This is a genomic window from Sulfuritalea sp. (assembly GCF_017302275.1).
Classification (GTDB): Bacteria; Pseudomonadota; Gammaproteobacteria; order Burkholderiales; family Rhodocyclaceae; genus Sulfuritalea.
In genome coordinates, this window is record NZ_JAFLDR010000001.1 from 1 (window position 1) to 115343 (window position 115343).

64 protein-coding genes, 1 tRNA gene and 2 pseudogenes (1 of these 67 running past the window's edge) are annotated in these 115343 nt (G+C 61.4%); 24 read left to right on the top strand and 43 right to left on the bottom strand.

The window, feature by feature from the left end; all coding sequences use genetic code 11:
• Positions 1-92: 92 nt before the first annotated feature.
• The 18 genes from J0M27_RS00005 to J0M27_RS00080 all read right to left on the bottom strand — a co-directional run bounded on the left by J0M27_RS00005 (position 93) and on the right by J0M27_RS00080 (position 74012).
• The gene (locus tag J0M27_RS00005; RefSeq protein ID WP_287653866.1) at positions 93-488 is read right to left on the bottom strand and encodes a hypothetical protein; all 396 of its coding nucleotides are present in this window, start codon (positions 486-488) and stop codon (positions 93-95) included.
• A gap of 98 nt (positions 489-586) precedes the next feature.
• Entirely contained in the window at positions 587-799 is a 213-nt protein-coding gene (locus tag J0M27_RS21300; RefSeq protein ID WP_287653867.1) for an ogr/Delta-like zinc finger family protein, read from the bottom strand.
• Positions 796-1152, bottom strand: a complete 357-nt coding sequence (locus tag J0M27_RS21305; protein ID WP_287653868.1) for an ogr/Delta-like zinc finger family protein — start codon at positions 1150-1152, stop codon at positions 796-798. The genes J0M27_RS21300 and J0M27_RS21305 overlap by 4 nt, the downstream gene beginning before the upstream one ends.
• A 31-nt stretch (positions 1153-1183) precedes the next feature.
• Positions 1184-3451, bottom strand: a complete 2268-nt coding sequence (locus J0M27_RS00010) for a phage tail tape measure protein (RefSeq protein ID WP_294986249.1) — start codon at positions 3449-3451, stop codon at positions 1184-1186.
• A gap of 272 nt (positions 3452-3723) precedes the next feature.
• Positions 3724-3840 carry a GpE family phage tail protein gene (locus tag J0M27_RS00015; RefSeq protein WP_287653872.1) on the bottom strand — a complete coding sequence of 39 codons (117 nt, stop codon included), beginning with the start codon at positions 3838-3840 and terminating at the stop codon, positions 3724-3726.
• An 11-nt stretch (positions 3841-3851) separates the two neighbouring features.
• Positions 3852-4157 (bottom strand): phage tail assembly protein, encoded by a 306-nt coding sequence (locus tag J0M27_RS00020; protein WP_287653874.1) that lies wholly within the window; start codon positions 4155-4157, stop codon positions 3852-3854.
• 44 nt (positions 4158-4201) lie between these two features.
• Positions 4202-4561, bottom strand: coding sequence for a hypothetical protein (locus J0M27_RS00025; RefSeq protein ID WP_287653875.1), 360 nt, complete (start codon positions 4559-4561; stop codon positions 4202-4204).
• Positions 4562-4653: 92 nt separating this feature from the next.
• Positions 4654-5412: a hypothetical protein gene (locus J0M27_RS00030; protein WP_287653876.1), complete on the bottom strand. Its 759-nt coding sequence runs from the start codon at positions 5410-5412 to the stop codon at positions 4654-4656.
• A gap of 433 nt (positions 5413-5845) precedes the next feature.
• Positions 5846-6091: an AlpA family transcriptional regulator gene (locus tag J0M27_RS00035; RefSeq protein WP_287653877.1), complete on the bottom strand. Its 246-nt coding sequence runs from the start codon at positions 6089-6091 to the stop codon at positions 5846-5848.
• A gap of 150 nt (positions 6092-6241) precedes the next feature.
• Positions 6242-7024 (bottom strand): hypothetical protein, encoded by a 783-nt coding sequence (locus tag J0M27_RS00040; RefSeq protein WP_287653879.1) that lies wholly within the window; start codon positions 7022-7024, stop codon positions 6242-6244.
• 78 nt (positions 7025-7102) lie between these two features.
• Complete coding sequence (locus tag J0M27_RS00045; protein ID WP_287653880.1) at positions 7103-8341, bottom strand: integrase arm-type DNA-binding domain-containing protein; 1239 nt, start codon at positions 8339-8341, stop codon at positions 7103-7105.
• A gap of 186 nt (positions 8342-8527) precedes the next feature.
• Positions 8528-8612: transfer RNA gene (locus J0M27_RS00050), tRNA-Leu, on the bottom strand.
• A 92-nt stretch (positions 8613-8704) separates the two neighbouring features.
• Positions 8705-10699 carry a preprotein translocase subunit SecA gene (locus J0M27_RS00055; protein ID WP_294986253.1) on the bottom strand — a complete coding sequence of 665 codons (1995 nt, stop codon included), beginning with the start codon at positions 10697-10699 and terminating at the stop codon, positions 8705-8707.
• Complete coding sequence (locus tag J0M27_RS00060; RefSeq protein WP_287653883.1) at positions 10692-12839, bottom strand: hypothetical protein; 2148 nt, start codon at positions 12837-12839, stop codon at positions 10692-10694. Before J0M27_RS00060 ends, J0M27_RS00055 begins: the two co-directional genes overlap by 8 nt.
• 183 nt (positions 12840-13022) lie before the next feature.
• Positions 13023-14897: an efflux RND transporter periplasmic adaptor subunit gene (locus tag J0M27_RS00065; protein WP_287653885.1), complete on the bottom strand. Its 1875-nt coding sequence runs from the start codon at positions 14895-14897 to the stop codon at positions 13023-13025.
• Between the two features lie 129 nt (positions 14898-15026).
• The gene (locus J0M27_RS00070; RefSeq protein WP_287653886.1) at positions 15027-16388 is read right to left on the bottom strand and encodes a TolC family outer membrane protein; all 1362 of its coding nucleotides are present in this window, start codon (positions 16386-16388) and stop codon (positions 15027-15029) included.
• A gap of 221 nt (positions 16389-16609) precedes the next feature.
• Positions 16610-17416, bottom strand: coding sequence for an efflux RND transporter periplasmic adaptor subunit (locus tag J0M27_RS00075; protein WP_287653887.1), 807 nt, complete (start codon positions 17414-17416; stop codon positions 16610-16612).
• 160 nt (positions 17417-17576) lie between these two features.
• Entirely contained in the window at positions 17577-74012 is a 56436-nt protein-coding gene (locus J0M27_RS00080) for an FG-GAP-like repeat-containing protein (RefSeq protein WP_294986256.1), read from the bottom strand.
• Positions 74013-74186: 174 nt separating this feature from the next.
• On the opposite strand from J0M27_RS00080, the gene J0M27_RS00085 reads away from it, so the two are divergent.
• The gene (locus tag J0M27_RS00085; RefSeq protein ID WP_294986257.1) at positions 74187-74618 is read left to right on the top strand and encodes a hypothetical protein; all 432 of its coding nucleotides are present in this window, start codon (positions 74187-74189) and stop codon (positions 74616-74618) included.
• A 411-nt stretch (positions 74619-75029) separates the two neighbouring features.
• Here J0M27_RS00085 and J0M27_RS21310 read toward each other — a convergent pair.
• From J0M27_RS21310 to J0M27_RS00095, 3 genes and pseudogenes are all read right to left on the bottom strand, one after another.
• Positions 75030-75092 (bottom strand): annotated as a pseudogene (locus J0M27_RS21310) (LEPR-XLL domain-containing protein); the annotation flags it as partial.
• 991 nt (positions 75093-76083) lie between these two features.
• Positions 76084-76413: a helix-turn-helix transcriptional regulator gene (locus J0M27_RS00090; RefSeq protein ID WP_294986259.1), complete on the bottom strand. Its 330-nt coding sequence runs from the start codon at positions 76411-76413 to the stop codon at positions 76084-76086.
• Positions 76413-76802: a type II toxin-antitoxin system RelE/ParE family toxin gene (locus J0M27_RS00095; protein ID WP_294986569.1), complete on the bottom strand. Its 390-nt coding sequence runs from the start codon at positions 76800-76802 to the stop codon at positions 76413-76415. Before J0M27_RS00095 ends, J0M27_RS00090 begins: the two co-directional genes overlap by 1 nt.
• A 228-nt stretch (positions 76803-77030) precedes the next feature.
• Here J0M27_RS00095 and J0M27_RS00100 point away from each other — a divergent pair, with 228 nt between their 5' ends.
• Together J0M27_RS00100 and J0M27_RS00105 are read left to right on the top strand one after the other, a co-directional pair.
• Entirely contained in the window at positions 77031-77621 is a 591-nt protein-coding gene (locus tag J0M27_RS00100; protein WP_294986260.1) for a transcriptional regulator, read from the top strand.
• Positions 77599-78015, top strand: coding sequence for a hypothetical protein (locus tag J0M27_RS00105; RefSeq protein ID WP_294986262.1), 417 nt, complete (start codon positions 77599-77601; stop codon positions 78013-78015). Before J0M27_RS00100 ends, J0M27_RS00105 begins: the two co-directional genes overlap by 23 nt.
• Before the next feature lie 47 nt (positions 78016-78062).
• On the opposite strand, the gene J0M27_RS00110 is transcribed toward J0M27_RS00105, so the two are convergent.
• From J0M27_RS00110 to J0M27_RS00155, 10 genes are all read right to left on the bottom strand, one after another.
• Positions 78063-78440: a hypothetical protein gene (locus J0M27_RS00110; RefSeq protein WP_294986264.1), complete on the bottom strand. Its 378-nt coding sequence runs from the start codon at positions 78438-78440 to the stop codon at positions 78063-78065.
• 29 nt (positions 78441-78469) lie between these two features.
• Positions 78470-80077, bottom strand: a complete 1608-nt coding sequence (locus J0M27_RS00115; protein ID WP_294986266.1) for a conjugal transfer protein TraN — start codon at positions 80075-80077, stop codon at positions 78470-78472.
• Complete coding sequence (locus tag J0M27_RS00120; protein ID WP_294986267.1) at positions 80074-81159, bottom strand: hypothetical protein; 1086 nt, start codon at positions 81157-81159, stop codon at positions 80074-80076. Before J0M27_RS00120 ends, J0M27_RS00115 begins: the two co-directional genes overlap by 4 nt.
• Positions 81160-81179: 20 nt before the next feature.
• Positions 81180-81908 (bottom strand): type-F conjugative transfer system pilin assembly protein TrbC, encoded by a 729-nt coding sequence (trbC, locus tag J0M27_RS00125; RefSeq protein ID WP_294986269.1) that lies wholly within the window; start codon positions 81906-81908, stop codon positions 81180-81182.
• 17 nt (positions 81909-81925) lie between these two features.
• Positions 81926-82936 (bottom strand): conjugal transfer pilus assembly protein TraU, encoded by a 1011-nt coding sequence (gene traU, locus J0M27_RS00130; protein ID WP_294986270.1) that lies wholly within the window; start codon positions 82934-82936, stop codon positions 81926-81928.
• Positions 82920-83543 (bottom strand): type-F conjugative transfer system protein TraW, encoded by a 624-nt coding sequence (traW, locus tag J0M27_RS00135; RefSeq protein WP_294986272.1) that lies wholly within the window; start codon positions 83541-83543, stop codon positions 82920-82922. Before traW ends, traU begins: the two co-directional genes overlap by 17 nt.
• Positions 83544-83611: 68 nt before the next feature.
• Complete coding sequence (gene mobH / locus J0M27_RS00140; RefSeq protein ID WP_294986273.1) at positions 83612-85813, bottom strand: MobH family relaxase; 2202 nt, start codon at positions 85811-85813, stop codon at positions 83612-83614.
• A 72-nt stretch (positions 85814-85885) separates the two neighbouring features.
• Complete coding sequence (locus tag J0M27_RS00145; protein ID WP_294986275.1) at positions 85886-86383, bottom strand: S26 family signal peptidase; 498 nt, start codon at positions 86381-86383, stop codon at positions 85886-85888.
• 108 nt (positions 86384-86491) lie between these two features.
• Positions 86492-87094: a FlhC family transcriptional regulator gene (locus J0M27_RS00150; RefSeq protein WP_294986277.1), complete on the bottom strand. Its 603-nt coding sequence runs from the start codon at positions 87092-87094 to the stop codon at positions 86492-86494.
• Positions 87095-87196: 102 nt separating this feature from the next.
• Complete coding sequence (locus tag J0M27_RS00155; protein WP_294986279.1) at positions 87197-87520, bottom strand: hypothetical protein; 324 nt, start codon at positions 87518-87520, stop codon at positions 87197-87199.
• Positions 87521-87682: 162 nt separating this feature from the next.
• On the opposite strand from J0M27_RS00155, the gene J0M27_RS00160 reads away from it, so the two are divergent.
• From J0M27_RS00160 to J0M27_RS00170, 3 genes are all read left to right on the top strand, one after another.
• Positions 87683-88051 (top strand): helix-turn-helix domain-containing protein, encoded by a 369-nt coding sequence (locus J0M27_RS00160; protein WP_294986281.1) that lies wholly within the window; start codon positions 87683-87685, stop codon positions 88049-88051.
• Between the two features lie 636 nt (positions 88052-88687).
• Positions 88688-89104: a hypothetical protein gene (locus tag J0M27_RS00165; RefSeq protein WP_294986283.1), complete on the top strand. Its 417-nt coding sequence runs from the start codon at positions 88688-88690 to the stop codon at positions 89102-89104.
• A 253-nt stretch (positions 89105-89357) separates the two neighbouring features.
• Complete coding sequence (locus J0M27_RS00170) at positions 89358-89531, top strand: hypothetical protein (RefSeq protein ID WP_294986284.1); 174 nt, start codon at positions 89358-89360, stop codon at positions 89529-89531.
• Positions 89532-89703: 172 nt separating this feature from the next.
• Here J0M27_RS00170 and gdhA read toward each other — a convergent pair whose 3' ends face one another.
• Together gdhA and J0M27_RS00180 are read right to left on the bottom strand one after the other, a co-directional pair.
• Entirely contained in the window at positions 89704-91047 is a 1344-nt protein-coding gene (gdhA, locus tag J0M27_RS00175) for an NADP-specific glutamate dehydrogenase (protein WP_294986286.1), read from the bottom strand.
• Between the two features lie 401 nt (positions 91048-91448).
• A complete protein-coding gene (locus J0M27_RS00180) occupies positions 91449-92369 on the bottom strand; it encodes a LysR substrate-binding domain-containing protein (protein ID WP_294986288.1) in 921 nt (306 codons plus the stop codon).
• A gap of 157 nt (positions 92370-92526) precedes the next feature.
• On the opposite strand from J0M27_RS00180, the gene rnk (J0M27_RS00185) reads away from it, so the two are divergent.
• The 3 genes from rnk (J0M27_RS00185) (at position 92527) to J0M27_RS00195 (ending at position 95140) form a co-directional block, all read left to right on the top strand.
• Positions 92527-92922: a nucleoside diphosphate kinase regulator gene (gene rnk, locus J0M27_RS00185; RefSeq protein ID WP_294986290.1), complete on the top strand. Its 396-nt coding sequence runs from the start codon at positions 92527-92529 to the stop codon at positions 92920-92922.
• A gap of 125 nt (positions 92923-93047) precedes the next feature.
• Positions 93048-93860 carry a sulfite exporter TauE/SafE family protein gene (locus tag J0M27_RS00190; protein WP_294986292.1) on the top strand — a complete coding sequence of 271 codons (813 nt, stop codon included), beginning with the start codon at positions 93048-93050 and terminating at the stop codon, positions 93858-93860.
• 686 nt (positions 93861-94546) lie between these two features.
• Positions 94547-95140, top strand: coding sequence for a hypothetical protein (locus J0M27_RS00195; RefSeq protein ID WP_294986294.1), 594 nt, complete (start codon positions 94547-94549; stop codon positions 95138-95140).
• Positions 95141-95546: 406 nt separating this feature from the next.
• Here J0M27_RS00195 and J0M27_RS00200 read toward each other — a convergent pair whose 3' ends face one another.
• Positions 95547-97100 carry a PLP-dependent aminotransferase family protein gene (locus tag J0M27_RS00200; RefSeq protein WP_294986296.1) on the bottom strand — a complete coding sequence of 518 codons (1554 nt, stop codon included), beginning with the start codon at positions 97098-97100 and terminating at the stop codon, positions 95547-95549.
• 140 nt (positions 97101-97240) lie between these two features.
• Between J0M27_RS00200 and J0M27_RS00205 the strand changes: the two genes are divergently transcribed.
• On the top strand, positions 97241-98467 hold the full coding sequence (locus J0M27_RS00205; protein WP_294986298.1) for a benzoate/H(+) symporter BenE family transporter: 1227 nt from the start codon (positions 97241-97243) through the stop codon (positions 98465-98467).
• Between the two features lie 88 nt (positions 98468-98555).
• A complete protein-coding gene (gene glyA, locus J0M27_RS00210; protein WP_294986571.1) occupies positions 98556-99851 on the top strand; it encodes a serine hydroxymethyltransferase in 1296 nt (431 codons plus the stop codon).
• 165 nt (positions 99852-100016) lie between these two features.
• On the opposite strand, the gene J0M27_RS00215 is transcribed toward glyA, so the two are convergent.
• Positions 100017-100580 (bottom strand): MarR family winged helix-turn-helix transcriptional regulator, encoded by a 564-nt coding sequence (locus J0M27_RS00215; protein ID WP_294986299.1) that lies wholly within the window; start codon positions 100578-100580, stop codon positions 100017-100019.
• A gap of 110 nt (positions 100581-100690) precedes the next feature.
• Between J0M27_RS00215 and J0M27_RS00220 the strand changes: the two genes are divergently transcribed.
• From J0M27_RS00220 to J0M27_RS00235, 4 genes are all read left to right on the top strand, one after another.
• On the top strand, positions 100691-100924 hold the full coding sequence (locus J0M27_RS00220; protein ID WP_294986301.1) for a thioredoxin family protein: 234 nt from the start codon (positions 100691-100693) through the stop codon (positions 100922-100924).
• Between the two features lie 9 nt (positions 100925-100933).
• Positions 100934-101413, top strand: a complete 480-nt coding sequence (locus J0M27_RS00225) for a cytochrome P460 family protein (RefSeq protein ID WP_294986303.1) — start codon at positions 100934-100936, stop codon at positions 101411-101413.
• Positions 101414-101416: 3 nt separating this feature from the next.
• Entirely contained in the window at positions 101417-101890 is a 474-nt protein-coding gene (locus J0M27_RS00230; protein WP_294986305.1) for a redoxin family protein, read from the top strand.
• A gap of 176 nt (positions 101891-102066) precedes the next feature.
• Complete coding sequence (locus J0M27_RS00235; RefSeq protein WP_294986307.1) at positions 102067-102237, top strand: hypothetical protein; 171 nt, start codon at positions 102067-102069, stop codon at positions 102235-102237.
• Here J0M27_RS00235 and J0M27_RS00240 read toward each other — a convergent pair.
• The 7 genes from J0M27_RS00240 to rnk (J0M27_RS00270) form a co-directional block, all read right to left on the bottom strand.
• On the bottom strand, positions 102229-103548 hold the full coding sequence (locus tag J0M27_RS00240) for a hemolysin family protein (protein WP_294986309.1): 1320 nt from the start codon (positions 103546-103548) through the stop codon (positions 102229-102231). The two genes, J0M27_RS00235 and J0M27_RS00240, sit on opposite strands and share 9 nt — an antisense overlap.
• Positions 103549-103658: 110 nt before the next feature.
• On the bottom strand, positions 103659-103901 hold the full coding sequence (locus J0M27_RS00245) for a hypothetical protein (RefSeq protein WP_294986310.1): 243 nt from the start codon (positions 103899-103901) through the stop codon (positions 103659-103661).
• A 68-nt stretch (positions 103902-103969) separates the two neighbouring features.
• Complete coding sequence (locus J0M27_RS00250; RefSeq protein WP_294986312.1) at positions 103970-104197, bottom strand: YdcH family protein; 228 nt, start codon at positions 104195-104197, stop codon at positions 103970-103972.
• Positions 104198-104268: 71 nt separating this feature from the next.
• The gene (locus J0M27_RS00255; RefSeq protein WP_294986314.1) at positions 104269-104478 is read right to left on the bottom strand and encodes a hypothetical protein; all 210 of its coding nucleotides are present in this window, start codon (positions 104476-104478) and stop codon (positions 104269-104271) included.
• A gap of 91 nt (positions 104479-104569) precedes the next feature.
• A complete protein-coding gene (locus J0M27_RS00260) occupies positions 104570-104803 on the bottom strand; it encodes a DUF2934 domain-containing protein (RefSeq protein ID WP_294986315.1) in 234 nt (77 codons plus the stop codon).
• Complete coding sequence (locus tag J0M27_RS21315; protein WP_365961860.1) at positions 104769-105110, bottom strand: helix-turn-helix domain-containing protein; 342 nt, start codon at positions 105108-105110, stop codon at positions 104769-104771. The genes J0M27_RS00260 and J0M27_RS21315 overlap by 35 nt, the downstream gene beginning before the upstream one ends.
• Positions 105111-105118: 8 nt before the next feature.
• Positions 105119-105565: a nucleoside diphosphate kinase regulator gene (gene rnk / locus J0M27_RS00270; protein ID WP_294986317.1), complete on the bottom strand. Its 447-nt coding sequence runs from the start codon at positions 105563-105565 to the stop codon at positions 105119-105121.
• A gap of 113 nt (positions 105566-105678) precedes the next feature.
• Between rnk (J0M27_RS00270) and J0M27_RS00275 the strand changes: the two are divergent.
• Positions 105679-106641, top strand: a pseudogene (locus tag J0M27_RS00275) (LysR family transcriptional regulator).
• 606 nt (positions 106642-107247) lie between these two features.
• On the opposite strand, the gene J0M27_RS00280 reads toward J0M27_RS00275, so the two are convergent.
• A complete protein-coding gene (locus tag J0M27_RS00280; RefSeq protein ID WP_294986318.1) occupies positions 107248-108051 on the bottom strand; it encodes an IclR family transcriptional regulator in 804 nt (267 codons plus the stop codon).
• A 164-nt stretch (positions 108052-108215) separates the two neighbouring features.
• On the opposite strand from J0M27_RS00280, the gene J0M27_RS00285 reads away from it, so the two are divergent.
• The 8 genes from J0M27_RS00285 to J0M27_RS00320 form a co-directional block, all read left to right on the top strand.
• Complete coding sequence (locus tag J0M27_RS00285) at positions 108216-109826, top strand: choline dehydrogenase (protein WP_294986319.1); 1611 nt, start codon at positions 108216-108218, stop codon at positions 109824-109826.
• 17 nt (positions 109827-109843) lie between these two features.
• Entirely contained in the window at positions 109844-110401 is a 558-nt protein-coding gene (locus J0M27_RS00290; RefSeq protein WP_294986321.1) for a thiamine pyrophosphate-binding protein, read from the top strand.
• A gap of 33 nt (positions 110402-110434) precedes the next feature.
• The gene (locus J0M27_RS00295; RefSeq protein WP_294986323.1) at positions 110435-111043 is read left to right on the top strand and encodes a thiamine pyrophosphate-dependent enzyme; all 609 of its coding nucleotides are present in this window, start codon (positions 110435-110437) and stop codon (positions 111041-111043) included.
• Between the two features lie 232 nt (positions 111044-111275).
• Positions 111276-112022, top strand: coding sequence for an ABC transporter permease (locus tag J0M27_RS00300; protein ID WP_294986325.1), 747 nt, complete (start codon positions 111276-111278; stop codon positions 112020-112022).
• Entirely contained in the window at positions 112022-112843 is an 822-nt protein-coding gene (locus J0M27_RS00305; RefSeq protein WP_294986327.1) for an ABC transporter ATP-binding protein, read from the top strand. Before J0M27_RS00300 ends, J0M27_RS00305 begins: the two co-directional genes overlap by 1 nt.
• A gap of 18 nt (positions 112844-112861) precedes the next feature.
• The gene (locus J0M27_RS00310) at positions 112862-113887 is read left to right on the top strand and encodes an ABC transporter substrate-binding protein (RefSeq protein ID WP_294986329.1); all 1026 of its coding nucleotides are present in this window, start codon (positions 112862-112864) and stop codon (positions 113885-113887) included.
• A gap of 107 nt (positions 113888-113994) precedes the next feature.
• On the top strand, positions 113995-115224 hold the full coding sequence (locus tag J0M27_RS00315; RefSeq protein WP_294986331.1) for an aconitase X catalytic domain-containing protein: 1230 nt from the start codon (positions 113995-113997) through the stop codon (positions 115222-115224).
• A protein-coding gene (locus J0M27_RS00320) for a DUF126 domain-containing protein (protein WP_294986333.1) crosses the window boundary here: on the top strand, positions 115221-115343 show its start. Its footprint extends 282 nt past the window's final position; the window shows 123 of its 405 coding nt (coding positions 1-123); its start codon is at positions 115221-115223; its stop codon lies beyond the right edge, outside the window. The genes J0M27_RS00315 and J0M27_RS00320 overlap by 4 nt, the downstream gene beginning before the upstream one ends.

Consider the following 115343-nt stretch of genomic DNA (forward strand, 5'->3'; position numbering starts at 1 on the left):
CTTCAATCGCTTCTTTGTCGCTTCGCTCAACCGCTTTTGTGCCATGACAACATTCTCCAATATCACTCTTGGAGACACAACGTTTCAGATGCTCAAGAGTTGTCATGCTTTACGGAAATATCAATAGACATAGCGGTGAGCTCCTTGACAGCGGTCGATAATTTCCGCAGCCCCGATGCCAATCGAGGGTGGGCGGAACCGTGCAGGTTGGCATACCGGGTCAAGGATCCGGCGCAGCTTGCGCTGCCCCACACGGCCCGCCCATAGGAGGGAGTGCCATGACGACGGACGAAAAAATAGCCGCAATGCTGGCGGCCTATCCGCCTTGACTTCGGGATGCCAATCCCGGTTGCGTTTATCTGCGCAACGGCGCCATTCTTGTTCAATCGCGCGGCGGCGTCAAGTTGTAAGAACGATGAATAGAAGGCGAACGCGGCCCATGCTCCTTGTCGACAGCCGTGACCTTCGATAACGTTGGCATTCTTCATGTATGGCCTTTCGGCTCCTCTGGGAGCCATTTTTTTGTCTAAGGATCCTGCGAACTGCTGTACAAACGATCAGGTGCGCGGCTTTCTGTATTCCCCCGCTAGGTTCTCGGTCGACTGCTATTCTGGATAGAGACATCAGGATCCGGGACCGCACTGGGGGCGATCGTCGCAACCACCTCTGTAACTATGCGGAAGGTGTGCCCACACACAATATTCGTGCACTGGCAATACCCTTCCTGAATCAGAGATGAAACCTGTGTGCTGCTGCGAACTTTCACTGTCGCATTGCAGTGCGGGCATGTAATCCTCATGCGCCATTCCTATGCAGTACCGCCTTGCCGATGCGCACGAAGATCGATGGAATGAATACCGATGGGTCGGGCGTGCCGCTGGGAACGATCGTTTCGACGACTTCGGTAACAGCCCTGAAGACGTGCCCGCAGTCCGGATTCCGGCAATCGCATTGGCTCTCCCGCGTCAGCCTTGACGCGGCCCTTGAGGTGCGAATCACCGTCGCGTGTCTGCAGTGGGGGCAAGTGATTCGAATACCTCGCGTACCCGACTCGATCCTGTCAAGCAGATCCTGGTATGCCGGATTGCCGATCGAGGGGGCCGCGACCTGGTCTATGCCACGCCAGCGCCCGTCTGTCTGGATAGTCTTCATTGTGGTCCCGTTCCGTGGTCGGCGCAGCCCGCTATTCCAAATCAGTCAATCGGCCCCGGCGCTGCGCGCTTCGCTCGTATTCGAGACTGAGGAACTCCCTGCGCACCGCCTGTGCGAGCGCTCGCTCATCCATGCCTGGCGCGGCGTAGATGTTGAAATTGAAGTAAGGGCTTGAGCCGCTTCCGCTTCCCATCTGGCCAGCTACCGCAAGGGGCGGCCTGGTGTCGATAACCGGTAAGGCACCGGCAGCGGATCCGCTGATGACAATCCCGGCGCCGGCGGCGGCGAGCAAACGTGCGGCATCGGCAATGGCCCCGAGCGGTCCCTTGCGCGCGGCTTCGATGCCCTCTTGAAGGCCAGCCATGGTGTATCCGCCGATACGTTCAAAAACGCGAGACGGCGACCGAACATCGAGGGGCTTTTCGACATAGCCGGGCATCAACTTCGCCAGCCCTCCCAGTGATTCCTTTACCCACTTCCAGCCGCTCTTGATGCCGTTTGCCAAGCCCTCCATCATGAAGGCCCCGATCTCCATCAGCTTGGCCGGAAGGCTGGCAAACCAGGTACTTGTCTCTGCCCACCACGTCTTGAATTCGGCGCTCGCAAGATTGAACGCTGCGGCCACCCCGCTCCACAGGCTGTCAAAGAACTTGCGGATCGGCTCCCAATACGTGTAAATCAGCAGCGCGCCGGTAATGAGCAGCCCCAGCGGATTGGCGAGCATGGCGCGGCCAATGATCAGCAGCCCCTTCACCACCAGCGGGAACAGCGAACCGATCTTGCCGAGCATGGCAGCGAGGCCGAAGCCTTGAATGTTGAGGTAGGCCATCGCCAATTTCAGGCTCGCCATCGGAATGATGATGGCCGAAAACGCCACCAGCGCGCCGCCAAGGACGAGGGCCGCCAGACCGGTCCATTTCACCACCTGCATCATGCCGCCCGCGAGCCCGGGGTTTTCCTTGACCCAGGATTGCGTCTTCTCTGCCAGCTCACCGAGCCATTCGGCCGCAGCATGCAACTCTGGCGAGATCGATTCGCCAAACGCAACCAGGGCGTTGGTGAAGGTTCCCGAGGCGGCGTCCCACAGGTTGTTTAATGTCTTGAGCTGCAGGTTGACGCGCTCCTGGATCTCGGCTTGCGCGGCCATCCTGGCCTGCACGTCGCGATAGCCGTCCATTCCCTTTTCGATGATCTTGGATAGAACCTCGTTGGTCTCCTTGTCGTCGCCATAGAGATCCTTCAGGATCGCGATGCGCTGAACCGTGTTGAAATTCTTGAGCTTGGCCAGCTCGCCCATCATCCTTTCAATGCCACCAAACTCCCCCTTGCCATTCGTGAAATCAAGCTTGAGGCGGATCCCTTTTTCCTTCATGAGATCGTCGGTTACCTTCTTGATTTTGTCCACGTCGAGAGACTTGCTGACCACCTTGCGAATGGCGTTTCCAGCCGATTCGCCACGCATGCCTGCCTGATCCATCATGACGACGAAGGGCGCCAGTGCGTTGGTGCCCTCCAGTCCTCTTTGCTTGATCATGTCCATCACCGGCCCCAGCCCCTTGAAGGCCTCCAGCATGTTGTTGCTGTCGACTCCGAGGTAGAAGGTGCGCTGAATGGTATCCATCAGGCCCATCATGTCCTTGTCGGCCGTTCGCGTCGCATCCTGCAGCTTGCTGGCGAACTCGGCTGCCGCCGTTGGCGCCATCTTGAGCTGTACCGCGAGATACGCCGTGGCTTCGCCAAGGCCACCAAGCAATGCCCTCGCCGGCATGCCCTGGCGGATCAGCATGGTCATCATGTCCTGGAAATCGGATGTAGTGCCGGGCAGGCGGTTGCCGAGCTTTCCGGCCAGGGCGTTGATCTTCTCGAAATCGTCGGAAATCTTCCCGCCCTTCAGCAGCATCGCAACCTTGAGCTGGGTGGCAGCATCCTCCGCCTTGGCGTAGGCAATGACCGGAACAGCCGCCGCAGCGTTGAAGGCCGCGCCGACACCCATGGCCTTGGTGCCGGCGCCGGCGAGCTTGTCGCGCATGGCCATCTGTTTGTCGTAGGTCGCCTTCGCCGCGTGCATGGCCTGCTGGCGCTTGCCGAGGGCGTCCATCGCCTTGGACTGATGGTCGACGGCGCCGGTCGCCGCATCGATCCTGGCTTTCAGATCGCGCTGATAGTCAGCTACTTTCTTGGTGTCGATACCCAGCGCCGACATTTCGTGCCGAAGCCCCTGTTTCTTTTCCTGCAGGCGGCTTGCCGTGGCGGCCAGATTCCTCGCGTCCTTGGTGGCTTCATTGAAGGCGCGCTGCATCTTGGCAGTCGGTGCAGCCGTGGCGTCCATTTCCTGTCCGAGCTTCTTTACCAAGGCACGGGCTTTCTCCAGATCCTGTGCGTTGATGCTGATCGATTTGCCGGTACTGCGCCAGGAATCGATCAGCTTCTGCTGATCGTTGAGACCCTTCATTGCGTCCTTCGCCCCCTTCAGCGCCTTTGCCGTGGCGCTGCTTTCCTTCTGCATGGCCTTGAGAGGGGCTGTCACCTTTTCGACTGCCGAGAACAGCACCTTCAGACTGAGTGTTGAGTTCATTCCTCACCTCCTAAACGTACCCGTGCGCGTTCGCGCCAGGCAGACAGTTCCTCGATGCTCATATCATTCATGGCTGACGGCGGCCAATGGAAGGCGATTGCAATATCGGCCATGGCGTCGTCAATCAGGTTGGGAAGGTTCCAGGGTTCTGCACGTCGTCCAGGAGCCGCTGCGGGAGAAAAAAACTTGCGACCACCATCCCCGCCTGCAGCAGGTCGGCCGGATCCATGGCGTCGACGTCGGTCTCGATCAGGGTGGGCTCGGAGATGCGCGGCAGCAGCATGGCGATGGCGCTCACGTCCATATCCATGATCGATCGCAAACTGATTCCGCGAAGCGCCCCGGCATTCGGGCGGCGCAGCGTAAGCGTGCCGATCTTGGTTTCGCCACGGGACAGCGGGTGTTCAAGGGTGATGGCTTGGGTTTTCACGGTGTGCCTTTCGTTGTTTATGCATTGAAGAAAGCGAAGACTGGTCAGCAGTCGGTGTGCGAATTCGAAGAGTGGTTGCCGTTCCGCTTATTGGCGGCAAGGCATTTGCTGCACGGCTCTCCGGTATCGGGCTCGACACGGATTGCCTTGTCGTCCCAGAACTCCATCATCTCGTTGTCCTTGATGTTGGTGACATTCAGCATCGGCATGTCGTTCGATTGGAGCCAGGCTTGTATCTGCCGATGCTGTGTCGATGCGCGCGCCGTGAAGATCACCACTTCGCGCCCTGCATCGGTCCATTGCTTGACACGATTCACCATGGCTTGTATCGGCGCACCGATGTCGCTACCAGTCGTTCGCTTCGCCAACGTTCCATCCAGATCTACTGCAATGACTTTGGGCATGACATTTCCTTCAGAGAAAGTATTGAGGTTGAGTTTCGCCGGGGCGCCATGCTGTACATTTCCGCAGCTACCAAGACGCCCTGGTGGGGTTGCTACTGGGTGGCGCTGGTCTCGGGGTTTGCCGCAGCAATTACGCGAGACTTATGCCAGGAGGCCGGAGTCCCATTACCGAGAGCGCCAACATCGAAGGACTCACTTATCGGGGCGGGGAGCATCTGCACCAGGTAGCCTTCGTCCAAGGACCGGAAGCACCTGGCAATCCGCGTATTGATATCCGAGAGGACCGCGCTCTCTGGGGAATCAAAGCCGCGTTTTTCCCAGGTTCTTTCCATCTGTGGCATTTCCTGGAATGCCTTAATCCTTGCGTACATCGCGATGAAGAGATTCAGGCTGCTGGAGTTGTCGATGGCAGCGTTCAGCATGTTGTCGGTAATGATCTCGATCGCCGCAGTGCGCGCCGCCCGATATTTATTGGCGGCCTTCTCTGCCATCGTCTTGACCTCAGCAGTGGGGGCGCTGATTTCTTCGGCGAGGAAAATGTGGTTCTCCATCATTTCGATGCTCTCGCGCATTTCCGCGCGAAGAGTAATCAGTTCCTTATGGCTTCCCTCGAATGGCTCGCGGAGAAAGTCCCGGATCTTCAGGTTCGCATTCCTTGACTCGGTGGCGTCATTTGCGGCTTCGTCGACAAAATACTGGTGCCTGCGTGCCAGCTCGTCGTATTTGTCCCTGAGCCGCTCGAACTCAGCCTTGGCTGTCGCCATGGCTTCGAGCGCAGCTTTCTCATCGTCCAGAATTCCGGGAACGTAGTCGCCCATCGGTTGAGCGGGTTTGGTGTTGGCTTCTTTCATTTCGTATGGATCTCCAAGGTTAGAAAGGGCGGCCGGTGGTGGCTGCCCCGATTGCGGTTGCTCGATATGCGCGGCCAGTCAGAATCGCCGCTGTTGCCCTCAGGCCGGCGCCCATGTCGGCGCCCGAGCCGTCAAGTGATCGCCCCACAGCAGCCCGCCCTGGGGCTGCAACGCGCATTCCGCCGCCCCTGACGCCGTCGCCGGGCCTCCACCCCAACCCCCGGCGCGCGGTGTGTCCCCCGCCACGCCTGCCGGCTTTACGGCCCGGGACGCGTGCAGGCGCACGAGGGCGGGGAAAGGCCGACAGGCGCGGCAAACCGGGGCATGGGATGACGTCGGAAATGATTGCGATTTGGTGCGCCATGGGAATGCGGATCGGCGCAGCGGCGTTGTTAGGCGCCAACGAGACAGGAGGGGGCAAGGTCCGCATAGCTCAGGAAGCGGCCAGCGGCTGGTGCGACTTACCCGATGCCGTCGCTTGCTCAATCAAGGCACGGATGCTTTCAACCGGCCATGCCGTCGTTCTGGGGGAGAGTTTGACCGGAAGCGGGTAGCGGCCAGATTTGACACCGGCCCACCAAGTCGACTTTGAGACTGGGACGATCGGAGGGATACCGCGTTTGGTATCGCCGATGATCTGCGGTAGGCGAAGAAAGCCTACCTCGGGAAGTTGGTTCATTGCGGATCGCCTCCGTACAAGTGAGTACGGGGCGATCCTAGTTTTTCAGCCTATTGGTGAATAGCCCTAGTGCACTTTGGTAAGTGGTGTACAGCACTGCGCGGCACCGGCAAAAGCTGCGCCACTACAGGCCAACAATGGTGCGCACAACTATTTTTCTTGACGGCGTCCTCGCGGGCCTGGCTTTATTCCCTGAGGACGTAGAAGTTTGTCTACGGACTGAGCTTTACTGAGGGTCGCGCCTAAATCTCTCAATGTTTTGACCACATAGCTACTCTTCGGAGCGGTAGAGGGATCGGCAGGATCGTAAGCCTTCCAGAGGGCCTTCCCTGCCTCAAGAAATTTCATTGTTCTGGGGTCGTGGCCGTCCGACTGTTTGTCGTCTGCGACATCACCACCGTCGTCAACCGCTACGCTGAAAATATCGCGCAGCGACTCGGACACAGTAAGACATCTTTCATTTATCCACTGATGGGCGTCCTCGATCTTGACGACAACGCCACCAAGGCGACCAATTCGATCCATCATCTTGGGAAGGTCAACCTCTAGCGCGTGGGGCTCATCAAGCCAAACAACGATCTCCGGCACGTCGTTTATCTGGATCAACGATGGGAGGTGAAAGATCTTGAGTTTTCCGTCACGGATATCGCGCTTAGCTACCCACAAGAGGTGCCCGATTCCATTTACCCAGTCGTCAAGGATTAGATTTCTTCGCTCTATGTATTTATCATCCACCGGATCCAAGACTGGGCCACCACCTGCTGACACCAATTGGAGTAGGTGAAACAGAGGAATCGTGCCACGTCTCGCCGCCCGTTCGCTTAGATCGACAAGCGCAATAATTCCCTCAGGGAACGCTCGCGGCTTCAGGCCATTGTCGCGAGTCCGTTCCTCAATCAGGCGCTTGCCGCGGAGATCGTTACTATTTTTCATTCGCGCCCCCTATCTGCGCCCCTGATCCAGGAGCCACGCCAGCCACGGCAGGGAAACCATGGTTTTCGCCCCGTCGGGCTAGGCGTGGCGAAAACTCAATGCCGCTCGACTATGCATCGATACCACTTCCGCTCCAGCCTTGAGCTTGTCGAGATAATCCGCCCACTCCTGCATCATCTTCCGTCGCTCTGGCAGATATTCCGCGAAGTTGTATGACGCGGAAACACGATTCCGCTCGCCGTGAGCCAACTGACGCTCTATCGCTGCATGCGGATACCCAAGCTCATGAAGCATCGTCGATGCCATCGACCTGAACCCGTGCCCTGTCATTTCATCCTTGGTGTAGCCAAGACGCCGCAGCGCTCCAGTGATCGTGTTTTCACTCATGGATCGCCCAAGCCCACGCTCGCTTGGAAACACGTACTGGCCGTGCCCCGTCAATTGCTGAATTTCATTCAGTATCGCCATTGATTGCTTTGAGAGAGGGACGATATGCTGTTCTCGCATTTTCATCCTCCCGGCCGGAATGCGCCATTCCGCCTTGTCGAAATCGAACTCGGACCACACGGCGTTGCGAAGCTCGCCAGGACGCACAAACACCAAGGCAGCGAACTTGAGCGCGCAACGGGTAACAAATGCGCCGGTGAAGTCATCGATGGCACGCATGAGGGCGCCGACTTCTTTTGGCGAAGTGACGGATGCATGATGCCGGACATTCCGTTTGGGCAAGATTCGACTGATCTCGATATCGCGCGAAGGATCTCGGTTCGCCTGACCAATGCCGACAGCGTGGCGGAAGATCCGGCCACAAAGATTATGAACCCGCTTGGCAACGTCCAATGCTCCCCTACTCTGTATCCGTCGAATGATATCGAGCAAGTCCGGGGCGGTGATATCTGCAATTGGCCGCGATCCTATCCAAGGGTACACGTCGACTTCGAGCCAGCGTTTCAGTTTGGATTTCGTATTGGCAGCCATGGTTGGCGAGTCATTCTCGTACCAGAGAATGGCAAATGCCTTAAAGCTATTGTCAGCCGCCAATCTCTCCCGCCGCTTGCGTTCCTTTTTTTCAGCGCTCGGGTCCGTCCCCGCATCCAACAACTTCCGAGCCTCAACAACCTTGGTCCGTGCGCCAGCTCCGCGCACATCTGGATAAACCCCTAAAGCAAGGCGCTTTTCCTTACCCTGGAAGCGATATTTCCACCGCCAAAGCTTTCCACCAGACGGGGATATCTCCAAGTAAAGGCCACTCCCATCGGTAAGCCTGTAGGCCTTGTCTTTTGGCTTGGCATTCTTGATTTTCATGTCAGTCAGCATATCGACCTCCACCCGGGGGCATTTCATTCATTGGCATCTGGCCGCCAGCCTGAATGCCCCCGATTATGCCCCACAATTTCCCGGATTTCAGCGGATCAAGATGGATGTAGCTAAACAACATGGCAACGAAAAACCCTTGCCATACCTCTCGATCTGGACGTTACTGGCTCTACCTAAACAATTTCTTGGTGCCCGGAACCGGAATCGAACCGGTATGGCTTGCGCCGAGGGATTTTAAGTCCCTTGTGTCTACCAATTTCACCATCCGGGCAGTGGGTTTCATGGAGTGGTCCGGGTCGGGATTCGAGGCGATTCTACCGTGCCGCCGGCGCCGACTTTTCGCGAACCCGGAAGGAATGATCGCTATTCGCTGCGCCCGGTGAACGCAAGCAGGTCGCTCAACTGGTCGTCGACGCGCAACAGTTCGCGCCGCACGCGGCCGTGGTGGCGCTCGGCAATGCCTTGCGCGAGATCCACCAGCAGCTTGCCGAGCCAACCCGGCAGTGGCTCGCCGACGCGCGGAAACAGCTGGCGCAGCCTTTCGGCATGCGGTTTGAACACGTCGTGGAAGATTTCGTCGTCGAGCGACATGACAACCTGGAAACTTCCGGGATCACCTTGCCGTCCGCAGCGCCCGAACAACTGCCGGTCGATACGCCGCGAGTCGTGGCGTTCCGTCGCCAGCACATGGAGGCCGCCGAGCTCGGCGACGCCCGGCGCCAGCCGGATGTCGGTGCCGCGACCCGCCATGTTGGTGGCGACCGTGATGCGCCCGCGCTCGCCGGCGCGGGCGATCACCTCGGCCTCCTCCTGGTCCTGCCGGGCGTTGAGCACCTGGTGGGCGAGTCCGGCGAGCGACAGCAGCGCGCTCAGATGCTCGGACGCGGCGACCGATCGCGTGCCGACCAGCACGGCGCGACCCTCGTTCTGCAGCCGGCGCAATCGATCGACCACGGTCGCCCACTTTTCCTCGGCGGTGAGGTAGACCTCGTCGGGCATGCCCCGACGCCGTACCGGACGATTGGTCGGTATCGTTACCACCGGCAGTCGGTAGACCGACCAGAGTTCGCCGGCAACCTCCCTGACGGTACCGGTCATCCCGGCCACACGCAGGTAGCGGCGGAAGAACCGCTGGTAACTGATGCGCGCGAGCGTCTCCTGCTGACCGGTAATCGCGCAGCCCTCCTTCGCCTCGATCATCTGGTGCAATCCGCGCTCCCACGAGCGATCGGCCATCACCCGGCCGGTGTATTCGTCCACGATCTGGACCTTGCCGTTGCGCACCAGGTACTGCTTGTCGCGCTGATAAAGGTACAGGGCGGCCAGCGCGCGGCGGATCAGTTCCTCGCGCCTTCGCGGGCCCATCCAGAGCCCCCCGTAAGGCTCCGCCAGTTCGGTGGCGCGACGCCGCCCGCGCTCGGTGAGTTCGACGTCATGCTCGCGCGGCCGGATCGAGAAATCGGAACCGGTGTCCATCTGCCGCGCCATGGTCACCGCTTCGGCGTAAACCTGTTCTTCCTGGCTCGTATCGCCGACGTTGGAAATGATAAGTGGCGTGCGCGCCTCGTCGATCAGCACGCTGTCCGCCTCGTCGACGATGACGAAGCACAGGCCGCGCAGCAGCAGACGGCTGGCGTGCGAGTGTTCGGCGTGCAGGGCTTCGAGCTGGAGCCGCATGTGCCCGGTGTCGCGCCCGAGCATCAGGCGGTCCTTCAGGTAATCGAACACCATCTGCTTGTTGGTGCCATAGGTAATGTCGCAGGCATAGGCGGCGCGGCGGGCCTCGGGCGCCATGCCCTCGGTGATGGTGCCGACGCTGAGGCCGAAGAACTTGTAGATCGGCGCCATCCACGCCGCGTCGCGCATCACCAGGAAATCATTGACCGTAACGATATGCACCGGGATCCCGGCGAGCGCCGCGGTGCAGGCCGGCAGGGTCGCCGTCAGGGTTTTGCCCTCCCCCGTTTCCATTTCGGCGATCTTGCCTTCCAGCATGACGCGGCCACCAAGAAGCTGTACGTCGAAGGGCCGCATGCCGAGACGGCGCCCGGATATCTCGCGGATGATGGCAAAACTGCGCGCCACCAGTGCTTCGTCCAGACCCTCGCTGTATAGGCGCCGCCGCAGGTCGGGAACGCACTCACGGATTTCCTTGTCCGTCAGGGCGACGAGGTGCTGTCCCTCCCCATCGACAAGGGAAATGAATTCGCCGCGCCCCGGACTGCGCCCATACACGCGCTGCCGGATGAATCCCCCCAGGCCGGCGGCGGCGCGATCCAGCCAGCCGTCGCGCAGATCCTCCCGCTGCGGATACGGCCCGAGCGCGATCCCGGGCCGCAACAGCGTGGTACTAGACATTGAACTGCCTCAACAGCAACCGTCGGAAGGCACGATAGAGCTGGAATCCGACGGGCTCAAAGCCATGGTCGAAGCGGACGAAGACCCTGGCGCCGAGATATTCGGTGCGCACTTCACCCGGCAGTGTCAGTTCAAGCTGGAAAATCTGGTTGAGCGCCGTCACGCCCTTGCCGTCGCGCGGGTCGACCGTGATCGGCCCCCCGCCCGCGCTGCCCAGCGCCGCGGTCGGCAACTGTTGCGAGGCGCCCGGAACCTGGCGGCGAATTCGCGCCGGCATCGGGCTGGCTCCCCAGCCTGCAAGCATCACCTCGACGCCCCGGGTCTCCTGCAGCACCACGGCAATGTCATCCTGCAACAACGCCACGCGCGCGGTCTGTTCCCGGGGCTCCACGACGTAACCGATCAACTGCCCCTTGCTGACGAAGCGCCCGGCGAGATCCGCGGCATTCGGCACGATGAAGCGGCCATTGGCCGGGCTGCGGAACACCAGGTCGGCCGCGCGTTCGCGGCTGCGCCGCAGGTTTGCCTCGGCGGCGATGATCTGCTCGCGGAGCATGGCGGCCTGCACCCGGTCCATTGTCAATGAAGCGTCGTACTTGGCGATCAGCTCCTGCATCTGCGCCTCGAGCATCGCGACGCGAGCCGCGAGAAAGGGCTCCTCGGCGCGAACCAGCGGCTGGTCGCGGCTGACTTCGCCGTCGGCCGGCGCCAGCAGGTCGACGATGAAGCCTTCCGTCCCGGCCCGCACCTGTGCCTCCTCGGGCACCCAGAGCACCCCTTCGGTGCGGGTCCAGTGCGGGAACGGCGCGACGAACAGCAGGACCGCCACCAACGCGGCAAGCGCGATGCTGGTCGATACCGCACGCCCGCGCTGGCGCCGCAGGCCGGGATTGGAAACGAGAAACGAGAGGGACTTGCCGATGGGCATCATCACCTGCGTCGCGATGGCCCAGATCGCCAGCAGTACCCCGATGAAAAAAAACTTTCCGGCGATGAAGGTGATGATGATGAAGGAGATGAATATCCGGTACACGAAAGACGCGATGCCATAGACGACCATCCAGAATCGTTCCCCGGTCGAATGCGCCGGCGATTCGGCATCGGCGACGCCGAAAACGTATCGCTGGAACAGGTAGCCGAGATACTGGTTGGAGCGCGATCCCAGGTTGGGCATTTCGATCGCATCGGTGAGCACGTAGTAACCGTCGAAACGAAGCAGCGGATTGCCGTTGAACAGCAAGGTGGACACGCCGCTGATCAGCATCACGTTGTAGGCGATGGCCCGCACCGCGCCCGGCTCCACCACGAGCCAGGTGAACAAGGCGAGGGAACCGAGAAACAGCTCCACGGCGATGCCCGCGGCGCCGACCACCATGCGCTTGCGCTTGTCGTTGAAGCCCCAGGAAGCCGAGGCATCGACGTAGGGCACCGGCGACAACACCAGCAGCATGATGCCGATCTCGTGTACCTCGCCACCCCATTTCCTGATCGCGTAGGCGTGCCCGAGTTCATGCAGTGCCTTGACCACCGGATACACGAACCAGAGCAGCACGAGATTCCCCGGATCGAGCACGCGATCGGCGATATTCTCCGTCAGATCGGTCCAGTGGGAAGCCGCCAGCATGGCTCCGGTGCCAACCACCGCAAGCCAGAGGAGTATCCCGAACCAGCCGAACAGCGGTTGCACCCACGGCAGCGTCCGCTGCAGGAAGCGGTCCGGGTCGAGCAGCGGAAAGCGCAGCGCCAGAGGGGTCCACAGCCGGCGCCGCCACAGCATGCGCTCATGCTTCTGGTGTCGCCGGAATACTTCCATGCTGTCGGGTGGCACGTCGCACAGCAAAACGTCGGTGGCATGCAACTGTCCGAGCAGGCGTATCACCTCTTCCTGTGTCGGCGCGCCGTCGCCCAGATGCGCGCTGGTCGCCTCCCAGATTTCCTGCACCGTCTTCTCGCCGTCCATCAGGCCGATGAAGTGGTGCGCCGCCGGCGAAAAGCGGTGCGAACGCTCGGCGGCAAAGTCCTGGAGGACGAACCAGACCTTGTCGCGAAACGACTGGCGCAGGATTCTGGCGTGTGAGCGCAGCCTCGGCTTGAGCGATGCAACCCGGTACCAGGAGGGACTGAAAAGGGTGTCGCTCACGACCTGCCAGATCGACGTGAAATAACAGAATGGGTCGCTGGTGACATCGAGCGCAGCGAGCCGATCAGTAACCCCCCGCGAGGGGGGCGAAGGGGGGCGGGGCGAAGTTGCGAGCCCATGGTCTGGCAAGGGGGAGAGCGGTTCATGATCTGCGAGTGGCTGTCGAAGCCATCGGCGATAGCTCTACGGCCACCAGGACCAGACCCACATGCGCATCCAGTGCACCAGCTTGTGGGTCCATATCCAGACCAGGCGGCGCCGTTCGACATGGATCTTGCCGACGCCCTCCATGCCCGGACGCAGCTTGTCGATCGCGCCCTTCGCCCTGGCCTCAACGCGGAAGAAGTTGCGGCCCTGATCGACCACAGATACCGGCGTGATCTTCTCGACTGTCAGCTCGAATTCATCGTTGGGCATGCTGGCCAGCGCGAGGCGGCCTGGCTTGCCGACCGCGACCTCGGTGATGTCGCGCTCATCCACTTTCATGATGACGCGGTACGTATCCAGCGGTGCGAGTTCGAACAGCACGTTGCCGCGCTCGACCGCGGCGCCGAGCGATTGGCTGAGGTCGCCCTTGACGACGACGGCATCGAAGGGAGCCACCAGCTGGGCGCGGGAAATCTGCTCGTCGATCAGGGTAAGCTGCGCCCGTACCTGCCCACCCTGCGCCTCGAGGATCGCGGCGCGCGCGCGATTCCCCTCGGCGATGGCCTGGCGGCGCTCGCTTTCCTGCTGGGCGCCCTGGCTCAGCACCTTCTGCCGTTCGAGCCGCAGGTCGCGGGTATCCATGGCGGCCAGCACGTCGCCCTCGCGCACGATGTCGCCGGCGCGGGCCCGCGCTTCGACGATGTAGCCCTGCATGGCCGCAGTGACCGCGCGCTGCACCTTGCCTTCGAGGCTGGCATCGGCCGTAATCATGTAGTCGCCATCGACGATGGAGAAAAAGGCCAGCGCCAGCGCACCGAACAGCGCCCACAGCTTGAGCGCGGCATGGCGCGGCCCCACCAGTTGGCGCCAGTGGGTGCGCATGCTGTCGAGGGCCTTCTCGGCCAGCCAGCGGTCTTCCCTGCGCTTGACATCGAGCACCGGCCCAACGAGCAAGGCGGCATGCTCGCAGAGTTCCACCGTGCGCGCATCGAACTCGGCGCCGGCCGGAAGTTCCAGGACCAGGGCGCCAAGCACGCGCTCGCCGGCGGTCAGGGGGATGGTGCATACCGCGCCGATGGCGTGTTGCTGGAGGAGCTCGGCATGGGCGCGGGTAACCTGGAACGGACCATCCTTGCGCGATGGGAAAACGACGGTCGCCAGCTGGTCCGCCGCCTCGTCCATTGCGCCCTCGATGGCGCGCACCAGGTTGGTTTTCTTGCCGAAGGCCGAACTGTGGGACAACGCCCGCACCTGGATGTGGCGCCCCTTCATGAAGCCCAGGCTGACGCGCTCGCAACCGAAGGTGGTCGCAAGCTCGGTCGCCACCGCCGTCGCAGCCGCCTGAAAGCGTTCGTGCTGCAACGAGGTCGCGATGATTTCGAGCACCGTGACCAGCCGCGCCTTGCTGGTGAAGGTCTTGCGCCGCGCCAGGGCCTCCAGCCAGCCGATGCCCCAGCCGAGGCGCTGCACCAGGTCGCGCACCGCGCCCTCGGAGCGGCCTTCGATCTCCAGCGCGGCGGCACCATAGAGTTCGTCGTCGACCAGGATGGGATGCGCGATGAATATCGGATCCTGGCGGCGCGGGACGCGCTTGGTGCCGTCAACCACTACCCGGCGACCTTGCAGGGCCCGCTCGACCACCGCGGCGAGCTTGGGGCTGCCTTCGATTCCCTCGGGCCAGACCGCAACCGGCGCGAAAGCCGCCGCCTCGGACGCACGCAGGATGACGGCGCCACGAATGACGCCCTCGAAAGCTCGACACTGGATATCGAGCCAACCCGCGGCAAAGCTGTGCGCATCGCCGGCATGGGCAAGCCGCGCCCACGCCGTCGATTCGAATGATTCCTCGTTTCCGTCGCCCGCTGTCCGTCGGGCATCGGTTATCAGGGCAATGCCGTCATCGGTCGTCACTCGAAAATCCTATTTCCCGGATCGATTCAGGCCATTCCCGACAAAGGGAAACAACAAGTATCGATGCATTGCAACACGCAGGCCTTGGTGGCGCATCGACCCGATGGAACCGCGACCCTGCAGGGTGATTCAATGAAGTGCCGCACTGATTTGCACCAGGTCGGATTCCGCAAGTGTGCCGGTAGCCTGCTTGAGGCGCAGGCGGTTGAACAGGTAGTCGTAACGCGACTGCGCGTAATCGCGCTTGGCAAGGTACAGGTCGCGCGCGGCATCGAGAACCGGCAACAGCGCATACAGGCCGGTCTTGTGGCCCTCGGTTTTCGCTTCGAGCGCGCTCTGCTGGGCAACGACGCCCTGCTTGAGCGCCTGGACCAGCGTCACTCCGCTCAGCGTGGCGTCATAGGACGCACGCGTCACGCGTTCAATGGCGCGGCGTTCCTGCTCCAGTTCTTCCTGGGACTTCTGGTAGCGGTGCACCGCTTCCTGGGTAACCGCGCTGGTGAGCCCGCCTTCGTAGATCGGTACGGTCAGGCGCACCGTCAGGTCGGTCGTCTCGGTATCGCTGCCGCCGCCGAACAGCGTACTGCCGGCATCGCGCTGGTTGTGCGTAGCCAGCAGGTTGACGCTCGGAAAGTGCCCGGCACGCTGGCGCTGGACCTCCTGATGCGCAACCTGGACCGCTTCGCGCCTGGCCCGCAATAGCAGGTTCTGCTCCAGAGCCGCCTCGACCCAAGGCTCGACCGCCGCCGGTTCTGGCGTCTCGAGCGGAAAATCTTCGCGCAATACCTGAGCACTCTCGATCAGTCGGCCGGTTATCTCGCGCAATCCCTGGCGCGCATCGCGCAGTTTGTGCCGCGCCTCGATCTCGCGCGCCTGCGCCGCCGAATATCGTGCCAGCGCGTCATGCTGGTTGGTGATGGTGCCCAGGCCCGACTTGAGCTTGGCCCGCGCCAATTCCAGCACCTTGCCCACCGCTTCGCGCTCCGCACTGGCCAATGTCAGGTTGTCGGTCGCGGCAAGCACCACCAGATAGGCTGCGGTGGTGCGCAACAACATGTCCTGCTCGGCCGCAAGCAGCGTGTACTCGGCCTGTTTGACCACCGCCTTGGCCTGCTCGAAGCGCTCGATCGCATCCAGCCTAAAGATCGGCTGATTCACCGACAGCGTGTAGTTCTTGGTCGGAAAGGTAGCAACCCCGGCATTGAAGGTGATGTTCTGGCTGCTGAGCACGCGCTGGCGCGTTTCGGTCGCCTCCATGTCGAGTTTGATCGTCGGCAGGAATCCCGCGCGTGCCTGGTCGATGGCCATGCTGCTCGCCCGGCTTTCGGCCTGAGCGACCCGAAACTTCGGATCGTTCTGGCGGGCCAGTGAATAGGCTTCCAGCAAGGTTTCGCCCCGCGCGGGCATGGGCAACAGGAGCGCGGTACATGCCCACGCCACGATATGCATCCAGTGCCCGACAGGAGCGGCGATATAACGATCTGTAGTCACGGTTCCATCCAAAGTCAATCCGGAATTGCGCCTTGGCGGCGAACATCCGCGCATCAGGGCACGTAAGAATGCGTACGGGAAGTGCCGATTGAGCCGTCACAGCGGCGAAAGCCGGTGTCCAGGGCCTTGATTTCTCTGGATTCCGGCTTTCGCCGGAATGACGATCTGTCGCTTGATCATTGTTTCCTTAGATGTAAATTATACAAGCCGCGCAGTCTCACCTATCTTCCGAGAACGACGCTGCATTTGATGCCGGCCGGAATCTTGTAGTCCGGATTCGGCAGTTGCAGGCGCACCCCCATGGTGCCGCTGGCCGCGTCGATCACCTTGTCTACCACGACGACTTTCGCTTGGTGGGTGCCGGGGAAAAACGGTGCAAGGCTCACCTGGCCGGACATGCCGACCCGCACCGAACCGAACAGTCGGGCTGGCGCGATGACTTCCACGTTAAGCGGATTGATCTGTGCCAGCCTCAAAACGACGGATTTATCCGAACGGACCAGTTCCCCCGGTGCCAGGCGCCGCTCGACCACGACACCATCGATCGGACTGAAGATGGTGCGCAACTTGAGCGCTTCCTGGTCCTTCTTGAGCTCTTCTTCGCGCAGTTTGACTTCCGTTGCCAGTTCGTCGCTTTCCTGGGCGGAGATCAACTGCTTTTCGAGGAGGCTGTCGATGCGTGCCACACGGCGGCGCCCGAACTCGACACGCGCTTCGGTCAGATTGACCGCCGCCGCCTCGACACCGGCTTGCAACTTGGCGACCACCTGCCCCTTGCGTACGCGGTCGCCCCGATTGACGGCCACCAGTTCCAGGACTCCATCGACCGGACTGCCGACATTGACCGTCATGAAGGGCTCGACGAGGCACTCCAACTCGCCGCTCGGCCGGATCATCTCGAAGCTGCGTGCTTCCGTCACCGACGCAGCACCAGGCACCGACTGGGCCTGCGCCATCGTAGCCTGCGCGACCATCGCCACGCCGCCAGCGATGATGCCCTTGAGGCATTCGCCGAAAATGTTTTTCATTGGGTTTTCTGCCGAAAGAGGAGTGCGAATATTCCTTGAACCACCTGCCCGACCATCAGGCGGGGGGGATGCTACCACTCTATTCATAGCCCGCCAACGACCAGCTGTCCACCCGTTTTCGTGCAGCGTGAATCCGCGCCGCCATCCAATCCCGGACAGGCTACATGGGGGCAGTCAAATCCGGCAAGCTAACGCGGCGTCCCGGCAGGCCGGCACCTAGCCGCATCTGCCTGGCGCGTTCCCGGCCCGGTCGCGATTGCGACTGCTGCACGGCGTTCAGCCCGGCCAGGCCGAATGCAGCGATCAGCATGTCACCACCGAGTTGATCCGGATCAACCGGCGCCACTGGCACGACCGCCAGCGGCCCGCCATCCTGCTCGACGATCGGGGCGCCACCGCCCGAGCCGGCGGCATTCTCCGCCTCGTCGCGGTCGAGTATCCAGCCATGGGAAGGCTCGTCGGGCTGAGTCACCGAGCCGAACTCGAACACCTCCTGGAACATGGAGGCATCCAGCTGACCGGCCGCCAGCATCGAAAGATTGATGCGGAACACCTTGCGGAACACGTCGGCCTCGAGCAGGGAATCCGGCTGCAATTGCGAGTCGAACGGCGCGGCCAGCATCGTCAGATAGCCCGGCAGGCCCTGGAGCAGGCTTGACAGCGCCTGTTCGATGCTACGCGGCGGAGCGTCGAATTGCCCCAGCATCGCAGCCGTGAGCAGGTCGTTCAAATCGCCCGAGATGCTGGTCACGAAGCCGCCGGTCAGGATCACGGTGGCGTAGCTGCCGAACAGCAGGTCTTCGTCCAGGCTGCCATACAGCAGGTCCTCGCCGAAGCCACCGATCAGGATGTCATTGCCGGCGGCGCCATCGAGCGTATCGTTGCCACCGATATCGACATCGACCGAGGCGATGGTAACCACTGCACCACCGGCGGCAAACACCACCCGGCCGCCGTCGCCGAACAGCACGTCGTTGCCGTCGGCGCTGGTCAGGCTGTCGTTGCCGGCGGCACCGATCGCCACGTCGAAGCCGTCGCCCGTGTCGATCACATCGTTGCCGCCGAGTAGCGGATCGGTCGAGATGATCTCCAGCACCGCGCCGGCAGCGTCGGTGATGATCATTCCGTTGTCGCCTACTACCACGTCGGCGCCGGCTCCGGCAGTCACCGTATCGTTCCCCACGCCGGCGATCACGAGGTTGTCGCCCTCGCCGGCGTCGATGATGTCGTCGCCACCGGTCGCGTCGACCGTGTCGGTGGATTGCAGCGTGTCCATCACCGCCGCCACATAGACGATCTCGCCGTTGTCACCGAACAGGGTGTCATCGCCGCCTCCGGCAATCAGCGTGTCGCCGCCGAACCCAGCCAGAACGATGTCGTCACCCATACCCACGGTCAGCAGGTCGGCGCCGCCATCGTCGGGCTGGATGGTCTCGACCAGGCCCAGCGTGATCGGCTGGCCCGTGAGCTGCGGTGCATCGACGACATCGGCGGTGATCCGGCCGCTGTCGCCGATCACCAGGTTGTTGCCGTCGCCCGCGTCGATCGTGTCGCCAGCCCGGCCGCCGATAACGATATCGTCGCCGCCCAGCGTGGTGATCGTGTCCGCGCCGCCGAAGGCTGTGGTCGAGGTGCTCTGGATCAGGTCGATGTCGGCCGAGTCGAGGTCGGTGCCCACATAGTCGACCTGGCCGTCGTCTCCCAGCACGATATCGGCGTCCGCGCCGGTAATGATGGTGTCGGCGCCGAAGCCGCCGACCACGATGTTGGCGCCGTCACCGACGTCGATCGTGTCATCGCCACCGAGTTCTGGCTCCGAGGAACCGAATTGCGTGATCAGCGCCGCCGTATCCCAGTTCACATAGCCGTTGTCGCCGATCACGATGTCGGCACCGGTACCGGCACTCACCGCATCCGCGCCCACACCGGCCAGCACCACGTTGGCGCCGTCGCCGGCGGCGATCGTGTCGTCGCCTCCGGTTCCATTCGCCAGGTCGGTGGTACGGGCTTCGGTAAGGACCGCCGCACCGCCTGCATCAGGCGTAAAGCTGAAGATGCCGTTGTCACCGAGGATCAGGTCTTCGCCCAGCCCGACGGTGATCTGGTCGGCGCCGAAGCCGCCGGCGACGATGTTGTCGCCATCGCCAGCCTGGATGACGTCGTTCGCGCCCAGCAGCGGATCCGTGGTCTGGAAGGCGCTGTACTCGCCGTTAGACGCCCAGTCAATCTGGCCGTTGTCGCCCATTACCAGGTCGACGCCGCCGCCGGTGGTGACCGTGTCGGCGCCTACGCCGGCCAGGATCAGGTTGTCGCCCTCGCCGGCAAGGATCGTATCGTCGCCTCCGGTGGCGTTGGTGGTGTCGGTCGACGCGGCCTGTAGCAGTTGCGTGGTACCCGGGGTGTAGGTCACCGCGCCGTTGTCACCCAGCACGATGTCGACGCCCGTGCCGGTGGTGATCGTATCGTCGCCGAAGCCGCCAACGACGATGTTGTCACCGTTGCCGACAACGATCTGGTCGTTGCCACCCAGCGTCGGATCGCTCGACGCGAAGCCGGTGAGCAGGCCGGCGCTGTCCCAGTCGAACTGCCCGTTGTCGCCCATGACCAGATCGACGCCGTCGCCGGTGGTGACCGTGTCGCCGCCCACGCCGGCCAATACCAGGTTGTCGCCCTCGCCCGCCGCGATCGTGTCGTTGCCGCCGGTGCCGTTCGCCGCATCGGTCGATACCGCCTGCAGCAGTTGCGTGGTACCCGGGGTGTAGGTCACCGCGCCGTTGTCACCCAGCACGATGTCGACGCCCGTGCCGGTGGTGATGGTGTCATTGCCGTATCCGCCAACCACGACGTTGGCACCGTCGCCCGCCGCGATCACGTCGTCGCCACCGGCATCGGCGAAGTAGCTGAGTGTGCCACCGCTGTCGCCCACGACCACATGTGCATCTCCGTCACCGTCCAGATCGGCGAAGACCGGCTTGCTCTGGGCGCCGGGATCGATGCCGTCGAACGGGTTGGCGGCGCCGGTCTGCTCGACATAAGTCGGTGCTGCCGCCGTGCCGACATTCTCGTAGTAGCGTAGCGTGCCGTCGGAGGCGCCCACCACCAGGTCCAGATCGCCGTCGTTGTCCGCATCGATGAAGTTCGGCGCGCTCTGGCCGCCGACATCGATGCCGTCGTAGGGATTGGCGGCGCCGGCTTGTTCGACGAAGTCAGCGACGAGCGCCGAGCCGGTGTTCTCGAAGTAGCTCAGCGTGCCGTCGGTCGCGCCCACCACCAGGTCGAGGTCGCCGTCGCCGTCGATGTCGGCGAAGACCGGCGTGCTCTGGCTGCCGACGTCGATTGCGTCGAACGGATTGGCGATGCCGACCACCTCGACAAAGACCGGCACCGCCGCCGTGCCGATGTTTTCGAAATAGTCCAGCGTGCCGTCGGTCGCCCCCACTACCAGGTCAAGGTCGCCGTCGCCGTCGATGTCGGCCAGGACCGGCGCGCTTTCAGTACCGACATCGATGCCGTTGAACGGGTTGGCCCTGCCGAGGATTTCCACAAAGTTGGGCGCCGCCGCCGTGCCGGTGTTCTCGAAGTAACGCAGCGAGCCATCGGTGCCGCCCACCACCGCGTCGAGGTCGCCGTCGCCGTCGATGTCGGCGAAGTTCGGCGCGGCCTGGCTGCCGGCATCGACGCCGACCACCAGCGGGCTGGTGCTGGCAAAGGATTCCAGCAGCCCGGTGGTGCCCCAGTTGAACTGACCGTTATCGCCCATCACCAGGTCAATCCCGTCGCCGGTGGTCACCGTATCGGCGCCGACCCCGGCCATCACCAGGTTGTCACCCGCGCCGGTGTCGATGGTGTCACCACCGCCGGTGCCATTTACCACGTCGGTGGTAGAGGCCTGCAACAGCAGCGTGGTATCCGGCCTGTAACTCACCGCGCCGTTGTCGCCCAGCACGATGTCGGCATCGGCGCCGGTGGTGATGGTGTCGCTGCCGAATCCGCCGACCACGATGTTGTTGCCATCGCCCACGGCGATCAGGTCGTTGCCACCCAGGTTCAGCTCGGTCGAAGCGAACTCGGTCATCAGGCCGGCACCATCCCAGGTCACGAAGCCGTTGTCGCCGATCACGATATCCACGCCCGTGCTCAGCACCGGCAGCGGATCGCCGGGCGCCAGCGGCGGCTGATTCACGCGGTCGTCGCCGACACCGGCCAGGACGATGTTGTCCGCCGTGCCGCCACCGCCGACTATCACATCATTGCCGCCAGTCGCCGTCGTGGTATCGGTGGTGCTGGCCTCGGTGAGGATCGCGACGCCGCCGGTGTGGGTAGCCGAATAGATCAGGTATTCGAGGATGTCGCCTGCGGCACCGGATTCAAGCACGAAGGCCGCATCCAGCGTCAGCACCGTGGTACCCGCGACGGCGCCCGACGCCTGGGCCGTGATCTGCCGCGCCTGGCCAAGCGCCGTGTCGGCGATCGCCATGCTGATTTCGAGGGTCATGCCCACCAGGTCGGCGATGGAGGCGACGCCGAGGCGCGCCAGCGCCGCGGTGAGATCCGCGGTTTCAACCGTGATCTGGACCTCGCCGGCGAGGTAGCCGACCACGTCGCCGGTCGAGGTGGTGTAGTCGAAGATGCCGTTGTCGCCGAGGATCAGGTCCGCACCGACGCCGGTCTCGATCACGTCGGCGCCGAATCCGCCGGCCACGAGGTTGTCGCCGTCGCCGACGCGGATGTCGTCATTGCCGCCCAGCAGGAGATCGGTGGTCTGGAATGCGCCGTAGTCTCCGACCGGAGTCCAGTCGATCCGGCCGTTGTCGCCCAGCGCGAGGTCGGCGCCGGCGCCGGCCGTGATGGTGTCGTTGCCGAAGCCGCCGACCAGGATGTTGTCGCCTTCAAGACCGATGATCACATCGTTGCCGCCGACGTCCGGATCGACGCTGAACACCTGGTCGGGCGTGCGGATCACACCGTCGGTGACGTCGCCCGGACCGCCGCTGCCGAGGCCCTCGACCACGGTCGGGATGCCGCCGACGTCTTCGAAGCTGAGCATGCGGCCGCGATCGCCGAAAAGGATGTCGTCGCCCGAACCGCCGGTGATGCTGTCGTTGCCCTGGCCGCCGAAGACGATAAGCGGCAGCGTCGACACGTAGGTTCCGCCGACCGTATCGGTGCCAAGCACGGTGTCGTTGTCGGTGATGCCCGGATAATTGTTCCACGGTCCCTGCGTATTGAGGACGAAGACGCCGTCACTGGTGTCGGTGCCGTTCGTCTCGGTCACGTCGAGGTCGACAAAGACCGTGTCGTCGCCGAGGCCGGTGTTGACCGTGGTGATGGTCCGGGTCCCGGCGCTAGCGTGGGTGCCGTTGATCAGGACCGTGTCGTCGCCGAAACCGGTCCAGAAGGTGATGCCCTCGGCAAAGGTGCCGCCGGCGGCCTGGAAGGTGATGGTGGCCTGGGGCCGGTCGACCCAGCCGAAGGCGTCGTCGCCGCCGGTGAGTCCGCGCACCGCGATCTCGGTGCCGGCCGGCTCGGAAAGCAGTGGCACATCGGAGATCACGATATCGCTATTGTCGAGCGTGCTCGATTCGCCGCTGATCATGAGGCGGTTGTCGCCGGTACCGGCATCGATGTTCAGCGCGCCGTTGATCGCGTGCAGGTGGCCGGGCAGGAAGTCGGGCAACACGGCATCGGGCGAGGTGTCGATGCCGAAGTTCGCCGCGGAAGACACATACAGCGCGTCGTCGCCACCATTCAGGTCGATATTGGTCACGGCCGTGGTGCCCTGGATGTTGAACACGTCGCCGCCCGAACCCAGCGCGATGTTCAGCGTCTCGAAACCGTAGTAATTGATGCCGTCGACGCGGGTGGCGATCACTGCAGCCGCGGCTTCGACATCGCCCGGCAGCGCGACGCCGTCGACCGAGAGGCTGGAGGTGAATACCGCGCCCGTGGTGTCGGTGACGCGCAACACACCGACTTCGCTCACGGCGACGAATTCGACCGGGCCCAGGGTATTGATCCGCGCCGCAAGCGCCGCGGCCACATCGGCCGCGGTCTGGCCGGCCGTGACCACATGGCTGAACACCAGCGGGCCCGTCGCGGTACCCAGAGTCACGCGCCAGGTCTCTCCGGCTTGAGGCTGGACGACGGACTCGCTCTGCACGCTGGCCGCGAACACCGTGGAAAACACGTTGCCGGCGACGTTCTCGATGCGCAACTCGCCGCCCTCGCTCGTCGCGCGGAACTCCGGCAGGCCCAGGCTGCTGATCAGGTTCGCCAATGCGCGCGCGACGGTGGCGTGGGTCTCGTCGGCGCCGACGACATGGCTGAAGGTGAGCGCGCCGCTGGTGGCGCTTTCCAGCGTCACCGACCAGGTCTGGCCCGGAAGCGGCTGGCCGGCGGCGGCGATTTCCGGCGTGGCGGAGAACGGCTTGCCATCGGCGCGGACGATCATGACATCGTCGCCTTCGGCAACCGCCGCGTAGTCGGCATGGACGCCGATCGCGGCAGCGAGTTGCGAGGCGATGTAGTCGAGGCTGGGCAGCACCGGCGCCGTCGCCGCATCGTTGTCCGCGTCGATCAGCCCGACGGTGTAGCTGTAGGTGACGGGTAGCGAAGCGCCATCGCTAAGGACGATGCTCCAGACCTCGCCGACCGCAGGAGTGCCGCCAAGATCGACCGACGCCTCTTCCGGCGTCGAACGATCGATGTCGGCCACGCCGAGTTCGGTGCCGCCCGCGTCCAGCGCGACGCGGAAGGCGGTGCCCTCGGCGTTCACGATCACCAACAGATCGCCATTGGTACCGTCGATCGTCGCCGAGAACACGTCGGCCGCCTCGCTCCTGACCTTGGCCGCGAGGATGCGCGCAATGTTGGCCTGCGAGTCGGCGATTACGGACAGGCCGTCGATGGTGTAGCTGTCGCCGACCGTCACCTGGTGGCTGCTGGTGACGCCACGCAAGGAAATCTCCAGGGTCCAGATGCCGGTCAGCGCATGGCCCGACAGGTCGATGGTGGTTGCCCGCGGTGCCGTGGCATTGCCTGCGAGCGTGCCGTCGCTGCCGCCCAGGGTGACCGTCGCCGCCGGCGCCTCGAATTCGTTGTCGGTGCCGGTTTCCTGGGTGAGCAACAGCCGCGTGTCGATGTCGTGGATCGTCAGGTAGCGGTGCTCGCCCTGGAAGGTGATGACGAATACGCCATCGACCTCGCGCACCGCGAAATTGTCGGTGTAGGGCCGCGAAGTGATGCGGGTAGCCTGGTCGAAGGCCTCATCGATGTCGATGGTCGCCCCGTTCGGGTTGAGGATCGGACTCAGCGCCTTGAACACGTCGATCGCGCTGGCGTTGTAGGCGATCGGCGCGCTTTCGGCGAGCTCGTACTCGCCGCGCTCGTTCTCGATGCGGAACCACACGGTAAAGGTGCCGCCGGTGACGTTCGGATTGATGTTGATCGTCTGCAGGTTGTTGACCCCGGCATTGACCAGCGCGCCGTTGCGAACGGTCGCCGTGGCGACGTCCACCGACGCATTCGGGCTGGGCAGGAGGCCGGTGGTCTGCGCGGTCTCGACCCAGGCGATCTGCGGCAGGTCGACGCCCGCCTCGTCGCGCACGAAACTGATCGTGTAGCTGACGTCGCCATCGTTGCGCGATTCGGCGACGGAAACATCGTCGAAGCCGTAAAGGGCCTGCAGTCGAGCCTGCATCTGGGCGGCGTCGAGGTTGTAATCGAGCTGGATGTCGGCGTAACCCTTGGCACGGGTGATGGTGCCGGCCTCGAGCAGGGTTTCGAATATGCCGCCCTCGCGATCCACGACGATGATGCGCGCGCCGTCGGCAAAGGCCGTGTAACGGGCCGCCGCGCCTTCCGGATCGAGCGTGCGCGCCGCCGCCGAATCGGCATTGAGCTTCCACGCCAGCGCGGCGGCGAACTCGGCGAGGGTCACTGCGTTGTCGGCATCGCCCAGCGTGACCAGGTTCACCAAGTCACCCAGCTTCACCTCGTACATCAGTTCGCCGATGCGCAGGCGCCACGGCTCGCCTGCCAGCGGCGTGCCAATCAGGTCGACCATCGTCGTGGTCGCGCTGCCGCCGTCGATCGCCGACTGCGCGACCGGCACCAGGACCACGGAACCCGCCAGGCGGCGACCGCCGAGATCGGCGATCAGCAGGGTGTCGCCATCCGTCAGCGTCGCGGTGAGGCCGGAGAGCGGCGAACCGGCCACTGCCGCGGCATTGATCGCGGCGGCAAAGCCGGCGGCGATCGATGGCCATGGCTGGGCGGTGGCGACGGCATGGTCGAAGTCGTAGGTCACGCCATCGACCTGCAGTTGCAGCATCCAGTGGGCGCCCGTGATGGGGATGCCGTTGACCAGGTTGACTTCGATTGCCGGTACTACATCGCCACCCTCGGCCGCCTTGCCACCGACGACGGTCACCGACCCCGCCGCGCGCAGCTTGGGCACGATCACGCCCTCGGCGTCGAAGGAAATGCCCTCGCGCTGGGTAACGATGAGCTTGACGCCGTCGGCAAAGGCGGTGAAGCCCGTTGCCTGGTCCGCGTTGATGGCGGCCGCAAGCTCCGCGGCGAGCGCTGCGAGTATCTCGGTCGGCGTCCGTGGCGCAGGAGTCGTCGACGGCGGTACCGGGGAATTCAGGAAGTCGGCGCTGACGACACGGTGGCCGTAGCTGCGCACCAGGCCATCGGAGGTTTCAAGCTCGATGGTCCAGTCCTCGCCGACTTCCGCCGTGCCACCCAGCGTGATGTCGTGCACAGATGCCGGCAGCAGCAGCTCCGCCGCCCCACCGCGCCGGCCGTCGGCCAGTGCAACCTCGAAGTGCGCCGCGAAACTGCGCCCGCTGCGATCGACGATGAACAACTGGAGGGCGTCGGCGTAGGCGGTGAACCCGCCGGCGCCGTCGGTGTTGATTTCGTGCGCCAGGGCCAGCGCGATCGCGGAAACGCTGTCGCCCGCCTGGACCGTGTGACTGTAGGCGAATACGCCGTCGGCGGTGTCGATCAGGATGTACCAGGACTCGCCCTGGATTGCGGCGCCCGCCGCACCAAAGCTGACGATGCGGCTGGTCGGGGTCGCGGCATCGACGACGATGCCCGCCGCTGGCGTGACGACGAAGCTGGTCGCGCCAATGGTGGTGTTGTCGGTGCGGGTGATGACCAGAACGCCGCCGTCGGCGAACGCGGTGTAGCCGGTAACGGCGCCGGTGGTGATCTTGCCAGCGAGGATGGCCGCGATCTCTGCGGCGGTCTGGACCGAGCCGCCCACGCGCTGCACGACATGGCTGTAGAGCACCGCGTCGAGGCCACTGCCGATCGTCACCCGCCAGGATTCGCCCTCGACCGGGGTCGCCGTCGGCGCGACCGTAACCACCGTGGCATCGGCCATCGTCAGCGAATTGCGGGCGGCTACCGCGGCCGCGCCGGCCGCGGTGAAGCCGCCGGCGAGCGGCACGATGACGATGGTGCCGTTCTCGGTCGATGCCACCCGGTTGGCATCCACGCTCACGGTTGGCGCCAGCGACGTTGTACCCCGCTTGAACTCGACCGCCGGCATCAGGGCCGTGCGGTTGACCAGCAGCAGATCGGCACCGACCGCCTGCGCGACAAACTGGGTATTGCCTGCCGCATTCAGCGCACTGGCCAGGCCCGCCATCACGCGGGAAATACTGTCGCCGCTTACCGCCGCATACCCCACGGTCAGCGTCGTAGCGCCCAGGTCGACCTTCACCGTCCATAGTTCACCGGCGGTCGGCGCCGCCGGCGCCAGCGGCGTCACGCTGGCGCGGACCACGTAGCCCGCGGCATTGATGTCCGCGGCGAGGATCCCCGCGATGACCGTGGGCGACTCGACCACGTAGTCGTAGTCCGCGCCGCCGACCGTCACGCGCCAGGTCTCACCGATGCGCGATGTTCCGGCCAGGGTGTAACGCACGTTGGATGCGGACTCCACGACCCTGGTCGCGCTACCGGCGGTCGATGCCGACGGGATCGAGAAGGATGAGCCGAGGCCGCTCACGAGGACGAGGGAATCGCCCTCGACCCGCGCCTCGATCCCCGCCGCGTGGAGTCGGGCGGCAAGGCCCGCGGCGATCTCCGCCAGCGGCACCGTGGCGCGGACCACATGCACATGCGTCGTGGCGCCGAGGTTCAGCGTGATGGTTTCGCCGGCCTTCGGCGTGCCGCTGATCGTCACGGTTCCGCCGTTGTACGAGGCGGCGCTTGCATTCACGGCGCCATTGACCCGCGCCGGGATGGCGAAACTGGCGCTGCCCAGTATCACGATCGTCTCGCCGCGGCTCGCGGCATCGAAGGCCGAGGCATTGGTGATGCGCTGCGCCAGGGCCGCCATCACGTCGGCCAGGGTCTGATTGGCCGTCACCACGTGGTCGTGATCGACCCCGGCAACCGTGACGCGCCAGGTTTCGCCCGTCACCGGAGCGCCGTGCGCGACACCGATGGTCGATGGCGCCGGATCCGAGCTGTCGTCGGCGAAGTTGCGAACCACTCCGTAGGACACGGTGAGTGCCTTGGAGGCGTTCGCGCCGGCCGTCGCCACGGTGATGACCGAACCGCTCACGGAGCCGGTGAATCCGGTCAGCAGGTTGATCTGCGTCGCCAGGTTGGCGGCAAGCGTCGCGAGGTCGCCGGTCGCCGGAACCGAAACCGAACTGGTCACGCCGCCGGCGGTAACTGTCACGGTCCACACATCGCCGACAACGGCCGGTCCGAACACGGCCAGTTCGCGGGTCGTGGTCACGGCCTTTTCGACGACTGCTCCGGCGGGCGACGTGCTGTTGAGTGCGAATGCCTTGCCAGCGATCGCACCCTTGGTCGAAATGATCAGCGTGGTCCCGTTCACCGTGGCCTTGTAACCGGCGGTGCCATTGATGGCGCCGCCCAGTGCCGTGGCGACGCTGGCCAGCGTGCTGCCGGCGGTGACGCTGACCGAGGTCGCCACTCCGCCGGAGCTCAGCGTCACCGTCCAGGCGTCACCGGCGGTCACCGTGCCCTGTAGCTCGAAGCTGCGCGAAACGGCGATCACCGAGGCAGGGGCGACGCTGAGCCCGGTCGTGAAACTCGTCCCGACCTGGTTGATGACAACGAGTGTGCTGCCTTCCGCGATGGCGAGGAAACCGCCCGACGCGCCGGTGTTGATCTTGCCCGCCAGCGCCGCTGCGATCTCGGCCAGGGTCGGCAGGCGCAGCCCCGGCGTCGCCGGGTCGCCGTCGGCATCGACCAGCGCGACGACATGGCTGAAGTTGGCGACGGCATCCACGCCGGTCACCAGCCTGACAGTCCAGGTGTCACCTTCCGTGACGCCGCCGGACAGGATATTGCGCGTGCCGGACGCGACGGCGACCACGGCGAAGTTGCCGGCCGCGGGCGTAAAGCTGCCGACCGTAAAGGCGGCCAGCGTGCCGGTGATGACGATCCTTGCGCCGCTCGCCGCGGCGGAGAGTCCGAGGAAATCGTCGGACTCGGTGAGCGGGATGTCGTTGCGATCGTTGATGTACTGGGCAAGCTTGCTCGCGATCCGGGCCAGCGCCGCCTCGTTGCCTTCCGTCAGGTCCTCGGCCAAAACGGTATAGGTGGCGGTCTTGCCGTTGATGACGAACGACCAGACCTCGCCGGCACCCGGCGTGCCGGTCAGCGTTACCGTCCGCACCCAGGCCTCCGTGATCGAATTGACCGGCGTGACCACGATCGTCGGCGCGGCGGCGACGCTGCTGCCGTCGTTGCGCGCCACCACCAGGGTGCTTCCTTCGGCGAGGCCCGAATAGCCTGCCGTGGCGTCGATCAGGGCGGCGAGGCTGCTCACCACATCGGCCAGCGTCATTCCGGCCACTACCGGAAGCATCTTGGTCTGGCCGTCGAAAGCCAGTTGCCAGCTTTCACCAGCGACCGGAACCCCGGCGAACGCGATCGACCACGCTTCGTTGCCGGCGACCTGGCTTGCCGTCGCGCCAGCGCCGACATTTGCCAGGCCGCCATCCGAGATCGCGAGCGCATTGACGACAGGTGCGGCGCCGTCGACCCGCGCGATCGTCAGTCGTTCGCCGCTCACCCTCGCACCATGCGTCGCCGCCAGGGCGCCCGTATTGATCGCGGCAGCGAAGGCCTGCGCGATCTCGGCGGCCGTGTCCAGCGTGGCGGTGACGAGAACCGACAGCGGCGTGCCATCCACGTCGATCGACCAGGTGGCGCCGACGATGGGCAGGCCGCTCAAGGTGAGTACCCGGGCATTGGATGCGGAACCGGTGACGGTGCCGGCGCTGCCCGGGCGGGTGACGATCGCCCCCGGATTTACCAGCACGCCACCGGTGGACACGATGGCGAAGGTATCGGCGGCGGCGGTCTCGAAGGCGACGAAGCCACCCAGCGCATCGACCTTGAAGCGCAGGGCCTCGACGAACTCGTCGAAGGTATTGACCGTGACCAGGTCGACGAGCTCGTTGTAGGTGACGGCGACGGAAGTCGTGTCGTTGAGCCTGATGGTCCAGGTTTCGCCCGGCTGCGGCGTGCCGGACAGGGTCGCCGTCGCGGCTGTTGCCGCCGCGACCGTCGCCGAGCCTGCGATCCGCGGTGTCATGCGCGCGGAAGGATCGACCAGCGGGCCGCCGATGTCGATGCTGTTCGGGGCGATGCCGACCGTCGCCGTGAATCCGGGCACGACATTGATCCTGGAAGCCAGCGCCGCGGCGAATTCAGCCAGTGTATCGACCGTGACCAGGCCGACGATCTCGCCGTAGGTCACGGAGCGCGACGTGGTGGCATCGAGGAACACGGTCCAGGTGTCGCCCACGTTCGGCGTGCCGCTCAGCGTCGCCGTCACGCCGCTCGCCGTGGCGAGTACCGTCGCCGCGCGCGCGGCCAGCACCAGTTCGAACTGCGCCGTGAAGGTGGCGGCGGTCCGGCTGACCAGGACCAGCGTATTGCCGACCTGGGTCGCGACGATGTCACCAAGCGGATCATTGATGGCGGCAACCAGCGCCGCAGCGATTTCGCCGAGCGTATCGACCGTGATGGCCTGTTCGCCCGCGCCGAGGACGGCTCCGACACGGATTTCGTGGCTGGTGACGCCGTCGAGCGTCAGGCGCCAGATATCGTTGGCCACCGGATCACCACTCAGCGTAACGACGATCGCCGAGCCCGTGGCTAGCGTCAGGCTGCCGCTGACGGAGGTCGCCAGCGCAATCGAAGCATCGGCATCGAAGGCAGCGCCGCTGCGTTCGGTGACGAGCAGCGTATCGCCGTCGAGGAAGGCGGTGAAGCTCGCCGGAGCCGCGGCATTGATGGCGCGGGCAAGGGCAAGGCCGATTTCTTCCAGCGTATCGACGATCACCTTGCCATTGCCGAGATCCACCAGGGAATCGACCACGACCGAGAACTGCGCGCCGTTGAGGCTGACGATCCAGCGGTCGCCGGTCACCAGCGCGCCGGCCAGGTCAAAGGTATGCGTTACCGCGGTCTGCCGGGCGCTGGAGACCGTGGCCGCGGGCAGGACGCTTGCCACTGCGGTAAACGCCGACGCGGTATTGCTCAACTGCAGCACGGCGCCGGAAACCGTGGCGACAAAGGGAATGGCGACCGGATCGGTGGCCGTGTCGATCGCCACTTTGAGTCCGGCGGCAATCTTCGCCAGCGTATCGCCGGTCTTCGCGGTGTAACTCACCGAGGTCAGCGCGGTGCCGACGGTCAGGTTCAGCACCCATTTCTCGCCAGCGATCACCGCGCCGGAGAACGTGATCGGTGCGATCGCCTCCTTTGCAATCGAGCCTCCCGGAACGGTAACGGTAGCGACGGCGCGCACAGCGACGGCGAGATCGGAGCGGAACGGCACGCCGGCGCCGTCGACGATGATGAGCGTCGTTCCCTCCGACGCGGCACTCAGCGTCGCCGGTCCGCGAATCGAAATGTCGCTTGCGATGGCCGCGGCGATGTCCGCCAGCCCGCCGCTGGCATTGGTACCGTACTCAATGCCGTTGAGGGTCACGTACCAGAACTCGCCTGCCACCGGCGCGCCGGAGAGAGTCAAGGCAACCGAGGTGGCCTTGCTGCCATCGAGCCGCGCGGCGGACGCGGTGGCCGCCGGAACCACCGTCATCGTTGCGCTATAGGCCGATGCGGCATTGCTCAACTGGATCACCGCGCCCGAGGCAGTCGCGACGAATGGAGCGATTGCCGGATCAGTGGCGGTCTCTATCGCCTGCACCAGCCCCAGCGCCACGGCCGCAAGCGTGTCGCCGGCGCCGGCCGTGTAGCTCACCGTGGCGAGCGCGGCGCCGACCTTGAGGGTCAGCATCCACCGCTCACCGGCGGTCACGGTTCCGGACAGCGTTATCGGCGCACTCACGCCTGGTGCGACCGTTCCCGGCGTGACGGTCGCCGTGCCGGTGGCGCGCACCTGGATGGTGAAGTCGGCCGGGAAGATGCGGCCGGCGCTGTCGATCACCGTAAGCGTGTTGCCTTCGGCGGTCGCGGCAAGCGACGCGGGGCCGGTGGTTTCGATCACCGTCGCCAGTCCGGCAGCGATTTCTGCGAGCGTCCCGCCGGCGGTAACACCGTACTCGACCCCGGCGATGGTGACAAACCAGCGCTCACCCGCGACCGGTGTGCCGGCCAGGGTCAGCGCCACCCAGGACGTACTGCCTCCATCGATCGTGATCGAACCGGCGGTGACGCCGCCACCGAGACCGATGCTTAGCGCCATCGTCGGCAGGACCGGGAACGGCGAGCGGTCTACCACCAGCACGGTATCGCCGAGCGCGATGGCGAGATGGTTCGGCAGGCTCGCGTCCTCGTTGATCTTGCGCGCGAGGATCTGCGCGATGGCCTGATGCGTATTCGCCATGATCGTGCCGAAATAGGTCGTCCCCACTTCGATCACGAAGTTCCGGTTGGCGAGGCTGAAGGTCCAGTCATCGCCGGACACCAGGGTGCCGGCAATTACCGTGGCCGCGGTGGCGCCCTCCAGTTCTTCGGCGCTCGTCGTCGGGGCGATGGCGCTGGTCGCGATCTCGAACACGGCCTGGAAGCCATTGCCGGCCATGTTGGCGATGACCACGATCGAGCCATCGGATGTCGCCGAGAAATTCGCCATCGCCGGCAGGACGGACGCATTGATTGCGGCCGCCAGCGCCTTGGCGATGCCCGCCACCGTTGCCGGAACGCCGGGGGCGCCGACCTTGACCGGGAAACGATAAATGCCGTCGAGGGTACCGATCGCGATGGTCCAGTCGTCGCCGGCGATCGGCGTACCCGAAAGCTCGACCAGGGTGGTCGTCGCAGTCGTCGAATCGATGGTTTCGTCGGCGATGCGCAAGGTGTAAACCCCGGTCGCGGCCTGGATGCGGATGGTCTGCACCTCGGACACCGACGGCATGCCAAGGCCGGTCAGCGTCGATCCGGTCAGCACTCCGGCGCCACCGTCGGTTTCCGCGCTGTCATCGACGTACAGCGTATCGTTGCCGGCACCGCCGACAATCGTCAGCAGCACACGCACGGTGCCGAGCAGGTTTTCGGGCGTCGCCAAGTTCGGCGCCGCTTCGCTCCCGACCCATACCTCGTCGTCGCCCGCTCCGGTGTCGATGCCGGTATGGCCGTCGATGGACTGGACATGGACGTCGTCCGCGCCGGCGCCGGTCGAGATATTGGTGGCGCCGGCATGCGTCGACACGACCTGGAAGACGTCGTTGCCGCTTCCCAACTCGATGTTGAGGACTTCCAGGTTGCGGTAGATGATGCCGCCGGCGAGCGTGCGCCCGGCGATCACCGTGTCGCCGCCCATGCCAAGCCCGGTGAGGTGATCGGCGGTAATGACGCCATGGTCATCGGCCGGACTGTTGCCGTTGTAGATATTGAGCGTATCCACCTGCGCCGACTCGTCCACTCGCGTATTCAGGTTGACCGGCCGGTAGAAATACTCGTTGCCGACCAGCGGCGCGCTGAACTTGCGCGTCTCGACGATCGAAACCTGGCCGACCGGCGTCACCTCGACCGTGGTGACGAATTCCTGGCCGGCGAGATTGACGATGTGCACCTGCCCGCCCTCGGCAATCGCGGTGAAGGTCACCACGCCGCCGGACACGATGCTGTTGGCCAGTTCCCGCGCCAGGTCGTCGAGGGTTTCGCCCGGGAGAACCACGTGGGTGTGGGTAGTAGTGAAGGTCTTGTCGTCGAGGATGATGGTCCACACCTCGCCGGCGAAGAGCGTCTGCGCTGTCAGCTCGACCCGGGCCGACCTGCCCGCTGCGGCAGGGTCGGCAACGTTGGCGAGGCTGAAACTGGTCCCGGCGCGATTGACCACGACCAGGGTTTCGCCGTCGGCTATGGCGGTGAAATCATCCGGCGCATTGACGTTGACGGCGGCGGCAAGGGCCTTGGCGACTTCGACCGCGGTGTCGGAAGCCGCGGTGACGTAGGCGTACTGCGTCGCGAACTCGCCGACCCGCAACAGCAGCGTGTAACTGACGCCGGTCGCATAGGTCCCGGCCGGCAGGGTGACGGCCGCCGTGGGCGCCTGCAGGCTGGTTCCGGCGGCGAAGCGGGCATTGGCCGCGCCGTTGATCCTGTACAGCGGCACGGGTGCGCCACTGCTGCGATCCACGATGAACAGGGTGTTGCCCTCGGCCATCGCCGAATAGCTCGTGGTGGCGCTGGCAAGGTTGATGGTCGCGGCCAGCGCGCGGGCGATGTCCGCGGTCGTTTCACCGACGAGCACCGTGTGGTCGCGATTGATGCCGTTGAGCGTGACGCGCCAGACTTCACCCACGATCGGCGTACCCGAGAGATGCGCCGGCCACGGCGCCTGCAGGCTCACGCCGGTGGCGGCAAAGCGCGCATCCGCCACATAAGTGCCGGCGGTGCCGACCTGGTAAACCGGCGCGGCGTTGCCACCACTGGTATCGACGATCACCAGCGTACGGTTCTCGGTGGTTGCCGAGAACATGGTCAGGTGGCTGCGAGCGTTGATTGCGGCGGCAAGCGCCAGGGCGACATCGGCGGTGGTATTGCCGGCCACGACCGGGTAGTCGTAATCCCAACCGCCGAGGGTGACGCGCCAGGTCTCGGTGGCCGCCGGCGCGCCGGCAAGAATCGCCGTCCATGCGCGCGGCGTGATGGCGTCGGCCACCAGCGACTGTTCGGTGGCGCCATTGGCCGGCGTGACCGCGATGCTGCTGGCGAAGGCGCCGACGCTGGTCTTGACGATCACCAGGCGATCCCCTTCGACCGACGCGACATAGTCGGCCGCGCTGGTCGCGGCGTTGATCCGCTCTGCCAGCGCCTGGGCGACGTTGGCCAGGCTGTCGTCGCGCAACACCGTGTAATCGAAGCTCAGGCCGCCCAGGGTCACGGTCCACTTCTCGCCAACCACCGGAGCGCCCACAAGTTCGATCGAAGCGGCGCTCCCGGCCAGGTCGACATCGTAAAGGTCGGTCGTGTTGTCCAGCGCCGGAATGAAACGGAAGCGTGTTTCGAATGTCGCAAATCCGGTGCCGCCGCGCTTGACGATGACCAGCGCATTATCCGAGACGACGGCATGGAAGCCGCCAAGGCCGTTGACGCGGTCGGCGAAGATCGTCGCCAGCGCCCGCGCGCTGTCGGCGACGAGGCTGGTATGCAGGCTGACTGCCGGCGCCAGGGCCAGCGCGCCGCGCACAATCTCGACGGAAGGCAGCCAGGCCGATGAATTGGCCAGGAGCAGGCTGGCGCCATCCGCCTGCGCCAGGAACGGCGTCTGGCCAAGGTCGTTGATGCCGGTGGCAAGGGCCCGCATGACATCGGCCAGCGAACTGCCGCCGACGGCGGTATGGCTGACGGTCGTCACATAGCCGCCGAACCTGACGGTCACCGTCCACACTTCGCCGTCGACCGGTGCCGCCGTGCCGACCGCAAGGGCCGCCCTGGCGAGGTAGGCCGTCGCGTCGATGCCGGCGAAATCGGGCGTTCCGGCAACCGTGTATGTCTCGCCGATCGACAAGTCGAAACGGTTGCCGCCCACGGTCAGCGACCAAACCTCCCGCGCATGCGGCGCGCCATTGAAGGTCACGGTCGTGGCCCCGGTAGTGGAGCCTGCGGTCGCGCCGGGCATGCCGGCGATCGGAGTCGCCACCGGTGCCGAAGGCGTTGCCGCCGGCGCCGGGGCGATGGCAAAGGCGGCGGTCCAGGCACTGCCGTCGCGGGCAACGATCACCAGTTGCCGGCCTTCCGCCATCGCGGTCAGGGCGAGCGGCCCGGTGCTGTTGATCAGGTCGGCGAAGAGTTCCGCGATCTGCGACTGGTCGTACCCGGCGCCGATCGGGAGGTTGAAGTGCTGGACCACAGGCGTGGCTCCCGGTCCGGTCAGGGTCACGGTCCAGGTATAGCCGCTGGTCGGGGTGCTCTCGAAGATGCCGACATGGGCCACCGGTGCATGGGTATCGACAAAGGACGCCGTCCACGTGCTGGCATCCAGGCTGCGGATCGCCAGGCGGTTGTCCGTCGCCGTGGCCTCCAGCGAGACCGGGCCGGTAGCGTTGATCATGCTGGCGAAGATGGTGGCGATGCGCGACTGGGTGTCGGCGACGACCGTACCGAAATAGGTGTTCCCCACGGTGACGCTGAAGCGCTGGCTGGCTCCATTCGGTCCGGCAAGGGTAAGCATCCAGGTGCGGCCGGTGACCGGAGTGCGATCGAGCAGGCCCGTGAATTGCGCCGGCGGCGTGGCAAAGATCGTGTAGCCACTCACCGGCACGATCGTCGTTTGCGGGGCAAACCCGGTTCCGGCCAGATCGACGATCAGTAGCCTGGTGCCGTCGTTCGCGGCGGAGAAGCGGGCGAAGGCCGTCGCCGTGACCGTGGTCGGCGTCCCCGCCGCGTCGAGCCGGACGGTCCACTCTTCGCCATGGCTCACGCTCGCGCCGGCGAAGCTCAGTGTCAGCGACAGGGCGGCGGTAGCGACCTCGTCGATGACGGTGCCCTGCCCGTCTTCCAGCACAGCGGTGATGGCGCCGCCGCTGCTGGTGATCGTGAGGTCGGTGCCCGCGGCCAGCGCCGTGTAGTCGCCGCCGCGCAGATTGATGGCGCTCGCCAGCCTTGCCACGAGGCCCGCAACGGAATTGTCGAAGCGGATCGCGGCGCCCAGCGATGTCGCGATGTCTTCAAGCGCCTGGAGCGAGCTTACGACCATCCCCACGGTCGCCGTGTAGTCGCGACCATCGAGCTTCACCGTCCATTGTTCGCCGGCCACCGGGTTGCCGAGGAGCTGCACCGCCACCGTGGGCGCCTCCGGTGCGATGCTTGCGAGCGTCGCCGGCGTCACGTCGACTCGCGCCGCGGGCGCGGCCCCGTTGCGATTGACGATCAGCAGAACGCCAGCCTCGGAAACCGTCGTCAGGTCGCTGAAGTTCACCGCCGAGACCTTGAATGTCTTCGTCGCGAGGCCGCTACCCGACAGGCGCAGCGTCCACTCGTCGCCCTGCACCACTGGACCGGACAGGGTGACGACCGCGGCGCTGCTGGTGCTGGCTGCCGTGCCGGAATCGGTGGCGCCGTGGATCGACGAGAGGCGCGCCGTGACCGCGACGCCGACCGCGGAGAGCGAAAGGTCGACGCCGCTGGCCGTCGCCAGGTAGGTGCCCTCGGCATTGATCGCCGCGACGAAGGCCGCAGTGAGCCTGAGATGGTTGTCAGCGGCGCTGATCAGGTTGCCGAGTGCCTCGGCAACGTCGGTGACGGTATCGCCGCCAGCCGCCGTGTAGTCGACGAATACGCCGCCCAGCGTTGCGCGCCAGGTTTCCCCGGCCACCGGATTGCCGTTCAGGGCCACCAGCACGGTTTGCGCCGTCGCCGTTTCGATCGCCGGCACGCCGGCCGCCTGAACCGCCAGGCTCGCGGCGAAGGAGACGCCACCGACGCGGAAGACCTGCAGGCTGTCGGCTCCGGTTTCCGCGGTGAAGGCGTTCGCCCCGTCGGCACTGATCCTGGCGGCAAGTTCGTCGAGCACCGTCTGCAGCGTGCTCGTGGTCGCGACGATGCTGTAGCTCGTCACGGCATTGCCGGAGGTCAGCGTCAGGACCCAGGTCTCACCGGCAACCACGGTGGAGGTCGGCACCGCCAGCGAAGCGCGCGTGGCCAGGGATTCGCCAACCACTCCCGCCACGGCATGGACGTGGCTCGGGGTCGCGACGAACGCGACGGCATCGCGATTGACGATGAACAGCCGGGTGCCGCTCGCCGCCGCGGTGAAGGCTGCCGCATCCGGATCGCCGGAACTGTTGATGAGTGCCGCCAGGGCCGCCGCCACCTTCGCCGCGGTGTCGCCGGCAAGCGCGGTGTAGCTCACCGAAGCGCCCTGCGAGCCGACGGCGAGGTCGATCGAGAACCGGTCGCCAGCGCGCACGATGCCGCCGACGTCGACCGCCGCCCTGCTGGTCGCGGTGGAGTGCACCAGGCTGCCTGCCGGCGCAATCGCGTAGATTGCGAGGAACGGCGTTCCGGCACGGTTGACGATGAACACCTGGCTGCCTTCGACCACGGCAGTGAGGTCTGCCTGTGCCTGCGCGTTGATGGCCGCCACGAGTCCCGCCGCGATTTCCTGCAGGGTAGCGCTGGCCGACGGCACCGCGTAGCGCACCGTGATCGTGGTCAGTGTCGGCCCCGCGCCCGTGGTCAGCGTAACGCTCCATACCTGGCCGGCGACAACGGGACCGCCGAGGTCGGGCGTGTTCGCGCTGGTGGTCGGCGTGGCGGCACCGGCCGTCAGGCTGCGCACGCCGCCCCCCGCCGCCTGGGTGATCGAATACGCCGGGGTAAAGGCACCGCCGCTGCGCTTGACGATGACCAGCAGGCTGCCGTCGCCGATGGCGGAGAAATCGGCCAGCGCCGGATGCGTGCTGGCATTGATCGCCGCCGCCAGGCCACGGGCCACGGCCTCGCGGCCCTCGCCGTTGGCGACCAGGTGACCGATCGTGGCGCCGTTCAGGACGACCTGGTAAAGATCGCCGACCACCGGCGTGCCGTTCAGCGTGGCGAAGGCCGCGCTTGCGCTCGTGACTGCCGTTCCCCAGGTCGGCGTGGACGTGGCGGGCGAAATGAACTGGGTGCTGATCGTCGCGCCGCTCGGGCCGGCTACGACGATCCGGGTACCCTCGACGGTGGCTGCGAAGCCTCCCGTCCCGGTGTTGATGGCCAGCGCGAGCGCCTGGGCGATTTCCGTCAGCGTATCCACCACCACCAAGCCATTGCCGAGGTTCGCCGTGGCGCCGACAACGATTGAATGGTTCGTGCCGTCCAGGGTCACCCGCCACGTATCTCCTGTGACCGGCGTACCGCTCAGGTCAACCAGGTAGGCGGTCGGCGCGGTGGTGCCCGTCAGGGTGCCGGCAGTCGTGACAGTGAGGAGCGGCGTAAAGCTGCCGCCCGTGGTCTTGACGATCACCAGGCTGCCGCCCTTCGCCGCGGCAGTGTAGGCGGACAGGCTCGCATTGCCGCGGATGGCGGTCGCGAACGCCTCGGCGATTTCGGCCAGCGTGTCGATGGCTCCACTGACGGTCACGTCGGTATCGACTCCGCCGATACTTATCCGCCAGACTTCGTCGGTCGCCGGCGTTCCGCTCAGGTTGATGGTAAATGCCGTGAAGCCCGCCGTGGTGGATGGCGTCGTGGTCGCCGAACCCGCCGGAGTCACCGTGGCAGTCGTGGCGAATTCGCCGGCAGTGCGCTTGATGATCAGCAGCCTGCCGCCATCGACCACGGCAGTAAGTTCTTCGAGCGCCGCATCGACATTGATCGCGGCGGCGAAGGCCGCTGCGACATCGCCAAGGCTCGCGACACCGGCGCCGTCGAGGGTGACAGCGTGCGAGAAGTTGACCGCGGCACCCAGGGCATCCCGGAACGCCAGGGTCAGCGTCCATTTCTCGCCGGTCACCGCCGTACCGCCAAAGCCGACTCTTGTCGTGCTCGCGCTGGTCGAGTCGGTCACGGCGAAATTGCCGACGGTGAAGGCGGTGCCGACGCGGTTGATGATCACGACCCGCTCGCCAACCGAAGTAGCAATGTAGTTCGCCAGCGGATTGCCGATCTGTGCAGCGAGGAAGTTGAGCCGCGCCGCCAGGCCCGCCGCGACCTCGGCCGCCGTGCGGGCAACGGTGTCGGTGAACTCGACCGAAGTCGCCACGCCGCCCGAGATGACGACCAGGGTCGCCGTCCCGTTGGCCGCAATGCCGGCACCGATGGTTGCCACCGACGACGCGGCGGCGCCGGCATCCACCGTGGTGCGGGCGCTGCGCGTGATCTGGAACGAGGTGGCAAACGAAGTGCCATCGCGGTTGACCACGACCAGTTGCGAGCCTTCGGCGGCAGCGACAAACTTCGCTGCCTGCGGGGTGGCGTCGCCGTTGATCTCGTCGGCCAACCTGGTGGCAAGGCTGGCCACCGTCTCGCCGGTGGCGGCGACGACGCTGAAAGTGACGCCGCCCAGCGACAACGTCCATACCTCGTCGCCGGCCGGCGTTCCGGACAGCGTGACGATGGACGATGTCGCGACCACATCACCGAAGGACGGTGTCTGCGTTTCGAAGGAGGCCGCAAAACCGCCGGCGGTGCGCTTGACCAGGATCAGTTCGGCGCCGTCGGCGATCGCCGTCATGTCGGTACCGAGGCCGCTGCTGATCGCCAGTGCCAGCGCCACCGTGATGTCCTCGACGGTCTCGCCGATACCCACCGTATGGGATACCGTGCGCGACTGGCCCGGCGCCTCGCCGTTGTAGAGGACGCGCACGGCCCAGGTGGCGCCGACCACCGGTGCGCCTTCCAGCGTCAGCATGGAAACGCTCGCCGTGCCGGCCAGGCCTGGTTCATTGGTATCGACCACGAACAGGTCAGCCAGCGTGAAACGATGGCCGGCGCGATTGACCACCACCAGGGTGGCGCCGTCGCTGGTGGCCGTGTAGTCGGCCGGCGCCAGGGCATTGATGCGCCGGGCCAGCGCGGCGGCTGCCGCGGCGGCGCTTTCGGCCACCGGCTCGGTAATGCTGCCGTTGGTGCCGACCGTGTAGGAAACGATGTTCGAGGCGTCGTTGCCGACCAGGGTCACCGACAGCCGCTGCCCCACCACCAGTGTCTGCGGCAGGGTCGCGACGCGGGCGACGGGAACGGTGCCGACCTGGAAAGTCGGCGCTGGCGACACGGTGAAATCGGCCTCGCGATTGACCACGATTAGGGTCGCGCCCTCGCTCGTGGCCACGTAGGCGGAATCCGCGTCCGCCTCGATCGCGGCGGCAAGCTTGCCCGCGATCACCGCCAGCGACTCGACCGCGTAGGCGTAGGAGACGCCGCCCACGGTCACTGTCCAGATGTCGCCCAGCGCCGCGCTGCCGGTTCCGCTGCCCAGGGTCAGGCGCGTCACCGTCGGCGACGCGACCGAGCGCGTGAAGCTGCCGCTCGCCCCGGCTGCCTGCTGGACCCGGGTGGCCGTCGCGAAGCCCGGCTCGCCCGCGTTCTGGATCACCAGCGTGTTGCCATTCACGCTGGCCGTGAAAGCGCTGCCGGCGGCGTTGATCCTGGCGGCCAGGCCCGCCGCGACCTCGGCCAGGGCGACCGTGGCGCGAACCGTGTACTCGTGGGTGCTGGTCACGAGGCCCGCGCCGTCGTTGAAGCTGAGGCCGACCGACCAGAGGCTGCCCGCGACCGGCGTGCCCGACAGTTCAAGGCTCTTCGCGTAAGTTGCGACCGGATCCGGGCGCAGCGCGGTGGCCTGCGGGCTGATCGAGAAGCTGGTCTCGACCGTGTTGCCCGCGGTATTCACGATGATCAGCGCCACACCGGAGGCACGCGCGGCCAGGTTGCCGGCAGTATCCGCATTCACCGCAGTAGCCAGCGCCAGGCCGATCGACTCCAGCGTGTCGTCGGCGACCACCAAGTGGCTGAAACGCTTGGCGGTGCCGGCGATGTCGAGCGTCACCGTCCAGGTGGTGCCCGCCTGCGGCGTGCCGCTCAGGACCAGCGTGCTGGTGGCCTCGGACGGCCACGGCGCGTCGAAGGTGACCGTGTAGCCCGAGACCACCGGCTTGAAGGCGGTGGAGATGCGGTCGGCCAGGTTGGTCGTCACATCGGCGATGGAAGCGCCGGCCGTCACCGGGTAGGCCGCCGCCAGCGTCCCATCCAGGTTGAGGTTCCAGGTGCCGGACTGCGCCTGAAGAACTTCGAAGGCGGCGACGGTCCAATCGACGCCGAAAATCTTGGCGAAGTCCTGGTCCGGCGTGCCGCTGACCTGCGTGGTGCCGTTGGAACCGACCGTGGTGTCGACCCAGAAGTCCACCGGGTTTCCATCGGCGCCGGTGGCCCAGAGGCGAATCTTGGCGTTGCCCGCGATATCGACCATCGATTGGGCATGGAAGGTCACCGTGCCGACCACAAGGCCGTTGAAATACCCGGCCCAGTCGGCGACGATCTTCGACAGTGCCTTCGATTCGGCGGAAACATGGAAGCTGCGCTGGAGGACCCCCGCCACCGCCGGGTCGAGGTCGAGGGAGAGTGTCCAGTCCTGGCCGTCGACCGCGAAGCCGCCGAGGCTGACGACGGTCTCGATCCAGCTCAAGTCGGCGCCGGCCAGGCCGACGGCGGACTGGTCCGGGGTGCCGCTGAAGCGCACTACCGAGGTGCTCGGGACGACGCCGCCAACCGTGAGATTGACGCTGAATGCCGTGTCGCGGCTGACCGAGAGGATCTCCTGCGACACCGACAGCACATCCAGGTAGCGCTTGAGGGCCGGGCCGTCGAGCCAGGTGAACTCGAAGGGGAACTGGTTCATGCGCGGATCGAATCCCGGCCGCTCGCCGTAGAGGGCGTTGAGGTGGAAGGCCTCGCGGTCGCTCATCACGCCATTGCCGTTGGCATCGACCGTGACGGTATTGACCGTGCCGTCGGCCTGCGGATCGTTGGTCTCCTCGGGCAGGCGGAAGGGGTTGTTGAGGAAGCGCTCGGCGCCGGCGAGCGGCGCGCCTTCGATGGTCAGCGGCCCGCGAATGGCATTGACGCGCTCTTCGAATTCCGGGAACACCAGGGCGTCGCCACCGTCGATGACCTTGTCGTCGATCGCCATTACGGCCACCGTTTGCGCGAAGTTCCATTCGCCGAGTTCGGCCACGTTGTCGCCGTCATCGGCCACGAACATCAGTTGCGGCACCACGGCCGACGTGCCGGAGGTACGCAGGCCATCCTGCGACGGCGGATTGCCTGGTTCGCTGGTACGGGCCAGCCCTACCCGCACCTCCGCGCCGAAGTCCTGGGTCTGTGACGCCAGCGCGTTGCCGATCGTGATCACGCGGCCGCGAACCGTAACGTCGTAGAGCGCCGGGTCGAGCTGGCTACCCAGCGCGGCAGCAATGTCGGACAGGGTGTCGCCGAACTGCGTCGTGTAGCGCACCACCACGGGAACCGCGACGCTGGTCAGGCGCAGTGCCCAGGTCTCGCCGGCCAGAACCTGGCCCTTCAGCTCGACCTGGAGAAAGTCGAACTTGCTGACCGTGGCGCTGATCCGTTCGCGGGTGATTTCCACCTTGGCTGAACCGGTCGCTACGGGACGAACCTTGAAGCCCCCACTCGTATCGGTATCGATGCCGATTGCAACCGCGGCATAGAACGCGTTGCCGGCGACGCTGCTGCTGACGAGTATCTGCGGCGCTTGTACGCCTATCGGAATGAAGGGAGGCGGGACACCAGGGAGCGGAGGAACGTTGCCGATCCGTAGCGAGGCGGTGAAGGCAGCCGTCGCGCCCGGCTTGAGGATCAGCAGCTTGTTGCCTTCGACGCTGGCCTTGAAGCCGGTGCCATCGGCGTCGAGCAGCGCGGCGAGCCCGGCGGCGACATCCGCCAGGTCATCGCCCGCCACCGGCACGTAGGTAAACGGTGTCGCGACGCCGGAAAGCGCCAGGGCCCAGGCCGTGCCATTCTGCGGCGTGCCGGTGAGTTCGATGGACAGGCCCGGAGTCATCGTGGCCGCGTAGCCGGTGAGTTCGCCCGGTTCGTCGACGAGCGTGTCGCCATCGTTGTCCACGCCGTCGCCGATGACGCCGCTGATCCGCTTCGCCAGTTCGGTGGCAACCGTCGTGATGTCGGTGCTGCCACCGCCATAGACGAATACGTCGCTGTTGCTGGCGTGCAGGTAGGCCAGTTCCGCCGTGGTCAGTGCGCCGTTTTCGAGCCGCTGGAATACGGCGTCGAGGAAAGAATCGACGCTCAAGGTGGTGTCGGTGCCGGTCAGCGTGACGATCCAGTACTCGCCCGCGGCCGATGTGCCGCCGAGCTGGATCAGGGCACGATCCGTCGCTATCCGCACCTGCTCGGCATTACCTTCGCCGAAGCCGGCATCGGGATTGAAAGCCTCGTCGGCGTTGTAGGTCCGCGTCAGCGTCGGCAGGACATTGACGATCACCTCCTGCCCAGGCAGATTGCCGGGCTGCCTGGTGAGGACCACGCTCCAGCTGTCGGTCACCGGCGGCTTGTTCAGATAATCGCTGTTGTAGGTCAGCGCCCCACCCGGGGCTGCGGCGGATTCACGGAACAGGCTGGCCGTGATGTCGTATCGACTGTCGAGGCCGGGTGTTTCATCCCAAACATCGAAATTGGCGGTATCGAGATAATAGGCCTTGGTCTTCGCGTCGTAATCGGCGATAACCGCGCCCTGGCCGAGACCCGGACCCTCCACGACCTGCAGCGTTTTGCCGCGCAGCTCAATGGCGTTCTCGTTTTGCAGGTGGCCCTGCACGGAAAGGATCAACTCGTAGCCGAGGCCCTCCCAGACTCCGGGGAACACATACTGCGGGAAGAACTTGTCGTAGGTAACGACGGTGGATACCCGCAGCTTGTAGGTTTCCGTTCCGACCGGATTGGCGACCGTGTAGCTGAGCATGGGATCGTAGGGCGTCACGCTGCCGGCGTCGATCGCGGTCGAGCCGGGAACATACTGGGCCACGGCAACCACGGTGCCCGCGGGATTCAGCAGCTCCAGCCGCAGGCTGCGCGTGAAGTTGACCGTTTCGTAGGTGGGCTTCCAGTAATAGACAGGGCTCCAGCCAAAGATGGGGAAGATGCCGAGCTCGTACCGGATGACGCCGAACACGTAGTGGGACACCTCCAGCGTGTAGCCGGTAAGCACCTGTTCACTGCCGCCGACCAGCCTGGACTTGTCGATGTCGGCCACGATGGTGACGGGTCCGCCGCGCTGGGAAGCGAAGACGATCGGATCGACGCCATGCGGTTCCGGCGTCAGGGTCTTGTCCGTAATCGTGATCCTGGTGCCGCTCACCGCCGCCGTGTAGAAATCGCTGCCGCCGCTCACGCTGTTGATCTGGGCTGCCAGTTTGCTTGCCACGGTACCCAGATTGAGTTGGCCCGGCTGGTCCCCGTCCAGCAGATCCTCGACCTCGTAGGAGAACGACACGCCGTTGAGCGTGACCTTGAAGAGTTCACCCTTGCTGATCTTCTGCGCGGTCGCCGCCAGGTCGATGACCATCACGGTGTAGTGGTCGCGCCCATCGAGATCGAATCCATCCACGGCATAGGGTTCGACCCGGATCCACTCGAATGCGCCGAGCACCACCGTGTCGCCATCGGTTTCCAGCAGCACGAGCGATCCGCTGACCGTAACGACAAGGCCTTCGGCGCTGGCAGCAGCCTCGATCGCCTGTTCGAGGAAGGCGGTCAGGCTGCCGGCGGCCGCGAAGTGGGTGCCGACGATGTAGCTGTAGGTATCGGTGCCGAGATGGAAGGTCCAGACATCGCCGTCCGTGAAGTCGTCCGGATAGCCCGCCACGTCGAGGGCGACGGTCATTTCCCAGTTCAGGTCCACGCCGCCGCTGACCAGGGCCGTGCCGGCGACAGCCGGCGTGGCAACCGCAGTCGCGGTCGCCAGGCTCGAACCAAGCACGATGACCTTGCCGTTATGGACGATCGACTCGTATCCCGCCCGGGTGCCGACTGTGTTGCTCAGCGACAGTGCGATCGCGTCAAGGGCGGGGTTCGCTCCCAAGTCCACCAGGTAGGTGGCCGCCGCAACACTCGGCAAATCCACCTGCCAGGTCTCACCTTCGGCCGCGGAGCCGCCCAGGGTCACCACGGTCGCGGCCTGGCTGGCGTCGGTTACGACCTTCGGATTCCGCGTCTCGGTGATCGTGTAGGTTTTCACGTCCGGCGCCGCCCAATCGGAACCGCGGGTCACGGTCAGGACATGGCTCGAATCGTTGTAACTGGCGTTGTAGTCATCATGGGCATGAATCAACGCCGCCAGATCGAAGGCGGTAGTGTTCCTATCGGTATCCACCGACACGACGAAGGTCGCCAAGACGCCGGGCAAGGTCAGCGTCCATTCCTGCGCATAGTCCGGATCGCCGTCCGGGGCGTTCGCGTCGTCGAAGTCGAAAGTCAGGATGCGATCGGTGGTGGCGGTCGGGGCTTCCGAAACCGAGGCGGCATCGAAGGTCTCCGTCAGGGTCGCGGTGAAGGTCCCGGACGTCTTGCGTATGACGATAACGTTGCTCGTCGAATCGTACTCGGCCGAGTAGCCGGTCGTCAGTTTGTCGGCTTCGATTGCATCGACCAGATCACCCGCAGTGAGATTACGGGTAAAGCTTGCGGGCACTTCATAGTTCGGAATGCCGGTCAGCGCCAGCGTCCACTTGTCGCTGATCGTAATGTTCCCGATCAACGAGGTCACGTCGAGGGCGGCCATCGCATTGACCGCCTCGGTGCTGATGGTCCCGCCGGTCACGGCCCGGGTGATATCGAAGGTGATGCCGACGTCGCCGACATTGGAGAAGGTGATCTTGCGGTCGCCGTCCCAGACGCCGACATGTCCGGGTGCGGTGAACTTGGCGGCAAGCTTCTGCGCGATCGTGCTCGGGGTGTCGGCGACCAGGATCGGGACTCCGGTCGGAACCTCGGCGCCGACGGTCAGGCGCCAGACCTCGTTCTGGTAGGCCGTGCCGCCGAGGACTATCGACACATCGGTCCAGTTGATGTTCTCGATCGCCGACGGCGTGTTCGCAATCGGCTGTCCGAACGGCTCACCGCTGATCGTCGCGCTGCCGCGCGGATTGGCGCCGAAGATACTGATGCCGACCGTCAGACCGGTCGTCGACTCGAGTTCGACGACGTCATCGCTGCGGGCCACAACGCTGACGCCGGCCAAAGCCACCGGCTCCGCCAAGATCAGGTCGGCCACCGCAAGGCGCAATGCGGCGGCGATGGCGTTCAGGCTGCTGCTGACGGTCACCGGTGCCGTGGTCTCGCCGTTGATGGCCAGCACCCAGCTGTCGGCCGCCGACAAACCAGTAGTCGCCAGGTCGATCTTGACGTTTCTGAACGAGATCGCCGTCACGCCAGCGCCGTCTTTCGCGGACGTCGTGCGCGTCACCGTGGCAGCCGATGCCACCTCTTGCCGCAGGCCGTCGGGGACCGGGTCGGCATCGCCGCTGCCCTTCAGTGCGAAACCGGACGCCGTGTTCTCGATGGTGAGCTTGATCCCGGAGGTGGAGCTCACATTGGCGACATAGCCGTCGATCTGCTTCGCCAGTTCCGCGGCTTCGATGAGGCGCTCGAACTCGGTGGCCACCGCCAGCAAGGAGGCGCCTACGGTCGTGCCGTCGACATAGACCTCATAGTCGCGATAACCGACACCCAGCGTCCACCGGTCGCCGACCTCGACCCTACCCGTGAACTCGTAGACATGGCGGGTATAGAACTCGCTGTTGTTGGGGTCGAGAACACTGCCGGTGGCCGGTGCCAGATTGAGCCGGGTCGAGGCGACGTCGAACAGGTAGACGTCCGTGCTGCCATCACCCGTTCCGGTGATGCGGACATAGGGTGTCGAGGAGTTGATCACACCGTTGCCGATGTTGGGATCGGCGAAGGTAAAGAAGTTGGCGCCCCGTTCCTCGTCGGTGCTGCCCGAATCGAGGCTCTGGCCGGTGTTGTTGGTCGTCTCCTGTTCGGAAACCGGTGCCGGCGCGAACACGAACGAATCCTCGGCATGCTGGCCGACCGACGCGTGCAGCTGGTAGTCGACGCCCTCAGGCAGTCCGTCGAGGTTATACGGATAGACCGCGGTCACCTCGATGTAATACTTGCCGGCCTGGGTCAGTTGCGTCGTCAATCTGCCATCGAAGTACCAGGAACTGCCGGCGTCCGGACTGTTGAAGAAGGAGCTCTGTCCGATCAGGTTCGGCTGCAGCGGCAGGTCGGGATCCAGCGGCGCGCGCAACTCGTAGAGCTTGATCGCGCTGACCCAGAACTGGGAATCGCCGAGATCGAAGCCGTGGTCGATGTCGAATATTGCCTTGATGCCGTCGTGAACTCGCGGGATGGGCACGTCCCGATCGTCGGCGAACCTGATTTCGGCGGCCAGTTCGTCCCTCAGCATCTGCTCGGTGATCTCGAAGCCGTAGAAGTCGGCGTTGCCGTCGCCGGTACCGAACACCGTCAGGTGCGGGATGGTGGTCGAATCAACGATATCGGTGCTGGAATTGGTGTTCCACTTTGCCGAATCGAGGTCCTGGGCGATGAACACCGAATCGTGGATACCGATTTCGCGAGCCGTCGCGGTGCCGAAATCGCCGATGAAGAGGACCGCCTTGGTGGCGGTGCCTTCGCTGACCTTGATGAATACGCTGAAGGGTTGCTGCTCGACGAGCTGCCACCAGTAAATCGGAGTCGGACGCTTGATGGTGAGATATTCGCCGGAGACTTCCGCGTCGTAGGCCGCCGCGAGCGGACCGGCAAGGTCGTTGATCTTCGCCGCCAGGCCAGTTGCGATCTGGGCGAAGGTCGGCGTTACGCCCGCCGTATGCGCATAGGACACGGAGGGCGGCGGGGTCGCCGCATCGTTCGAATCCACCAGGTAAACCGTCCAGGTCTGGTCCGCTTTTGGCGGAACCGGAAGGTTCGTGGTTGCGTCGAGGCCGAGGCCAATGCGGAAACGGGTCGTGATCACCTGGCTGGCATAGCCTGAACCCAGGCGGACCAGCTCGGTAGGCTCGATGACATCGGTGGACGCACCGCTTTGCAGGATGAGGACGCCCGGCGCATCGTTGTCGGCGATGGTGACGTCGAGCGAATCCGGCACCGTCACTTCCCGGTTCGAGCCGGTCACGTAGGCAAAGGCAAAGCCCGGCTGGTCGTTGGTGATCGTGGATTGGACGGCGGACGGTTCGTCGGCCACTGCCGGCATGATGGTCAATTCGAGGTTGAAAGCGCCCATGCGCTCGACCGTCATCAGGCGGGTGCCGTCGTCGGCAGGCGCCGCGGCATCGCCATCGTCGGTCGCAACCACGACCGCATAGCCGTTGGCGGCGACGGCAGCGGCGTAGCCCGCCGGGGCGATCAGGTCACGCAAATCCTCAAGGACCTGCTGCAGGGTCTGGCCTGCGGTTACGACATGGGTGACGGGGGTGATCCAGCCGTCGGCATTCTTCAGGCGCAGCGACCAGACCTCGTCTTCCGCCGGCGCGCCGGAGAAGTCGACCGCGACCCGATCGGGACGGACGCCGGCAACCAGGTTCCAGCCCGCGCCCTGGAGGACCGGAGCGGCTGCCGGGCTGAGCTGGAGTACCAGCTTCGAATAGTGGGTAGCGCTCTTGATACTGGCATTCGGCCCTATGCCATCGTCCGCCAGCACGGTGCCGCCCACCGCGAAGTCATCCACTTGCGAGGCCGACTCGGCTAGCCTCACGTCGACCGTGAACGGCGTGCCATCGGCGGCGAACACGATCAGCTTTTCGCCGACGGTGGTGCCGAAAACCTGGCCGCTGCTCTGCAGGTTGGTGCCCTGTACCGCCACATCGACCGCGAAAGCGGCGGCATCGGCACGGACGACCTTGAACTGGCCGTCGGTCAGAATGTCGCCCGGCGCCAGGTCGTAGTTGGCCAGCGCATGTGCCTGCGTCGCCAAGGCATTGGCGACAGCGGCCAGGGAATCGCCGGCCACGACCGAGTAGCTGATCGTGTCGCTGCCAAGGCGTATGGTCCAGATGTCACCGACCCCCGGTGTTCCGGTCAGCTTCACGGTCGCCGTCGCATACCTGGCGGCAAAGCGCGTGGCCCCCTGGTTGATTGCGTCGGCCAGCCCGGCCGCGACCAGGTTGAGCGCCTCGTCGTCGATCTTGCTGGTGTAACGGAATTCGGTACCGTCCAGATTGACGGTCCACACCGCGCCCGCCGGCGACCTTGTCCAGGCGGCACCCGGTGGCGGCGTGGTGCCGTCGATATCGATTTCGGCGACATTCCAGGCTGGGGCGGTGTCGGTCGGATTGGTCGTGACCACGCTATGGCCAAGCATCGAGCCGGAGATCGCCGCCGTCCCCGCAGAATCGCCGGAAACCAGGAAACCGACGGTGACCAGGCCGCCACCGGACGCCGTGATCGTCAGTTCGTTTCCGGTGCCGCTGGCGGCAAACACGCTGTCAGCGTCGATCTTGCTCCGCAGGCTGTCGGCGATCTGGGTGACGGTCTGGCCGGCATCGACGAGATGGAACCAGGTCCTGCCATTGACCACCAACGCCCAGACTTCGCCAGCGACGGCGACGCCTCCGAGGGTGACAGTGGGCGACGCGTAGGGAGTCGCCAGGTTGTAGCGGAATGCAGGACCGGTGAGGGTCACCTTGTCGCCGTTCGCCGTGGCCACGAAGGGGGTATCGAGGTTGCCATTGACTTTCGCGGCAAGACCGTCGGCGATATTCGATGTAGTGACCCCGAGGAAATTGTCGAGGTTTTTCGGAATGCTCACCGTCGATGCCGGTACCGTGTGCGTGATCCGCGAGTAATGCGTACCTTCCAGCGCCGTATCGTTTGCCGCCTTGACCGTGATCTTGCGCGGAGTCGACCAGTCGGTGGTACTGAAAGTGATGGTCGAGCCGACGACCCCGGGACCCGTGGCCGAGACAAACTCGATCTGGGCGTCGAAGGCGAAATTGACTTGAACGTTGCCTGTCGGCGCCTTGGTCAGCACCACCCAGTAGCTGTCTTGCTGCAGCCCGCCAGGCGCGACCGGATCGACACCGCCGCCCACCACCGCCCCACCCTCGGCAACGATCGGCTCGAAGAAATGCGGGGCCGGAGCGCTGTTGTCGTAGGACGCGATCAGCACCGACGCCGAATCGTCATCGACCACCGTAGCCACCACGCCCAGCACCGCGAGGCCGTCGTAGTCGCCACCGTCCTTGGCGCTCGAGCCCTGCTGGGTGCGATGCACGATGTTGAACCCGTTGGTGCCTTCGGCCAGCGCGTCCTGCGGCGCAAACACGTATACGGTCTGTGGCGCGAACCAGTTGTTGCGATTGAATGTCAGCTCGATGCCATCCTCGCTGGCGCCCGTGAGGCTGTTCGTCGAATTGAGCGCAATGCCCTTGCCGCCAGCCTTCAGCACGCTCTCGCGCAAGGCAACCGCCACGGCCTTCACCGTCACGTTCTCTTCCGGCGCGCGGCTGAGCACGATGCGATAGCTGTTGACTGTCAGGGCACCACCGAGCCCGTTCTCGAACACCCGGATCGGACCAATGTCGAAGAGGACCACGACCTCGGCTTCGTCGTTGTCGCGCACATCGACCGAAACGTCCTTGACGAACACATTCTTGTAGCCCGGATCGTCGGTGGTGGTGGTCTGGATCACCAGCCCGCTATGCCCCTCGAGCTTGTTGCTGACCACCGTCACCGAATTGCCGTTGCTGCCTCCGACATGGAAGGTGTCACTACCGAGGCCGCCGACGATTTCGAGCGACACGCTCTCGCTGGTGCTTTCGATGAAGAAGCGGTCATTGCCCTCGATGGCATCGACCACGATCCGCTCGAGGCCGGTATAGGTTACAAACAGTCCGGCGCCATACACGCCCTGATCGTTGACCACGAAGTCGTCGCCGAACTCGGTGCCGATCACCGTCAGCGTATCGAAACCGTCGCCGCCGTCGATGCGCACCGGGGCATTGACCGTGAAAGCGATGAAGTCGGCGCCCTGGCCTCCGTTGATGTTGGTGAAAGGTGCCTTCGGATCGTTCGGATCCACCTTGACGAAGGCCCGCACGGTGAAGGTATCGTCGTCCTCGTCACCGAAGAGGAACAGTTCCGCCTTGTTGCTATACACGGTGAAGTTGTCATTGCCCGTGCCGCCAAACAACACCGTGCTCTGGCTGACGCCATTGGAGAGGAAGCCGCGGGTAATCTGGGTGGTTTCGAAATAGTCCTCCTCGGCGAGCCCGTTGTCCGGGTTGCGACCGTCACGGAATGACTGGTAGACCTGTCCGATCTGGAAGGTATCGATGCCCGCATCGCCGAAGATAGTGGTGGGCGCAAGATTGTCGTCAAGGACGAAGGTATCGTCCCCGGCGCGACCGAAGATCTCCACCGCGCCGCTGATGTCCGCGTCGTAGTTGATGCGCTCGATGACCCCGCCCGGCACCGGCGCCCGATTCGCGTCGACTTCGACGGCCGAGACCATGCCGATGCCGACATCCTTGTTTGCCCTGAGCAGGAAGAAGTCGATGTCGTTGGTGCCGTAGATGCGCAGCCGGTTGATGCCGGGATCGCCGCCGGACTGGTCGAAGACGTTGATGCGCGAAGATATCTGCCCGGCGAGGCCGATCTCGTAGCGGTCGCTGCCCTGCTGGCCATGCAGCGTCAGTTCGCCATCGATGCCGCTGACGAAGGTCTGCTCGCCCTTGTCGTCGAAGTTGACGCGAATGACGTCGTTGCCCTGGCCGGCGTCAATGGTGGTTGGCCCGGAAATGCTCCGCACATTGACCACGTCGTTGACGCCATTGACGACCGGCTGCTCGTCGCCAAGGTCAACGAAGGTCACACCGGCATGGGTGGAGTCGATGTAGTACCCGTTGTCGTTGTTGCTCAGCCAGATTTTGAGGACGTCGAATCCGGTATAGCCGATGCCCAGCGTCATGCCCATGCCGACAATCTCGGCCGACGAGAGCCGGCCGTTCTCGCGGGTGGTGTCGCCGGAGTCATAGAGCTTCAGCGTATCGGCGTTGCCGGTACCGGCATCGATTTCGAGGCGGCCGACGATGGCGTTGGCGCTGGAATCGAAAGCGTCCAGCACCCCGGCCTGCTGGCCGATGTCGCCGGTGGTGGTGCCGACGCGCACCGTATCGCTGCCGCCGCCGGTCGATAGCGTGAGGTTGCCCGCCATGGTCTCGATGTTGAACACGTCGGCGCCGGTACCGCTGCTGATGGCGGTGATCGAACCGTCGCCGTGGGTGCTTTCGATAGTGAACACATTGCTGTCCGCTGCATTACCAAGCTCGATTTCCAGGATTTCCAGCGTGCGGTAGGTGATGCTGCCGCCAACGCCCATCAGCGCGCCGGCGGCCATGAGCGGAGCCGGGGTACCGATCACGCCATTGGTGATCCGGTCACTGGTCAGCGTTCCCTGGTTCGGGGCACCGTCACCGCCATCGTCCAGCATCAGCAGATCGCTGTCGCCGGAACCCTGCCCATTCACGGTCAGCAGCGCATTTATTGCGTTCAGGGTACCGCCAACATTGGTATCAGGCAGGCCCAGACCGCCCAGCGCTGCGTTGCTGCCGACAAAGATCGCATCGTTGCCGGCGCCGGTATTGAAGGTGGTGCGAGCGTGCAGCGTGCGCACCGCCAGGCGGTCGTCGCCGCCCAGGCTGTTGATCTCGACGTTCTCCACATGCTGATGGGTGATCGTCAGTCCGTTCGACAATGCGGTTTGCCCGATGCGGATGTCGAGCGCCTGGATGGTAGCGATGGCGTTGCCGTCGGTACCGGTGGCCGTCAGCAAGTAACGGTCGGAGGCATCGGAACCGGTCACCACCAGTCGGTCGCTGCTGTCATTGGCCACCGAGCGGATGTCGATGATGGCCCTGCTGTCGAAGGGAACGGTCACCAGCGTGTGCTCGGGGAACAGACCGTCATTGGCGGCGTTGTCCAGGGTCGCCTGGCCGCGCCAGTCGATCACCGAGAACTTCGTGCCGCCGACCTGGATGCTGCGGTCGAGATCGTTGACTACGAATGTATTGTTGCCCGCGCCGCCGGTTATCTCCGCCTTCTCGAAAATGTGCTTCAGGTTTTCCAGTGTTGCACTGGCGGCAAAGCGGTCGCCGGTGTCGATGAGTTCGTTGGCTGCATTCTTGCCGACCTCGAAATTCGCGCTGCCGATGCTGTTCAGCAGGTTGCCTATGACCAGCTTGTCGTTGTACAAACCGACGTCCGCACCGGCGGTCTCGACGCGGGCGCCGAGGTTCTCGATCAGCGTGTCGATTTCATTTTCGTCGGCTTCGTCGATGCGGCCGTCGCCGTCATCGTCGACACCGTTGCTGGCGCTTGGGCTGTCATCGAAGAACTCGTCGAGTCCAAGGTCACCTGTGACCTTGTCGCTGCCCTTGCCGCTGTCGATCACGTCATTGAAACGCGAACCCTTGAGCGTGTCGTCGCCGAAGCCTCCGATGATGCGCAAAGCGGCGAGGTCGGCAGTGAGCGCGGCGGCGGTCACGGTGTCCGCGCCGCCGCGAGTCGAAATCACCAGCGCGTCACCCTCGGTCCGGATGCTGTCGGACACGACGATCTTAGGCAGCCCGGCCAGTTGTACGCGGATGCCGGTGAAGCCCTTGTCGGCGGCATCGGTGTCGGACAGCGTCACATTGTCGCCGTTTCCGTCATGACCAAGGACGGTGACGACATCGGCGGCACGGTCGTCGGAGATCGCAAACCTCGGCTGCTCGATCGGCTGGCCGCTCTCCGGATCATTGACGAACTCGGTGCCGGTGCGCACCACGCTCTTGCCGGCAGACAGCACGATGAAGCCTAGGCCCGAATTCGACATGTAGTCGATCGTGATCTTGTCCGCGCCGGCACGGGCATCGAGCCGAAGGTCCTCGAAATTCTTTCCGGTGATCGAACCTGCCAGCGCACCGGCCTTGAAGTTCGCGACCTTGAAACTGTTGCTTCCGAGCGAGGTGACCATGAAATCATCCGCGCCCGAGGTACCGACGATCTCGAGGATATCGGTGTCCGCGCCGCCGTCCACCGAGCCAAGCGCGACATCCGCGTAGTCCCAATGGATCAGGTCATTGCCATTCTCACCGAACATCTGGTCGGCGCCGCCGCGACCGTCGATGTCGTCGTCGCCGTCGCCGCCGCGGATCAGGTCGGCTGCCACGCCGCCGTAGATCTTGTCGCTGCCCGCGCCGCCGTCGATTTCGGCCCGGCCCTTGCCGTTGTGGATGATGTAGTCCATGCCGTCGCCGCCATACAGGAAGGCCGCGTTGCTGGCATCACCGGTCGCCATGTAGTCGTCGCCGCTATCGCCATACAGCCATGCGGTGCCGGTGCCTTCATAGATGAAGACATCGTTGCCGTCCCCGCCATGGAACTCGACATCGGAAGTCACCCCATCCTTGACGTAGATGTGGTCGTCACCGCCACCACCAAAGGCCACCAGCTTCTTGACGCCCTTGAAAATCGTCTCGCGCCCGCTGAACACTACGCGCAGCGTCTCGCCACTTGCATCCGCGCCGAGGTGCTCGATCGTGTAAAGCTCGTTGCCTTCGCCCTGGGCGAGGCCGCGGATGCCATTGCGGTCACCCATGTTGAGGTACAGCACGCCATTGGCATTCGCCGGATTCCAGATGCGCGCGTCACCGGTCGGGTTGCCGGCGAGGTAAACCTTCTTCGGCAATTCGATGTAGCCGATGGTGAAGCTCATCGAGACGCTGATCCTGACGAATAGTATCTTCACCGAGGCATGCGCACTCGCCACCAGCGGTACCCTGCCCTCGCCGGACGCCGTGATGCTGGCGCCGATGTCGACACCGGCGAAGGTGATGCCGAAGGCCCGCAGGCTCGCGCCACCGGAGAATTCGACGAGGAAGAAGTACTCTGTCAGGCCTGGCGTTCCGGCCACCTCCCGCTCGCCGAAGGCGACGCGGAAATGCAGGTTGGCGACAAGACCAAAGCTGCGGGTGCCAAGGACGAGTTCGCCGTCGAGGGAAATATCGAAATAGCCCTTGTAGTTGAAGCTACCGGTTGCCTGCACCGTCATCAGGCCGAAGAAATCCATTCGGGCGTTGAAGGCAACCCGCCACGAACCGACCCCTTCATAGCCGACTTCCAGCACGAATCCGGCCTGGAACTTCAGGACTTCAAGGAACTTCACCTCACCATTCAGCGCGATCAGGAAGCTGCCGGCCTGCATGGTCACGCCCGATAGCGTCCGCGCTGCACCCGAGGTATTCAATTGCAGCTTGCCCGAGGCCTTGATCTTGATCACCTCGAACATGTTGGCGTCGATGCTGACGTCGAGCAGCAGCGCCAGACCGGGCTTGCCGTCGGTATAGATCGCCGCGCCACCCCTCGCTGCCACCGTGATCGGACCGAGCGCGATCGCAATATCGAACTCAATGGAGAAGACATCGCGCTGCAGCGTGATCGTGACGCTGCCGGATGCCGAGGCAAAGCCGAGGAAGGTCACCGTGCCGTTGATGTTGAGCTTGAAGCCGGCCTTGACGGTGACCTGCGTTCCGTCCGCCTTGGTCAGTATCTTCTGCTGCAGCGGCCCGATGTAGAGCTCGAGCGTGGCGCCCGCATCGAAGGACAGGCCGATGTCGCCGCCGAAGCCCGCCTGCAGGCTGATGCCGGCGTAGGCCGCGAAGCCATCGGCGTCGAGGCGGAACACGGCATCGATGTCGAATTGGCCGATACCCAGCAGTTTCATCTTGGCCTGCGCCCTGATATCGATCGAGAACGGGTTCGGGCTGAAACTGAACTCGAAGCGACCGCTCATCTCGACCGCACTGCCGATCTTGAGCATGCCCTGCAGCACCAGGCGGATTCCCGGATCGATCGTGATGTCGCCGAAGACGAAGAAGCCGGTATCCGGATCGGTCGCGAGAATGTCCGGCTGGGATCCGGAGTAGTTCGAGTTTTGCTCGCGGTTGGTCTGGAAGCTGGTGATCGTTTTCGCCGAAGAATAGGAGTTGAACTCGAGCAGGAACTGGCCGCTGATGTCGATGATTCCAAGGAGCGGCCCGCTGGTCGTGCGCGCGAGTTGCACCCGGCCCATGATGCCGGGGCCTTCGCCGTCAAGGTTAGTGTAGAACTGAAGATCGAGGCTGCCTGAGAGCGCGCCGAGGAACTCGATGTTCACGCTCACCGCGCCGGCGATGCGCACGTAGGCATTGAGGTTGACGTCGGTGGCCGCCGTGAAGGAGATGAAGCCGGTCAGCGTGATCGTATCGAACAGCTTGATGCTGCCCTGGATGTTGGCGGAAATGTAGAACTCGGGCGGCACGCCCTCGCGCTTGCTGCCGTCGATCTCCGGCGCAGCGGCGTAAACCGTCACCGTGGTGGGTGCGTCGTCCGGCAGCAGGTCGAGGAAGCTTTGCGGGATTTCAAATACCTGCTCGCGCAGCGTGGTGTTGAGTGACACCTTCACCGAACCGCGCAATTCGAAGATCCCGTCCAGCGCCGAGGTCTGCCCGCTACCCTCCGGGCCATCCGGCGTCGGGCCGAGGCTCAGTTCGAGGTTGAGCATCATCGCGATGCCTGGCAGGCCCGGACTGGTAAAGTTCGCGTCGAGGATGATCAGGCCGACCGCCTTGCCGTTGAGTCCCAGCACCGGTATCTCGGCTTCAGCCTGGACGAAGATCTCGAAGCGGTCGGGCGTGATGCGCAGGAAGAAGCCGCCGAACAAGCGCACCGCATCGTCGGCGTTCTCGTCCGGCGAGCCGTTTTCCTTGATCTTCAGCGAGCCGACGATCTCTATCGAGAAGGACAGTGCAGGCAGTTCGAAGGTCTGGCCCTCGGCCAGGAGGTCGAACTTGTTGTCCCTGGTATCGAACTCGAGGAAGTAGGTCGGGCCGAACTTGGTTGCATCCGCCGCGTCGCGGGTAATGATCTTGTATTGCTGGCCGCGGATGATGGTCTGCACCTTGGCGCCGGCGAGGTCTATCGTCTTCGTCTTGTTGTCAACCTTGTCCTTGTACTGGATACCGTCGGTGCCGCGGTCGAAATCGACGACACCCAAAGCGGTGGCCAAGTCGGCAGTCCAGGTCGTCGGCAGGGTTACCTCGCCCAGAACGGAGGTCGACAGGCCGCTGAGGCCGATGGTGGAGGTCAGGTTCTTCTGGATGACGTCGCCGGGGATGCCCTCGAGGGAGATGGTTTCGGTCTTCGGCGTCGGGGTCGTGTTGATCTGCAGCATCGCGCTGCCTTCGACGAAGATCCCGTAGTTCTTCAGGAAGTCGAGGTTGGCCTGGATCTTGGCGACACCCCAGAGTTCGGGCAGGCCCGAAACGGTGCCGCCAGCCTGCAGCACGAAGCGCGCTGCCGCCGAACCGATGTTGCCCAGCTTGATGATCTTGATCGTGCCGTTGGCGTCGAGGGTGAAACGAGCGACGGTGCCACCGTTCGCCAGAACGAATACGCCGATCTCGAGTGTCACGCCACCGCGAATGTCGATGATCGGTTCGTCGGTGAAGCCCAGGCCCTGCAGCTTGATGCCGCCGGAGATCTCGATGAAGAAGACCTTGCCGACCGCCTGTCCGCCCTGCCCATTGTCGTGCTTGAGGGTGGTGATGACCTGGAAGCCCTGCTCGGCATCCTGCCCCGGGTTGCCATCCTTGTCGGACCAGTTCGCGCCGGTAAAGGTAACCGCCACCGAACCCTCGACGAAACCACGGCTGACATAGTAGCGATAGACCGTTTCGTCATCCTCGTCGACAATGCCGTCGCCGTCGTTGTCGATCCCGTCGGTGCTGCTGGCAAGCAGCGTCGGCGCTCCCGCCAGCAGGACAACACCGCTCGTACCACCCAGGCCGGTGCCGGACAACGTGAATTCACGCGCCGCATCTTCGAAGCTGGCGCTGTCGAGCGCGATGCCGCCGGCAGTGGTATAGCGTACGTCGATCCAGGTGCTGTTGGTCGCGGCGGCAACGACGACATCCGGCAGCGACCCCGCTTCGTTCGGGGTGGCGGCATTTGCGGCGTCGAGATAGTCGAAGCTGCCCGCGATCAGTGTCAGTTCGAGAGTGCCGGTCCTGAGGCTTCCGGTGTACCAGTAGCGGAACTTCGCACCGGTGTCGCCGATACGGACCGGCGCCTGGCTGTTGTCGAGCGCGAACGTACCGTCGTCCGGATCGAAAACGACGCTGAATTCCGGATCAAGATCGGCGATGCTCGCCAGGTCGATGCCGTCGGCGCCCGCCGGCAAGGGAATTGCGAGGAAGTCGACATCGAAGTAGCCACGGTTGTTGAGCAGGTCGGCGTCGGTACTCGATCCGAGAACCGGGTCGGCCAGGGACGCGGTAAGCATGACCACCGTGAATTTCTCGCTCGAAGCCAGATTGCCGACGGCACCGGCTACGTCGGCGATTCCTCCGGTGCCATCGGCATCGACCCGGTCGGGAACATCCACCGCCACGGAGAACACGGAATTGGCGAGGAAGGTCACCGTGACCTCGCCACCCGCGAAGTCCCCGGAGAGGAAGTAGCGGAACGTGTTGCTGCTGGTCAGGCGCAGCACCGGCAGATCGACGTCGGCGAACGACACTCCCGTGCCCGCGCCGCCGAGGGCGAATTCGGCACCGGCATCGGTGATCGATTCCTCGTCGAGTACGAAACCTGTGGTCGGCTGGAAACGGATGTCGATGTAGCTGACATTGGCCGTGGCCGGAGCGGCAACGGCCATGGAATCGGTCGCCGCGCTCACGCTGCCGTCGGTGAAGCCGATCTTGCCGCTGAGCAGCGTAAGGGTGACCGCGCCGCTGACATGTTTGCCGAGCGTGAAATAGCGGAAGGTATAGGTGTTGCCGGATTGGTTGATCAGGACCGGCGCCTGGGTCCCGTCAAGCCGGATCGAATGTCCGGGAGCGGGATCGATGCCGAATTCGGCATCGAGGTCATAGATGCTGTCGAGGTCGAGTACCTTGCCTGCGGGGAAGCCGAAGGTGACATCGAGGAAGCCGCGATCGTTCAGCGACGCCATGCCGATCAGACCGCCATCGGCGGGGCCGGTGACGCTGACGGTGGTGCCCTGCACGGTGAATTTCTGCGTCGTGGCACGGTTCCCCATGCCACTGGAGTCGGCCACGGCGTCGGCCTTGACGAGCACCTCCACCATGCCGTCGCCGCTGACCTGGAACTTGCTCGCGTCGACGTAGTAGCGGTAGACACCGTCGCCGAGAGCAGTCGCGTCCCGACCACCCATCGCAAGCGGATCGACCGTGCTCATGTCGATCGGATTGATGGGCGGGGGTGGCCCGTTGATACCGGGGCCGCTCAATTCGATTTCCGTATGGTCGGGGATGTCGGTAATCGTGTAGGCGCCGCCGCCCGTCAGCTTGACCGAAGGTGTCAGTGCGATGTCGATGTAGCTCGTGCTGGCGGCGGCCAGGAGCGACGCGTCGACTGTCGGGCTGGCGGCGGGGGCCTCTACCCATACGGCACTGACACCTGCCGCGGATTCCCCGATGAAGGACCAGGATTCGTCGACGTAGTTCAGGGTCACGCTTTGCGTGCCGTCGGCGGCGAAGTTCCCCGCCACGCGGAAGCGATAGGTATTGGTTTCGCCGATGCGCTGCGGCGCGATTCCCGCTACCAGAGCGATCGTGCCGGTGCCGTTCTTCGCGGCGTTCTGGCCGGTGTAGGGAGCCAGAGAGAACTCATCCCCGGAGTCGGTGATCGAGGCCGGGTCGATCCGGAAGCCGGCGGGAACGTTGTCGAAATTGACCGTGAGCCACTGGGAGTTGGTGAGATTGACGCTGCTTGCCGTCGGCGTCGGATGATTGTCGGCCTTGAGCGACCAGCTTCCCTCGACAAGCTCGATAGTTACCGTGTCGTCAGCGCCGACTTCTGACGACGCCGCAAAGGTTCCGGAGATCCAGTAGCGGAAGGTGTAGTTGTTGTCGGGGGTGGTATCGAGGCGGACCGGCGCCTGACCACTGTCGAGCTTGACCGTGCCCAATCCGGGACCGCTCAGGGTGAATTCCGCGGCGAGATCCGTGATCGACGCGACATCGAGCTGAAAGTCGGTCACAGTGACCGTCCAGGTGATGTCGATGAAGCCGCGCCCGAGCAGCGCGCCGATGTCGATCTTGCCGCCGGCTGCCGGGGATACGAGTTGTACTGTCGGGCCGTCGATGGAGAACTTGCGCGTCGCCACATCCAGCACGGACTTGTTGCCGGACGAATCGCGCCAGCCGGCTTCACCGGAATGCGCCGCAAATTCGACTTCGATGTTGCCGGGTTCGAAGTCCCCCGAGGTGACCGTATAGCGGAACTGGGTGATGCCTTCGTTGGCCAGGTGGGTATACCAGTCGTTGTCGCTCATGCTGCCCTGCAGGACCTCGACATAGCTCGCGGATCCGTCCTCGGCGATGACGATGGCGATCGGCACCGGGTCGCCGTCCACCGTGATGCCACCCGCAGTGAAGGAGAACTCCTGACCGCCATCGAGAATCGATGCGTAATCGAGCGCCGCACCCGGCGTCGCCTTGTAGGTAATGTCGATGAATGCGCCTTGCGCGTTCGCGACATGGACGTCGACCGCCGGCCGACTGGCATTGAATGGCCCTGTCACCTCGGCCCTGGGGTCCACCAGTTCGAAGGAGAAATTCTTGTTGGCGTCGCTGGCTGCGCCGGAGGAATCCTGCCAGGCATTGGCCACCTTCAGCGTATAGACGCCGGCCTTGAAATTCTGGATGCCCGGGGTAGCAGCCTCTGTCGGGTTGAAGAACAACCGCAGCTTGCCCTCGCCCAGGGATATCCAGGCCTTCTTGCCGGCGCCATCGCTGACCTTGGAAATCGGATCGACGGAGTCCTTCCTGAACAGCGCCGCGCCGCTGGTGGCGAAACTCTGCATGGTCGCGTCGTCGATTTCGCCGGTGGCGGATGAAACCAGCCGGACATCGATATAGGGAACCATGAACACCGGGATGGTGGCGACAGTGCTGGCCGACTCGGCCTGCCAGACGTTGTCCGCATCCTGGTAGGCGCCGCCGGCGTAAAACGCCTCCGTTCCGTTGGATGATGTATAGGACCAGGTTTCCTTCAGCCAAATGATGCTAATCGGGCCCGTAGCTGTCGCGTCGCCGTTCACCCAGAACCAGAACTTGCCGTCCACCAGCACCGGTGCCTGAGTAGCGTCGAGCGTAACGGGGCTTCCAGGCGTCAGCTTGAACTCCGGTGCGAGGTCGGTCACGGTATCGACATTGAGCGCAGCGCCTGTCATGCCAGCAGGAATGTCGACCACCAGATAGCCGCGACCGGTGAGAGAACCGGTGCCCATCACGCCACCCTCGTTCGGGCCGATCAACCGCGCGTAAGGCTTGCCGGTCTTGGGATCCACCACGGTAAAGGTGGCCTCCTGACCGGTATTCGGGTTGCGGAAGCCCATCTTCAGGCGACCGTCGATGGTCAGCAGTTGAACCTGATCCGGGATATCGGCAAGGAACAGCACAGTTGCCTCGCCGGAGGCAATCTTGGAAAGATCCGCATAGAGCCGGGCGGAGATGCTCAGGTTGTCGGCTGCAAAATTGAGCTTGCCGATGATCAGTATCTTGCCATCGGTGCTGAAACGCAGGATGACCTCGCCGTTGAAGGTTTCCTTCGAAGCGTAGATCGTGAAAAGTTTTGCGCCGCCGGTGATCAGCATCGGTGAAGTAAACGCGGCAAGGAAGCCGCCCAGCGAGGGATTGGCCTGGATCGCGCGGTACTGAGTAACCACCTGCTGCTTGACACCAGCGAGCCACTGCTCGGCAGATTGCGCCGTCGGCAACTGGAAATTCGGCCCGCGGAGTTCCTCGGGCTTGTCGATCGACGGCAGGGTCTTGAAGAATTCGACGCCGGCCGAAAAGTCGTTGATGGCCAACCCGGTGTTGGGCTCGAGGACGATGCCGCCAGGTACCGAAGCAAATATGTACACACCCAGAGGGCCAAGTTCGGAAACGGCGAACTTGATACCGAAGCCGCCAACGCCCGCCATGGCAAAGCCACCCTCGACGCCGACGAAGAACACCCGCTTCTCGACTGGTGTCGTGGTGTCGAAGGTATCGATGATCGAGCCCGTGGCGTCAAGCTTGATGATGCCGCCGATCAGGCCGGCGGTGATCTCGCCGCCAAACAGGTTGCCCTTGAGCGAAACACCGATCGACGCGATGTCGATGATCGGGAACTGCCCGGCGAGCAGTTTGCCCACGTCGATCTTGACGCCCTCGATCGCCCCCGAGAACTCTATCCCCGCCATGCCCTGTATGCCGGTGACCGAAGCCGACAGGGTCAGGACGAAGTCGGCAGGATCGTTCTGGATGTCGGCCCAGGTGATGCCGATTTCGGTGATCTTGATCGGCAGCCAGCTTGGCCACTTGAAGCTCTCGCCCGTCGCGGCGCCAACGCTGATGAATACGCCGAAGCCGGGCTTGGTGACGAAGGTGCCATCGCCGAGGAAGGCGAAATTGCGGCCTTCGCCGCCGAGCACCAGCGAGCCGATCGTCACTTCCGCACCGACGGAGCGGAAGCTCACCATTTCCTCATTGGCGGCGGCCGACGTATCGATCAGCAGGTCGGTGGCAGTAAGGGTGAGTATTGGACCCAGCGTGATGCGCAAGGTGTCGGCGTGGAAGATCAGGCCCTTGACCTTGCCGTTTTCGAACTCGAGCGAGACTCGAACGGCCTCGGTATCCGGGACTCCCGGGGCAATGGGTGGCTCGGCCGAGAGTCGATCACTGATGATCGCGGAAACCGGCTTGCCGGGCAGGAACCGGGCACCGCCCGAGGCGAAGAAGATGGTGCCGCTGAAGTCGACTGCTTGTCCGAAGGTCACCTTGAAGTTGGTCACGCCCACGCGCAGGTCGTCGAACTCGAGAATTCCGGCAATTCCGATCTTTCCGGTAGCGCCGGAGGTCTGCGACATGGCATTCGGCCCCGTCGCACCCGGCTTGTAAATGAGTTGCGCCTCGCCGATGTCAAAGCCGTCGGTATAGACCACGAGACCTGGACTGCCATCGTTGGGATTGATCTGCCCCATGATGCCGAAGGCCGGGAAGGTGATCGATGCCTGCTGCACCACCAGAAGTCGCTGGCGCGCGCCGCCGTTTTCGGCGGGATCGTAGTTCGGATCCCAATTGAATATGATCCCGCTGCCGGTAACCTTCAGTGCATTGGGAATCTCGATGGCGAGTCCGGCGATCTGGATGCCGAACTTGCCGGGCACGCTGAAGGCCTCGAGCAGGTTGCCGCCGCCGGTTACGGCTTTCAGCGCCTTCTGGATATCGACCGCAATGTCGAAGGTACCGAGCAATCCGGTCAATTCGGCCTTGATGCCGCTGCTGGATTGGCTCTGGCCTCCGCCAAAGCTGAGCTTGGCCACATCGACACCGATGGCCACCGTGAGAATCAGCTTGCCATCCTTGAATTGGGTCTTCGCCAGCGTCAGCGACGGCCCCTGCAAGGACAGCGGGCCGAGTGCGATGGCGTTGGATCCCGCAGCCGCCGTTTGCAGCGAAGCCGAAATGGTAAAGACTTCGTCCGTACGGATGTTGCTTACCGCACTCTCGCCCGTTCCCACCCGCCAGCTTCCGGCAACGATCTGGACGCTGACGTCGCCGGCAACGAAGGTGTCTTTCGGATTGACACCCACGCGCGGCGTCAGCAGATACCGGTAGGTGTTTCCGGAGACATTCTGCACGGTCGCCATTACAGTGCCGTCGGCGTTCCTGGCGAGGTTTGCCGCACCTGCACCGCTGATCCTGAGTTCATTGCCGTCGATGCTCGCTGCGTCGATGGCGGCACCCGTCGGGCTGAAGAAAATCACATCGATGTAGCGCTGGGCGTTCAGCGTCTGCAGGCTCGAGGTCGCGCCGTTAGTCGGGCTTGCCAGCGTGGCATAGGGTTGTAATGTGGGCGCGGCGGTAGCCGGCGCCGGTGTGTAAAGGGTGAAGCGTTCGACCTCGGCCGCGCCATTGGCGCCGCGCGCATCGGACCAGGTTGCATTGACGAAAGTCACGGTCACCGTGACGCCGGTAGTCGATACCGCGGCCTTGAAGGCATCCGTCATCAGGATCGGATACAGGAAGGTTCGGTCGTTGGTGGAATCGACGGACTTGACCACAGCTGCGTTATCGACCGTCAGCCCGGCTATCGCCGTGCCATCGGCTCGCGTTACCGAAACAAGGAATTCCGCGGCGGTGTCAAGGATGGATGCATCGTTCAGGCCCACGCGGTTCGGATCCTGGTAGGTGACTGCGAGATAGGTTAGATCGTTGATGCTGACGATCGCGGTGGATGCCGGGTTGGCGAGGTCGGCCGTCGGCGCGCGCAGCGACGAGGCCGGCGCGGCGATGGTTGCGCCCTGGCCGAAGATGGAATAGCCGCTGACGCGGATGTCCTCAAGCTGGAATCCTTCGGGACCGCCGAAATGGAAGCGCGCGGCGCCCGAAATGCCGAACGCCTCCTGCAGTCCACCCGACTGGTTCGGGATCGAAATGGCGACGGACGCCTGTGGCATATCGACGTTGATCCGTCCGGTCGGCGTCCGAATGAAGGACACGGCGCCGGAAACGGTGAAGATGCCGGCCGCGCTGATGGTCAGCGCGGTGTCCGGATCAATGTCGCCTGCTTCGTTGAAGCCGGCCGAAAACTCCTCGATCTTCGCCGCCGAGTTGAACCTGACCCGGATCGCAGCCTGCTCGCCAGCCTCGTCAATGAGACCGTCGGCATCGTCGTCCTCGCCATTCAGGTGAACCGGGACGGCAGCGAGCGGATCCGACGGCAGCATGATCGACTTGTCGAGCGCCTGTCCGGAGTTGTTGAGCCGCACCGTGATAGAACCGCTGATCGTGAGGCCATCCACGCCGACGAAACTTGCTTCACCGTAGGCATACACCGCATAACGCGCCGGGGTTGTCGGACTGGCGCCCGGCGCCGCGGCCCACTTGATGAGACCAAGGCTGGCGTTGGTGACCAACAGGCCGACCGCATCCGGGTTGAATTCGCCCGCATCATCACGCAGCGTCTGGCCGGTCGGAATCGAACCGAGGAATATCTCGACGTTGCGCGCGCCGTAAAGCGTCATGTCCCCGTCGGTCTGGATCGTAAAGTCGCCTGTCAGTTCGAAGAAAGGCGGTACCGAAATGGTCGCATTGAGGATTGCGAAGCGGACGACATTTCCCTCTGCCGCCGTAAACTTGATGGCGATATTGGTGTTGCCGACGGAAATGGTCTGATTCACTGCCTTGCCGGTAGTGTTGATTTGTAGCAGCACATCGCCGCCGAGCGTTGGCAAACCAGGATCCCCGGTAGAAAGATCCACCGTAACCCGCATCTGGCCGGCAATGCCGTCCTGTCCGAAGATGAAGCCGCCCTGCCCGTCGAACAGACCGACCCCAAGCACGCTGACGGTCACATCCGAGGCGGCGATGCGGATGGCCTTGGGCGCCGGCAACGGGCCACCGGCATCCGGATCGGTCAGCGAAACCTGTTCGAAGCTGAAGTTGCCGCTAAGGACGAAGGGATCGGAAACCGCGGCATCGTCGAAGGTGACCCGAAGGTCGATGAATCCGGTCAGGCGCAGGGATGGCCCCTTTGGCACGGAGAGGACTCTTGTGTTGCCTAGGCTGTCGATGACGAAAGTCTCATTGACCGCGGTGTTCGTGGTGTTGATCTGGACCGCGATGTCGCCACTGATCTCAAGGTTGGCGCCATCGCCATCGACAAGCAAGCTGTAATCATTGAGCTCGATGCTCGCCGCCATGCCCTGCTGGGTAATCAGGAAGAATCCGGAAAGGCCGCTCAGCTCGAAGACGGGATCCGCTGGATCGCCGAGTGCGAAGGACAGGTTGGTCATGGCGATCTTGATCACCGATGACCCGTTCGGGCGGAAGGACTGTTCGAAGGAGATGAAACTGGAGAGGGTGATATCCGCGGTGTCGTCGGTGTCGAAGTCGAGTCCGATGGTGACGTTACCGGAGGCAGCGATGATACGGGTAGACATGTCTAGGGTGACTGAATCTGTGCCACCGATGCCGAAGGTGAATCCGTCGCTGCCGAAGCTGGATCCTGCGGCACTGAAGTTGATTACCGGCGGCGGAGCCGTCGTTGTCGGACCGCCGGTATTCGGAACGCTCGCACCATTGACTGCCACCTGCAGGCCACCCGCACCCAGGATCACGCCTGGCACGCCAACCAGATCGATACCATTCGCACTCGCGCGCAGCGCGTAGTAACTGGACCTGTCGGCAATGGCTACGGGCTTGAACAAGGCAAGTCCGAAATCGAGGTCCGTTATGGCCAGGCCGATCGCGCCGTTTGCCTCTGGATCATCGTTCAGGTCGAACAGCCCATCGGCGTTGCTGTCCGGGTCGCCGGTGCCGATAAAGGCATTGACATCGCTTGCGCCCACGGTAAGGACGCTGACCGTCTTGCTGGTGCCGTCGGCGAGCACCACCGTCTTCGGCGCATCGCTCTTGACGAATTCAAAGTTGCCGCTGACATACACAAAGTTGTCGATGATGATGGTGACCGCGCCGAACGCCCGGATCACGTTCTCGGTGAAGTCCAGCTTCAGCGACGGAGCCGGGAGGTCACCAGCACCGTCAGGATCGAGGCCGATCTGGACGTCGAGGCCTCCGTTCGCCGCAAAAGACTGGCTGTTTGCGAGATCCAGCGCTTGCGGCGCGCCAAGGTTGTTCTTGCCACCGTTGATTTCAATGCCAAGGACATCCGCCCGGATCGTGATGCCGTCGATGCCGATCACTTCCGCTCCGCCGCTGGCCTTGACCGCGTAGTAGCTGCTCTTGTCGGCTGCCGTATTGACGGGCTTGAAGAGCGCCAGCGCAAAGTCGAGGTTGCGCAGCACGAAGCCCATTGCGCCATCGTCCAGCGGCGTATCGCCCTCGTCGATGATTCCGTCATTGTTCGAATCCACAAAATATGGGCCGCCTACACCGACGAATGCATTGACGTCGCTGGCACCGATGGTCATCACGTTGACCTGCTTGGTGCTTGTGCTTCCCGCGATCTTGACCGTCTGCGGCGTTCCGCCCTGGCTGAAGGAGAACTGTCCCGAGAGGTGCAGGAAATCGGCGATGGAAATCGTGATGTACCCAGCTACCCTGAGCAGGTTGTTCTCGGCGAAGTTGACAATCACGAACTGGTCCGCGGCCGGACCGGTGGGCGCCTTCAGACCAGCGGCGCTGCCCCAGGCGTCCGGATTCGATGTAGCGCTCGCGAGAAAGTCGATCGATGGCGTGAGGGCCGCCGGATTCGCCTTGTCGGAACCCTTGTTGATAGAAATCTGGACGCGGCCGCCGATTTCGACGCCATCCACGCCGATCAGGCTGGCACTGCCGCTGCCCGAAAGCGCGAAGTAACTCTTGGTACTGGGTGGCGCGCTGACGGCCACGACCGGCTTGGCAAGCACGATTGCGAGGTCGTCAATCCCGACCACGACGCCGATCGCGTTCTGGGCAAGTGTCGCATCGTCGTCAACCCGGTCGTCGTTGTCGCTGTCGGCATCGCCAATCCCGACAAATGCACGGAGATCGCTCGCGCCAAGAGTCAATACCGACATCTTGGTCGTCGTTGCGCTACCGACCGTCTTGACGAACAGCTCCTTGCGCTGCAGCGCAACGCTGCCGCTGACATAGACGAAACTCTCGATCGCGACCATTACCGAACCGGCAACCCGGAACTCGACCGAGTTATCCAGCAGCGCAAGCGCGCCCAAGCCAAGATTGAATCCATCTGCGGAGTTGGCAGCCAGCGCCTTCCAGTCCATTCGCGAACCGTTGCTCGCCGCAACGTTGTAGAAAAACTCAAGATCCTTGATCTTCAGCGTGAACGCGTCCGGCAACCCGGTAACGCCGAGGCTGTCGATGCTCGCCGCGACGCCTACCCATTTCTTGCCACCCGCGGCCAACGGTTCGCTGACTATCGCCAGGTCGAGGTTCGCATTGTTGACAAAGAAGCCGACCGCGCCCACCGCCTCGAGACCTTCTTCGAAGGTGCCGGGATTCGTCAGGTTCTGGTAGCCGGCCTTGTTGATGGCGCCATCGACTCCAACGAACAGGTAAGCGCCGCTCAATCGAATGGCAAGCACGTTGGCTCCCGGCACTCCGATCGGAATGTTGACGCCCTTGGTGTCATCGATGGCCATACCCGACTGCCGATCAATGCTGAATCCGGCAAGCACGATCACAAAGCTTGAGATATTCAGGTAGAGCTGGCCCGTAATGGAAAGGTCGGTGGCACGAGTAATAGCGGCAAGACTGGTCCCGTCGATACCGAAAGCGTCACCAGGCAGTGCGGCAAGGGCCGCCCAGTCCAGCTTGCTTGCATCGGCGGCCTTCCCGTTGTAGCGCAATGCGAGGTTGAGAATTTCCAGCTCGAACGCGTCAGGCAAGCCATGCACACCCATGCCGGCGACGTTCGCGGCGACCCCGATCCAGCTGCGCATTCCCGCCGCCTCCTTGACGATGATCAGGTCGACACTCGCTCCGGTGACGCTGAAACCGATGGCGTCGTCGGTATCGAGACCGGTGACATTGCCTTCCGCATCTTCGATAAAGCCACCGTTCACACCAACGAAGAAGTGGAGATTCGACAGTGACAGCCGCTGGCCCGCGGCATTGACCAGTGAGATGGCGCCATCGCTGCCGTTCAGACCGGAAAGCTGGTCATACTCGAACTCGCCCGCGGCGAGAACCGACCCGAGGATGTCGAGTTTCAGGGCGCCGCTGATGGAGAGGCCGGCGTCAAGATTGGAAAGGGCAATTGTTTGCGTACCAACCACGACCGGGTCTGCGCCGAAACTTGCTGCCGACGCTTGCAGGTCAATGGCGGTAGTCCAGTTCAGGCCAACGGGAACGGTTGCCGTCGACAGCGACGAGCCGCTCGACGCGAAGTCAAGCCGGATCGCCTCGATTTCGATGCCCTCGGGCAGGCCGACCAGTTCGGCGCCCCTGACGTTTGCAAGTATTACGGTATAGGTACGCGCCACGTCGACACTCTTTGTCGCATCGGGATTGGCCTTGATCGTCGCGAAGGTCAAGCGGCCGCTATCCACCTTGAACCCTGGGCCACCCGGAACGCCGACAAAGAAGCCGGGCAGGACGGGGGCGCCAGCGACTGAAGCCGGTTTGAGTGCGTCGTAGAGTGCGGCATCGGCGGCATTGATGAGTCCGTCGCCGTTTATATCTGCGGAGCGATCTAGTTCCAGGAACGCAAGCTCGAACGCCATCAACTGCGCATCGTTCAGGTCTGCGGAGTTGATCAGGCCATCGCCGTTGACATCCACATCCACGGTACGGATGGTCATCTCGAACGACGCAAATGCTTGAACGACGCCAAAGGCACTCAGGCCGAGCTTGCCGGAAATACCGGTGAATTCATCAACGAGAGCAATGGTCTGGCCACCGGCAACGACATCGTCGACCAGAGCCTCGCCAAACTGCCCGTCATCGTCCAGATCAAGCGCCGCCGTCCAGTCCAGCGCCGATGGCACTTGCGCCGTAGCAAGCAAGGGAATGGTTCCGGATGCACGATTGATATCCACCGAGATGTCGGCGGCGACGATAGTGATATCCGACGGCAGGCCGACGAAGCTCGCCTTGCCGAGTGAAGCCGTCGTTGCAATATAACTGCGATTGTCGCCGGCAATGGCGGTCGCGTTCGCCCTGATGATCGCCAATCCCAGTGATCCGTCGGTGACCGAGAATCCGATTGCTCCTGCCGTGATGGGCACACCGGAAGGATCGAGACTTGCTCCCACGCCCACAAAAAGATTCAGGTTCGACAGGCCGATCGTCAGCAAAGTCGCGTCCTGCAGGTCCTTCTCCGCAAGGGAGAACACACCGTTCGCGTTCTGGTCGACATTCACGGTGCGGCTCGAGAAGTCGAAATCGGCGCTACCGATGATGATTCCGAAAAGATCGAGGACGGCATTGCCTTCAATCGCCATCGCGACGTCCTTGGTCAGTGACGCGAAGGACGAAAAGTCGGGTAGCAGACCGTCCGCGTCGTTCGCGGTTGCCCAGTTGATACGCTCCGTCACGGCAATACCGGCGCTGTCGGTCGCGTTATTTACAAGGACCGTGCCGCTGATCTTGAGGACCAATCCTTCTATGCCGACCAGCGATGCGCTGCCAACGGTAATCGCCATGCCCATGAAACTGGTCTTGTCGGCAGGGTTGATCGTTGCCGGCCGCACCAGACCCATGGCAACGGTACCGCCGGAAATGCTGAAACCGATCGCGCCACCAAGGTCGATGGTGTCGTCAATCGGGGGCAACGTGCCATTGTCATTCAGCGCTGCACCCACTCCTGCGAAGAGGTTCAGGTTTGTGAGCGTGACACCCATGATCGCTGCGCCGTTAAGTGTCCCGGCGGTACCGATGTTGCTGTTCCAGGTCGTGACCGTACTTGTGCCCTGCGCCATGGTGAATTCTGCTGTGCCGACCACGAAGCCGAATATATCGAGCGACGCCTGACCGGCAATGCGCAAGTCGACTCCACTGGTCAGCCCTGAGCTAAAGCCGGGCAACAAGCTTCCGCTTGCTGCGGCCCAGTTGATCTTCTGTGCTCCAGGCGTACCGTCGGCTGCGGTCGCCTTGTTGACGGAAACAGTGCCACTGGCATTGAACTGCAAGCCCTCGATCCCGATGAGCGATGCGCCGACAAGCGTGACCTCAAGTCCGAGATAACTGGTCTTGTCGGTTGGCCCCAGTCCCGTCGGCCGCACGATCGCCAGATCCACGCTTCCTCCAACGATGCTGAACCCCAGCGCACCGGCCGTGTCGATGCCGTAGGCCGAGACGTCGGTCGGATCTGCCGGAATCGCAAGCCCGCCACCGACTCCTGCGAAAAGGTTCAGATTCGAAAGCGAAATAACCATCACCGAAGCGTTGCTGAGTGTGCCGCCGCCGAGCAACGGGTTGCCGGTGCCGATCGTCTGCGTTCCCTGAACGATGCTGAACGACGCGGTACCGACCACCGAACCAAACACGTCGAGCGCGGCACTGCCATCGATCTGCAACGCAACGGCATCGGTCAAGTTCGCGCTGAAGGCAGGAATCAGATTGCTCGGATCGTTGGCGAGGCTGGTGGCCTCGAACCAGTCGATGCGCTGGGATGAATCGAGCCCGGCTGCGTCGGTAGCCTTGTTTATCAGTACGGAACCGCTGGCGATAAAAGTCAGGCCATCGACCCCGAGCAGTTGCGCACCGACGAGTCCGATCTCGAAACCTGTATAGCTTGTCAGATCGCCTGCGGTCAGTCCGCCAGGCTTGACGATGGAAACCGCGACGCTGCCGCCATTGATCTCGAAACCGAGCGCACCGTTCGTAACCACCGAAGCGCTTGCTGACGCGCTGCTCAGACTGCCGCCAACGCCGGCAAAAGCATCGAGCCCACTCAAGGATATCGACATCAGAGACGCACCAGCAAGGGTTCCGAGCGCAACGTTTCCGCTGTTGATGTCGACCGTCGCCATGGTCATCTCAAAACCCGACACAGTGGCCACAAAGAAACCGAAGGCATTCACCGCCGCGCTGCCGCTCACCTGCAGTTCGATCGCGGCGATGATGTCCAGGTTGGTCAGCAGGAAGCTCGGGTCGTTGGCGTCGGCCGTGGCCAGCGTCCAGTTCATCCGCGCCGGCAGGTCCAGTCCCGTCACGCCGTCGGTCGCCGCGTTCAGCTTCAGCGTGCCGTCGGCGTACAGCTCGAGTCCGCTCACGCCAATCAGTTCGGCGTCGTCGATCGCCACCGAGACGCCCACATAGCTGTCGCCACGGTGGGCGACCACCGCGTCGTCCAGCGCACCCCTGGCCATCACCAGGCTCAGCGTCACCGCATTCACCGCAAAGCCGATCGTGCCGTTGTTGATCGCGTCGTGCGCCGCGTTCAGGCTGCCACCCTCCCCGGCAAACAGCGATGCCGTGCCGGTGAAGGACAGCACGTCCGCTCCGGTCAGCGTGGTCACGCCGTCGCTCACCGTCATCGTCGCCAGGTTCAGCTCGACGCCCGTCACGGTCGCCACCAGCGCGCCGTTGCCGATGTCCACCGCCGCGCTGCCGCTCACCTGCAGTTCGATCGCGGCGATGATGTCCAGGTTGGTCAGCAGGAAGCTCGGGTCGTTGGCGTCGGCCGTGGCCAGCGTCCAGTTCATCCGCGCCGGCAGGTCCAGTCCCGTCACGCCGTCGGTCGCCGCGTTCAGCTTCAGCGTGCCGTCGGCGTACAGCTCGAGTCCGCTCACGCCAATCAGTTCGGCGTCGTCGATCGCCACCGAGACGCCCACATAGCTGTCGCCACGGTGGGCGACCACCGCGTCGTCCAGCGCACCCCTGGCCATCACCAGGCTCAGCGTCACCGCATTCACCGCAAAGCCGATCGTGCCGTTGTTGATCGCGTCGTGCGCCGCGTTCAGGCTGCCACCCTCCCCGGCAAACAGCGATGCCGTGCCGGTGAAGGACAGCACGTCCGCTCCGGTCAGCGTGGTCACGCCGTCGCTCACCGTCATCGTCGCCAGGTTCAGCTCGACGCCCGTCACGGTCGCCACCAGCGCGCCGTTGCCGATGTCCACCGCCGCGCTGCCGCTCAGGTTCAAATACTGAGTCTTGTCGATCGCCATTGCCGGCAGCAATCCACTCGGGGCGGTCGTCGCGCTGTCCCAATCGATCCGCTCATCATCCACTCGGCTGGTCTGATTCAGCTTGAGCGTGCCCGAGGCGTAAAGTTCCAGCCCGGTGACTCCGGTCAGTCCGGCGTCCGACACGCTTGCCTGAATACCGTGAAAGCCCTCGGTTGCCGTTGTTACCGACGCCATGCTGAGCGACGCGCCGCTCGCAGCGAATCCGACGGCATTCGTGGTGATGATTCCATCGCCCGTTGCGTTCAACGCGGCGCCTGATCCTACAAAGAGGTTAGCCCCGGAGAACGTTATCTTCCGGACACTGACATTGGCGATCGTGCCAGCGGTTCCGAGGTTGGAGTTGCCGGTAAGCACGTCGCCCGTGGAATTGGTCCACGTGATGAAGGTGTCCGGGACGACGGCTACAAGCGCTCCATTGCCGACGTCAAGCCCGGTGCTCCCGCCCCGATCGTCGATGGTCCCGGTTACACCGCCTAGATCACCAACAATGAACGCATCGTTAGCGGTCTGCGCTCCGGTAAGGTTCTCCACCTGAGCGAAACTGATAGTTGCAAATCCAGCAACAGTCACTGTACCAGTGTTCAAGCCGGACAGATTCCATTTCACGTAGGCGTCGACATCAACAACGATCTGATCGGTAAAGCTCAGTAGCGATCCGATCAGCGAGGAGACATCGTTGTAGATGAGGTTTCCGCTGTCGGCCCCGGTGACCTCGACATCAAGCACGCCTGGATCATCGCCAAGGTTGGCAATGTCGTCGAAGATCCGGAAAGTGATCGGGCCGGCATCGGAGCTTCCATTCAGAACAGCTCCAGGATCCAGGGTCAGCGCACTGGCTACTGGTGTACCGCGAACCCCACCCGTCTCGGCAAGTTGGATGCGTCGCCCCACAGACAGGTCCGCATCCATAACCGCGAGGTCCGACTCGTGATCGAACCCGGCCACGTGACCAATCTCATGCACCAAAACGGTGAGCAAATCGATCCGGCCAAAAGCATCGCTGCCAGCATCGGCGATTAGCTGAGTATTGTTTAGGGTTACTTCGAATTCGGACGACTCGCCGGGCGTCGGGTCGACAAACCAGCCGAAGCCATCCGCATCGGCATCTATCAGAATCAGTTGACCGTCAGCCTGGCCGAGGATACCCACCGGGAGGTCAACAATGAAGACTTCAATACTCGCCAAACGCTCGGCAAGGGACCCATCGATACCCCCGGCAATCCACAGACGAATGGCATGCTCGAGAACCGGAGCGAGAGCCTGATCGGTCAGGCTCTGAATGGGATTTTGTGCAGTCGCAGCATGACCGGGTTCACTGCGGAGATAGTCAGGTTCATCGGTAAGCAAAGCGCCCGAAACCGGTGGCGCGCGAGGCATCGCATCACCAGTTGGCTCGCTGAACGTCGCTTCCAAAACGACGAACAACCCCCCTTCATCCCCCAAGGGCGAATCGGCCGGGTTCAACGTATTGTTATTTATAAGCTCCTGTGCAACCAATGCAGAAGAGCCCTGCTCGCCACCCGGAGGCCCACGTGGCAGCTGCACGACTGAGGAGACAGCGGAAATCTGATCGTCACCACTAGAACCGCCGTTTGCGGAAGAACCTTCTGCCTCGGCTTTTTGCTGCTCGGCAACATTGGTTTCGACACGCTCAAACTGGGCGCCCTGCGAGTCGCTTGAATCGGAAACAACTGACGGCAATACCTCGGATTCAGCCTCAATTACAGGGCCCGACTCGGGGGAGTTTTCAGCGTTGGCGAGCGAACTCGCGAGCCAGCTTTCGGACCATGCAACACTGACAGTGGCGCCGGACACGACGTCGGTTTCGTCGCTACGGCCGGTCGAAGTAGTTGCAGATGTGGCGTCGGAATTGACCGATTCGACGACAACCGTGGCTGGGTTGTCGGCGTCGTCTGCGCCGGAATTCAATTGGGTCTGATACCCGATCGCTACGGCAATCGAGTCGCCGGAAAGAAGGACACGGGGTTCCAGCGGTTCCAGACGGAACTTTCCATGCGTGTGCATACCGCTTCCACTGGACGCACCCCTCCCGGAGTCGACCTCAGGCAATGTGGAATTCGAGCGGTTCTTGAACCAGCGCAGCAAAAAAGCCCTTCTCTACATGGGTACCCGGCAGGGCGTACCAAGAATTCGAATTGAAGGGTGAAAGCCTACCTGTTCATTGCGACAGATGCAATACACAGCAACCGGTAGATTGCGGGTTCGTGATCGCCCCGGTTCTGCCGCAGGACAACTGTCTGGTCGGAATGTTGTCTCGTAGGAGGCACGAGATGAAGCGAACGAAACTGCCGCAGGAGATCAGGGCGGTTGGATTCGAGGAAGACTTCGGTGGCTGGAACGAAGGACGACTGGCATAGCTGGTGGTAACGCAGTTTCCGGCAGGGCGGTAGTACCTTGTACTGTATGACCCCAAACACCTGCTCAACGGGGCCGACACCCAACCCTGTTTGGTGCACGCTCCCATTGCCAAGGACTGCATGGTGTCGGAAAGCGAGGCCAGCCATTGTTCCAACCACGGAAACAAAGAAAGCCCACCGAGGCGGGCTTTTAAGTATGTTCAAAAGGTGTTTTGGAGGCGCGACCCGGAATCGAACCGAGGTACACGGCTTTGCAGGCCGCTGTGTTTTGTAGTAAATCAATCACTTACTATGCACATCCACCCGCTATCCGCCCGCCCCAAATATCCAACATACCAGTCTGCAGGAAATCTTGCATTACAGTCGGCATGATAGCCGATACTGGCGTTGCCACTTTGCCGCTCCTTACTTATTGCAAGATTTGGCACCGTCGTGAGCACCGGTTTTCTTCGCATCATTGCCGCTGCTCCCGATGTACATTGGAGCCTGTTTCTGAAGACCGCCGAGCGACTCGGCACGCCGCTCCAAAATGCGGAAAAGGATTTCTGTGTGTCCTGGGTGTTGGACCTGCTGTTCAATGGCAGCGATGACCGAGAGCCACGCCTGCTCTTCAAGGACGGATCATCGCTGTCCAAGGCCTATGCAAACTGCAACTCGATCTTGCCGGCACGCCGACGCACGGGACCAACGACGATTTTGACGTCATGGCCTAACTTCGCTACCAATTCCAGCAGCTTGGCTTCGCTGACACCGCGGAACTGCCCTCTGGTAATGCGCGACACCTTTGACTGCTCAATGCCGAGCAATGCGGCGGCACCGTCTTGCGTCAGGTGGCGCGCCTTGATTGCGCGCGCGATCTCTGCGGCAAGCTGAGACTTGCGCTGCATCTCCGGCGCGTCGGCATAACCCAGGTCGGCATAGACGTTGGTGCTGCCTTCTTCGATGGTAAGTTCGTCATTTCCATTCATCATCGAGCTCCTTTCTGTTTTTGCCAATTCTCGAAATCCTGTTTCGCGGCCTTCAGACGGGCATTGATCATATCCATATCCTCCTTGGGCGTTTTGATGCCACTCTTGGACTTCTTCTGGAAGCAATGCAGAACATAGACCCATCCGGCGAACTTGACCGTGTAGACAGCACGGTAGGTGTCGCTGCGAAAATCTTCGACCACTTCCAACACGCCCGCAGAGCCAAATCCACTCAATGCTTTGGCGTCCTGATGCTTGCCGCCCGCTTGTGCGAGATCAATGGCGTGCCCGAATAAGTCTTTAACGTCCTCAGGCATTGAATCCAGATCGCGCTTGGCTGATCCAATCCATTTGAGGGGCTTTCGAGCCTGCTTTGACATTCGCTTCATTATGCCCATATGGGCATATCCTTGTCAATCGGGCCTGGAAGGCGATATTGATCCAGTTCGTTATCCATGGCAGGTGTTTCCAAGCATCCAGACTTCGGGCTGAGATCCTCGGGATCAGGACCTCGCCAGCAAATATAGGCACCACTTCATGACATTTATATGTGTGACTGTCGTGATCGCCTGAAGAACTCATGCTATTTATTGGCATGTTCATGCTAATATTTAGCCATGTCGATCGCTACTTCTCTTTTTACCGACAGCCAATCCCGCGTCTTTCAGTGGCTTTTTGGCCAGCCTGAACGTGGCTATCACCTGAGCGAATTGCGACGCCTCACAGGCTTGGGCAGTGCCTCCCTGCAAAGAGAATTGAACCGACTGGCTGATGCGGGTCTGGTCCATTCCGAGCGAGTTGGCAACCTGAGACGATTCCAGGCCAATCCGCAAAGCCCGGTTTTTAGCGAGTTGGTCGGGCTGACGCGAAAAACGCTGGGGGTGGAGCCCCTATTGCGCGAAGCACTGCTGCCCCTGGCCCCCGGCCTGCAAGGGGCATGGGTTTATGGCTCCGTGGCGAAACAAACCGACACGGCGCAGAGCGACATAGACGTGATGCTTGTCGGCGAGAACCTGTTGCTGAGTAGCGTCCTTGAGCTACTGGTCCCGCTGGAAGCGCAATTGGGACGAAAAATCAATCCAACCTGCTACACCCCGGCCGAATTTGAGCGCCGTCGTGCCGAACCCGATTCATTTGTGAATCGCGTCTTGGCGCAGCCCATTCTTCCATTGATTGGAGATGCCCATGAGCCTGCCCGCGCTCGATAATCTGGTCCGCATCGGCCAACTCAAGGCCGAACCGCGCAACGAGGCCGAGGCCAGGCGGATGTTGTCGATGGCAAGAACCCGCCTGGACGATGCTCGACTGGCAAATCTCTCCATTGAAGGTCGCTTCACCAGCGCCTACAACGCCGCCCACACGGCTGCCTTGACCGCCCTTCGCTGGCATGGCTATCGCAGCGAAAACCGATACACCGTGTTCCAGTGCCTCACGCATACCTTGAATTGGCCGGCGCCCCGCTGGCGAGTGCTGGATGCCGCTCATCAGAAGCGGAATCTGGCTGAGTACGAGGGATTTCTGGAAGTAGACGAATCCGCCATCACAGAGCTATGCGATCTGGCAGGCTCCCTGATAGCGGAAGTATCGAAAATGCTTGAATAGCCAGGCCCAGCCTCCGATTGCGCGATTGGTCCGTAGCAATAAAGCCGTTAATCAAACTGTCTCTCAAGCACTTTCCCGGCTTGCTCCAGGTCCATCCCTTCTGTCGGCGGGCTGCCATCCCGACAAAGGTTCAAACCGTAATCCATCCCGAAGTCGGCAGTCCTGCCTGCTGAGGTCGCAACCCCGCTTTGAGTAAGGCGCACGTTGAGGCGCTTGCAGCCTTCCTGTTTGAAACTCTTGATCGTGGATACCTCGGCCAGGATTGGCGCCGTTGATCCGGTCGTTCTCTTGAATTTTTCGGCGATCTGGCCAAGGATGAAACCACTCGCCCGGCCATCGGAAGCATCTATCGCTGCGAGGAGCAACTGCTTGATGCTGGAGTACTCCGCTGCCGAGCTGCTGGCCGAAAGCACCATGACGATCAAGAAGGCCGGGGCTCTGAATATCCTCATACTCACCTCTGGTAGTAGTTCTGGACCTTCTGCTGAACCGAGGTCTGAACTTGTTGGCTAGAGGTGCCAACGTTTGGCATCTTGATGTTCGCCATGATTTCGGCTGTGAATTCGGACAGATCGATACTGGAAAAGTCGATGGAAGCAAATTCTGTCTGTGTGAAACCGGAACAATTCGGGCTTTCCGCGCCACCCCATCCCTTGCCAATCTGCGCCCGCCCCTGTTCATTGAGGATCCTTGCCAGCCGACTGTTGTAGCAGCAATATGACTTGGTATGCTCAATGCAAATCTTGATGGACAGGAGCTTGAGCTTGCTGGAGCAATAGGTCCCTATTTCGTGGCAGAGATTCTGACCGGAGCGCATGGCGAGGATCTGCTCCTGTTGCTCGCACGACAAGAGATCCTGAAGAATCATCACGCCAATCTGAATTGCCAATGTGGTTGGATCAAATCCCGTGAAGATGAATCCCTGGCTGGGTAGAAATTGAAACGAAAATCCGTAGAAGCTGAAGGATGGATTGAACAGGCCATCGGCGCCCAGCACACCCAGTGCAGCGCCCAACCCCTGCTGCAATGTGGATCCATCGTAGAGGGCGTCATAAACGTAGGATGACCCGACATCGAGCACTTGACCGCCGGCACTCAGCGCCGAGCCCAGCAGGTTGAAATTGGAAAACCCTCCCCCGCCACTGCTTTTCTTGCAGCAATTGGCCAGGCCGAACAGTTTGATCCGGCACCGTGAGTCAAAGCCTTTGAATATTTCTGTTTCAGCACCATAGACGCCCGCCTCCCGTGCTGCTTCCATCAAGGCGACGGATCGAGCGAAGTCCGTGTCGCCGGTATAGCCCTTGTCGAAGCAGTTGCCGTTCTGGCAGAAAAGTTGCCCAGAGCAATCCGTGACGGTGTTGGTCTGGCCAGGTTGAGACATGCAACGGAAGGTCTTCTGCTCGAATGTACATTGCCCATTTATCTTGTCGGCGGGATTGCAGGATGACGATTCCAGAGTGCAGTTCGGGTTTGATGCGTAGCCGTCACACTCGGAGGTATCGGAGCGTCCCGTGAAGCAGGCATACACGTTCTGCTTCTGATAGCAGCCGTCAGGAGCGACCTGGGACGTGGTTATGCCTGGTGGCAGGGATGGAGGGGTGGTCGAGATGCACGTGCTCTCGGCAATCTGGCAACTTGCGTTACTGGCCAGCGACGCGCATGGCCCCGGGTCGAAATCACTCGACAGCAGCGTATAGGTATCGTCAAGCCGGATCGTATTGACTGGCGTTGGCATTGTCTGATCGTTGCACCGCCACGTTTGCGTGAATTTCATGCACCCGGAGTTGAACAAGGTGTCCATCTGCGCGCACTGGGAGTATGTTTGCCAACACTGAGGCTGTGCGTTGACGAATGGCTGGCAGTAATTGACGGCGTTTGATTTGATGCAGGCGTAGGTATCCTCATACTCCCAGCATCCGCCGACTTCCGCCAACGTGATGGGAACGCCGGAAATGTTCTTGCTTGGCGACGTGTCGACACAAACGGATCCCGACAACCGGCACTCTGCTGCGAAGACGCTATTGATGACGCCCAGGACCAGCAGGAGGGCAAGCGTTTTCATTGAGCGCGCAATTTCAATGCGACGCACTGATCCGATGTCCAGTTGCTGACCGTCCTGGTGATCGGCAGTGCCAGCGGGGAGCCAACGCCCGTTCCACCCGAGGAATTGCAGCCGGAACTCACGTTGCGCATGGAAGGAGTGCACGTGGTCCCGCTGCAACTCACGCTGTAGTACACGTACAGGTTGCAGCCGAACCCCAGATTGCTGACGTAGTAATCGGTGACCGACTGACCGGGCGCTACGGAAACATGAAACAGCCCGTAGCTCCCATTCCATGGGTATCCAATCCAGTTGTAGTCGTAACGATTCACCCCGTCGTAGGATCGGTAAGGCTCCACGTCATAGGAACGCCCATCGCCGCCACAAAAGATATTCATGGCCATGTAGGGATCGACGCACCAGCTGCAATCCACGTAAGCAGCCCGGCCCAGCCATGCACCCGGCGTACATTGGCCGAAACCGATTGTTACGGTACTTCCACGCCGACACTGCAGGTTCTCATAGGCGTTCATCGTCTGATCGCATTGAAAGTTCGCATCTGTGTCGAGGTTGATGATGCGCCCCGTCGTGCATTGCTCTGTCCCAATTTCTCTCAGAGATGAGCAGGTCTCGGTGGTGAACTGTGCCGGCGTTGTTTCCGTTCTGGTCTGGCATTGGGTGCTACTGCCCGTGCCTCCAGCAATGCCAAGCGACTGGAATGTACTCTCCGCATTTGTTCGGGCATTCCTGGCCTCCAGGATCATGGAGTCGCTTCCAGTGATGGAGAATTGAGGGCGAATATCAGGGTTGCGCGCAAGGAAATTGACGGCCTCGCATTCCTGGCGCTTGATGGCATCACTGTCAGGCGTCACCGACGAACAGGTTGATACCTTGTTCACTCCCGGTCCTACCGTATCTCCCCTCCCCCCCTGAAAATACGTAGCCTCTGCAACCGACTGCCCATACGCGGGAATCTTGTTCTCGATGTTTCCGGCAGTGATGGCATCTCGATTCAGTTGATTGAGCGAGGCGCCAAGCGATTTCCCGTCGGCGAACGCACCGTTTTGATCGGCCATTGCCAGCCACGGCGCCAGCAAGATCACTGCGAGGGCAATTCCCCATCTCACTGGAATGCCGCTCCACTGAGACGTGCTCGGAAGCTTCGCGCTGTCGCCGCCCAGTCCGGGCTTTTGCGCTCGATATAGTCCAGGGCGTAATCCAGCGTGACATCCCCGGTGACCTTGACGAAGGTTTCCGGCTTTGAGCAGCCATCATCCATGACGCTGCCCGCTTCCGGCCGGGCGATCACCACCACCGGTACCCGAGTGATGGTGAATTGCTGGAATGCCGGCGGATGAATGGCGGCGGACACTGCGCGATTGCCGATGAGCGCGCTGATCTCCTCGCCCATTCGGGTCATAGAGTCCCCTTTCAAGCCCCGAAATACCAGTGTCGCTCCCACGCGCTCGGACTGATCGATGATGCGAGCCAGCGCCTCCCTGGGCATGGAGAGTGAGACGAACACCATCAGATCCGGCGCCGCCCCTTTCTGCGATGCGTGTCCTCGGCCCAGGCTTTTGAATTTCTCGGCAATGCTCGCGATGTCCGGGGCCGGCGTTGCCGGGCGCGGCATCGCTTCGACTCGGGGCGTGACACCGCCAAACTGCTGCCGGATCACTGGCGCATCGGGCAAGCGATTCAGTGCTTCCTGTGTTTTCTGGCGGGCGAGATCAATTTCACCCTGGGTCGGCAATCGATTCGATTCATCCTTTTCCAAAAAAATGCCCTGCGCCAGCGACAGGGATGCCGCCAGCAGCAGGGCCAAGGGGAGGAACGTGATGGGAATCGACATCGAGGGCCTACGCATCTTCAATTCAGCGTCGCCGCCCCCTGACAACAATTGCGCTTGCGAAAGATCTGATAGGAGAAGTCTTCCCCTTCATAGGGAAACTCCTTGCCCGCCCCCCACAGAATCGTGCTGCGCCCCAGGGGCTGGCAGCACTTCCCGGCGATCTTCGATGTCTGTGGAACCGGATAGAGCATGTGATACTTGTAGCCCGTCTTGTCCATCACCGGCTGCGGGTAGTAGCCACACAGGCCGTCTTCGCCCGAGGCGGCCCACATCAGGCCCTCGCGGTGCATCTTGGCGATGATCCGGTAGACCTCCAGACTGGATGCCTGAACGCCCCCCACATGGGCCTGGACATTGCCGTTAAGCGGATAGAGATTTCCCTGACATCCGGCACACCAGAAGAAGGTGTTGTTGGGAAAACCGGCGGTTGCGGTGACGCAATCGGCTGCGCACGCGGCACGGGCAGGAAGGTTGCCGAACAGATAGACATCAGGATTCAGAAGCCGGGTGAGTTCATCGTCCTTCCACAGCGGGTCGAGCTCGGTCAGGTAGGCAACATCAAAGCCTTGCTGCTCCAGGCAGCTATTGTCCAGAACCGCCTGCAGGTAATAGATGATCGGGTCGACATACCAATGCACCTGATAGAACGAGGACTGGTCCTGCCCGTCACGCCGGTAGCGGCTGGCCACCGGGGCATCGAATCCCGGATCGATATCGACACCACCGAGGCTCACCATGCAAAACGGTTTCCGGACCACATCCACCCGACGTACCGGTTCCCAGAAACTGACCTTCAAGCCGAGCTTGGGGGGATTGCCGCAGAAGCACGCCGGGTTTCCGCCTGGATTGGGGGTATCTTCCTGATCCAGCGATGCCAGCGTGATACCGGCGATTCGCAAGGGGAACATGCAGGACCAGCAGATATCCGTGATCGGGTTGGCAAACTTTCCCTTGCAGGTTGCAGCGTGGGACGGAAGACCCGCTAGCAGAGTCGCCAGAAGCAAGAGGACGCTATGGATGAATTTCATCGATGCGCAACCTCTTGCCTTCCTGACTGACGATCGCCGGGGATTGCTTCAGCAAAAATTTCCGGCTGAGCACGCCGCCCTGGTCGTAGAAAACCTCTCGCTTCCATTGGCGCATCAGCTTGAGCGGCTCGCCCCCGACGAGAATGGGTTTCACCCTTGCCTTTGACTGATCGATAAATCGCCTGGCGAAGGCGACCTGAGCCTTTTCCCGCTGATCGAAGAACAGCAGGTATTGAGTAAGCGGTGCATAGTCGAGCGGATTGACCTTCGTTCCGGCCGGGAACAGGAGCTTGCCCTGCTCATCCACGACATTTCTGTCCAGCGTCCAGGTGGGATCGACGTAGAACGTGCGGGCTGTTTCCGTGGTGCTGACTCCGTGGACGGGCTTGGGCTTTTCAACGGTCTCGATGACCCGCTGCTTGTAGCTCTCCTGCAGCCTGGCCAGTTCGCCGCTCTTCTCCATTCGACGAAATTTGTCCTTCATGACTTCGATGAGATCACGCTCCGCAATCTCGTAGGTCGGGCCGACGACGCCCAGGTCATTCGCCAGGGTGAAACCGGGGTTGAGCAGCAGGCAAGGCAGAGTCACCAGGAACGCATATCGCATCCGTCGATGATGGCAGTTACGCTTTCGGAATCAGCCGCCAAAAGCACACACTCCGTACGCTTTTCAAATCAGGGTTTGAATTTGATCTTGTCTTCCATCAGTTCCAGCAGACCCGACTTGAGCTCATCGAATTTCCAGAGCAGACGGTGATTGACTTTCAGGCCGTGGCGTTTGCACGCTCTCATGGCCTCCATCTTGGTAATCTGACAGAAGCCATCTTGCTGGGGCTCGCTATCAAGGGATCGAAGGACGGTCAACAGGGCCTCGATCGTCGGCGCGCCCTGGTCGGATTTCGTGATGTCGTTTGCTGGCTGACCACCTCTGGCATACACGGGATGGTTCGTACCCTTGGTTGATGGCGCAAGCGCCGGGCTCGGCTTCACGCGCTGTTTCGCCTCTGCTTTCTGGGTGTCTGGCGATTTCCGCGCCGTTATTGGCCTTGCAGGTGGCGTAGTCTGCGGATGCGCTTGGATTTCTGGCGCTTGCCTGACTTCGCCGCCATTGCTCATTCCCGATTCGAGAAGAAAAATCTTGCTGATCTCAAGGCCCAGGCGAATGGCGTTATGAGCACCATCCCCGAATTCCTTGGGGATGGTTCGTTTCAACGGACTCATGGGGTCGATTACCAGCCAGCCCCGGTCGGCCAATTGGTCGAGCACCGTTTTTGGAGTCAGCCCATACCCGGCAAAGGCATCGGGCCATCGGAGATAAACATGTCCATCCTGGTCAGGAATGGCATCAATGCCCCATTTCTTGTCTCTTGCCTTGATGTCCTGTGCCAGGGCCTTGATGGCTTCGCCAATGGCGCCATCGAGCTTGATCGCTTCCATTTGCTCGGTACCCGGCCCCGGCTCAGGTCGGACCTCCTGATTGCGGGTGATTGCCGGTGGTGATTTCGGCGGAGTGACTGGCCGTGAAGAATCTTTAGGTGGATCCGAATCGCGAGAGGTCGTCGCTGATTCGGTGATAGCGGAGGATGACGTGTTGCTGTGAATCTCCGCGCCAGCGTGCTGCACCTCGACCACCGCCGACGCCGGCAGACTGCTGGCATCCGTTTCCGCGTTGATGATGCGCCCTGCAGCCGACGAAAGGGGTACGGAAGACACCATGGCCTCGTCACGCAATCGGATGGCCGTCAGACGGATGTCCGGGATTTTCTCCGCGAGAACGGCAGGAGCAATCTTCCAGTAGCGCTCCTCGGACGGAGCATCCATCCGAACCAGTGCCATTCCACGATCGGTCAGCATGTCCAGAATGCCTTCCGGCGTTCGCGGCATTCCCGGCATGCCATCCTCCTTGATCTGGCGCGCCAACTCTTCACCGGCAGCGGGCCACACCAGATAGACATGTCCTTCGATGTTCCACAGCCTTGCCCCGGGCTGATTGACAAGCCACACCCCCTCCCGGACAAACCTGCGCATGATGTCGATCAGATGACGCTCTACGGGCACACCCAGGTCGTAGCCGGCCATGGCTACCCCGAGTGTCTTGAGATCGCGTTCCACGCTCGTTTGATCGGCCTTGATGACCAGTTCGTAGATGAGGTTGGTCGGACCGGGATTGCAGGCCAGGGATTCCATCAGCCAGACCACCAGTTCGGTTTCGCCTTCCGCGATCCATGCGAGGGACTCGACCCCGATGATTCGCTCTGCAATGAGGCTGGAGAGCGCGGTGTGCTGGCGCCCTCGCCCCTCGCGCCACTCCAGGAAGTAGGCGTTGATACCATTCCTGGTTGCCCAAACATGGAGGTCATCCGTGATCGGATGCCAAGTCGACGTGCGATCCTTGTTGGTCACCGTCAAATCGGTGACGGGTTTGCCCGCGTCGTGGCACAGGGCGGCGAGAAAGACCGCCAGCTGCCAGCGCGGCTCCATTTCGCGTCGGTGTTTTGGGGAAATGGCCGATTTCAACAGAACCCGATCCGCGGATTGAAGCGCCCACAAACCCACTTCGATGGCATGTCGCAGCAAGCCCCCAGCTCCTCGATGATGGTGCGACTGCGACGCCGGCAACAGATGCGAAAACGAAGCGAAGCGCTTTATCGCCGACAGATAATGCTTCTGAAAAATCTCCGGCGTGGCGATGGCCGAGTTGGAAATCCTGTCCAGCAGTTCCTTCTGGGTCTCAAGCAGCTTTTCCGGGGGGACGACGGGCAGCCCTTTCATGAAAGGCGGATAACGTGGAATTTCGTCATCGCCCCAGCGGTAGATGGACTCGCCGGCGCGTAACGGCTCAGGCAGAGGTGCTGATTTCCTTTTTCGCCAGAACATCAGCAGGCATTCAGGCCATTGCTGCGGCTTCGATTGCTACGGAGGCTTCAGCGCAAGAGCTCGCTGGGAACCTCAAAGAATCTGGAAAGCGCGGCCGATGACGTGCTCATCATCGACCCATCCGACGAGCGCATATCTGGAATCCAGGCTATCCGGATGCGGTGCGGCCATGTAGTAGTGCCTCGGAGGAATTGTTCCCGTGGGTCCGGGCATCAGGGGAATACCCGACTTCGCTTTTGGTTTTGCCCGTCCAACAGATTTCCCGTCAACGAAAAATTCAGCGTATCCCGATCCCAGATCGACACTACTCACGTTCGCTCCGGCGATGCCAGTGACGCGCTTGAGGAACCATGCTTCAGGTGCATAGGGACCCCCGCCCTGATAACGGAAGGCCGCAAAATCTCCCAGTTCTGGCTTGACTCCCTTTTGAATGAGATAGACCTTGCCTGACAGGGAGTCCGAGACGTTGATCGATACGGCGAGGTACCGTCCAGCCAAGACACCTATGGCCAGCAGCCAAAGATAACCGGGTGCGTTTTTGGCAAGGTGCCGATAGATGAGGTTGAGCATCAGAGGATGCTAGCCATCGCCCCAGCCAATTTCAGCCCGATAAGCGCACGTCTCGGCAGCTTTTCAAAAAAAGGCGATCACAGCCTGGCGTCGATTGCTCCGAGACCCTTAATCGGCGACAACCACTCTGGTTTCGCAAAACGGGCAGTGATCGGTATGTTTGCTGCCGGCGTCGTAGATGAACGCCGCATTGCACACCTGGCACTGCACGAGCATGACGATTTTTACCCGCACGTCACGCGCAGCAAAGTAGGCGGCGTTGATGTCCAGGGGACCGCAAATCCGCTGATATTCCCGCCATGTCGTCATCAGACTGGTCGTGGTCAAGTCTGAGGCAAAGATGCGTTGATGGAGTGCGGCAAATGCCGACAGTCGGGCCGCAGAGTCACGATCCTTGATGAAGGACAGTACAGTCTCCGGCAATTTCCCGTTCGAGGGTTTTACGCCGTGAACATCTTTCCACCATTGCCGCAATGTTCGCGTCCCGATGCGTGTCATGCCTCGAATGATGGACAGTCGCAGCCCGGCGCGAATGAGCTCGTGGGCCTGTTGAAGATTTTCGAGTTCAGCTAAGGCGACCACCACCGAACTCCCTATCGCCTCGGTTCGATAAACGGGAAGACTTGCCGCTTCCGCGGAAATGCCCGGCGCGCCCTGAGCAGTACATCCTGCTTTGATGTGAAAGACACGTTGCCGTTTGGCGTAGTCCATGGCTGCTGACCGCCAAGGAAGCCATCGAACGCGAAGCTCGCCTCTCGGAACAAAGCGTCATGGGTGTGAGCCTGACAATTCCTCACGCTGAAATCCCTGGCCTCATGCTTCAGTTGCCTGTCGGGATGTCGGGAAGGAACCTGTCCCTCCACGTGGTCTGGCAGATGCCGCAATAGAGACCGAATAGGCCGCTTTTTGCAAGCCCTGGAGCGACAGAAGACGATCCATTTCGGTTTCCGTCAGCCTGATGCTGATGACGCTGATGCCTATGTCTCGCGCCATCGCATCGATCTCATCCAGAGTCATCTGGGCGATGCGGTCCAGAGCGGTTCGGGATAGCCCCGTCATGATCTCTCCGGACCTGGACTTCGATGCTTCTCTCGCCATTATGAGAAACTGGCGGTTAATCGAAATGATGTCATTCATGTCGCTTTTCCAAAATTGGACTACTATCCACGGTGACTAACGATATACATCGTTCGGTCTTCTGTCAATTGTAAAAGAAACCGAAAGAGGATGCTTTTGAATTCGACACCCGAAAACGACATCGCAGCTCGGCTTCGACTCTGGCGGAAAGATGTACTGGAAATGACCCAGGTGAGGTTCGCAGAGGCCACCGGGGTTCATCTCAGCGCGATCCGAAAGTACGAGGGCCGCCATAGCGTGCCCAGTGGTGAATCATTACTCGCCATTGCCAGCACGGGAGTCGACCTGCACTGGCTGCTCACCGGTAAAGGGGATATGCGCGCCCCCTCGAATAATGGCGATAGCGACACCAAGACCGAGGCGGACGCCGAACTGGTTCGCCGTCTGATGGCGATCGAGGGACTTCTTAGTGGCATCCAGGACGACAAGCGATCTGCCGTCCTGGAAGAGATTTTTTCTCGCGTTCAGGAAGCGAAACGAGTAGCCGATCTGGAGTTGCTGGTCGGCAAGTTGGCGCGGAAACGCGCATAGTTCTTCCGCTTTCATACTACTTTGGTACTGGCAATATTCACTTGAAGAATGCATATTCCGAGGAAAAGCGACACCGGACCCGATGCCAGATTGCTCCCGGCAGCCAGTTCCCCAGTTTGCTGTGATGAGCATTCGCGCGCTTGAACCCAATGACGCAAGCGACCACCGGAGCGAAAATGCGGCGCGACTTATCCGCAGCTATACCGCAAGGCAGGGGCAGTACCTCGCCTTCATCTACTATTACTCAAAGATCCACCTGTGTTCGCCGTCGGAAGCAGACATGCAGCGGTATTTCCGCGTGTCACCGCCAGCGGTCCATCAGATGGTCCTGAGTATGGAGAGCTGGGATTCATCGAGAGGACGCCTGGTCAGGGCCGATTGGTCTGGCTGCTGGTGCCCCGCGATCAGCTGCCGGATTTGATGTGAGAGCATGAGCACTTGCCTCGTGCACCAACGACGATGAAACCTGGTTTCACACCGGTTGATCTTCATGACTGCGTAATCGAAATTTCCGACGATGACGCTGGCAATTGACCCGCGCAGCAATGCCGCCCCCCAGTCTGTCCACTGTGTCGGGTGGCAGGTGGGGTTGGTCGGTTCAATTAGGACTGACACGTGATGGGAATTTCATGCCGCATGTTTTTGCTCGACCAAGACGACGGTCTGTATCGCCTGCCGAGTGCAAAGTTCAACCAGATGCTCCGGGATCCGACGAGTTGCCGCTTAACCCGTTTCGCCGGGGCTCGAGTGCGTATGACCGACGTCGCCGTAGAACTGCTGGACCGCCAGCCGATTCGCGTCGTTTGGAACACGTTTGGTTTTCTCGCCTTTGATGACGAAGGATACTTTGACGCTGGCACATTCGACCACCATCAACGGGTACGAGCCGAGCTGGCGTTGGCGCCACTGGCCGCTGAGCCCAAGGGAGCAACGATCGTCGTCGACGCAACCACCCGCTTCGTCGCCCAAGGAGGAAGCTGGAAGCCATCGAGGGCTTTGCAGCGCCATATCGACGAGGCTGCCCTGGGGAGGGTGAATTGCCCGCGACTGTAGTTCATTCGTTTCCGATACATCGAGCTCGTCAAGCAGCAACTCTGCGGGCTTCTGTATGGTCCCTGTTGATCCATGCGAGCGTCGGCTTTAGGGTTGCGTACCAAGCCCTTCCGCAATCGTTGGTGGAGAAATTGGAGGCTTTGAATGGTGGTTGGCAACCGGCCAGGTACCGACATTTTCGGTTCACTGATTCAACAAAATGAAAGGCAGCAGCGCCCCTGGCTGCCGACGCTCACAATATCGCCATCTATGAGTGCTCGTCGGCCTGAACGGCCATTGGGCGCTTGCTGCTTTAGGGGCAGCAACAATGCGTATTGCCGCCGTTCATCAAATCACCGGCAAAGAATTCTGGGTGACCAATCTGAGCGGCAGCTTATCGAAAATCGCTACTCACCCTAAGTGCCCATTGCAGCCACATGATCAATGACCGATCTCCTAGCGGTGAGCTTCTTGGGAGACATGCCATCAGGCCTGTTAGTTGCGTGGGGCTGAAGCGCTAATGAACTGTAGAAGATTGCGATTTGAATGCACCCGACAAAGTTCGTGTGATCAGCACAACTGCCAGACCGTCTTCAAAAGATAGGTCTGGCAAGCCGCAATCAATACACGCCTTGTGCCGCCATAGCGTCAGCCACTTTTACGAAGCCGGCAATGTTGGCACCATCGACATAGTTGACAAAGCCGCCTTCACGCTCGCCGTAGCACACGCAGTTGCTATGGATGTCGGTCATGATAAGGCGCAAACGGGCATCGACCTCATCGCGACCCCAGGGAAGACGTTCGGCATTTTGTGTCATCTCCAGACCTGATGTCGACACGCCCCCGGCATTGGCAGCCTTACCCGGGCCGTAAAGAATCTTGTTATGCAGAAAAACTTCAATCGCGTCGAGATTGGAGGGCATGTTGGCACCTTCAGCCACGCACTTGACACCGTTTTTAACCAGTTCACGTGCGTCGTCGCCATTGACTTCATTTTGCGTGGCACAGGGCAAGGCAATGTCCACCGGCACGCCCCAAGGCGTCTTGCCTGCTTCATAACGCAGACCCAGTTGCTGGGCGTATTCTTCAACACGACCGTAATGCCTGTTTTTGATGTCCATCAAAATCGCCAGCTTCTCGCTAGTAAAGCCGGCTTCATCAATCACCGTGCCACCGGAGTCAGAGGCGGTCACCACTTTGGCACCCAGTTCCATGGCCTTTTCGATGGCGTATTGCGACACATTGCCCGAGCCCGACACCGACACGCGCATACCCTCCATACTGAGCTTGTTGTGGGCCAGCATATCTCTTACAAAATACACCAGCCCATAACCGGTGGCCTCCGGGCGAACCAAACTGCCGCCAAAGGTCAGGCCTTTACCAGTGAAAACACAAGCGGCGTTGTTTGAAAGCTTTTTCATCATGCCGGCCATGAAGCCCACTTCACGCCCGCCAACGCCTATGTCGCCTGCAGGTACGTCGGTATCGGGGCCGAGGTGGCGGTACAACTCCACCATCAAGGCCTGACAGAAACGCATCACTTCGTTACGACTCTTGCCTTTCGGGTCAAAGTCAGAGCCGCCCTTGCCGCCACCCATGGGCAGAGTGGTCAAAGCATTCTTGAATGTCTGCTCAAATGCCAGAAACTTCAGAATCGACAGGTTGACCGACGGATGAAAACGCATACCGCCCTTGAACGGGCCAATGGCAGAACTGTGCTGAATGCGAAACGCCCGGTTGGTCTGGGTCTTGTTGTGATCATCCACCCAGGACACGCGAAACTGAATGATCCGTTCGGACTCCACCAGACGCTCCAGAATACCGGCATCGGCGTAATGCGGGTTGGCTTTGATGAAGCACCACAGGCTACCCATGACTTCCTGCACGGCTTGATGAAACTCGGGTTGATGGGGGTCGCGGGCTTTGACGTGGGCCATGAATTCCGACAGGTCTTTGTACTTCACTTCTGATTCCTTAATAGAGTAAATAACGTATAGACGCGTGAATTGCGATCAACTATGAATACGCGAAATCCATGCACCGGCGTGAATTGACATGCGCCAATTGAATGCGGTTCAGCAATAACTTTATCTTATTGAATTCAAGGGGCGTCTTCACACCATTTGCACTGAGATGGTGCGCATGCCATTCTAATCGCCACCATCTGCAACCGCCAAAAGACGCTGACTGAGTCGGAAAGATGCGTTACCAGGCAACCGGCGTACTTCAGTAAGCCGCCGGTCATGAGCTTGGCATGAATGACAGAATCCTTGGCTATTGCAATCACTAGAGGATCAGGTGGCATCGGTTTGAAATAGTGCAAAGCCGCCACACTACAGACCAGACCGTGCACGGCCGCCAGATACTAGATCTCAGTCTGTTCTGAACGATCCCAATAAGGTGGGGTGCCAATGTGCGTCAACAAAAAATCAATGAATACCCTGACCTTGCTTGGCAAATGTCGCGTTGGCAGATACATAGCGTAAACATGGCGTTCTACCGGGATGTATTCCGACAAGACGGCTTGCAGGCGCCCGCTCTGAATGTCCTTGCCAACGATAAAGGTTGGCAGCAAGCCCATCCCCAGTCCGCCAAGTACGGCTTGCGATAGCGCTTCGTCATCGTCCACATGTAGGGGGCCATTCACCGGTACGGAAATATCACCCGCCGGCCCGGTAAAAAGCCAACGCCCCTGTTCGCCTGAGCGGGTGTAATCGAGACAGTTGTGGGTTACCAGATCCATCGGCGTTTGCGGAATGCCCCGCTGACGAAAATACTCAGGGGTTGCACACAATTGGCGACGGACGGGCGCCAGCTTTCGGGCAACCAAATGTTCTTGCGGTTGCCCCGTAACCTGAATCATCAGATCGTAGCCCTCCTCGGCAAGATCAACCCACCGGTCGGTGATCGTCAGGTCCACCTTGATTTTTGGATATTGGGGCAGAAATTCGGCGAGTGCCGGTGCGACATGAAGCGTCCCAAAAGCAACGGATGCACTTATTCTTAGTACGCCGCGAGGTTCGGATGTGAGGCTGGCAACAAGATTCTCGACATCCGCCGCTTCTTCGGCGATACGGCGACCATGCTCGGCAACCGCTGCGCCAATCTCGGTCAGGCTCAAGTGGCGGGTCGTGCGATTGAGTAGTCGCGCACCGAGAGCCACTTCCAGTTTGGCGACGGCTTTGCTCACCACCGAACGGGAACTCGACAGGCGCCGCGCGGCCTCGGCAAAGCTGCCGGCTTCTACCACGCGCGAAAATACGGTCAACAAATTCAAATCAAGCATGTGGCTATTGTATTCCTAGGAGAGACATTCTGATTCCAATCGTGTAGCTAATCAATCGCATTGTTTTTAGGTAGCATGCACCATTATGAGACACGAAACTACAGCAACCCACCCGCGCAATGAAGCGACAACCTACCGTGACAGACTACGGAGTGACTTGGTCATCTGTTTGGATGATTATGTGCGCTTGCGCGAAATTCTCGGAGATCATGACCTAGCCGAAGAGCTGGATCGGGCCATTGTAGCTCCATCGGATCGTATTCCGGAAAACGTGGTCACCATGAACACCCGCCTGGTCTACTCTGACGAAAGCACCGGTACGACACGTGAAATCGAGTTGGTTTACCCCAATGAAGCAGATTCCGTGGCTGGCCGGGTTTCTGTATTGGCCCCTGTCGGTTGCGCTTTGCTGGGCCTGAGTACCGGACAGTCGATTGAATGGAATTTGCCGAATGGCCAGGTTCATCGCCTGCGCGTCGAGCATGTGCTCTTTCAGCCTCAATCCAGCGGCACAAACCCCGCGGTAGCCGGAACTCTCTCGCCAGCAGCGTAGCCATGCACACTGTTCGTGCGCACGCCAAATTGATCATCGTGTGCGACTTAAGATATCCACCGTGTGATCCGACACCTTTCGGTCTGGACGGGCGATTGCACAAGGTTGGCCCTGATCAATGAAAGATGCGCACACCGATCAATCAATGGCGCGCGCGCAACACTAACGCCTATTTAGTGCTAAATGACCATCTAAATGTCATTTTGTTGCTCGCCGCTGCCTTCGGTGCCGGCGCACTGAATGCCGTCGCCGGTGGCGGCAGTTTCCTGACGCTGCCGGCACTGGTTTTTACCGGCATGCCACCGGTTGCCGCGAATGCCACCGGCACCGTTGCCCTGTTCCCCGGCTATGTTTCCGGCGCCTTGGGCTTTCGAGAAGATATGGAGGCACTACCCGGCCTGTCGTTGCGCAATCTGACTATTCTCAGCCTAGTCGGTGGTGCGCTGGGCGCGGCTCTGCTGCTGGTGACTGATGACCGCACCTTCAGCAAGGTCGTGCCCTGGCTGTTGCTGGTTGCAACACTGCTATTTGCCGTCAGTCCGCTGCTGCTACGCAGACTCAAAGGCAGCCAAAGCGGCCGCGCCTCGGTGGCGAAATCTGCTGCCGGCATGCTGGCCGTCTCCATTTATGGCGGCTACTTCAATGGCGGGCTCGGTATCCTGCTGCTGGCGCTGTTCGGTTTGCTCGGCCAAACCAATCTGAATGCAATGAATGGCATGAAGAACGTGGTTTCGGCATTGCTGACCGCGATCGCTGTCGCGGTCTATGCCTGGGGAGGGGTCGTAGCCTGGCCGCAGGCATTGGTGATGATGATCGCTGCGACTGCAGGAGGCTATTTTGGCGCGCGTATTGCGCGGCGTATATCTGCGCCCGTGCTGCGGACCGGTATCGTCACCACCGGTTTGATCATGACCACGCTGTTCTTGCTTCGCGGTTAATGACCATGGCAGGTGCGGTATCGGGACTGCCAAGACTCATGGCTTGAGCGCATTTTCGACGCCCTGGGTATTGGCAGCATCGCGGCTGCCATTTGCGAATCCCGCCAGAATTGTCCGGGCCTGACCTTGCATGGCGCGGTAGGATCGTTCCCACCCTCCCTCGCTCAGTGTGGTCCGGGCTAATTGGCGAACCAGCGTTTCAAGAGATCTTGCCCGCTCGCGTTCCTGCTTCAACTCGACAAGCGCCTGATCTTATTCAAAGGCATAGACGAACTCCACCCGACAGTCTTGACAAATTCCGATGCAGGTCTGTGGAGCATCGATTTTGCCGCAGCCGATACATTGCCATGCCTTCACATGCTCAACCACGTCATTCACCCGTTCAAAGCACAATTCATTGAGATCTCTGCCTTCTCAGATGCAAAAAGACGCCCCAAAGCGCCTCCCGAATAGAAGTGCGGTCATCAAGCGGTGACACACAAGAATTTCGCACTGGGGTAATTCTGCTCTACACACGAATCCATGTTTGGACCTTCCGCAGCCCAGCAACCGAGAGCTTAATTTATGAGAATATCGAATTTGCGTGCCACACGGTCGATTTCCGTCGTCGCCTGTCAATGGATATTACGTTGGGGTTCCACAGAACCTTGTGTTGGATAGATATCGAAACCCGGAGGAAAGTGCCCATGAATGAGATCTACGTCAGCACTGACGTCGAGACCGACGGTCCGGTGGCAGGAAAGCACTCGATGTTGAGCATTGGATCGGCAGCGTACTCGGCCGACAAAAGGCTATTGTCAACCTATACCGCCAATCTGGAAACGCTGCCGGAATTCACCGCTGATCCGAAAACCACCGCCTGGTGGGCAACGCAGGCTGACGCGTGGTCGGCGTGCAGGCAGAATCTCGAACATCCGCGAGTTGCCATGCCACGCTACTTGGCATGGCTCAAGGCCCTGCCCGGAAAGCCGGTCTTCGTCGCCTACCCAGCCGTTTTTGATTTTTCTTTCGTGTATTGGTATCTCACCCAATATGCAGGCGAGAACCCCTTCGGCTATTCGGCAATCGACATCAAGACTTACGCGATGGCGATGATGCGTAAACCGTATCGCGCTTGTGGCAAGCAATCGATGCCGCCCGAGTGGTTTGATCCCGTTGCCCATACCCACGTGGCGCTGGATGATGCGATCGAGCAGGGTAGCCTGTTCTGCAACATGCTGTGCGCCAACCTCGAACTCGTTAAGCCTTTATCTACTCCAGACCTGTTAGCCAATGAGTAAAGCTTGCTGTTGAATCGTGACTTAAGTCCCAACTCAGCACGCTGGTCCCAAGCCTCGCTTGTAATGAGGCCAGATCAAGGCGGTCACCCATTAGCCGGCCTGTGTCAAGCGAGCAAACAAACCCGTGGCGGGTTTAGCCGCCAATTTCTATTCTTTCAACTTCCCATCTGCAGTTTCAGACCACGCCCGTTTCTTCAATATATGGCTGCGACGAATTGCGCCAGCCACCCATCAGGATCAAGCATTCGGCGATGACCTGCCTTAGCCCTGGCGGAGTAACCACCCCAGAAGAACGTTGGTGCCGCAGCGTGTCCAATGGGTGCTTCACAACCTTCAATTGATGGGAGCCGGGATTTGGAACAGATCAATCACTGGCCGAGCCAGGTAACTGGACAGTCAATGTTCTTCAATAACTTGTCATGGTTAGTGACTCGTTGTTTGATCTATCACCACCCGAATAGATACTTGACGATTTGCTACCAGCTTCGATCAGGCGACATAGCGTCCGAATCGCCCCCTTCATCGATTCCGCTCGGGTATTTCCAAATCCCATCAGCAGCCCCTGTCGTTGCGTTCTGAAGGCATTGACAAAATATCCCGACAAGGGAGTCACGCCAATCTGCCGCATCCGCGCGGCCGCCGCTAGCGCCTGATCGTTGCAACAGTCAGGCAACTCGGTGACCATGTGCAGGCCGGTCGAAGCTGTCGGCATGGTCAGCCATCCGCTGCCTTCCGAATTGATCGCGGACAGCAACGCGGCGCGCCGTTCGGCGTAGAGCACTTTGGAGCGCCGAATGTGCGCGCCCAGGTGACCATTGCCAATGAAGTCGGCCGCCGTCGCCTGGAGCGGCATCGGAACACGATGGTCAGTTCCATTGCGCACGGCGCATAGCGCGTCGATCAAGTCGTCGGGAGCAACCAGGAAGCCCAGCCTCAAACCGGGGGCAAGCAACTTGCTGAGCGTACCGATGTAAATCACGCTTCCGTTGTCGCCATCAAGCGCCTTAAGTGCCGGTGCCGGTGCGCATTCATAGCGAAATTCGCTGTCGTAATCGTCTTCAAGGATGAATGCGTTGGCCTCATTGGCCCATTGCAGCAACGCGAGACGCCGCGCCAGACTCATGGTGACGCCCAGCGGGTATTGATGCGATGGAGACACCATGGCGAGTCGTGCGTCGGGAGCGCGGTTCCGTCCATCGTCAACATCCAGCCCTTCGGCATCGACACGGATACCCACCGCAGTCACCCCGGCAAGAACCAGGCTACGGTACGCGGCATCGTACCCAGGGTTTTCGACCCAGACGCGATCGCCAATATCGGTAAGTGTCAGTGTAGCGATCGCAATCGCAGCTTGCGCACCAGGCGCGATGATGATCTGCTGCGCATTGCAGACAACACCACGCGCGGCGCCCAGATACTCTGCCAAGGCCTCGCGCAACGGCAGAAAGCCCTGGGGATCGCCGTAAGAGAGATCGGGAGTCGGCCGGCGACGCCAGAAGCGGCCTTCGAGGCGGCCCCAAAGCGCATAGGGGAACGCATCCAGTGCCGGCAGACCGGGCGTGAGTGGCCATGCCGCACGCGCCATTGACATTGAATCCACCCCTACCAGACGACCCGCCCGTACCGAAACAGGCGCGCGTTGTCGTTCCTGAGACCAAGACGCAGATGAAAGCGGCTTTTGCTTGGCAATCCGCGCTGCCACATAGGTTCCGGCTCCCCGCCGCGCTTCCAGAAAGCCCTCTGCGACAAGTTGCTCATAAGCGCCGGAGACGGTAATCCGCGATATACCGAGTTCCTGCGCCAGCACGCGCGAGGCCGGCAACCGAATACCGGGTTGCAAGGTGCCGTCGGCCACGCCTTTGCGAAAGAACCGTACCAGTTGCTCGCGCAAAGACAGCGGGTCATCAGGCGACCGATGAAAGCGGTTCCAGATCGGATAAGCGGTGGCACGCGTCTTCATGCGGGATTCCCGTTCTATTTCAATGCCACTCACAACGGCCTAAGTGGCCTTAAATATTTACATAAGTGGATATTTTAATGAGGCCATTTTGCAGGCATTCTGCGCCCCATGCAACTCAATCACATTCAAGGACACGGCGCATGAGTACCGATTCCATCCGGCCTACGGACCTGACGCACCCGATCATCGCGGCACTCATCTCCGTTATCGTCAATTACGGCGGCACATTCATCCTGGTATTTCAGGGGGCGAAGGTGGCGGGGCTCAGTCCCGAGCAGACGGCTTCATGGATCTGGTCGGTCTCGATTGGCGTCGGATTGACAGGCGCCTGGCTGAGTTTCCGCTATCGCGAGCCGATCATCACCGCCTGGTCCACGCCGGGCGCGGCCTTCCTCATTGCCGTGCTACCAAATACGCCTTACGCGGAAATGATCGGCGCCTACATGTTGTCCGCCATCGGCTTCATCGTGCTGGGAGCGTCGGGCTATTTCGAGCGGGTCGTGAAGATGATTCCGCCCGGTATCGCCGCAGGGCTGCTCGCCGGCATTCTGCTGCGCTTCGGTATCGGTGCGTTTGGCGGTGCGGGCATGGACCCATTGCTCGTCGGCGCGTTAATTCTCACCTATGCTTTGCTGCGCCGGTTTACCGCACGCTATGCGATCGTCGGCGTGCTGATCGCCGGCATCGCACTCCTGCTCGGGATGGGGCAGGTCAGCTTCGACGCCGTGGCCCTGGAACTGGCCATGCCGGTATTCACGTCCCCCGCCTTCTCGATGACCGCGCTGCTCAGCGTCGCGTTCCCTCTGTTCGTCATCACGCTGACCGGACAGTACATGCCGGGCATGCTGGTTCTCCGCAACGACGGATTCAAGACCAGTGCCAATCCGATCCTCACCGTGACGGGATTCGGCTCACTGTTGATGGCGCCGTTCGGCTCGCATGCCTTCAACGTTGCGGCGATCACGGCCGCGATCTGCACCGGCAAGGAATCGCACGAAGAAGCCGGGAAGCGCTATATCGCCGGTCTCGCCTGCGGCGTGTTCTACGTCCTTGTTGGTGTCTTTGGCACGACGCTGGCAGCCTTGTTCGTGGTACTGCCGCCGACCTTCATCACGACGCTGGCCGGCCTCGCCTTGCTCGGGGCGATTGGTGGCAGCCTTGCCACGGCACTGGTCGATTTGCGCGGACGCGAAACGGCGCTGATCACCTTCCTCGCCACTGCGGCCAATATCACGCTGTTCGGACTGGGTGGTGCGTTCTGGGGACTTGCGGCAGGCCTGCTAGCGCACGGACTGATCCATGGCGACGTTCGCATGTCGCGGTGGTTTCCGCGCTTGAGTCGCTCCGGTGTAGGGGATGGACGATAGGCCCGGACACGCAATCACATCAGACCCATTATTAGCTACCCACACAGGAGAAAGTATCTTGAACCAGCAAGCCGACATCCAGCATTCCATGGCCCCACCAGCGGCAAATACATTCCGCGCCCATGCATCAGGGCCGCTGACCGAGGCTGATCCGGACGTGGCATGTCACGTCCTGCGCGAGCACGAGCGGCAGCGGCACTCGATCGAGTTGATTGCCTCGGAGAATTTCGTAAGCCGTGCGGTGCTCGAAATGCAGGGATCGGTACTAACCAACAAATATGCCGAGGGGTATCCCGGCCGACGCTACTACGGCGGTTGCACGCATGTTGATGCGATTGAAATACTGGCCATCGAACGCGCCAAGGCGCTGTTCGGCTGTACCTATGCCAACGTGCAGCCCCACTCGGGCAGTCAGGCCAATCAGGCGGTCTATCTCGCCCTGCTGAAGCCGGGCGACACTATCCTGGGCTTGGGATTGGCGGCCGGCGGGCATTTGACGCATGGTGCCCCAATGAACATCTCGGGCAAATGGTTTCACGCCATCGCCTACGGCGTGCGGCCGGACGACCATCGTGTCGACATGAAGGAGGTGGAACGACTCGCGCGCGAACATCACCCCAAGCTCATCATCGCCGGCGGCTCGGCATACTCGCGGATACTCGATTTCGCCGAATTTCGGCGTATCGCCGACGCGGTCGGCGCGCTACTGATGGTCGATATGGCGCACTTCGCAGGCTTGGTCGCAGGTGGTGCCCATCCGTCGCCGTTCCCCCACGCCCATGTCGTGACGTCAACCACGCACAAGACGCTCCGTGGCCCTCGCGGCGGACTCATCCTCAGCAACGACCCCGAACTCGGCAAGGCCATCAATTCGGCCATTTTCCCTGGACTGCAAGGCGGGCCGCTCATGCATGTGATTGGCGCCAAGGCCGTCGCCTTCGGCGAGGCCTTGCAGCCTTCCTTTCGATCCTACGCCGCCCGTGTTGTCGAAAATGCCCAAGCGCTGGCCGAAACCCTCGCCGCAGACGGACTGCCGATTGTCACCGGCGGCACGGATACTCACTTGTTGGTGGCTGACCTCCGCCCGTTCAAACTCACCGGTAACGTTGCAGAGAAAGCTCTCGAACGTGTCGGCATCACGCTCAACAAGAATGCCATTCCTAATGACCCTGAAAAACCTATGGTCACTTCAGGCATCCGCGTCGGGAGCCCATCCGGGACAAGTCGTGGATTCAGCACTGCCGAATTCCGTGCCATCGGTTCGATGATCATGTGCATGCTTCAAGCTGTTTCGGAAAATCCAGCGCACCCCAACGAACTGGTCTTACAAACTGCGATGGATCAGGTAGAAAGTCTCTGCCAACGGTTTCCATTGCCGTACTGAAGCTTATGGGGTGCCGTCCTCAATGCCGCCTCCCCCCATGCTTCGAACCAGGCAAAACATTGATGATTGTGTACCGCGATAATCAGCCTTGACCCTATCGAAGTTGCTCGCCTCTTCGATGCCTATGGCATCATTAGACCGTCGAGTGATATCCCACGCATCGAATCAAATGCACTCCGCTGTAATTGCTGTCCATTCGCGACAGATGCGAATGGTTTGCTCGGTGGCGAGGGGTTCGTGAGTCAGACCGCAGCGTGCTCCGCTTTCCTCGGTCAAAAAGTGATCGCACTGCCGACATATGCCGAAGGCACGCTGCCCGTTCACGCGCTGCATGGCCGAGAGCAGGTTGCGCAGCGTACTTTCGAGTGCATCCGCGTCAACAGGTCGCTCGAAGAGTGCCTGCTCAACGTGCTCGACCCAACTCTCGCTTAGTACAGACTCGCCTGCGGAGGTCAGTTTTAGGTGCACGCGCTTGCCGTGTTGGGCGTCCGGTTCCTTGGTCAGCAATCCCTTGCGTTCCAGCACAGCGAGCGTCTGCGACACCGTCCCGCGGGTGATGCCGAAATATTCCGCAATGGCGATGGGCAGATCACTGTACCGATTCGCCCGCATGAGGTAGTGCAACACCTGTATGTGGATCGGCAGCAGCCCCTGCCGCGCGGCAGCGTCGCGAACGGACTGCTGAATGAGTGCCCCTAGACGTTCGAGCAGGAGAGAAATTTGGCTCATGGTTGAAATGTATCGCCTCGACGCACCTCTTGACAAGCATGATGTAGCGACTCTAAACTTAGTTATGCATCGAGTCGATGCATAACTAAGTCAATCCTAAGGGGTCAATCATGAGCGAAGCCTTGCTTTTCCATGGCGGTTGCCCGGTGTGTATATCTGCCGAGCAGCAGTTCATCCAGGCACTCGATCCGACGAGGTACGCGGTAGAAGTTGTCCATCTGGGCGAGCAAAAGGACCGTATCGCTCAGGCCGAGTGCTACGGCGTGAAGTCGGTACCCGCGCTGGTCATCGACGGGCAGCCGTTCCACATCAACTTTGGCGCTGCGCTGGCCGATCTGAAATAGGAGATTTCCATGCTGAAACATTTTCTGCCTGTACTCGCTTCGATGGCCCTTGTTCTGCCGGCTATCGCGGCCGACCTCCAGGTGCCATACCCGGCAGGCTATCGCAACTGGCATCACGTCAAGAGCATGGTCATCGGCAAAGGCCATCCGCTGTACGAGGCCTTCGGCGGCGTCCATCACCTCTACGCCAACCCGAAAGCAGTGGCGGGCTACAAGTCCGGCAAGTTCCCGGATGGCGCGATCATCGTGTTCGATCTTTTGGAAGCGAAATCGGCCGACAATGCCGTCATCGAGGGCGCGCGCAAGGTCGTCGGCGTGATGCACAAGGACGCGAAGAAGTTCACCGCGACAGGCGGCTGGGGCTTCGAGGGCTTCGGCGGCGGCGACAAGACCAACCGCGTCGTGCGTGACAACGCGGCCAGCGCCTGTTTTGCTTGCCACGAGCCGCAAAAGGGCCAGGACTACGTGTTCAGTCGCTTGCGGGATTAAGGCATGATGCCGATGGAAGCGCCAATGGCCCTCGAGTGGCAGGTTGATGTCTGGTTGAACACTCGGGCGCCGCTGGAACTGTCGCAGCTGCGAGGGCGGGTGGTTCTGCTGCACGCCTTCCAGATGCTGTGCCCGGGTTGCGTAAGTCACGCCGTGCCGCAGGCAGAACGGGTGCATCAGGAATATGCTGAACACGGCGTATCGGTCATCGGCTTGCATACCGTTTTCGAGCACCACGCGGCGATGATGCCGGTGGCGCTCGAAGCTTTTTTGCATGAATACCGCGTAACCCATCCGGTGGGCGTGGATGTCGCGGTAGCGGGCATCTCAATCCCAGCTACCATGCGCCGCTACGGGATGCAGGGCACGCCTACACTGATCCTCATCGACCGCGCGGGCAAGCTGCGCCTGCACGAATTGGGGCGCATGGATGACCTGAGATTGGGGATGATGCTCGGACAACTGCTTGCCGAGTGACTGTCGGCTGGCCGGATGATTCAAAAGGCCGGTTTCAGATCAGTTACCTGCAGTTAGCATGGTACCGTTCTGTCTCAATGGCCGGGTCCGGCCCGCCACTAGATCAGATTCTATCCGGTGTAACGACAGGCCCAAGTTCGTAACCTGCTGGATAGTCAGTTTCCGCGCCTCGGTCAATGCTGCCGTTGAACCTGGCCAAGGATCAGGCCAACCAGCAGGTAACCGAGGCTGGAGGGGATATGAAGCCGCTGAAACGTGGCCATTACCGCCACGCTTACAGACAGCAGGAGAATGATTTGAACCAGATGATCCAAAGGGCTTATCCCCAAGAGAACATTTCACAATGACAAGACACTCCGGACCTCTGGTTCCAGTTTGACGGCCAATACCTCGTCGACCCGGTTGTGATCCATATCCACGACCTCGAACTGCCATTCGCCATAGCGAAATTTTTCTGCGCGCTTGGGGATTTTGCCCATGTGCGTCACCACAAAGCCGCCGACCGTGTGATACAGGCCATTGGCATCTTCGCCGAGTCCCGGGATTTCGAGTTTGTTCTGTAGCTGGTCTATGGGGAGCAGCCCATCGAGCAGCCATGAACCATCTTCCCGTTGCACGGCGAGTGATTGTTCCGGATCATCGGCGCCGGGCATCATGTTGCCCGCCATGGTCTGAAACAGATCGCTGATGGTGACCACGCCTTCAGTCAGGCCGAATTCATTGACGACCAGGGCGAAGTCAGCGTTACGCTCACGAAACGTCCGCAATAGCTCCAACAAGGTCAGACTGGCCGGGACGTAAAGTGGTGGTGTGATCGGCAGGTCGTCAAAATTCTTCAACTCACCGGCGAGCGAAGCCTGGAGGAGCGTACGGCTTTCCGCCAAACCGACCACTTTCTGCAAACTGCTTCTACAAATCGGATAGCGGCCATGCGGCGCTTCGCGCAGGACATGCAGGTTCTCATTGTGTGAGCGGTCAAGGTCGATGAAGGCGACATCCTTCAGTGGTGTCATGACGGCGGCTACATGACGGCCTTCGAGCAAAAACACATTGCCCAGCAGATGACTCTCTTCCGGCGCGATGGCGCCCGACCGGATGCCTTCATCCACTGCGGCGAGGATGTCCTCAACCCTGGCCATCTCGGGTGCGGAACGCACTGGTAGTACCTTCAACACAAGATCGGCAGACCATGACAGCAAGCGGATAGCCGGCGACAAGGCGCGGATGAACAACTGCATGAAGGGGGCAACCAGGCTGGCCACCTGTTCCGGATAGGCGAGGGCGATGCGCTTGGGCACGATTTCGCCAAAGACGATGGCGAAGGCTGTGACCACGATGACGGTAGTCGTCAAAGCGATCTCGCTGCGCACCGCCGTCAGCAGCGGTAGTGACGCTGCGATGAAATTCTCGATGTGCGCGGCCAGGGCATTTTCGCCGAAGATGCCCGCCAACAGGCTCGCCGTGGTCAGTCCGGTTTGCGTGGCGGCAATGAAGCGCGAGGGTGTTTCCTTGATGCGCAACGCCCGTGCCGCAGCGTGGCTGCCGGCATCGACCAGAAGTTGCAGGCGGGACCGTCTCGATGCAGCCAGGGCCATTTCTGCCAAAGCAAAAAAGCCGCAGATCAAGATCAGTAACACCAATATCGCGAGGGCGTTCATCGAGTCACATTCTCCGGGGAGGATCCAGAGAATATCTCATCGAATCCCGCGGCATCACTGCCGGGCCGCCCAGGCCGGAAAAAACGAGACGCCTCCCACGCCTTGGACAGTCAGCCCTCGATCAGCACTTGGTCGCGGAAGCCACATTTGCGAATGAAGCTGTAGGCGGCATCGAGATCGGCCCATAACCGCTGGCAGCCTTCGGTGTTGAGTTCGACCATGGCGATGGCATCGGCTGGCAAGGTCCGTCCATAGGCAGAAATCGACCAAGCGGCAACGGGGGATGACCGGCTGATGGTCATCTTCTCGACGATGCCGTTTTCGATGAAGGCGACAAGATCCTTGGGAAGCATTTTTGAATTAAGACTGCCATGCGTTGGCCTCCGTATGAGGGAGGCGGGTTTTACATCACATGAGGTATTCATGCCGATTGGGTTGCGCTAGCTTTTCTGAGAAAGTCGTACATCTCGTCCTTGAGCCGCAATTTTTGCTTTTTCATAGTCTCGATATCTTCATGGCTTGCCGGCTCGACATAGGCCTCCATGAGCTGGATCTTCTGATCCAGTTCATGGTGCTTGCTGAACAGGCTGTCAAAGTGACGGTCATTCGCCTTGAGTTGGGAAATTAACTCACGATATTCCGGAAACATTGCTGTCCTCCTTGGTAGTCTGGAAACCCAATACTGTCAGTGATCCGCTCTTAAAAAGCCTGGTCATGACTTCATCCCTCAAACGTGGCCAGCACGAACAGGGTGTGACGACCTTTTCCGCCAATGCGGCGAATTTTTCCATTTCGCTGCAGATTGCCGATGACCGCTGCGAGCATCGAATTGGCGGTATCAACACCCAGCTGGAAGGCCAGCTTGCGGAGGTCAAGGAAGGCGTTTTGACGGAACAATTTCAATACCGAATCGGGTGAAATCGAGTTCAAGTTGTTCCTCCCGTTGCTTCTGTCCAGATTGACGACTCCAAAGTTTGAATTTGTCAGACAGCGAGGAAATGGATTGCGCCTACGACCCTATTCAGTGATTGATCTGTCCCTCAGCCAGCAAGCGATCTATTTCCAGTTCCGCCTGCGCCCAGTCTTCTTCGGTAGACCCGGCATCGAAACCTCGTTTTTCAGCGATGTAGTAAGCGGCGACCTCGACATAGTGGTAGCGTTGCTCCGGTGTGACCGGATGCAGTCTGTCGCTATTCTTTTCTGCCGAAGCGGGGGACGCTTTAAAGGGTGAAGTGATGTTTCGTGATTTCGCCATCGGATTCTCCTCGGTGTGGTTTGTTATTTTTTGGTTGTGAGCGGGGCTGCGATTTCAGCATTTGGCCGGACTGGGCATTGATGTCATCGAGCCCGAATGCATGAATCTTGCGCGTGATCGTGTTGCGGCCGATACCCAGCAAGCGGGCGGCATCCATGCGGCTTCCCCCCGTGGCGGCGAGGGCGCAACGGATCAGGGTCGACTCGAATTCTCGGCTTATGGCGTGAAAAACCTGTCCCGGTTGTTGGGTAAGCAGGCAATTGGTGTGACGTGTCAGCGCGTTGATCCAGGGGAGGTGCATGGCCATGCGGCTTGCTATAGGGTTCTGGCGGCCGCGGTGTCTGGGCCGATGGGCTGGGGCTGAAACAGGACACGCTCGACCCGCAGGCGATGAACCTTGCCGCCCGGCAAATTCCAGTCAATCGACTGCCCGGCACTCAGGCCGAGGAGCGCGCAACCGACAGGGGCCAATACCGAAACCCGGCCCGTCACGTGATCGGCCTCGTCGGGGTAAACCAACTCGACTTCGCGCGTCATTCCGGTACTTTCGTCGGAGTAGATCAGGCGGGAGTTCATCGTGACCACATCCTTCGGGATACGATCCGATGGAACAACAATTGCCCGCTCCAGCTCTTCGGCCAAGGCGTGATCTTCGACGAGTTCGCGCAAGCGGACGTAATCGCTCAGGGATACGACCAAATCCTCTGGCCTCTGTGGGGGCGAGTCATGGCGGAAATCGGCAGATGCATTGACGTGTTTCATAATGGTGCATGTTAGCCAACAGACCGTGGCTTGATTAGTCCCAGGATCGGAATCAAAATGTATCCGCCAGGGATACAATTGAACGCAAGACCAGTCGGATAAGGCGCGGCTTCATGTTTGATCTGAATTTGTTGGCGGTATTTGCCCGCGTAGCCGAGGCGGGCAGTTTTGCTGAAGCCGCACGTCGCCTGAGCACTTCCCGTTCAGCGGTCAGCAAGGCAGTCGCCAAACTGGAAATCGCCCTGGGAGCCCGCCTGCTCAATCGCACCACGCGGCACTTGAGTCTGACCGAGATCGGCCAGGTCGTGGCAGCCCATTCGGGGCGGATCCTGGAAGAGGCGGATCAACTCGAGCAGGTCGTCGGCAGCATCAACGACGAGCCCCGCGGCACTCTTCGCGTCAGCGCCTCGGTGGCCTTCGGCACGTTGCACGTCGCCCCGGCGCTGGCCGATTTCCTCACCGCGTACCCGAGATTGAAGATGGAGCTCACCATCACCGACCGCCTGATCGATCTGGCCGAGGAGGGGTACGACATGGCTATTCGCGTCACGGCCGATCCGCCGCTGACCCCGATGGCGAGAAAGCTCGCACCCGTGCGGCGCAATTTGTGCGGTACGCCGGCGTATTTTGAAAAATCGGCCTGCCGCTCATCCCCGCCGATCTGGTGCATCACAACTGCCTAGACTACACCCGTTCCGGAGAGCACGGCTTGTGGCGGTTCATTGGACCAAAGGGAGAAATCGACGTACCGGTTTCAGGTTCGCTGCATGTCGATGACGACGAGGCCTTGTCGCAGGCAGTCTTGGGTGGTCTGGGCGTGGCGCTACTACCGACGTTTATTATTGGCAAGGACTTGCAGGCTGGGAAGTTGCAGGCGGTGCTCGGAGTACATCCCGGTCGAGCGCCACGTCTATGCGATGTATCTGCCGTCCCGGCACTTGCCTGCGAAGGTGCGCGCCTTCATCGACTTCCTGATTGCTCGCATCGGTACCGAGCCCTATTGGGACCGCGACAACGTGACCGCGGCAATAGCGACTGGAGCGGCCTCGCGAACAGTAGCGCCGGAGCGCAGATGACGTACCGTTTTTCTGGCAGGGTGCCGAAGTGCATCCCCTCGAGGCCAACGGTAGCAACCCACATTGTCGTTTTCCAGACAGAAATATTGTGTCGCCACAATGAACGGCAGCTTCCGGTGGTTCAGAATTTTCGGCGAATGGCCGCTCCCAATTTTTTACCGGCGGCTCAGGGGCGCTTTTGGGCAGCGAGGTCGTTAAGACCAATGCCCGGTATGGGCACTTAGGGTGAGTAGCGATTTTCGATAAGCTGCCGCTCAGATTGGTCACCCAGAATTCTTTGCCGGTGATTTGATGAACGGCGGCAATACGCATTGTTGCTGCCCCTAAAGCAGCAAGCGCCCAATGGCCGTTCAGGCCGACCTTCTGTCGTTGGCCAAGTTACGGTGACAGGCAGATCGTTGGCCTTTGCAGCCGTTGGCTACATCAGGATCGACTTCCGCCTTCGGCCAACTGCGGACCCTCGCCCTTTCCCCTAAGCCGTCATCCAAGTGGCTGGTTCGCTCTGAAACCTGCCTGATCACTTACTTCAGAACGTCGGCCAGACCTGTCGTTCGCAAATTTCTGATCCAGTGGCTTAACTCAAGCTGCACCGGCGCGGCATTTAATCTAGGTTGTCTGGTTGGCCACGAAAAGTCCAGACAACTGATTCGATGCCAATCGCATCTTCGGGAGAAACTCCATCAACTCCACCAGACCCTTGCGCGCCGTGGCGGTATGGCAAACCAGTGCCGCCACCATTTTCTTGTCTGGATTTATCACCGGAACGGCGACACCGACCATCCCTCGAACGAACTCTTCCTTGTCCTCGCCGACCATCTTATCCCGCAGTCGATCGAGTTCTCTGTCGAGCGTTTTCCGATCGGTAATGGTCTGGGACGTCATCTTGGTAAGAACGAGTCGATCCAGCAGCTCACGTCTTTCGACAAGGTTCATTTGCGCAAGAAAGAGCTTTCCGCCAGCGGTGCAATGCAATGGGTGACGTGAACCCGGCACAATGTTCAGACGCAATGGCTCCGATGTTTCAACGCGTTCAACGTGAATAACCTGATCACCATCCAATGCAGTCAGGTTGCACGTTTCACCAATTGACTGAACCAGGGAGCGAAGAACTGCTCGGCAAGTTCGCTTGAAAGCATTGTTGCCGATTGTCTGTAGGGCCAATTGAGCCAAGCGGGGGCCCGGTATCAGGCCGCGCTCACCGACAAGTCGCGTCAGGTGATTGCTCTCCACCAATGCGTCGACCATCCGTGCCAGCGTCGCCTTGGGAATTTGCAGGCGCATTCCAATCTGAGATGGTGTCACGGGCTGGGTGGATGACGAAACCAGCTCAAGCACCAACAATGCTCGAAGCGCCCTCGCCTCGCTCTCTTTCGCCGTGTTATCAGTGCTGATGATGTGGCTATTCTTCATGGCTCTACTATTGAGACGACAATATAGCTTTCGGTCCACATTCCAGCAAATACCAGAAAATCCCTTGAGCTCCCATCAGTGCATGCCTATTAATGCACATATGCGGTTGGTTAGCAATTCTGAGCTGCAAACCAACACTACTAAAGGAACGAGGAGACCGCTGGATGCGCAGTTTCGATTACGTGATCGTAGGTGCTGGCTCGGCCGGCTGTACGCTAGCGAGCCGCTTGAGTGAAGACGGAAAGTATTCTGTGTGCTTGCTTGAGGCAGGTCCGGATGACCGGTATCCGTGGATACACATCCCCATTGGGTACGGTAAGACCATGTTTCACAAGGTCTATAACTGGGGATTTCAAACCGAGCCAGATCCGAACCTGAACAATCGTCAAGTTTATTGGCCAAGGGGCCGTGTACTTGGCGGATCGAGCTCGATCAACGGGCTCATCTACATCCGTGGCCAGAAGTATGACTACGATCTGTGGTCATCGATGGGCAATCCCGGATGGAGTTGGGATGAGTGTCTGCCGTACTTCAAGCGGCTCGAGCACAACGATCTTGGTGAATCAAAAACGAGGGGCGTCAATGGGCCGATGTGGGCGACAACCATTTCTGGTGGCGACACGTTGGTTGATGCATTCATAGCAGCGGCGCGTACTTGCGGAGTTCCTCATGTCAAAGACTTTAACGATGGCCGCCAGGAGGGAGTTGGATATTTTCAGCTAAGTACGCGCAAGGGTTTTCGCTGCTCGACCGCGGTCGCCTATCTGAAGCCAGCTCGTAACCGGAAAAATCTGACGGTAGAAACCGATGCTCAAGTGACACGCCTGGTGTTCGAAGGCAAGCGAGCGACCGGGGTGCAATACAACCAGCGCGGTCAATCAGTTGAAGTCAAGGCGAATCGAGAGGTCATCCTAAGTGCCGGCGCCATTCAGTCGCCGCAACTATTGATGCTGGCCGGGATCGGAAATACGGATCACCTTCGTAGGATGGGAATCAATTCTCGCCAGCACCTCCCGGGTGTCGGCGAAAACCTCCAGGACCACCTACAGTTTCGATTGATGTACGAGGTGAGCCAGCCAATCACTCTTAACGACACGCTCAATTCGCTATTCGGCAAGGCCAAGATCGGTATGCAGTGGATTTGGAATCGATCCGGACCTTTGGCTATCGGCATCAACATGGGTGGAATGTTTTGCCGTTCTCTTCCTGAAGAAAGCTCCACGCCCGACACGCAATTTCATTTCGCGACACTGTCGGCAGATCACGCTGCCGGCCAGGTGCACCCCTTCTCTGGTTGTACATATTCCGTGTGTCAGCTTCGCCCTGAATCTCGCGGCACGCTACGCTTGCGGTCCTCTGATCCGCTCGAACCCATGGAGATTCACCCGAACTATCTGTCCTCGGACACCGACAAGCGATTTGCGGTTGCAGCGGTCAAGTTTGCGAGAAAAGTGGCCGGGGCTGCCCCGATGAATCAGCATATGAAGCGGGAGTTTCGGCCCGGGCCAGACGTTAAGACCGATGACGAAGTTCTTGAATATTGTCGTCAGCATGGCACGACGATCTTTCATCCCTCAGGCACTGCGAAGATGGGGCCATCGAGCGACCCGATGGCGGTCGTAGATTCAACGCTGCGAGTTCATGGCATTGACGGTCTGCGAGTTGTCGACTGCTCGATCATGCCAACGCTGGTCTCGGGAAATACCAACATTCCCACGGTAATGATCGCGGAGAAAGCATCCGATTTCATACTCGAAAGCGCACGTCGCGCCTGACTATTTCTGAGGTCACCATGTCCGCACCTGAAAAAGAAAGCCCAATGAAGCAATTTTCGAAGTATTCCGTACCAGCTCAAGCAATGATCGACGCCTTCAAACGGTGCGGGATCGAATACGTGACAACCGTTCCAGACATGGTTCAGATTGCGCTACATCAAATCCTCGATGGCGGCGAGTCTGGACTGAGGGTAGTTCATTGCACGACCGAGGATCAGGCGATCGAAGTTGCGGGCGGGCTGTACGCCGGCGGGAAGAAGGTGGCGGTGATCGTCCAAAACCAGGGGTTGTACGCGGGCATCAACAGCCTGCGAGCGCTGGGCCTGGATTCGAAGGTTCCTCTGTTCTTTGTCATCGGTCAGTTTGGCAGAGAGTTCTCCAATCTGGGAAGCGATCCGCGCGATTCTAAGCGCAGGGTGGTGTTCCTTCTTGAGCCTCTGCTGGAAACACTGGGGGTTCCCTCCTGGCGCCTTGAGGGGCCGGATGACCTGCCCAACATCGAAGCGGCCTGGCAAGCCTCACGCGATCGTAGCGGCCCCACTGCGTTGATCGTCGGCCATTTTGTTGGCTGGTAAGCCCCTCCAAACGAATCCAGGAAAGCCATAACAATGAAAACTCTTGACGCCTGCAAGCTGCTTGATATGCACCGCGGGGATGCAATTGTTGTCTGCACCATGGGTGCAATGAATGCGCTCGATAAGCTGCCCGTCAATCCGCTGGCAATGGCTTGTGTTCCTTTGATGGGTGGAGCCGCCTCCATTGGCCTTGGGCTCGCCTTGGCTCGGCCAGAGCGCAAGGTCTTTGTGTTCGATGGCGATGCAAGCCTCCTGATGGAACTCGGTGGCCTCGTGTCGATAGCTCACGCCAAACCGAAGAATTTTTTCCACTTCGTCTTCAATAACAGCATCCAGTTTGCTGGCCTCGGAAATCTCGATACTCCGGGAGCTAGGCGCGCCGATATGGCGGCCATGGCGAGTGCGTGCGGGTTTGATTCCTCACAGCGCATAACAAATCTGGAAGATCTTGAGGCACGGCTACCATCGGTGCTCAATGGGCCCGCACCGTCGTTCGTCGAACTGGTCGTTGAATACGACAATCCTTCGCTCGGGATCGAGAATCCTGCCGTCGAGATGACTGACGAGCGGTTCTCCAGGATGGGTGACGAAATTCGCCGAATTCGTCGCCACCTCGGTTGCGATGCCGAGATTCGATCCTAGCGGAAGCCAGGTCAGGTATCCCTCGTCACAAGCGACGAGCTAGGGGGCACACCTATGCCAGCTATTGCACTTTTCATGGTGAGTATCTATAGCCCTCTTAAGCTATATAGCTTAAGAGGGCTAAGGTAACTAAGCAAGTACTGATTAAGCCAGTTATATAGAGGAGGTCATCGTGCCAGTTGACATTGCACCAACGCACTACAGACTAAGGAAGCAGAGAGGGTTCACAACCATGTCAATGCTGGCCGGCATCGCGTCATTTTCTACGCTCGGCGCAGTATGGGGAGTGATCTGGTGGTTGAACCTGTTTGATCGAGGACTGTTGCCAGCACCCTGGGAAGTTCTCAACGTATTGACTGTGCAGATGACAGAGAAGGAACTCTGGCTTGACATCCTCCTCTCGGCTCGGCGCGTTGTCGTAGGCGTGTTTTGCGGATTGGCAATTGCGCTGCCAGTCGGATTTATTCTCGGTTGGTACAAATCCGTTCGCGCCTTTATCGATCCAGTCATCAACTTCTTCAGGGCCTTGCCACCGATCGCGCTGATACCACTGGTCATTGTCTATTTCGGCATTGGTGAGCTCGCCCGACTCTCTGTACTCATTTACGCCGCGTTTTTCAGCAGCGTGATTGTAATTTACGAAGGCATAAAGATGATTCCGCCAATTTACATCCGGGTCTCGAAGGCTCTGGGTGCGACTGATTTCGAAATCTTCAAGCGAATCGTCGTTCCGGCGGCCTTACCTCATGTCTTGACGGCATTTCGTGTATCGACAGGCGTGTGCTGGACGACGCTGGTTGCCGCAGAACTTGTCGCTGCCGAGCGTGGTTTGGGCGCGGTAATCGTGAATGGTCAAAACTTCTTTCAAGTTCCCGTGATCTTCGTCGGCATCATCATGATTGGCGCGGTCGCAGTCATCATGGATCAGTTGCTGCGCTACGCAACAGCGCATCTTCTGACGTGGCAGGAGTCAATCTGATGAACACTCAACAGCAGGAAGCGCGAGAGCGCGTCATCTTCAAGAACGTTTCGAAAACCTATCACGGGGATCACGGTAGCGTGAAGGTTGTCGAGGACGTGTCCTTCAACCTCGCTGAAGGTGAGTTCGTATCCCTCATTGGTCCCTCGGGGTGCGGCAAGACCACCATGCTCCAGATGCTGGCCGGCTTTGTCACGCCGGACACCGGGAGCATTACCCTGGACGGAGCAGCCATTAAAGGGCCGGGTAGTGATCGCGGCGTGATCTTCCAGGAGTACGGTGTATTTCCCTGGCTGACAGTCCAAAAGAATATCGAGTTTGGACTTTCGCTGTCCTGTAACAAGCGGCTTGGATCGAATAGCAAGGAAATCGTATCCCACTACCTCAAACTGATGCACCTGAATGGCTTTGAGAATGCCTATCCAAAGCATCTTTCGGGGGGTATGCGCCAGCGCCTCGCTCTTGCCCGAGCTTATGCAGTGAATCCCAACATCCTGCTGATGGATGAACCCTTCGGTGCATTGGATGCACAGACTCGGCTGGCATTGCAGTTGCAGTTGATGGAAGTGCTGACCGAGGAACAAAAGACGGTACTTCTGATTACCCATTCAGTCGAAGAAGCGATCTTTCTGTCCAATCGAATCCTGATCATTTCTGCACGCCCGTCGCAAATCCTTCGGGTCGTTGATGTGCCATTTCCCTATCCGAGAACGCCGGAACTCACGGCAACCCCGGAATTTCAGAAGCTACGCCTCGAACTGGAGGAGCTGAGCATGCAGCAATACGCGAAGCAGCAGGAACTTGCAGCAGAGGAACAGTAACCCACAAAGGAGAAATCTATGAGCAACGTACCATCACGTCGTAAAGCCCTCGGCCAACTTGCGGCCATGTCGATAGCTCCCATGCTTGCCGCTAGTCCATTTCGACACGTCTATGCGCAAACGGCGAAACAGATTCGCGTCGGCTATCTGCATATTCCATCCTGCGACAGCCAAATGTGGCTGATGAAGGAACATGGACTGTGGGCAAAAGAAGGTCTCGACCCGGTATTCACGAAATTCAACACCGGTATCGAGGGGTTCTCTGCGCTCGTCGGAGGTAGCGTCGACGTATTCTCCACCGGTGGAGTTACCCACAATTTCCCTGCGCGCGGGCAGGGGATCGTGGTGCTGCCAAACACCGTTGAATGGGGCGGTCAGATATTTGGGCGCGCGGATGCAGGCGTCAATACTCTGTCGGATCTCAAGGGCAAGAAGATCTCCACGACTCTCGGAACAACGGGGCAGATCTTTCTACACACGGCGCTAAAAAGCGTCGGACTGGATTCAACCAAGGATATCGAGATCGTTAGTCAGAGCATGCCGAATGCGGTTACGTCCTACGTAACTGGAAGTATGGCTGCGGTCTCGACCTGGGTTCCGTTCAATCTCCGGGCGCGCGAGGCGAAATCGTCGAAGCTGCTGGCGGAAGCCCGTCAGTTTGCGTCGAAGGGTGCGGGTTACGTCATTACCGCCTATTCGACCAACAAAAAGATTCTCGAATCGAACCCCGACCTTATCCGCCGCTTGATAGCCGCCTGGGGGCCCGCCAATGAGATGCTTCGGACGAAGAAGGAAGAGTCAATCAATACGCTGCTGACGAAGTACTACAAGGGCGAAATGGAAGCAGCCGACATGACCGCGAACTTCGGTGCCATGGATATTCTTGGCAACGGGGAGTGGGCCGGGAAAATGACCGATGGAAGTTTGGCCGGAATGCTCGACTCGGTGACCAAACTGTTTGTCGAGTTCGGCGCGATGAAAGACCCGTTGTCGGCGTCCAAGTACGCAGACTTCAGCTACTACACAGCCGCGTACAAGAAATAAGCGCGGCTAGCACACAGGCTGTTGAGGGCGTCAGGCACGAGTAAGGTGTCCTGACGCCCGTTCAGGTCGAATCCATAGCCTCAGGATTGGAAGCACGAAAGAGAGCCATGATATTAAACGACGAAGAGAAGTCGATGCTTGCTGGGGAGCAAGGGCACGTCGCCAAGCAAGCCATCGAACATCAGATTCAGGTAGGTCGGTTTTTTGGTGCAGAGGATTTCGTACCCGTGACTCAGGCCCACATCATGGCCGATACCGAGAGTCTGGGAGAGGCTGGCGTCAAATGGCTTGAGAATTTGGCGGATGCTGGTGAAAAGGGCGTTCGCATTCCGACTATCACGGATCCGCGTGGCACTGATTTCACCAAGGCCGACAAGCTGGGCCAGACTGAATGGATGCTCTCTCTGGAACGACGGGCGATCAATGCGTTTCGGCGCCTGGGTGTCAGCATGACCGATACCTGCATCAACTACCAGACCATCGTCGCAGCCACCCGAGGAGAACACGTCGCCTTCGGTGATACCGGTGTCGTGATCTATACGAATTCGATTGGAGGCGCGAAGTCGAACTTCGAAGGAGGCCCTTCGGCGCTGGCGGCAGGTCTGACCGGACGTACCCCAAGATACGGCTATCATTTGGAACGTCACCGACAAGCGACACTTCGCATTCAGCTCGACTGGACACCTCGGGAGCTCAGCGATTGGGGTGCTTTAGGGGCGATTATTGGCCGCCTGTCAGGAAACTATTGGCAGGTTCCTGTAGTTGATGGATTTGACCGGTTTCCGGTCTCCGATGAAATCAAGCATTTCGGGGCGGCGATGGCCAGCTTCGGATCGACTGCATTGTTTCACCTGGTCGGCATCACTCCCGAGGCCCACTCTCTTGGTGACGTAGGAGGAGACAAGTTGCCGATTGCTCATCGGATTGGTGAAGGCGAAATCCGAGATCTTAAGAAGAGCTACGCCGCCGACAAGCATATCGACATCGTTGTCTTCTCGGCACCGCAACTCAGTTTGTATGAGCTCCGCGACTTGGCTGGACTGTGCCATGGCCGCCATTTCAAGCGGCCGCTTATGGTTACCACCAGCCCGCAGGTCAAGCCGGATTCGGACCGCTTCGGATACACAGAGACGATTGAGGGTGCCGGTGGGACGGTACTGACGGGGATGTGCTTCTACCAGTCCTACGCCCGCGAGATGAGCGAGGCCAACGGCTGGCGCCGGTTGGCTACGAATAGCGCCAAGCTGGTCAATATCCTCGGCGGTTACGGTTACGTACCGATGCTGGCCTCAATGAAGGATTGCGTTGATGCCGCTGAATCTGGAGAACTGAAATGACGCCGCTGAAGGCAAGGCATGCGATGGGCCAAAAGGTGACCGGAAGAGCGCTCGTGGCCAGTGACGGATTCTCTGCGAGATACGACCTTGACCGCATTAACGGCGTATTTTCCCGCTCA

What these genes read in the sequence shown, in the direction of transcription:
- J0M27_RS00005 (WP_287653866.1), bottom strand. Translation starts at nt 488, where the DNA reads ATGAAGAATGCCAACGTTATCGAAGGTCACGGCTGTCGACAAGGAGCA.
- J0M27_RS21300 (WP_287653867.1), bottom strand. Translation starts at nt 799, where the DNA reads ATGAGGATTACATGCCCGCACTGCAATGCGACAGTGAAAGTTCGCAGC.
- J0M27_RS21305 (WP_287653868.1), bottom strand. Translation starts at nt 1,152, where the DNA reads ATGAAGACTATCCAGACAGACGGGCGCTGGCGTGGCATAGACCAGGTC.
- J0M27_RS00010 (WP_294986249.1), bottom strand. Translation starts at nt 3,451, where the DNA reads ATGCAGCGCGCCTTCAATGAAGCCACCAAGGACGCGAGGAATCTGGCC.
- J0M27_RS00015 (WP_287653872.1), bottom strand. Translation starts at nt 3,840, where the DNA reads ATGGCCGATATTGCAATCGCCTTCCATTGGCCGCCGTCAGCCATGAAT.
- J0M27_RS00025 (WP_287653875.1), bottom strand. Translation starts at nt 4,561, where the DNA reads ATGCCCAAAGTCATTGCAGTAGATCTGGATGGAACGTTGGCGAAGCGA.
- J0M27_RS00030 (WP_287653876.1), bottom strand. Translation starts at nt 5,412, where the DNA reads ATGAAAGAAGCCAACACCAAACCCGCTCAACCGATGGGCGACTACGTT.
- J0M27_RS00035 (WP_287653877.1), bottom strand. Translation starts at nt 6,091, where the DNA reads ATGAACCAACTTCCCGAGGTAGGCTTTCTTCGCCTACCGCAGATCATC.
- J0M27_RS00040 (WP_287653879.1), bottom strand. Translation starts at nt 7,024, where the DNA reads ATGAAAAATAGTAACGATCTCCGCGGCAAGCGCCTGATTGAGGAACGG.
- J0M27_RS00045 (WP_287653880.1), bottom strand. Translation starts at nt 8,341, where the DNA reads ATGCTGACTGACATGAAAATCAAGAATGCCAAGCCAAAAGACAAGGCC.
- J0M27_RS00055 (WP_294986253.1), bottom strand. Translation starts at nt 10,699, where the DNA reads ATGTCTAGTACCACGCTGTTGCGGCCCGGGATCGCGCTCGGGCCGTAT.
- J0M27_RS00075 (WP_287653887.1), bottom strand. Translation starts at nt 17,416, where the DNA reads ATGAAAAACATTTTCGGCGAATGCCTCAAGGGCATCATCGCTGGCGGC.
- J0M27_RS00090 (WP_294986259.1), bottom strand. Translation starts at nt 76,413, where the DNA reads ATGAATGGAAATGACGAACTTACCATCGAAGAAGGCAGCACCAACGTC.
- J0M27_RS00095 (WP_294986569.1), bottom strand. Translation starts at nt 76,802, where the DNA reads ATGAAGCGAATGTCAAAGCAGGCTCGAAAGCCCCTCAAATGGATTGGA.
- J0M27_RS00100 (WP_294986260.1), top strand. Translation starts at nt 77,031, where the DNA reads ATGTCGATCGCTACTTCTCTTTTTACCGACAGCCAATCCCGCGTCTTT.
- J0M27_RS00105 (WP_294986262.1), top strand. Translation starts at nt 77,599, where the DNA reads ATGAGCCTGCCCGCGCTCGATAATCTGGTCCGCATCGGCCAACTCAAG.
- J0M27_RS00115 (WP_294986266.1), bottom strand. Translation starts at nt 80,077, where the DNA reads ATGAAAACGCTTGCCCTCCTGCTGGTCCTGGGCGTCATCAATAGCGTC.
- trbC (WP_294986269.1), bottom strand. Translation starts at nt 81,908, where the DNA reads ATGTCGATTCCCATCACGTTCCTCCCCTTGGCCCTGCTGCTGGCGGCA.
- traU (WP_294986270.1), bottom strand. Translation starts at nt 82,936, where the DNA reads ATGAAATTCATCCATAGCGTCCTCTTGCTTCTGGCGACTCTGCTAGCG.
- traW (WP_294986272.1), bottom strand. Translation starts at nt 83,543, where the DNA reads ATGCGATATGCGTTCCTGGTGACTCTGCCTTGCCTGCTGCTCAACCCC.
- mobH (WP_294986273.1), bottom strand. Translation starts at nt 85,813, where the DNA reads ATGTTCTGGCGAAAAAGGAAATCAGCACCTCTGCCTGAGCCGTTACGC.
- J0M27_RS00145 (WP_294986275.1), bottom strand. Translation starts at nt 86,383, where the DNA reads ATGCTCAACCTCATCTATCGGCACCTTGCCAAAAACGCACCCGGTTAT.
- J0M27_RS00150 (WP_294986277.1), bottom strand. Translation starts at nt 87,094, where the DNA reads ATGGACTACGCCAAACGGCAACGTGTCTTTCACATCAAAGCAGGATGT.
- J0M27_RS00155 (WP_294986279.1), bottom strand. Translation starts at nt 87,520, where the DNA reads ATGAATGACATCATTTCGATTAACCGCCAGTTTCTCATAATGGCGAGA.
- J0M27_RS00160 (WP_294986281.1), top strand. Translation starts at nt 87,683, where the DNA reads ATGACCCAGGTGAGGTTCGCAGAGGCCACCGGGGTTCATCTCAGCGCG.
- J0M27_RS00165 (WP_294986283.1), top strand. Translation starts at nt 88,688, where the DNA reads ATGTTTTTGCTCGACCAAGACGACGGTCTGTATCGCCTGCCGAGTGCA.
- J0M27_RS00180 (WP_294986288.1), bottom strand. Translation starts at nt 92,369, where the DNA reads ATGCTTGATTTGAATTTGTTGACCGTATTTTCGCGCGTGGTAGAAGCC.
- J0M27_RS00190 (WP_294986292.1), top strand. Translation starts at nt 93,048, where the DNA reads ATGCGCACACCGATCAATCAATGGCGCGCGCGCAACACTAACGCCTAT.
- J0M27_RS00195 (WP_294986294.1), top strand. Translation starts at nt 94,547, where the DNA reads ATGAATGAGATCTACGTCAGCACTGACGTCGAGACCGACGGTCCGGTG.
- J0M27_RS00200 (WP_294986296.1), bottom strand. Translation starts at nt 97,100, where the DNA reads ATGAAGACGCGTGCCACCGCTTATCCGATCTGGAACCGCTTTCATCGG.
- J0M27_RS00205 (WP_294986298.1), top strand. Translation starts at nt 97,241, where the DNA reads ATGAGTACCGATTCCATCCGGCCTACGGACCTGACGCACCCGATCATC.
- glyA (WP_294986571.1), top strand. Translation starts at nt 98,556, where the DNA reads ATGGCCCCACCAGCGGCAAATACATTCCGCGCCCATGCATCAGGGCCG.
- J0M27_RS00215 (WP_294986299.1), bottom strand. Translation starts at nt 100,580, where the DNA reads ATGAGCCAAATTTCTCTCCTGCTCGAACGTCTAGGGGCACTCATTCAG.
- J0M27_RS00220 (WP_294986301.1), top strand. Translation starts at nt 100,691, where the DNA reads ATGAGCGAAGCCTTGCTTTTCCATGGCGGTTGCCCGGTGTGTATATCT.
- J0M27_RS00225 (WP_294986303.1), top strand. Translation starts at nt 100,934, where the DNA reads ATGCTGAAACATTTTCTGCCTGTACTCGCTTCGATGGCCCTTGTTCTG.
- J0M27_RS00230 (WP_294986305.1), top strand. Translation starts at nt 101,417, where the DNA reads ATGATGCCGATGGAAGCGCCAATGGCCCTCGAGTGGCAGGTTGATGTC.
- J0M27_RS00235 (WP_294986307.1), top strand. Translation starts at nt 102,067, where the DNA reads ATGCTGCCGTTGAACCTGGCCAAGGATCAGGCCAACCAGCAGGTAACC.
- J0M27_RS00240 (WP_294986309.1), bottom strand. Translation starts at nt 103,548, where the DNA reads ATGAACGCCCTCGCGATATTGGTGTTACTGATCTTGATCTGCGGCTTT.
- J0M27_RS00245 (WP_294986310.1), bottom strand. Translation starts at nt 103,901, where the DNA reads ATGCTTCCCAAGGATCTTGTCGCCTTCATCGAAAACGGCATCGTCGAG.
- J0M27_RS00250 (WP_294986312.1), bottom strand. Translation starts at nt 104,197, where the DNA reads ATGTTTCCGGAATATCGTGAGTTAATTTCCCAACTCAAGGCGAATGAC.
- J0M27_RS00260 (WP_294986315.1), bottom strand. Translation starts at nt 104,803, where the DNA reads ATGGCGAAATCACGAAACATCACTTCACCCTTTAAAGCGTCCCCCGCT.
- J0M27_RS21315 (WP_365961860.1), bottom strand. Translation starts at nt 105,110, where the DNA reads ATGGCCATGCACCTCCCCTGGATCAACGCGCTGACACGTCACACCAAT.
- rnk (WP_294986317.1), bottom strand. Translation starts at nt 105,565, where the DNA reads ATGAAACACGTCAATGCATCTGCCGATTTCCGCCATGACTCGCCCCCA.
- J0M27_RS00280 (WP_294986318.1), bottom strand. Translation starts at nt 108,051, where the DNA reads ATGAAGAATAGCCACATCATCAGCACTGATAACACGGCGAAAGAGAGC.
- J0M27_RS00285 (WP_294986319.1), top strand. Translation starts at nt 108,216, where the DNA reads ATGCGCAGTTTCGATTACGTGATCGTAGGTGCTGGCTCGGCCGGCTGT.
- J0M27_RS00290 (WP_294986321.1), top strand. Translation starts at nt 109,844, where the DNA reads ATGTCCGCACCTGAAAAAGAAAGCCCAATGAAGCAATTTTCGAAGTAT.
- J0M27_RS00295 (WP_294986323.1), top strand. Translation starts at nt 110,435, where the DNA reads ATGAAAACTCTTGACGCCTGCAAGCTGCTTGATATGCACCGCGGGGAT.
- J0M27_RS00300 (WP_294986325.1), top strand. Translation starts at nt 111,276, where the DNA reads ATGTCAATGCTGGCCGGCATCGCGTCATTTTCTACGCTCGGCGCAGTA.
- J0M27_RS00305 (WP_294986327.1), top strand. Translation starts at nt 112,022, where the DNA reads ATGAACACTCAACAGCAGGAAGCGCGAGAGCGCGTCATCTTCAAGAAC.
- J0M27_RS00310 (WP_294986329.1), top strand. Translation starts at nt 112,862, where the DNA reads ATGAGCAACGTACCATCACGTCGTAAAGCCCTCGGCCAACTTGCGGCC.
- J0M27_RS00315 (WP_294986331.1), top strand. Translation starts at nt 113,995, where the DNA reads ATGATATTAAACGACGAAGAGAAGTCGATGCTTGCTGGGGAGCAAGGG.